The sequence below is a fragment of the Streptomyces sp. NPDC058052 genome (genome assembly GCF_042885515.1).
Taxonomy (GTDB): Bacteria; Actinomycetota; Actinomycetes; order Streptomycetales; family Streptomycetaceae; genus Streptomyces.
In genome coordinates this window covers 219,692-335,034 of the sequence record NZ_JBHVRX010000001.1, presented here as the reverse complement: position 1 = coordinate 335,034, position 115,343 = coordinate 219,692, and the positions used below count along the sequence as shown (strand labels likewise).

General features: G+C 73.1%; 93 protein-coding genes, 1 pseudogene and 1 riboswitch (2 of these 95 running past the window's edge). Of the genes and pseudogenes, 32 read left to right on the top strand and 62 right to left on the bottom strand.

The genetic code is table 11. The features are described 5' to 3' along the window. From ACFVU3_RS01640 to ACFVU3_RS01630, 3 genes are all read right to left on the bottom strand, one after another. Window positions 1-1,663 carry the 5' portion of an acetolactate synthase large subunit gene (locus ACFVU3_RS01640; protein WP_390062730.1) on the bottom strand. Its footprint begins 191 nt before the window's first position, so the window shows 1,663 of its 1,854 coding nt (coding positions 1-1,663); the start codon lies at window positions 1,661-1,663; its stop codon lies off the left edge, out of view. A 251-nt stretch (window positions 1,664-1,914) separates the two neighbouring features. Continuing rightward, window positions 1,915-4,773 carry a putative bifunctional diguanylate cyclase/phosphodiesterase gene (locus tag ACFVU3_RS01635; RefSeq protein ID WP_390063007.1) on the bottom strand — a complete coding sequence of 953 codons (2,859 nt, stop codon included), beginning with the start codon at window positions 4,771-4,773 and terminating at the stop codon, window positions 1,915-1,917. Window positions 4,774-5,444: 671 nt separating this feature from the next. After that, on the bottom strand, window positions 5,445-6,407 hold the full coding sequence (locus tag ACFVU3_RS01630) for a 2-hydroxyacid dehydrogenase (protein ID WP_390062729.1): 963 nt from the start codon (window positions 6,405-6,407) through the stop codon (window positions 5,445-5,447). 75 nt (window positions 6,408-6,482) lie between these two features. On the opposite strand from ACFVU3_RS01630, the gene ACFVU3_RS01625 reads away from it, so the two are divergent. Both ACFVU3_RS01625 and ACFVU3_RS01620 read left to right on the top strand, forming a co-directional pair. Beyond that, a complete protein-coding gene (locus ACFVU3_RS01625) occupies window positions 6,483-7,493 on the top strand; it encodes an aldo/keto reductase (protein ID WP_390062727.1) in 1,011 nt (336 codons plus the stop codon). A 133-nt stretch (window positions 7,494-7,626) separates the two neighbouring features. Further along, window positions 7,627-8,784 (top strand): PQQ-dependent sugar dehydrogenase, encoded by a 1,158-nt coding sequence (locus tag ACFVU3_RS01620; RefSeq protein ID WP_390062725.1) that lies wholly within the window; start codon window positions 7,627-7,629, stop codon window positions 8,782-8,784. Window positions 8,785-8,864: 80 nt separating this feature from the next. On the opposite strand, the gene ACFVU3_RS01615 is transcribed toward ACFVU3_RS01620, so the two are convergent. The 4 genes from ACFVU3_RS01615 to ACFVU3_RS01600 all read right to left on the bottom strand — a co-directional run bounded on the left by ACFVU3_RS01615 (window position 8,865) and on the right by ACFVU3_RS01600 (window position 15,068). After that, a complete protein-coding gene (locus ACFVU3_RS01615) occupies window positions 8,865-11,903 on the bottom strand; it encodes an AAA family ATPase (protein WP_390063006.1) in 3,039 nt (1,012 codons plus the stop codon). Between the two features lie 33 nt (window positions 11,904-11,936). Then, the gene (locus ACFVU3_RS01610; protein WP_390062723.1) at window positions 11,937-12,140 is read right to left on the bottom strand and encodes a hypothetical protein; all 204 of its coding nucleotides are present in this window, start codon (window positions 12,138-12,140) and stop codon (window positions 11,937-11,939) included. 149 nt (window positions 12,141-12,289) lie between these two features. Beyond that, window positions 12,290-12,847 carry a GNAT family N-acetyltransferase gene (locus ACFVU3_RS01605; protein ID WP_390062721.1) on the bottom strand — a complete coding sequence of 186 codons (558 nt, stop codon included), beginning with the start codon at window positions 12,845-12,847 and terminating at the stop codon, window positions 12,290-12,292. Continuing rightward, entirely contained in the window at window positions 12,825-15,068 is a 2,244-nt protein-coding gene (locus ACFVU3_RS01600; protein ID WP_390062719.1) for an MMPL family transporter, read from the bottom strand. Before ACFVU3_RS01600 ends, ACFVU3_RS01605 begins: the two co-directional genes overlap by 23 nt. 280 nt (window positions 15,069-15,348) lie before the next feature. On the opposite strand from ACFVU3_RS01600, the gene ACFVU3_RS01595 reads away from it, so the two are divergent. Further along, window positions 15,349-17,454 (top strand): protein kinase, encoded by a 2,106-nt coding sequence (locus ACFVU3_RS01595; protein WP_390062717.1) that lies wholly within the window; start codon window positions 15,349-15,351, stop codon window positions 17,452-17,454. Between the two features lie 70 nt (window positions 17,455-17,524). Here ACFVU3_RS01595 and gatB read toward each other — a convergent pair whose 3' ends face one another. From gatB to ACFVU3_RS01545, 10 genes are all read right to left on the bottom strand, one after another. Then, window positions 17,525-19,036 carry an Asp-tRNA(Asn)/Glu-tRNA(Gln) amidotransferase subunit GatB gene (gatB, locus tag ACFVU3_RS01590; protein WP_390062715.1) on the bottom strand — a complete coding sequence of 504 codons (1,512 nt, stop codon included), beginning with the start codon at window positions 19,034-19,036 and terminating at the stop codon, window positions 17,525-17,527. 16 nt (window positions 19,037-19,052) lie between these two features. Then, window positions 19,053-19,298, bottom strand: coding sequence for a hypothetical protein (locus tag ACFVU3_RS01585; RefSeq protein WP_390062714.1), 246 nt, complete (start codon window positions 19,296-19,298; stop codon window positions 19,053-19,055). Continuing rightward, window positions 19,295-20,788 (bottom strand): Asp-tRNA(Asn)/Glu-tRNA(Gln) amidotransferase subunit GatA, encoded by a 1,494-nt coding sequence (gene gatA / locus ACFVU3_RS01580; RefSeq protein WP_390062712.1) that lies wholly within the window; start codon window positions 20,786-20,788, stop codon window positions 19,295-19,297. The genes ACFVU3_RS01585 and gatA overlap by 4 nt, the downstream gene beginning before the upstream one ends. A 2-nt stretch (window positions 20,789-20,790) precedes the next feature. Continuing rightward, complete coding sequence (gene gatC, locus ACFVU3_RS01575; protein ID WP_030492502.1) at window positions 20,791-21,087, bottom strand: Asp-tRNA(Asn)/Glu-tRNA(Gln) amidotransferase subunit GatC; 297 nt, start codon at window positions 21,085-21,087, stop codon at window positions 20,791-20,793. 144 nt (window positions 21,088-21,231) lie between these two features. Further along, window positions 21,232-23,349 (bottom strand): putative bifunctional diguanylate cyclase/phosphodiesterase, encoded by a 2,118-nt coding sequence (locus ACFVU3_RS01570; protein ID WP_390062711.1) that lies wholly within the window; start codon window positions 23,347-23,349, stop codon window positions 21,232-21,234. A gap of 11 nt (window positions 23,350-23,360) precedes the next feature. Beyond that, on the bottom strand, window positions 23,361-23,492 hold the full coding sequence (locus ACFVU3_RS01565) for a hypothetical protein (RefSeq protein WP_390062709.1): 132 nt from the start codon (window positions 23,490-23,492) through the stop codon (window positions 23,361-23,363). Window positions 23,493-23,671: 179 nt separating this feature from the next. Then, window positions 23,672-25,873: an NAD-dependent DNA ligase LigA gene (gene ligA, locus ACFVU3_RS01560; RefSeq protein WP_390062708.1), complete on the bottom strand. Its 2,202-nt coding sequence runs from the start codon at window positions 25,871-25,873 to the stop codon at window positions 23,672-23,674. A 33-nt stretch (window positions 25,874-25,906) separates the two neighbouring features. Continuing rightward, entirely contained in the window at window positions 25,907-26,905 is a 999-nt protein-coding gene (locus ACFVU3_RS01555; protein ID WP_390062706.1) for a methionine synthase, read from the bottom strand. 2 nt (window positions 26,906-26,907) lie between these two features. Further along, a complete protein-coding gene (locus tag ACFVU3_RS01550) occupies window positions 26,908-27,606 on the bottom strand; it encodes an SDR family oxidoreductase (protein ID WP_390062704.1) in 699 nt (232 codons plus the stop codon). Between the two features lie 7 nt (window positions 27,607-27,613). Continuing rightward, a complete protein-coding gene (locus ACFVU3_RS01545; RefSeq protein WP_390062702.1) occupies window positions 27,614-28,153 on the bottom strand; it encodes a TIGR00730 family Rossman fold protein in 540 nt (179 codons plus the stop codon). A gap of 118 nt (window positions 28,154-28,271) precedes the next feature. On the opposite strand from ACFVU3_RS01545, the gene ACFVU3_RS01540 reads away from it, so the two are divergent. After that, the gene (locus ACFVU3_RS01540) at window positions 28,272-28,865 is read left to right on the top strand and encodes an alpha/beta fold hydrolase (RefSeq protein ID WP_390062700.1); all 594 of its coding nucleotides are present in this window, start codon (window positions 28,272-28,274) and stop codon (window positions 28,863-28,865) included. Between the two features lie 25 nt (window positions 28,866-28,890). Here ACFVU3_RS01540 and mnmA read toward each other — a convergent pair whose 3' ends face one another. Further along, window positions 28,891-30,015, bottom strand: coding sequence for a tRNA 2-thiouridine(34) synthase MnmA (gene mnmA / locus ACFVU3_RS01535; RefSeq protein WP_390062698.1), 1,125 nt, complete (start codon window positions 30,013-30,015; stop codon window positions 28,891-28,893). A 60-nt stretch (window positions 30,016-30,075) separates the two neighbouring features. On the opposite strand from mnmA, the gene ACFVU3_RS01530 reads away from it, so the two are divergent. Beyond that, a complete protein-coding gene (locus ACFVU3_RS01530) occupies window positions 30,076-30,735 on the top strand; it encodes an N-acetylmuramoyl-L-alanine amidase (protein WP_390062696.1) in 660 nt (219 codons plus the stop codon). A gap of 12 nt (window positions 30,736-30,747) precedes the next feature. Here the strand turns inward: ACFVU3_RS01530 and ACFVU3_RS01525 are convergent, their stop codons facing one another. The 11 genes from ACFVU3_RS01525 to ACFVU3_RS01475 form a co-directional block, all read right to left on the bottom strand. Next, window positions 30,748-31,911: a cysteine desulfurase family protein gene (locus ACFVU3_RS01525; protein WP_390062694.1), complete on the bottom strand. Its 1,164-nt coding sequence runs from the start codon at window positions 31,909-31,911 to the stop codon at window positions 30,748-30,750. A 149-nt stretch (window positions 31,912-32,060) separates the two neighbouring features. Next, a complete protein-coding gene (locus tag ACFVU3_RS01520; protein ID WP_390062692.1) occupies window positions 32,061-32,921 on the bottom strand; it encodes a thioesterase family protein in 861 nt (286 codons plus the stop codon). A gap of 23 nt (window positions 32,922-32,944) precedes the next feature. Beyond that, a complete protein-coding gene (locus ACFVU3_RS01515) occupies window positions 32,945-33,622 on the bottom strand; it encodes a trimeric intracellular cation channel family protein (protein WP_189848036.1) in 678 nt (225 codons plus the stop codon). A 70-nt stretch (window positions 33,623-33,692) separates the two neighbouring features. Further along, a complete protein-coding gene (locus ACFVU3_RS01510) occupies window positions 33,693-34,862 on the bottom strand; it encodes an ABC transporter ATP-binding protein (protein WP_390062690.1) in 1,170 nt (389 codons plus the stop codon). After that, complete coding sequence (locus ACFVU3_RS01505; protein ID WP_390062688.1) at window positions 34,859-35,851, bottom strand: ABC transporter ATP-binding protein; 993 nt, start codon at window positions 35,849-35,851, stop codon at window positions 34,859-34,861. The genes ACFVU3_RS01510 and ACFVU3_RS01505 overlap by 4 nt, the downstream gene beginning before the upstream one ends. Window positions 35,852-35,853: 2 nt before the next feature. Then, complete coding sequence (locus ACFVU3_RS01500; protein WP_390062686.1) at window positions 35,854-36,813, bottom strand: ABC transporter permease; 960 nt, start codon at window positions 36,811-36,813, stop codon at window positions 35,854-35,856. Further along, window positions 36,813-37,808, bottom strand: coding sequence for an ABC transporter permease (locus ACFVU3_RS01495; RefSeq protein ID WP_390062684.1), 996 nt, complete (start codon window positions 37,806-37,808; stop codon window positions 36,813-36,815). The genes ACFVU3_RS01500 and ACFVU3_RS01495 overlap by 1 nt, the downstream gene beginning before the upstream one ends. 92 nt (window positions 37,809-37,900) lie before the next feature. Continuing rightward, entirely contained in the window at window positions 37,901-39,571 is a 1,671-nt protein-coding gene (locus ACFVU3_RS01490; RefSeq protein WP_390062682.1) for an ABC transporter substrate-binding protein, read from the bottom strand. A gap of 225 nt (window positions 39,572-39,796) precedes the next feature. Beyond that, window positions 39,797-40,585 carry an enhanced serine sensitivity protein SseB C-terminal domain-containing protein gene (locus ACFVU3_RS01485; RefSeq protein WP_390062680.1) on the bottom strand — a complete coding sequence of 263 codons (789 nt, stop codon included), beginning with the start codon at window positions 40,583-40,585 and terminating at the stop codon, window positions 39,797-39,799. A gap of 80 nt (window positions 40,586-40,665) precedes the next feature. Beyond that, the gene (locus ACFVU3_RS01480; protein WP_390062678.1) at window positions 40,666-41,406 is read right to left on the bottom strand and encodes an enhanced serine sensitivity protein SseB; all 741 of its coding nucleotides are present in this window, start codon (window positions 41,404-41,406) and stop codon (window positions 40,666-40,668) included. Between the two features lie 111 nt (window positions 41,407-41,517). Then, on the bottom strand, window positions 41,518-42,180 hold the full coding sequence (locus tag ACFVU3_RS01475) for an AAA family ATPase (protein WP_390062676.1): 663 nt from the start codon (window positions 42,178-42,180) through the stop codon (window positions 41,518-41,520). A gap of 173 nt (window positions 42,181-42,353) precedes the next feature. After that, a riboswitch (glycine riboswitch) is annotated at window positions 42,354-42,454 on the top strand. Between the two features lie 152 nt (window positions 42,455-42,606). Here ACFVU3_RS01475 and gcvT point away from each other — a divergent pair. From gcvT to ACFVU3_RS01455, 4 genes are all read left to right on the top strand, one after another. Beyond that, the gene (gene gcvT / locus ACFVU3_RS01470) at window positions 42,607-43,722 is read left to right on the top strand and encodes a glycine cleavage system aminomethyltransferase GcvT (RefSeq protein ID WP_390062674.1); all 1,116 of its coding nucleotides are present in this window, start codon (window positions 42,607-42,609) and stop codon (window positions 43,720-43,722) included. A 110-nt stretch (window positions 43,723-43,832) separates the two neighbouring features. Beyond that, window positions 43,833-44,210 carry a glycine cleavage system protein GcvH gene (gene gcvH, locus ACFVU3_RS01465; RefSeq protein WP_390062672.1) on the top strand — a complete coding sequence of 126 codons (378 nt, stop codon included), beginning with the start codon at window positions 43,833-43,835 and terminating at the stop codon, window positions 44,208-44,210. A gap of 24 nt (window positions 44,211-44,234) precedes the next feature. After that, window positions 44,235-45,503, top strand: coding sequence for a serine hydroxymethyltransferase (gene glyA, locus ACFVU3_RS01460; protein WP_390062670.1), 1,269 nt, complete (start codon window positions 44,235-44,237; stop codon window positions 45,501-45,503). A 153-nt stretch (window positions 45,504-45,656) separates the two neighbouring features. Next, complete coding sequence (locus ACFVU3_RS01455) at window positions 45,657-47,027, top strand: L-serine ammonia-lyase (protein ID WP_390062668.1); 1,371 nt, start codon at window positions 45,657-45,659, stop codon at window positions 47,025-47,027. Between the two features lie 67 nt (window positions 47,028-47,094). Here ACFVU3_RS01455 and ACFVU3_RS01450 read toward each other — a convergent pair whose 3' ends face one another. Beyond that, window positions 47,095-47,334, bottom strand: a complete 240-nt coding sequence (locus ACFVU3_RS01450) for a hypothetical protein (protein ID WP_390062666.1) — start codon at window positions 47,332-47,334, stop codon at window positions 47,095-47,097. Between the two features lie 184 nt (window positions 47,335-47,518). On the opposite strand from ACFVU3_RS01450, the gene ACFVU3_RS01445 reads away from it, so the two are divergent. Beyond that, on the top strand, window positions 47,519-48,073 hold the full coding sequence (locus ACFVU3_RS01445; protein ID WP_390062664.1) for a hypothetical protein: 555 nt from the start codon (window positions 47,519-47,521) through the stop codon (window positions 48,071-48,073). Between the two features lie 88 nt (window positions 48,074-48,161). Here the strand turns inward: ACFVU3_RS01445 and ACFVU3_RS01440 are convergent, their stop codons facing one another. Continuing rightward, window positions 48,162-48,377, bottom strand: coding sequence for an EF-hand domain-containing protein (locus ACFVU3_RS01440; protein WP_015036303.1), 216 nt, complete (start codon window positions 48,375-48,377; stop codon window positions 48,162-48,164). A 74-nt stretch (window positions 48,378-48,451) separates the two neighbouring features. Here ACFVU3_RS01440 and ACFVU3_RS01435 point away from each other — a divergent pair, with 74 nt between their 5' ends. Further along, the gene (locus ACFVU3_RS01435) at window positions 48,452-49,090 is read left to right on the top strand and encodes a GNAT family N-acetyltransferase (RefSeq protein WP_390062661.1); all 639 of its coding nucleotides are present in this window, start codon (window positions 48,452-48,454) and stop codon (window positions 49,088-49,090) included. Between the two features lie 309 nt (window positions 49,091-49,399). Here ACFVU3_RS01435 and ACFVU3_RS01430 read toward each other — a convergent pair whose 3' ends face one another. The 4 genes from ACFVU3_RS01430 to ACFVU3_RS01415 all read right to left on the bottom strand — a co-directional run bounded on the left by ACFVU3_RS01430 (window position 49,400) and on the right by ACFVU3_RS01415 (window position 53,521). Beyond that, window positions 49,400-49,900 carry an ATP-binding protein gene (locus ACFVU3_RS01430; protein WP_390062659.1) on the bottom strand — a complete coding sequence of 167 codons (501 nt, stop codon included), beginning with the start codon at window positions 49,898-49,900 and terminating at the stop codon, window positions 49,400-49,402. 115 nt (window positions 49,901-50,015) lie between these two features. Further along, window positions 50,016-50,783 (bottom strand): enoyl-CoA hydratase/isomerase family protein, encoded by a 768-nt coding sequence (locus ACFVU3_RS01425; protein WP_390062657.1) that lies wholly within the window; start codon window positions 50,781-50,783, stop codon window positions 50,016-50,018. Window positions 50,784-50,865: 82 nt separating this feature from the next. Further along, entirely contained in the window at window positions 50,866-52,110 is a 1,245-nt protein-coding gene (locus tag ACFVU3_RS01420; RefSeq protein ID WP_390062655.1) for an Ig-like domain-containing protein, read from the bottom strand. Between the two features lie 193 nt (window positions 52,111-52,303). Next, window positions 52,304-53,521, bottom strand: a complete 1,218-nt coding sequence (locus tag ACFVU3_RS01415; RefSeq protein WP_390062653.1) for an Ig-like domain-containing protein — start codon at window positions 53,519-53,521, stop codon at window positions 52,304-52,306. Window positions 53,522-53,708: 187 nt separating this feature from the next. Here ACFVU3_RS01415 and glgX point away from each other — a divergent pair, with 187 nt between their 5' ends. Further along, window positions 53,709-55,910, top strand: a complete 2,202-nt coding sequence (glgX, locus tag ACFVU3_RS01410; RefSeq protein WP_390062651.1) for a glycogen debranching protein GlgX — start codon at window positions 53,709-53,711, stop codon at window positions 55,908-55,910. Window positions 55,911-55,929: 19 nt separating this feature from the next. On the opposite strand, the gene ACFVU3_RS01405 is transcribed toward glgX, so the two are convergent. Then, window positions 55,930-57,165 carry a hypothetical protein gene (locus tag ACFVU3_RS01405; RefSeq protein ID WP_390062649.1) on the bottom strand — a complete coding sequence of 412 codons (1,236 nt, stop codon included), beginning with the start codon at window positions 57,163-57,165 and terminating at the stop codon, window positions 55,930-55,932. Between the two features lie 131 nt (window positions 57,166-57,296). On the opposite strand from ACFVU3_RS01405, the gene ACFVU3_RS01400 reads away from it, so the two are divergent. The 3 genes from ACFVU3_RS01400 to ACFVU3_RS01390 all read left to right on the top strand — a co-directional run bounded on the left by ACFVU3_RS01400 (window position 57,297) and on the right by ACFVU3_RS01390 (window position 63,648). Further along, window positions 57,297-59,114, top strand: coding sequence for an ABC transporter ATP-binding protein (locus ACFVU3_RS01400; RefSeq protein ID WP_390062647.1), 1,818 nt, complete (start codon window positions 57,297-57,299; stop codon window positions 59,112-59,114). Continuing rightward, window positions 59,111-60,973 carry an ABC transporter ATP-binding protein gene (locus ACFVU3_RS01395; protein ID WP_390062645.1) on the top strand — a complete coding sequence of 621 codons (1,863 nt, stop codon included), beginning with the start codon at window positions 59,111-59,113 and terminating at the stop codon, window positions 60,971-60,973. Before ACFVU3_RS01400 ends, ACFVU3_RS01395 begins: the two co-directional genes overlap by 4 nt. A gap of 650 nt (window positions 60,974-61,623) precedes the next feature. After that, on the top strand, window positions 61,624-63,648 hold the full coding sequence (locus ACFVU3_RS01390; RefSeq protein WP_390062643.1) for a M4 family metallopeptidase: 2,025 nt from the start codon (window positions 61,624-61,626) through the stop codon (window positions 63,646-63,648). Window positions 63,649-63,720: 72 nt separating this feature from the next. Here ACFVU3_RS01390 and ACFVU3_RS01385 read toward each other — a convergent pair whose 3' ends face one another. The 7 genes and pseudogenes from ACFVU3_RS01385 to ACFVU3_RS01355 all read right to left on the bottom strand — a co-directional run. Further along, window positions 63,721-65,232, bottom strand: coding sequence for a sensor histidine kinase (locus ACFVU3_RS01385; RefSeq protein WP_390062641.1), 1,512 nt, complete (start codon window positions 65,230-65,232; stop codon window positions 63,721-63,723). After that, the gene (locus ACFVU3_RS01380; protein WP_390062639.1) at window positions 65,225-65,914 is read right to left on the bottom strand and encodes a response regulator; all 690 of its coding nucleotides are present in this window, start codon (window positions 65,912-65,914) and stop codon (window positions 65,225-65,227) included. The genes ACFVU3_RS01385 and ACFVU3_RS01380 overlap by 8 nt, the downstream gene beginning before the upstream one ends. Before the next feature lie 65 nt (window positions 65,915-65,979). Then, window positions 65,980-67,191 (bottom strand): IS701 family transposase, encoded by a 1,212-nt coding sequence (locus ACFVU3_RS01375; protein WP_390062637.1) that lies wholly within the window; start codon window positions 67,189-67,191, stop codon window positions 65,980-65,982. Window positions 67,192-67,293: 102 nt separating this feature from the next. Beyond that, entirely contained in the window at window positions 67,294-68,109 is an 816-nt protein-coding gene (locus ACFVU3_RS01370; protein WP_390062635.1) for an L-threonylcarbamoyladenylate synthase, read from the bottom strand. A gap of 308 nt (window positions 68,110-68,417) precedes the next feature. Continuing rightward, window positions 68,418-70,970: an alpha-glucan family phosphorylase gene (gene glgP, locus ACFVU3_RS01365; protein ID WP_390062633.1), complete on the bottom strand. Its 2,553-nt coding sequence runs from the start codon at window positions 70,968-70,970 to the stop codon at window positions 68,418-68,420. A gap of 128 nt (window positions 70,971-71,098) precedes the next feature. Next, window positions 71,099-71,365 (bottom strand): helix-turn-helix transcriptional regulator, encoded by a 267-nt coding sequence (locus ACFVU3_RS01360; RefSeq protein WP_390063005.1) that lies wholly within the window; start codon window positions 71,363-71,365, stop codon window positions 71,099-71,101. Between the two features lie 111 nt (window positions 71,366-71,476). Then, window positions 71,477-71,923 (bottom strand): annotated as a pseudogene (locus ACFVU3_RS01355) (cupin domain-containing protein); the annotation flags it as partial. 343 nt (window positions 71,924-72,266) lie between these two features. Here ACFVU3_RS01355 and ACFVU3_RS01350 point away from each other — a divergent pair. The 4 genes from ACFVU3_RS01350 to glgB all read left to right on the top strand — a co-directional run bounded on the left by ACFVU3_RS01350 (window position 72,267) and on the right by glgB (window position 79,921). Beyond that, the gene (locus ACFVU3_RS01350) at window positions 72,267-74,252 is read left to right on the top strand and encodes an alpha-1,4-glucan--maltose-1-phosphate maltosyltransferase (protein ID WP_390062631.1); all 1,986 of its coding nucleotides are present in this window, start codon (window positions 72,267-72,269) and stop codon (window positions 74,250-74,252) included. Continuing rightward, window positions 74,249-75,961: a maltose alpha-D-glucosyltransferase gene (gene treS / locus ACFVU3_RS01345; RefSeq protein WP_390062629.1), complete on the top strand. Its 1,713-nt coding sequence runs from the start codon at window positions 74,249-74,251 to the stop codon at window positions 75,959-75,961. The genes ACFVU3_RS01350 and treS overlap by 4 nt, the downstream gene beginning before the upstream one ends. Before the next feature lie 224 nt (window positions 75,962-76,185). Then, window positions 76,186-77,535 carry a maltokinase gene (locus ACFVU3_RS01340; RefSeq protein ID WP_390062627.1) on the top strand — a complete coding sequence of 450 codons (1,350 nt, stop codon included), beginning with the start codon at window positions 76,186-76,188 and terminating at the stop codon, window positions 77,533-77,535. Window positions 77,536-77,707: 172 nt separating this feature from the next. Beyond that, the gene (gene glgB / locus ACFVU3_RS01335; RefSeq protein WP_390062625.1) at window positions 77,708-79,921 is read left to right on the top strand and encodes a 1,4-alpha-glucan branching enzyme; all 2,214 of its coding nucleotides are present in this window, start codon (window positions 77,708-77,710) and stop codon (window positions 79,919-79,921) included. A 40-nt stretch (window positions 79,922-79,961) separates the two neighbouring features. Here the strand turns inward: glgB and ACFVU3_RS01330 are convergent, their stop codons facing one another. The 5 genes from ACFVU3_RS01330 to ACFVU3_RS01310 all read right to left on the bottom strand — a co-directional run bounded on the left by ACFVU3_RS01330 (window position 79,962) and on the right by ACFVU3_RS01310 (window position 86,517). Beyond that, window positions 79,962-82,196 carry a HelD family protein gene (locus ACFVU3_RS01330; protein WP_390062623.1) on the bottom strand — a complete coding sequence of 745 codons (2,235 nt, stop codon included), beginning with the start codon at window positions 82,194-82,196 and terminating at the stop codon, window positions 79,962-79,964. A 160-nt stretch (window positions 82,197-82,356) separates the two neighbouring features. After that, window positions 82,357-83,232: an alpha/beta fold hydrolase gene (locus ACFVU3_RS01325; protein ID WP_390062621.1), complete on the bottom strand. Its 876-nt coding sequence runs from the start codon at window positions 83,230-83,232 to the stop codon at window positions 82,357-82,359. Between the two features lie 158 nt (window positions 83,233-83,390). Further along, window positions 83,391-83,846, bottom strand: a complete 456-nt coding sequence (locus ACFVU3_RS01320) for a GNAT family N-acetyltransferase (RefSeq protein ID WP_390062620.1) — start codon at window positions 83,844-83,846, stop codon at window positions 83,391-83,393. A gap of 181 nt (window positions 83,847-84,027) precedes the next feature. Then, window positions 84,028-84,876 (bottom strand): nitroreductase/quinone reductase family protein, encoded by an 849-nt coding sequence (locus ACFVU3_RS01315; protein WP_390062619.1) that lies wholly within the window; start codon window positions 84,874-84,876, stop codon window positions 84,028-84,030. A 186-nt stretch (window positions 84,877-85,062) separates the two neighbouring features. Continuing rightward, entirely contained in the window at window positions 85,063-86,517 is a 1,455-nt protein-coding gene (locus ACFVU3_RS01310) for a cation:dicarboxylate symporter family transporter (RefSeq protein WP_390062617.1), read from the bottom strand. Window positions 86,518-86,667: 150 nt separating this feature from the next. On the opposite strand from ACFVU3_RS01310, the gene ACFVU3_RS01305 reads away from it, so the two are divergent. The 3 genes from ACFVU3_RS01305 (at window position 86,668) to ACFVU3_RS01295 (ending at window position 89,931) form a co-directional block, all read left to right on the top strand. Next, window positions 86,668-88,413, top strand: a complete 1,746-nt coding sequence (locus ACFVU3_RS01305; RefSeq protein ID WP_390062615.1) for an ATP-binding protein — start codon at window positions 86,668-86,670, stop codon at window positions 88,411-88,413. Then, window positions 88,410-89,096, top strand: coding sequence for a response regulator (locus ACFVU3_RS01300; RefSeq protein ID WP_390062613.1), 687 nt, complete (start codon window positions 88,410-88,412; stop codon window positions 89,094-89,096). The genes ACFVU3_RS01305 and ACFVU3_RS01300 overlap by 4 nt, the downstream gene beginning before the upstream one ends. Window positions 89,097-89,322: 226 nt before the next feature. Beyond that, entirely contained in the window at window positions 89,323-89,931 is a 609-nt protein-coding gene (locus ACFVU3_RS01295) for a helix-turn-helix domain-containing protein (RefSeq protein WP_390063004.1), read from the top strand. Window positions 89,932-90,077: 146 nt separating this feature from the next. Here the strand turns inward: ACFVU3_RS01295 and ACFVU3_RS01290 are convergent, their stop codons facing one another. Continuing rightward, window positions 90,078-91,103, bottom strand: a complete 1,026-nt coding sequence (locus tag ACFVU3_RS01290; RefSeq protein ID WP_390062611.1) for a 6-phosphofructokinase — start codon at window positions 91,101-91,103, stop codon at window positions 90,078-90,080. A gap of 367 nt (window positions 91,104-91,470) precedes the next feature. Between ACFVU3_RS01290 and pta the strand changes: the two genes are divergently transcribed. The 3 genes from pta to pyk all read left to right on the top strand — a co-directional run bounded on the left by pta (window position 91,471) and on the right by pyk (window position 96,352). After that, window positions 91,471-93,573 carry a phosphate acetyltransferase gene (pta, locus tag ACFVU3_RS01285; protein ID WP_390062609.1) on the top strand — a complete coding sequence of 701 codons (2,103 nt, stop codon included), beginning with the start codon at window positions 91,471-91,473 and terminating at the stop codon, window positions 93,571-93,573. Beyond that, window positions 93,570-94,847: an acetate kinase gene (locus tag ACFVU3_RS01280; protein ID WP_390062607.1), complete on the top strand. Its 1,278-nt coding sequence runs from the start codon at window positions 93,570-93,572 to the stop codon at window positions 94,845-94,847. Before pta ends, ACFVU3_RS01280 begins: the two co-directional genes overlap by 4 nt. Before the next feature lie 74 nt (window positions 94,848-94,921). Beyond that, a complete protein-coding gene (pyk, locus tag ACFVU3_RS01275; RefSeq protein WP_390062605.1) occupies window positions 94,922-96,352 on the top strand; it encodes a pyruvate kinase in 1,431 nt (476 codons plus the stop codon). 88 nt (window positions 96,353-96,440) lie between these two features. Here pyk and ACFVU3_RS01270 read toward each other — a convergent pair whose 3' ends face one another. From ACFVU3_RS01270 to ACFVU3_RS01255, 4 genes are all read right to left on the bottom strand, one after another. Beyond that, a complete protein-coding gene (locus ACFVU3_RS01270) occupies window positions 96,441-97,871 on the bottom strand; it encodes a hypothetical protein (protein ID WP_390062603.1) in 1,431 nt (476 codons plus the stop codon). Next, window positions 97,861-98,433, bottom strand: a complete 573-nt coding sequence (locus ACFVU3_RS01265) for a DUF6114 domain-containing protein (RefSeq protein ID WP_390062601.1) — start codon at window positions 98,431-98,433, stop codon at window positions 97,861-97,863. The genes ACFVU3_RS01270 and ACFVU3_RS01265 overlap by 11 nt, the downstream gene beginning before the upstream one ends. A gap of 123 nt (window positions 98,434-98,556) precedes the next feature. Next, the gene (locus ACFVU3_RS01260; RefSeq protein WP_390062599.1) at window positions 98,557-99,219 is read right to left on the bottom strand and encodes a DUF6230 family protein; all 663 of its coding nucleotides are present in this window, start codon (window positions 99,217-99,219) and stop codon (window positions 98,557-98,559) included. A gap of 626 nt (window positions 99,220-99,845) precedes the next feature. Next, on the bottom strand, window positions 99,846-100,814 hold the full coding sequence (locus tag ACFVU3_RS01255) for a tetratricopeptide repeat protein (RefSeq protein WP_390062598.1): 969 nt from the start codon (window positions 100,812-100,814) through the stop codon (window positions 99,846-99,848). Window positions 100,815-101,066: 252 nt separating this feature from the next. Between ACFVU3_RS01255 and ACFVU3_RS01250 the strand changes: the two genes are divergently transcribed. Beyond that, window positions 101,067-101,708 (top strand): TetR/AcrR family transcriptional regulator, encoded by a 642-nt coding sequence (locus tag ACFVU3_RS01250; RefSeq protein ID WP_390062596.1) that lies wholly within the window; start codon window positions 101,067-101,069, stop codon window positions 101,706-101,708. Between the two features lie 9 nt (window positions 101,709-101,717). Beyond that, window positions 101,718-102,137, top strand: a complete 420-nt coding sequence (locus tag ACFVU3_RS01245; protein WP_390062595.1) for a PPOX class F420-dependent oxidoreductase — start codon at window positions 101,718-101,720, stop codon at window positions 102,135-102,137. 69 nt (window positions 102,138-102,206) lie between these two features. On the opposite strand, the gene ACFVU3_RS01240 is transcribed toward ACFVU3_RS01245, so the two are convergent. From ACFVU3_RS01240 to ACFVU3_RS01225, 4 genes are all read right to left on the bottom strand, one after another. Continuing rightward, on the bottom strand, window positions 102,207-103,907 hold the full coding sequence (locus ACFVU3_RS01240) for a methylmalonyl-CoA mutase family protein (protein ID WP_362180075.1): 1,701 nt from the start codon (window positions 103,905-103,907) through the stop codon (window positions 102,207-102,209). A 72-nt stretch (window positions 103,908-103,979) separates the two neighbouring features. Then, on the bottom strand, window positions 103,980-104,312 hold the full coding sequence (locus ACFVU3_RS01235; protein WP_390062594.1) for a DUF3817 domain-containing protein: 333 nt from the start codon (window positions 104,310-104,312) through the stop codon (window positions 103,980-103,982). 44 nt (window positions 104,313-104,356) lie between these two features. Continuing rightward, window positions 104,357-104,866 (bottom strand): MarR family winged helix-turn-helix transcriptional regulator, encoded by a 510-nt coding sequence (locus tag ACFVU3_RS01230; protein WP_376601972.1) that lies wholly within the window; start codon window positions 104,864-104,866, stop codon window positions 104,357-104,359. 31 nt (window positions 104,867-104,897) lie between these two features. Beyond that, entirely contained in the window at window positions 104,898-106,142 is a 1,245-nt protein-coding gene (locus tag ACFVU3_RS01225) for an MFS transporter (protein ID WP_390062593.1), read from the bottom strand. A gap of 70 nt (window positions 106,143-106,212) precedes the next feature. On the opposite strand from ACFVU3_RS01225, the gene ACFVU3_RS01220 reads away from it, so the two are divergent. Next, complete coding sequence (locus ACFVU3_RS01220; protein WP_390062591.1) at window positions 106,213-107,205, top strand: DUF5937 family protein; 993 nt, start codon at window positions 106,213-106,215, stop codon at window positions 107,203-107,205. Window positions 107,206-107,293: 88 nt separating this feature from the next. Then, the gene (locus tag ACFVU3_RS01215; protein WP_390062589.1) at window positions 107,294-108,319 is read left to right on the top strand and encodes a glycoside hydrolase family 6 protein; all 1,026 of its coding nucleotides are present in this window, start codon (window positions 107,294-107,296) and stop codon (window positions 108,317-108,319) included. Window positions 108,320-108,326: 7 nt separating this feature from the next. Here ACFVU3_RS01215 and ACFVU3_RS01210 read toward each other — a convergent pair whose 3' ends face one another. The 5 genes from ACFVU3_RS01210 to ACFVU3_RS01190 form a co-directional block, all read right to left on the bottom strand. Further along, a complete protein-coding gene (locus ACFVU3_RS01210) occupies window positions 108,327-110,294 on the bottom strand; it encodes a galactose oxidase-like domain-containing protein (protein WP_390062587.1) in 1,968 nt (655 codons plus the stop codon). A 3-nt stretch (window positions 110,295-110,297) separates the two neighbouring features. Continuing rightward, window positions 110,298-112,127: a glycosyltransferase family 2 protein gene (locus tag ACFVU3_RS01205; RefSeq protein WP_390062586.1), complete on the bottom strand. Its 1,830-nt coding sequence runs from the start codon at window positions 112,125-112,127 to the stop codon at window positions 110,298-110,300. 91 nt (window positions 112,128-112,218) lie between these two features. Then, window positions 112,219-112,896, bottom strand: coding sequence for a TetR/AcrR family transcriptional regulator (locus ACFVU3_RS01200; protein ID WP_390062584.1), 678 nt, complete (start codon window positions 112,894-112,896; stop codon window positions 112,219-112,221). 253 nt (window positions 112,897-113,149) lie between these two features. Then, complete coding sequence (locus ACFVU3_RS01195; protein ID WP_390062582.1) at window positions 113,150-113,443, bottom strand: MTH1187 family thiamine-binding protein; 294 nt, start codon at window positions 113,441-113,443, stop codon at window positions 113,150-113,152. Then, the gene (locus ACFVU3_RS01190) at window positions 113,440-113,793 is read right to left on the bottom strand and encodes a DUF3817 domain-containing protein (RefSeq protein ID WP_390062580.1); all 354 of its coding nucleotides are present in this window, start codon (window positions 113,791-113,793) and stop codon (window positions 113,440-113,442) included. Before ACFVU3_RS01190 ends, ACFVU3_RS01195 begins: the two co-directional genes overlap by 4 nt. Window positions 113,794-113,929: 136 nt before the next feature. Between ACFVU3_RS01190 and ACFVU3_RS01185 the strand changes: the two genes are divergently transcribed. The 3 genes in view from ACFVU3_RS01185 to ACFVU3_RS01175 are tightly spaced (each overlapping or abutting the next) and all read left to right on the top strand, a layout consistent with a single transcriptional unit that may run on beyond the window. Continuing rightward, window positions 113,930-114,568 carry an AIM24 family protein gene (locus ACFVU3_RS01185; RefSeq protein WP_390062579.1) on the top strand — a complete coding sequence of 213 codons (639 nt, stop codon included), beginning with the start codon at window positions 113,930-113,932 and terminating at the stop codon, window positions 114,566-114,568. Next, complete coding sequence (locus tag ACFVU3_RS01180; protein WP_390062577.1) at window positions 114,568-115,218, top strand: AIM24 family protein; 651 nt, start codon at window positions 114,568-114,570, stop codon at window positions 115,216-115,218. Before ACFVU3_RS01185 ends, ACFVU3_RS01180 begins: the two co-directional genes overlap by 1 nt. Beyond that, window positions 115,215-115,343, top strand: partial view of an AIM24 family protein gene (locus ACFVU3_RS01175; RefSeq protein WP_390062576.1) — the start only. Its footprint extends 657 nt past the window's final position; only the first 129 of its 786 coding nucleotides appear in the window; it begins with the start codon at window positions 115,215-115,217; its stop codon lies beyond the right edge, outside the window. The genes ACFVU3_RS01180 and ACFVU3_RS01175 overlap by 4 nt, the downstream gene beginning before the upstream one ends.

Sequence of the window (115,343 nt, the reverse complement as noted above, 5' to 3'; positions counted from 1 at the left end):
AGCGCAGGGCGACACAGCCCATGGCCTCGGACAGCTTCACGAAGTCCGGGACGCGGGTGCCCTTGGCCTCCGGGTTGACGTCGTCCGGGCCGGAGTGCAGGACCGTGTTGGAGTAGCGCTGGTTGTAGAAGAGGGTCTGCCACTGGCGGACCATCCCGAGGGCGCCGTTGTTGATGATGGCGACCTTGATCGGGATGTTGTTCAGGGCGCAGGTGGTGAGCTCCTGATTGGTCATCTGGAAGCAGCCGTCGCCGTCGATCGCCCAGACCGTGCGCTCGGGCATGCCGGCCTTGGCGCCCATGGCGGCCGGGACGGCGTAGCCCATGGTCCCGGCACCGCCGGAGTTCAGCCAGGTGGCGGGCTTCTCGTAGTCGATGAAGTGGGCGGCCCACATCTGGTGCTGGCCGACGCCGGCCGCGAAGATCGTGCCCTCGGGGGCGAGCCGGCCGATGCGCTGGATGACCTGCTGCGGCGAGAGGCTGCCGTCCTCCGGCAGGTCGTAGCCGAGCGGGTAGGTCTCGCGCCAGCGGTTCAGGTCGGACCACCAGGCGGAGTAGTCGCCCTGGTTGCCCTCGCTGTGCTCGGCCTGGACGGCCTGGACCAGGTCGGCGATGACCTCGCGGGCGTCGCCGACGATCGGGACGTCGGCGGCGCGGTTCTTGCCGATCTCGGCCGGGTCGATGTCCGCGTGGACGATCTTGGCGTACGGGGCGAAGCTGTCGAGCTTGCCGGTGACGCGGTCGTCGAAGCGGGCGCCGAGGGCGACGATCAGATCGGCCTTCTGGAGCGCGGTGACGGCGGTGACGGCGCCGTGCATGCCGGGCATGCCGACGTGCAGCGGGTGGCTGTCGGGGAAGGCGCCCAGGGCCATCAGGGTGGTGGTGACGGGGGCACCGGTCAGCTCCGCCAGGACCTTCAGCTCGGCCGTGGCGCCCGACTTGATGACACCGCCGCCGACGTAGAGGACCGGGCGCTTGGCGGCGGTGATGAGCTTCGCGGCCTCGCGGATCTGCTTCGCGTGCGGCTTGGTCACCGGGCGGTAGCCGGGCAGGTCGGTCTGCGGCGGCCAGGAGAAGGTGGTCTTCGCCTGGAGGGCGTCCTTGGCGATGTCGACCAGGACCGGGCCGGGGCGGCCGGTGGAGGCGATGTGGAATGCCTCGGCGATGGTCCGCGGGATGTCCTCGGCCTTGGTCACCAGGAAGTTGTGCTTGGTGATCGGCATGGTGATGCCGCAGATGTCCGCCTCCTGGAAGGCGTCCGTGCCGATCGCCTTCGAGGCGACCTGGCCGGTGATCGCGACCATCGGGACGGAGTCCATGTGGGCGTCGGCGATCGGGGTGACCAGGTTGGTCGCGCCGGGGCCGGAGGTCGCCATGCAGACGCCGACCTTGCCGGTGGCCTGGGCGTAGCCGGTGGCCGCGTGGCCCGCGCCCTGCTCGTGGCGGACGAGGACGTGACGGACCTTCTTGGAGTCCATCATCGGGTCGTACGCCGGGAGGATCGCGCCGCCCGGGATGCCGAAGACGGTGTCCGCGCCCACCTCTTCGAGAGAACGGATGAGGGACTGCGCACCCGTGACGTGCTCGACGGTGGTGGCGGGCGTCGCGCCGCTGCGGGGCCGCGGCTGCGGATGGTGCCCGGTGGCCTGCTCGGTCATCAGCATCTCTTCTCGAAGCAGAGGGTTTTTGCGAGGTGTTTTACGGGGTTTTGCGTCGACTTCGGGGAGAACCAGTGCAACAAAAAACCCCTCGTGCCGGAAGGCAAGCGAGGGGAGCGCGTCGGGTGGTTCTCAGCGGGCCTTCGGGGGCCCGGCCTCAGCCGACGCGCTGTCCAAGTACGAGAATTCGGGTGCGCATGGCACTGACCCTCCCTCTCGGGCCGCGCCACTGTCAAGTGGGTGGGACGCGCGTCTCATCATGTGAGCGGATCGGGGGACGGTTTCCGCCGCGTCTCCCGGCCCGTCCCGGCCGGTACGGAGACGGCTCCGGGCAGCGGATAGTCGCCCCGGACGAGGGCCCGGCGGAGCCGGTACTCGTCGAGCGGGCCCGAGAACGCCATGCCCTGCGCCTGCCGGCAGCCCATGGCCCGCAGCGCGAGCACCTGCTCGGGGACGTCGACGCCCTCGGCGACGGTCTGCATGCCCAGCTCGCCGGCGATGCGGAGCACTCCGCTGGTGATCTTGCGGAGCCGGGCGGATTCGACCACGCCTTCGACGAGACCTCTGTCCAGTTTCAGTATGTCGACCGGGAGGCGCCTGAGGGCGTGGACGGCCACGTGTCCGCTGCCGAATCCGTCGAGGGCGATCCGCACGCCGAGCCGGCGCAGCGCGACCAGACGCTGCTCCAGCTCGTCGAGGGGGGTCCTGTGATCGGTGTCGGCCAGCTCGATGACGAGCGAGCCCGACGGCAGGCCGTGCCGGGCCAGCAGCGCCTCGACGGAGCCGAGCGGGACCGAGCGGTCGAGGAGGCGGCCGGCGGCGAGCCGGATGGTCACCGGTGTGCGGTGGCCGCTGCCGGCCCGCTCGGCGGCCTGCTCGACGGCCTCCTCCAGGAGCCAGCGGCCCAGCTCGGCGGTGCGCTCGCCGTCGTCGGTGACCCGCAGGTACTCCGCGGGGGTGAAGAGGATGCCCTGGGCGGAGCGCCAGCGGGCCTGCGCGCTGACGCCCGCGATCCGGCCGGTGGCCAGGTCCACGACGGGCTGGTGGAGGAGGGCGAACTCGCCGTCGTGGAGCGCGCTGCGCAGCCGGGCGGCGAGTTCGGTGCGCCGGACGACCTCGGCCTGCATCTGGGGCACGTACAGCTCCACCCGGTCCTTCCCGCCGGCCTTGGCCCGGTACATCGCCAGGTCGGCGTTGCGCAGCAGGTCGCCGGCGCCGATGCCGGGCTCGGCGAACGCGACGCCGATGGAGGCGGCGACGCGGACCTCGTTGCCCCCGTCGACCCGGTAGGGGCGGGAGAGGGTCTGCCGGAGCCGGTCGGCGATCTCCTGGACCTGGGTCTCACGGGCGGCCCGGTCGCGCAGGCCGTCGCCGAGGATGAGGGCGGCGAACTCGTCGCCGCCGAGCCGGGCGGCGGTGTCCCCGGACCGTACGGCCTCCTGGAGACGGCGGGCGGCCTGGACGAGGAGGTCGTCCCCGGCCTGGTGGCCGAGCCGGTCGTTGACCGCCTTGAAGCCGTCGAGGTCGATGAAGAGGACGGCGGTGCCGGGGTCGGAGGAGCGGCGGCCGCCGAGGGCCTGCCCGACGCGGCGGGTGAAGAGGGCGCGGTTGGGCAGATCGGTGAGCGGGTCGTGCTCGGCGTTGTGCTGCAACTGGGCCTGGAGCCGGACCCGTTCGGTCACGTCGCGGCTGTTGAAGATCAGGCCGCCCTGGTGCCGGTTGACGGTGGACTCGACGTTGAGCCAGTCGCCGCCGCCGGAGCGGAAGCGGCACTCGATCCGGGTGGTGGGCTCCTCGGCGGGCGAGGCGGCGAGGAAGCGGCGCACCTCGTGGACGACGGCCCCGAGGTCCTCGGGGTGGATGAGCGCGGCCAGCTCGGAGCCGATCAGCTCCTCGGCGTCCCGCCCGTACACCCCGCTGGCGGCGGGGCTGACGTACCGCAGGACGCCGCTGGGCGCGGCGATCATGATGACGTCGCTGGAGCCCTGCACGAGCGACCTGAAGTGGTTCTCCTTCTGGGCCAGTTCGTGGGTGAGGGCGATGTTGTCGATGAGCATGATGCCCTGGCGGACGACGAGGGCGAGGACGACGGCGCAGCCGGTGAGGACGACGACGCGGTCGATCCGGCGGCCCTCGACCACGTTGTACAGGATGCCGAGGGTGCAGACGGCGGCGGCGAGGTACGGGGTGAGGGCGGCGAGCGAGCCGGCGATGGGCCGGCTGGGCAGCCCCGGGCCCCGGACGGCCTCGGTCTCCGGCGGCCGGCGGACACCCCAGGGGGCGTAGGCGAGCAGCAGGGAGCCGGCGAACCAGCCGGCGTCCAGCAGCTGGCCCGAGACGTAGTTGGCGCGCAGCAGCGGCGAGGTGAAGAGGGCGTCGCAGAGCACGGTGAGGGCGAGGGCGGCGATGGCGGTGTTGACCGCCGAGCGGTTGGCCTGGGAGCGCCGGAAGTGGAGCGCGAGGACCATGCTGACGAGCACGATGTCGAGGAGCGGGTACGCGAGCGACAGCGCGGCCTGGGCCACCGACTCGCCCTGGAAGTGGGCGGTGTGGGCGAGGGCGAGGCTCCAGGAGAGGGTCAGCAGGGACCCGGCGATGAGCCAGGCGTCGAGCCCCAGGCAGACCCAGCCGGCCCGGGTGACGGGCTTCTTGGCGAGGACGAGGAGGCCGACGATGGCGGGCGGGGCGAAGAGTAAGAAGAACAGGTCGGCGACGGAGGACTCCGGGACCTCCTGGCCGAGCACGACCTCGTACCAGCCCCAGACGGCGTTCCCCGCGCCGGCCATGAAGGACGAGAAGGCGAAGAGGAGCCAGGCCGGACGGGTGCCGCCGTGCTCGGTCCCGGCGTAGAGGAAGCAGGAGACGGCGGCGGTGAAGGCGGCGGCGCTGAGTCCGAAGTCGCCCATGAACAGCGCGAGCCGGGGCGAGCCCCAGCCGAGGGCGGCGCCGGTGGTGTAGCCGGCGCAGACGAGGCCGAGGGCGATCTGCGCGAGGAGCGAACCGGCCCAGGAGGGCGGCCGCTCCGGCCCGGGTGCCGCCCGCTCGGGTGCGGGGAGGCCGGGGGCGGCGGGGGCGGGCCCGCGGCGCGCGACCGCGGTCGCGCCGGAGCCGGTCACCGGGTCCTCCCGCCCCTCGTCGTGCCCGAAGCCGCCGCCCTCACCGTCCGCCCCGCCGAAGGCGTGCGGGTTCGGGAGGTCGTGCGGGGCGCCGGAGCCGCGGGGGCCGCCGGCCGCGCCGTCGCGCGGGGCCGGGAGCCCGGCGCGCACGGGGGCCGGGCCGCGCGCTCCGGAGGCGCGGGGGTGCGGCTCCGGACCGGCCGCGCGGGACCGGGCCGGGCCGGGTGCGGCCGGGTCCGGTGCGGTGCGCTCGCGGGGCGGGACGGCGTCGGCCGTCCGCGGCGCCTCCGGTACGCGGTCGGGGCCGGGGTCCGGGACGCGGGGCAGGCCCGTGGCGTCGGTGTGCGGCGGCGCGCCGTCCAGGCGTTCCGCGCGGTGGGGCGCGGCCTGGTCCGGCACCGAACGCGCGAGATCGGCAGCGAGGCGCGGGAGGTCGGCCGGCGGCGTCGCCGCACGGGACGGTCGGTCGTCCGGCCGTGCTTCACCCGTCGCCCCCCTCGGATTCTGATGGCCCGTCACTTCGCTCCCCAGCGTCAGCCCGTACACGACGCAGTCCCCCGATCCGGGACGATACACCAGGACCGTCACTCAGGGACAGGGTCGCAGTACTCTCCGTGACTGCCAGGGGGCTTGCGGGCGGCGCGCAAGGGGGCGCGCACCGCCGGTCGGCCTCAGGTGGTGCGGAGCACGTTCGCGGGCTCCTCCCCCGCCGCGAACCGTCCGACCTGCGCCGCGATCAGCCGCTTCGCCCTGGGCATGAACGCCGAGGTGGAACCGCCGACATGAGGGGTGACGAGAACACCGGGAGCGTGCCACAGCGGATGCCCGGCCGGCAGCGGTTCCGGGTCGGTCACGTCCAGGGCCGCGGTGATCCGCCCGCTCTCCACCTCCTTGAGCAGGGCGTTCGTGTCGACCACCGGTCCGCGGGCGACGTTGACGAGCAGCGCCCCGTCCTTCATCCGGGCGAGGAAGCCCGCGTCGGCCAGGTGCCGGGTCTCCGGCGTGAGCGGGGTGGAGAGCACCACCACGTCGGCCTCGGGCAGCAGGGCCGGCAGGTCGGCCAGAGCGTGCACGGGACCGCGGGCCGTGGTGCGCGCGGAGCGTGCGACGCGCGCCACCCGCGCGCACTCGAAGGGCGCGAGCCGGTCCTCGATCGCCGAGCCGATCGAGCCGTACCCGACGATCAGGACGGACTTGTCGGCGAGCGCCGGGTAGAAGCCGTCCCGCCACTCCTCGGCGTCCTGGCCCCGGACGAAGCGGGGGATGCCGCGCAGGGAGGCGAGGATCAGGGCGAGGGTGAGTTCGGCGGTGCTGGCCTCGTGCACGCCCCGGGCGTTGCAGACCGAGACGCCGGGGCGGAGCGCGCCGAGTCCGGGGACGACGTGGTCGATGCCGGCCGAGAGGGTCTGGACGACGCGCAGCGAGGTCATCGCGGCGAGCGGCCTGACCGCGATCTCGGAGCCCTTCATGTAGGGGACGACGTAGAAGGCGCAGTCGGCCGGATCGGCCGGGAAATCGGCTCCGCCGTCCCAGAAACGGTAGTTCAGCCCCGACGCGCCCGGGTCGGGCAGCCCGTCGATCTCGTCGGCGGGGATCGGAAGCCACACGTCAGCGGTGGTGGGTGCGAGTGTCATGACCGGGAGGCTATGCGAAGAATCCCGCACGCCATTGGTTACTTTGGGGGGCGGCACAGGGAGGGGTAGCGGCACGTGGAGCGCAGGACTATCGGGGCGACGGCGCTCGACGTGGGGTCTGTCGGCCTCGGCTGCATGCCGATGAACTGGGCCTACAGCCGGTCGGAGCAGCGGGGCGACCGCTCGCTGCGGGCCGTGCACGCGGCGCTGGACGCCGGGGTGAGCCTGCTGGACACCGCCGACATGTACGGGCCGTTCACCAACGAACTGCTGCTGGGGCGGGTGCTGAAGGAGCGCCGGGCGGACGTCTTCGTGTCGACGAAGTGCGGACTGCTGGTCGGCGACGGGCACGTGGTCGCCAACGGACGGCCGGAGTACGTGCGCCGGGCCTGCGACGCCTCCCTGCGGCGCCTCCAGACGGACGTCCTCGACCTGTACCTCCTGCACCGCGCCGATCCGGAGGTGCCGGTGGAGGAGACCTGGGGCGCGATGGCGGGGCTGGTGGCCGCGGGAAAGGTGCGGGCGCTCGGGCTGAGCGCGGTCGGGGTGCGGCGGACCCGGCGTTCGCGGACCGGCGATCTGTACGAGGGAACGATCCGTCAGCTGGCCCGGGTCCAGCAGGTGTTCCCGGTGGCGGCGGTCCAGGCCGAGCTGTCGGTGTGGGCGCCGGAGGCCCTGGCGCGGCTGCTGCCGTGGTGTGCGGCGCGCGGGGTCGGGATGCTGGCGGCGATGCCGCTGGGCAGCGGCTTCCTGACCGGGACGCTGACGCCGGGCGGCGGCTTCGAGCCGGACGACCCGCGGGCCCGGCACCCGCGGTTCACGGCCGAGATGATGGCGGCGAACCAGCCTGTGGTGGCCGGGCTGCGGCGGGTGGCGGCGCGGCACGGCGACGGGGTGACCGCGGCGCAGGTGGCGCTGGCGTGGGTCCTCGCCCAGGGGCGGCACGTGGTGCCGGTGCCGGGGACGAAGCGGGAGCGGTGGGCGGTGGAGAACGCCGGGGCGGCGGAGCTGAGGCTCACCGCCGGCGACCTGGCGGAGCTCGCGGCGCTGCCGGCGGCCCGGGACTCCTGGGAGCAGCGGGACTGAGACCGCTCCGGCCCGCGGATCCGGCGAAGATCCGAGAAAGCCGGCCGGAGGCGGGAACGCGATCGGGGCGAGCGGTGTATCAAAGGTGGAAGGGATGCCGCTCGACCTCTCGTACCGTCGAAGGGACCGGATCATGAGCCGTCCTGCTGTGCTGAAGGGCCTGGGGGCCGTCGTCGCGATGGTGTTGGCGGCGGGCTGCTCGTCGGGCGGTGACACCGGCGCTCGGAGCACCTCGCCGCCGGGTTCGCCCCCGGGTTCGTCCGCCTCTGCCTCCGCCTCTGCCTCTGGCTCCGCCTCCGCGTCCGCGCCTCCGGCCGGCGAGGGGCGGGTGACGGTGGCGGGGACGCTCACCGAGGGCCTGCGGTCGCCCTGGGGGCTCGCCGCGCTGCCGGACGGTGACCTGCTGGTCTCCTCGCGGGACGAGCGGACGGTCACCCGGGTGGACGGGCGGAGCGGGGAGAAGACCTCGCTGGGCGTGGTGCCGGGCGTGGTGCCGGGCGGCGAGGGCGGGCTGATGGGCCTCGCGGTGCGCGACGGGTGGGTGTACGCGTATCTCACCGCCGAGTCGGACAACCGGATCGTGCGGATGCGGTACGGCGGCGCGGACGGCGACCGACTGGGGACGCCGGAGCCGGTGCTCACGGGCATCCCCAAGGGCACGATCCACAACGGCGGGCGGATCGCCTTCGGACCGGACGGGATGCTGTACGCGGGGACGGGCGAGACGGGAGAGACGGGGCTCGCGCAGGACCGGGAGTCGCTGGGCGGGAAGATCCTGCGGATGACCCCGGAGGGGAAGCCCGCTCCGGGGAATCCCTTCGCGGGCTCGGTGGTCTATTCGTACGGACACCGGAACGTGCAGGGGATCGCGTGGGACGCCGAAGGGCGGCTGTGGGCCGCCGAGTTCGGCCAGAACACCTGGGACGAGCTGAACCTGGTCGAGCCGGGGAGGAACTACGGCTGGCCCGAGGTCGAGGGGCGGGCGGGCGAGGCCGGGTTCGTGGACCCGGTGGCGCAGTGGCCGACCTCGGAGGCGTCGCCGAGCGGTATCGCCTTCGCCCGGGGCGCGGTGTGGATGGCGGGGCTGCGGGGCGAGCGGCTGTGGCGGATCCCGCTGTCGGGCGCGGAGCGGTCCGGGGAGCCGGAGGCGTTCCTGGCCGGGGAGTACGGCCGGCTGCGGACGGTCCTCGCGGACGGTGCCGGACGGCTGTGGCTGGTGACGAGCGAGACTGACACCCGGGGCACGCCCGGACCCGGGGACGACCGGATCCTGAGGCTCGACGTGAGATGACGCCCCGGCCCCCGGCTCCGGCCCGGTGCGGGTCGGACCGGGGTGGGGCCGGGACGGGGTGGGACGGGGTGGGGCTCGGGTCAGCGGGGGGTGTCGAGGAGGTGGAGGCGGTGGGCCATGGCGGCGGCCTCGCCGCGGCCGGAGACGCCGAGCTTGGCGAGGATGTTGGAGACATGGACGCTGGCGGTCTTCGGTGAGATGAACAGCTCCTCGGCGATCTGCCGGTTGGTGCGGCCCGCGGCGACCAGGCCCAGGACGTCCTGTTCGCGGGGGGTCAGGCCGAAGGCGTCGGCCTCGGGCTCCGGCTCCGGCTCCGGCGCACCGGCGGCGGGGTCGGCGGCGAGGGGGATCCGGGCGCGGGCGGCGAGCAGTTCGACGTCCTCGCGGAGCGGGCGGGCGCCGAGGGCGACGGCGGTGGCGTGGGCCTGCCGGAGCAGCGCGGTGGCCTCCTCGCGCCGGCCGCCCTCGGTGAGGAGGGCGTCGGCGAGCCGGTGGCGGGCGCGGGCCAGCGGATAGGGCTGGTCGAGCGGGGTCCACGCCTCGACGGTCTCGGTCCAGCGGGCGGAGGTCTCCCGGCCCTCGGCCCGGGCCAGCTCCTCGGCGACCTGGGCGGCGTGGGCGGCCCAGACGGGGGCGGGGGCGGCGAGGGCGCGGACGCAGCGGCGGACGGCGGCCAGTGCCTCGGCGCGGCCCTCCTCGGCGGCGGGCAGGCCCCGGCTGTCGGCCTCGGCGGTGACGGCGGCGAGGACGAGGGGCCAGCCGTAGCGGTGGGTGCCGGGCGGGAAGCCGGCCGCGGCGGCGGTGGCGAGCCGGGCGCGGACGTCGGCGAGGCGGCCCTCGGCGGCGGCCGCGGCGACGTCGATGCCGGCCAGCGGGAGCAGGTACTGCGGGATCGGGTCGCGGGTTCCGTAGACCGCGCGGGCCTCGTCGAGGTGGTGGGCGGCGGTGGCGGTCTCCCCGCGGGCGACGGCGATCTGGGCGAGCCGGAGGTGGGCGGAGCCGCGGGGCTTGGTGCTGGTGGCGGCGGAGAGGAGGCGTTCGGCCTCGGCGCGGGCCTCGTCCCAGCGGCCGAGGGAGTGGAGGGACTCGGCCTTGTTGCCGCGGATCCAGCCGGCGGACTCGACCAGGCCGCGGGTGCGGGCCAGTTCGAGACCGGCGTCGGCGAGTTCGACGGCCTCGGCGGAGCGGCCGAGGGACTCCAGGGCGGAGATGATGTTGATGTGGGCGCGGGCCGCTTCGTGGAACTGGCCGAGGGCGGTGGTCCGTTCGCGGACCGCGTGCATCTCGGCGAGGCCGGCCTCGCGGTCGCCGGCGGCGACCATGATGGTGCCGAGGGTGAGGCGCGCGTTGAGCTCGGTCCCCTCGGCCTTGACCAGGCGGGCGTACTCGACGGCGCGTTCGGCGGCGGCGAGGGACTGGGGGCCGGGGTCGCGGAGCATGCCCCAGCCGGCGGCGCCGGCGAGGACGGTGGCGTGGACGGCGGACGGCGGCAACCCCTTGACCAGCTCCTGGGCGCGGGAGATCTCGGCCCAGCCGTCGCCGCGGCCGAGGTTGGACTGGAGCCGGGCCTGCTCGGTCCAGAACCAGGCGGCGCGCAGGGGGTCGTGCTCGTCGTCGCCGTCGAGGAGGCGGAGCGCCATCTTGCCGATCTTGAGGGCGCGTTCGCGTTCGCCGCAGAGGCGGGCGGCGACGGCGGCCTCGGCGAGCAGGTCGAGCCGGCGCAGCGGGGTGGTCGCGGGGTCGCAGCCGCAGGGCGGGTAGGACTCGGCGTAGTCCAGCGGGCGCAGCCCGGAGCGGATCTCCGCGGGAGCCTCGTCCCAGAGCTCCATGGCCCGTTCGAGGAGGCGGAGCTGTTCGGCGTAGGCGTGGCGCTTGCGGGTGGCGACGGAGGCGTCGAGGACGGCGGGGAGCGCCTTGGCGGGGGCGTGGGCGTGGTACCAGTACGTCGCCAGGCGGGTGGCCCGCTCGTCGGGGCGGACGAGGCCGGGGTCGGCCTCCAGGGCCTCGGCGTAGCGCCGGTTGAGGCGGGAGCGCTCGCCGGGCAGCAGGTCGTCGCTGACGGCCTCGCGGACGAGGGAGTGGCGGAAGCGGTAGCCGTCGCCGTCGGGGACGGCGAGGAGGATGTTGGCGCCGACGGCGGCGCGCAGGGCCTCGATGAGGTCGTCCTCGGCGAGGCGGGAGACGGCGGCGAGGAGCCCGTGCTCGACGGTGGAGCCGCCCTCGGCGACGATCCGGGCGACCCGCTGGGCGTCCTCGGGGAGGGTCTCGACGCGGACCAGGAGGAGGTCGCGGAGGGAGTCGCTGAGCGGGGTGGCGCCGTCGCCGCAGGTGTGGGAGGCGACGAGTTCCTCGACGAAGAAGGCGTTGCCGTCGGAGCGGTCGAAGATCTCGTCGACGAGTCCGGGGGACGGCTCGGCGGCCAGGATGCCGGTGAGCTGGCGGTGCACCTCGGTGCGGGTGAAGCGGGAGAGCTCGATGCGGCGGATGGTGCGCATCCGGTCGAGCTCGGCGAGGAGGGGGCGCAGCGGGTGGCGGCGGTGGATGTCGTCGGCGCGGTAGGTGGCGACGACCACGATCCGGCCGCGGCGCAGGGTGCGCAGCAGATAGGTGAGGAGGTGGCGGGTGGAGGTGTCGGCCCAGTGGAGGTCCTCGAGGACGAGGACGAGGGTGCGGTCGGTGGCGAGCCGTTCCAGCAGGCGGACGGTGAGCTCGAAGAGGCGGGCGGTGCCGTCCTCGTCCCCGGCGTCGGTGCCGCCGGGGTCGCCGAGCTCGGGCAGGAGGCGGGCGAGTTCTCCCTCGTGGCCGTCGGCGGCGGCCGTGAGCTCCTCGGGGAGGCGGCGGCGCAGGGTGCGCAGGGCGGTGGAGAAGGGGGCGAAGGGCAGTCCGTCGGCGCCGAGCTCCACGCAGCCGCCGAGGGCGACGACGGCGCCCGCGGCGCAGGCCGCGTCGCGGAACTCCTCGACGAGCCGGGTCTTGCCGACGCCGGCCTCGCCGGCGACGAGCAGGGCCTGGGGCTCTCCCGCGGTCGCGCGGGAGAGCGCCTCGGTGAGGGCGGTGAGTTCGCCGGCGCGGCCGACGAAGACGGGGCTGACGGACCTGGTCTCCACGGCGCCGAGCATCGCACAGGCGCCCCGCGGGTCACCCATACGGGGTCACGCGACCTGGGCGTAGTGGTCCTTGCCGGCGCTCACCCGCCCCTCGGGTTCGTGGCGTCCGGCCCGGCGGGCGGCCTTGGCGACGCGGGCGGCCTCGCGGCCGAGCCGCTGGGCGGCGGCCTCGCGGACCAGCTCGGCGTGGGCGGTGCGGTGGAGTTCGTACGCGAACATGGGGTGCTCCCTCGGCTGGGGTGTCGGCATCGCTCCTTGCGATGCCTCTACCTTCCTCGCCCAGCCGGTGCCGGGGCATCGGGCGAGTGCCGCATGTTCGGGGTACGGGGGGCCTTAGGGCGGGGCCCGGGGTGCCTTAGGGCGCCCCGGGCCTCCCCGGTACGGCGGTGAGGGGGTGCCTAGGCACCCCGGGCGGCGCGCCAGTCGGGGGCGAGGACGGACCAGATCTCGGTGTCGGTGCGGGTGCCGCGGTGGGTGTGGTGCTCGCGGAGGACGCCGTCCCTGGTCATGCCGAGCCGGCGGGCGACGGCGATGCTGGGCCCGTTCTTCGAGGAGACGAACCATTCGAGGCGGTGGATGCCGCGCTGGTCGACGGCCCAGTCGATGATGGTCCGGCAGGCGCGGGTGATCAGTCCGCGGCCCGCGGCGGCGGGTTCCAGCCAGCAGCCGACCTCGGCGTTGCCGGCGGCCACGTCCATGGTGCGGAACATGACGCCGCCGACGAGGGTCCCGCCGCTCCAGATGCCGTAGAGGCGTCCGGCGTCGTTCGCGGTCTTGTCCGCGTAGCCGCGGAGGAAGGCCCGGGCGGAGTCGGTGTCGTGGACGACGTCGGCGAGGCCGATGTGCGTGCCGATGAACTCCCGGCCGCGGTCCATGTGGGCGAGGAACTCCTCCGCCTGCCAGGGCTCCAGGGGCCTCAGCTCGGAGCCGTCGTCACCCAGCGATATCGCGAACATCCTCGTTCTCCTTCATGGCCGGTGCCGTCGCACGCTGTCCCGGGATCTTCGCACGGGCGTCCGCCGCGTCCCGGCATTCCGGCGGCTCGATGCTGATCCTCGGCAGGATCCGGTCGAGGCTCCGGGGCAGCCACCAGTTCGCGCCGCCGAGCATGTGCATGAGGGCGGGGACGAGGAGGGTGCGCAGGACGAAGGCGTCGAGGGCGACGGCGGCGGCGAGGGCGATGCCGAACATCGCGATGACCCGGTCGCCGGAGAGCACGAAGGCGAGGAAGACCGAGATCATGATGACCGCGGCGGAGTTGATCACCCGGCTTGTCTCGGCGAGGCCGACCCGGACCGCCCGCCGGTTGTCGCCGGTCTCCAGCCACTCCTCGTACATCCGGCTGACCAGGAAGACCTGGTAGTCCATGGAGAGGCCGAAGAGGACCGAGACCATGATCACGGGGAGGAAGGGCTCGATCGGACCGGCGCTGCCGAGGCCGAGGAGTTCCGCGCCCCAGCCCCACTGGAAGATCGCCACGACGATCCCGAAGGCGGCGGCGACGGCCGCGATGTTCATGGCGGCGGCCTTGAGCGGGATGCCGATGGACCGGAAGGCGAGCAGCAGGAGCAGGCAGCCGAGGGCGACGACGACCCCGACGAAGAGCGGCAGCTTGCCGACGATGATCTCCGCGAAGTCGTCGTACGAGGCGGTGATGCCGCCGACGTGGACGTCGAGGGAGGTGCCGGTCTCCGCGGTCGGGATCACGTCCTGGCGGAGCCGGTCGACCAGCTCGCTGGTGGCCTTGGACTGCGGGGAGGAGTCGGGGACGACGGTGAGGAAGGCGGTGTCGCCGGAGCCGTTGTAGGTGACCGGGGAGACGGAGGCGACGCCCTGGGTGGCAGCGAGCGCGTCCGGCAGCTGGTCGAGGGCGATCCGGTCGTCGGCGCCGTCGAGGCCGGCGACGAGGGTCAGGGGGCCGTTGACGCCGGGCCCGAAACCGTCGGCGAGGAGGTCGTACGCCTGCCGGGTGGTGGCGGAGGCCGGGTTGTTGCCCTGGTCGGAGGTGCCGAGGTGGAGCGAGAGCGTGGGCAGCGCGAGGACCGCCATGACGACCGCGGCGACGGCCCCGAGGAGCTTGGGGTGGCGCTCGACGAAGGCGGACCAGCGGGCGGCGAAGCCGGTGGGCAGCTCGGGCTGCGGCCCGTGCTCGGCGAGCGTCCGGCGCTCGCGCCGGGAGAGGGCGCGCATGCCGATGAGGGAGAGCAGCGCGGGCAGCAGGGTGACCGAGGCGGCGACGGTGAGGACGACGGTGAGGGAGGCCGCGAGGGCGACCCCGTTGAGGAAGCTCAGCCGGAGGATGAGCATGCCGAGGAGGGCGATGCAGACCGTGGCGCCGGCGAAGACGACGGCCCTGCCGGTGGTGGCGACGGCCGTCTCGGCGGCCTCGGCGACGCTCAGGCCGCGTTTCAGGCCCTTGCGGTGCCGGGTGACGATGAAGAGCGCGTAGTCGATGCCGACGCCGAGGCCGATGAGCATGCCGAGCATGGGGGCGAAGTCGGCGACCGTCATCACGTGCCCGAGGAGCACGATCCCGGAATAGGCGATGCCGACGCTGACCAGGGCGGTCGCGATGGGCAGCAGGGAGGCGGCGAGCGAGCCGAAGGCGAGGAAGAGGACGACGGCGGCGACGGCCACGCCGACGGCCTCGGCGATGTGCCCGCCGGGCGCCTCGGTGAGGGCGACGGCGGTGCCGCCGAGCTCCACCTGGAGCCCGTCGGTCCCGGCTGCCTTCGCGGTGTCGACGAGGGCCTGCGCCTGGGCGACGGGGATGTCGTCGGCCTGCTCGCGGAAGGTCACGGTGGCGTAGGCGGTGCGCCCGTCCTCGCTCACCTGGCCGTGCGCGGCGCCGTCCCCGTACGGGGAGGCGACGGCGGCGACGCCGGGGAGGTCGGCGACCTTCTCCAGCATCGGCCCGACGCGTTCCTGGACGGCGTCGGCGCGGACGCTGCCGCGCTCGGTGTGCCAGACGATCGTGTCGGTGTCGCCGCCGAGGCCCTGGAAGCCGCGGTCGAGGAGGGCCGTGGCCCGTCCCGACTCGGTGCCGGGCACCTCGTAGTCGTTGGAGTACGCGCTGCCGGCGAGGACGGCGGCGCCGCCGACCCCGACGAGGGCGAGGACCCACAGGAGGACGGCGACGAGGCGGTGCCGGATGAACCACCGTGCGATGGCTGCCAAAGGACGTGCTCCCTGCCTGGATCGGTGCTCGCCGCCCACTGTCGCAGCCAAAGGTGATCGTTTGTCCCTTTCGTGTCGATCCTCACAGATCACGGCGGGGTCCCCGGGGAGCCCTACGGGGGCGGGCGCAGCGCGCGGGCGAAGGCGGGGGCGGGGCGCGTACGCGCTCGCGAACGGGCGGGGAGTCCCGCGTGCCGGGCGGCTCTCGCTCCTCGGTTGACCCCACCTCCTCCCGAACGGCAAGCTGACTTCCTGTCATTCACTGTGCCTTGGGGGAAAGTTGAGCAAGTCGGCACACCACATCGGGCCTGACTCCGCACCGGACCGCTACCGGCTGCTGCGTTCCATCGGACGCGGCGGCGAGGCGGTGCTCTATCTCGCCGAGATCGAGCTCGCGGGAGGCACCGAACCCGTCGTCGTCAAGGTCCTCGACTCCAAGACGACGATCACGCCCGAGATCTTCGAACGGGTCAGCCGCAAGTGGAACGAGCAGGCCGAGCTGCTGCGGTTCGTCAGCCGCCCCGGGGTCGTGGGCGTACGCGAGCACTTCCAGGGCTCGCCGATCCACGCGCCCGGCGAGTCCGGCACCCTCACCGGCCGGGCGCTCGTCCTGGTCATGAACCACGTCGACGGCCTCGACCTGCGCGACTGGCGCGCGGAGCGGACCCTGACCACCCCCGCCGAGCGGCGCGAGGTCATGCGGACGCTGGAACAGCTCGCGGACGTCCTCGACTGGCTGCACTCCGGCAAGGCCACGCCGTCCGGCCGGACCGTCGTCCACGGCGACCTCTCGCCGGGCAACGTGATGGTCGACGAGCACGGCCAGGCCACCCTCGTCGACTTCGGCCTCAGCAAGCTGACCGCCGACCACCAGACCGCCGAGGTCTGGTTCACGCCCGGGTACGCGGCGCCGGAGATCTTCGAGGGCAAGCGGACCCCGGCCACCGACCGGTACGCCTTCGGCGCCATCGCCTACTTCCTGCTGAGCGGCCAGTCCCCGCCGGCCACGCCCGAGCAGCTCTCGGCCGCCTTCGCCGGCGTGCCGCAGATCGCCGGGCTGCCGGCGGACCAGCGCAGGAAGGTGCTGGCCATCGCGGCGGCCGACGCGGACAAGCGCCCGCTGTCGCTGTCGTCGTGGGTCAAGGAGGTCCGGCACGGGGTGGTCTCCACGACGACCACCTCCCGTCCGGCGACCCCGCAGGACGCGGTCCCGCCCCGCCCGTCCGACGCCCCGGCCGTGCCCCCGCTCCCGGCGGTGGCGCCCCCGCCGTCCGAGCCGCCGGCCGCGGCGCCCCAGGACGCCGTACCGGCGCCGCCGGCGCAGCCCCCGGTCCCCGCGCAGGCGCCCGCCGCCGCGGAACCGCCCGCCCCGGTGCCGGCCCCGGCGCCCGCCCCGACTCCGGCCCCGGCCCCGACTCCCGCCCCGGATCCTGCCCCGGCCCCCCTTCCGGCCGTACAGGCCGCCGCCGACACGCCCCCGGCGGGCTTCGGCGCGCCCGCGCCGGCCCCGACCGTCCCCGGCCCTACCGGCCCCACCGGCTACGACGCCGGGCAGGGCGCGTACGGGCAGCCGACCGCCGGGATGCCGTCGTACGGCGGCCCGGGCTACGGCGGCCAGGGCGGCTTCGGGCCGCCGACGGCCGGGATGCCCACCGTCGGCGCCCACGGCGGGCCGACCGGCCCCCACCAGCCGTCGCAGCCCGAGCGGCGCAAGAGCCGCAAGGGTCTCGTGATCGGCGCCGTCACCGGCGTCCTCCTGGTCGCGGTCCTCGCGGTGGCCGGCATCCGGCTGCTCGCCGACCGTGACGCGAAGGACGGCAAGAACGACCGGGCCGCTTCGACCGGCACCACCGCCGCGGCGACCAGCGAGACCCCTTCCGAGGAGCCGACCACCGAGGAGCCCACGCAGGAGCCGACCACGGAGGCGCCGACGGAGGAGCCCACCACCGAGCCGTCCCCGAGCAGCAGCACGGCGGTCGCCCCCGGCTCCGTCCCGGACGCGACCGAGGCCGACCTCACCACCCTGGCCTCCGTCAGCGACCCCGACGACTTCGAGATCGGCAGCGCCAAGATCAACACCAAGGAGTACGGCTCCGCCCTGATCGGCGACTGCTACAACGGCGCCTACGTCGAGTACGACCTCAACCGGGAGTGGAAGACCTTCGAGTTCACGGCCGGCATCGACGACGGTTCCAGCATCGAGACCGCCCGGATCGTGGTCTCGATCGACGACAAGCCCGCGATCTTCAACGAGACCGTGGACCTCGGCAAGCCGATCACCAAGAGCCTGGAGATCGAAGGGGCCCTGCGGCTCCGCCTCAAGGTCGAGGCGACCTGCACCGACTCCGGCAACGGCATCATCGCCGCCCCCATGCTGAAGCGGTAGCCCGCCGTACGACGACGAGCGGCCCCGCACCGGAACTCCGGTGCGGGGCCGCTCTCGTACGCGACCGGGGTCAGCCCTCGCTGACGCCCAGCTTCTCCAGGATGAGGTCCTTGACCTTCGCCGCGTCGGCCTGGCCACGGGTGGCCTTCATGACCGCGCCGACGAGCGCGCCGACCGCCGCGACCTTGCCGCCGCGGATCTTGTCCGCGATGGCCGCGTTGCCCGCGATGGCCTCGTCGACGGCCGTGCCGAGCGCGCCGTCGTCGGAGACGACCTTCAGACCGCGCTTCTCGACGACCTCGTCCGGGGTGCCCTCGCCGGCGAGGACGCCCTCGATGACCTGGCGGGCGAGCTTGTCGTTGAGGTCGCCGCCGGTGACCAGGGCCGAGACCCGGGCCACGTCCGCCGGGGTGATGGGCAGCTCCTCCAGGGAGACGCCCTTCTCGTTGGCGTTCCGGGCCAGCTCGCCCATCCACCACTTGCGGGCGGAGGCCGCGTCGGCGCCCGCCTCGACGGTGGCGACGATCGGGTCGACCGCGCCCGCGTTGAGGATGGACTGCATCTCCTGCTCGGAGACGCCCCACTCCTCGCGCAGCCGGTTGCGGCGCACGCGCGGCAGCTCGGGCAGACCCTTGCGCAGCTCCTCGACCCACGCGCGGGACGGGGCGATCGGGACCAGGTCCGGCTCCGGGAAGTAGCGGTAGTCCTCGGCGTTGTCCTTGATGCGGCCCGAGGTGGTGGAGCCGTCGTCCTCGTGGAAGTGACGGGTCTCCTGCACGATCGTGCCGCCGGACTCCAGGACCGCCGCGTGGCGCTGGATCTCGAAGCGCGCCGCCCGCTCCACGGAGCGGAGCGAGTTCACGTTCTTCGTCTCCGAGCGGGTGCCGAAGGTCTGGGTGCCGTTCGGGCGCAGCGACAGGTTGACGTCGCAGCGCATCTGGCCCTTGTCCATGCGCGCCTCGGAGACGCCCAGGGCGCGGATCAGCTCGCGCAGCTCGGCGACGTACGCCTTGGCGACCTCGGGTGCCCGCTCGCCCGCGCCCTCGATCGGCTTGGTGACGATCTCGATGAGCGGGATGCCGGCCCGGTTGTAGTCGAGCAGCGAGTGCGAGGCGCCGTGGATGCGGCCGGTCGCGCCACCGATGTGGGTGGACTTGCCGGTGTCCTCCTCCATGTGGGCGCGCTCGATCTCCACGCGGAAGACCTCGCCGTCCTCCAGCTGGACGTCCAGGTAGCCGTTGAAGGCGATCGGCTCGTCGTACTGGGAGGTCTGGAAGTTCTTCGGCATGTCCGGATAGAAGTAGTTCTTCCGGGCGAAGCGGCACCACTCGGCGATCTCGCAGTGCAGCGCGAGGCCGATCTTGATGGCGGACTCGACGCCGATCTCGTTCACGACCGGCAGTGCGCCGGGCAGACCGAGACAGGTCGGGCAGGTCTGCGCGTTGGGCTCGGCGCCCAGCTCGGTCGAGCAGCCGCAGAACATCTTGGTCTTCGTGCCGAGCTCGACATGGACCTCCAGGCCCATGACGGGGTCGTACGAGGCCAGTGCCGCCTCGTACGAGAGCAGTTCAGTGACAGTCACGGTGGAACTTTCCCTCTCAGCCCAGCAGGACGTCGTCGTCGCCGAGGCGCTTCAGCTCGCGGTAAAGGATCGCGAGGCCGGTGACGATGGCGGCGGCGGACACGACGGCATCGACCAGCTTCAGCGTGTCGTGCTCGGTGCGGGCCTTCTTGATCTGCTTCGTCACGGTCACCGCGCCGAACGCGGTGGTGGCCATGGACAGGTACGTGCCGGTCTTGGACTTCTTGAAGCCCTTGGCCTTCTGCAGTGCACTGGTACTCACAGCGACGGAGCCTCCTCGATCAGCGGGTGACCCCACTTTTCCACGAAGGCGGCCTCGACGGCGGCACCGACCTTGTAGAGCCGGTCGTCCTGCATGGCGGGGGCGATGATCTGCAGCCCGACCGGGAGACCGTCCTCCGGCGCCAGGCCGCAGGGCAGCGACATGGCGGCGTTTCCGGCCAGGTTGGTCGGGATGGTGCACAGGTCCGCGAGGTACATCGCCATCGGGTCGTCGGCGCGCTCGCCGATCGGGAAGGCGGTGGTCGGCGTCGTCGGGGAGACGATCACGTCGACCTGTTCGAAGGCGCTCTCGAACTCGCGGGTGATGAGGGTGCGGACCTTCTGGGCCGAGCCGAACCACGCGTCGTAGTAGCCGGAGCTGAGCGCGTAGGTGCCGAGGATGATGCGGCGCTTCACCTCGGGGCCGAAGCCGGCCTCGCGGGTCAGGGCGGTGACGTCCTCGGCGGACCGGGTGCCGTCGTCGCCGGCGCGCAGGCCGTAGCGCAGGCCGTCGAAGCGGGCCAGGTTGGACGAGCACTCGGACGGCGCGATCAGGTAGTACGCCGAGAGGGCCAGGTCGAAGGACGGGCAGTCCAGCTCGACGATCTCGGCGCCCAGCTCCTTCAGCAGCTCGACGGACTCGTCGAAGCGCTGCATGACGCCGGCCTGGTAGCCCTCGCCGCGGAACTGCTTGACGACGCCGACGCGCATCCCGGCCACCGAGCCGTTGCGCGCGGCCTCGACCACGGGCGGGACCGGCAGGTCGGCGGAGGTGGAGTCGAGCGGGTCGTGGCCGGCGATCGCCTCGTGCAGCAGGGCCGCGTCCAGGACCGTGCGGGCACAGGGGCCGCCCTGGTCGAGGGAGGAGGAGAAGGCCACCATGCCGTAGCGGGAGACCGCGCCGTAGGTCGGCTTGACGCCGACGGTGCCGGTGACGGCGGCGGGCTGGCGGATCGAGCCGCCGGTGTCCGTGCCGATGGCGAGCGGGGCCTGGAACGCGGCGAGCGCGGCCGAGGAGCCGCCGCCGGAGCCGCCGGGGATCCGGGTGAGGTCCCAGGGGTTGCCGGTGGGGCCGTAGGCGCTGTTCTCGGTGGAGGAGCCCATGGCGAACTCGTCCATGTTGGTCTTGCCGAGGATGACCACGTCGGCGGCCTTGAGGCGCTTGACCAGGGTCGCGTCGTACGGCGGGATCCAGCCCTCGAGCATCTTCGAGCCGACCGTGGTGGGCACGCCCCGGGTCGTGAAGATGTCCTTGAGGGCCAGCGGGACGCCGGCCAGCGGGCCGAGCTTCTCGCCGCGGGCGCGCTTCTCGTCGACGGCGCGGGCCTGCGCGAGGGCGCCCTCGCGGTCGACGTGGAGGAAGGCGTGCACCTTCTCGTCGACGGCGTCGATGCGGGCCAGGTGGGCCTCGGTGACCTCGACCGCGGTGAGCTCGCCGGAAGCGATCTTCGCGGCGATCTCGGCGGCGGTGAGCTTGATGATGTCCGTCATGGTCAGTCCTCCCCCAGGATCTGCGGCACCTTGAAACGCTGCTGTTCCTGGGCGGGGGCGCCCGAGAGCGCCTGCGCGGGGGTGAGCGAAGGGCGGACCTCGTCCGCGCGCATGACGTTCGTCAGCGGCAGCGGGTGGGAGGTCGGCGGTACGTCCTGCTCGGCGACCTCGGAGACGCGGGCGACCGCGCCGATGATGTCGTCGAGCTGACCGGCGAAGTGGTCGAGTTCCTCGTCGGCGAGTTCCAGACGCGCCAGCCGAGCGAGGTGTGCGACCTCCTCGCGCGTGATGCCAGGCATGCAGCGATCCTCTGGGGTGAGTCTGATGGTGTGGGGCCAATCCTATGGGGACGGCGCCCGTGCCCGTGAAACGGTCACCCCGGAGAAGCCCCTGAGCGGACCCGGAAGGGTCCGCTCAGGGGGTCCGCCGGGCGTCGGCGGGGGTCACTGCACGACGTGTCCGGGGGCCGGGTCGAGCTCGGCGGCGGGCGCCGCGGCCGTCTCGGCGGCCCGGCGCCAGCCGTGCTCGCCGCGGGCGCGGAGCCAGGCGGTGGTCTCGGCGGGCGGCATGGCGGCGGAGACCAGCCAGCCCTGGACGGCGTCGCAGCCCAGGTCGCGCAGCCGCTCCCAGGTCTCGTCGTCCTCGACGCCCTCGGCGACGACGAGGAGGCCGAGGGAGTGGGCGAGGTCGACGGTGCAGCGGACGATCTCGGCGTCCTCGGTGTCGACGGCGAGCCGGGCGACGAAGGAGCGGTCGATCTTGAGTTCGCTGACGGGGAGCCGCCGGAGGTGGACGAGGGAGGAGTAGCCGGTGCCGAAGTCGTCCAGGGACATCTTGACGCCGTGGCCGGTGAGGCCGTTCAGCGTGTCGGCGGCGCGCTGCGGGTCCTCCAGGAGGACGTGTTCCGTTATCTCCAGCTGGAGCGAGCCGGCCGGGACGCCGTGCCGGGCGAGGCGGGCGGCGACGGCACCGGCGAAGCCGGGGGTGTGGACGTCGCGCGGCGAGACGTTGACGGCGACCGGCACCTCCAGGCCCTGGGCGCGCCAGCGGGCGACCTGGGCGAGGGCGGTCTCCAGGACGTACTCGGTGAGGTGCGGCATCAGGCCGGAGGACTCGGCGATGGCGATGAACTCGTCCGGGGGAACCTTTCCGCGCTCGGGGTGGACCCAGCGGACGAGGGCCTCCAGACCGGCGACCTGGCCGTCGAAGCGGACCTTCGGCTGGTAGTGGAGCTCGACCTCTCCGGCGTCGAGGGCGCGGCGCAGATCGCCCAGGAGACCGAGGCGGTCGGGGGTGTTGGAGTCCCGCTTGGACTCGTACACCTCGACCCCGGTGCGGTCGCGCTTGGCCTGGTACATGGCGACGTCGGCGCGGCGCAGCAGGCCCTCGGCGTCGCCGGCGTGGTCGGGGTAGACGGCGACGCCGGCACTGGCCTCCAGGACGAGGGTGAGCCCGTCGAGGTCGAGCGGGGAGGAGAGGGCGGCGACGAGGTGGCGGGCGACCCGCTGGGCGCTGGTGGTGGAGTCGGCGACGGGCAGCAGGACGGCGAACTCGTCGCCGCCGAGGCGGGCGGCCTCGGCGCCGCGGGGCAGGGCGAGGCGGAGCCGTTCGGCGATCTGGAGGAGGAGCCGGTCGCCGGCGAGGTGGCCGAGGGTGTCGTTGACCGACCGGAAGCGGTCGAGGTCGATGAGGACGAGGGCGGCGCGGGCCTGCTCGCCCTCGGCGTCCTCCAGGGCGGTCCAGGTCCGTTCCAGCAGCCACTGGCGGTTGGGGAGGCCGGTGAGCGGGTCGCGGAGCTGCTCCTCGGCGCGGGCGCGGGCGATCCAGAGGGTGGAGTCGAGGGCGATGAGCGGGATCGCGAAGAGCGGCAGGAGGAGCGGGAAGGCGGCGGCGACGACGCAGATCAGCGGGGCGATGCCGAGCAGGGCGACGGCGACCAGCCCCTGCCGGAGCAGGGCGGTGCGGGCGACGGTGGGCAGGCCGCGGCCGGGCGGGGCGAGGGTGTACCAGAGCAGCAGCCGGGTCGCGAGGAGGTAGGCCCCGGCGGCGAGGACGATCTCCGGGACGTCGGCGATCCCCCAGTCGAGCGGGTGCCAGGGCCGGTCGACGCTGGGGACGTCGCCGAAGACGGCGAGGACGAGCGCGGCGGCGGCGACGCCGAGGATGTCGGCGGCGCCGTGCAGCAGGCCCTGCCGCCAGCGGTGCCGGCGGGCGGCGCTGACGAGGACGACGACGGTGAGCGAGACGAGTCCGGCGGGGATCCAGCCGTAGAGGAGGAGGACGGCGAGGGTGAGGGCGGCGCCGGAGCCGGTACCGCCCCACCAGCGCTCGCGCCCGAGGGCGACGAGGTGGCCGACGATGAGGCCCGTGAGGAGGGCGAGGGACCAGCCCGCGACCCCGCCGGGGAAGAGCGGGTGGCCGGTCGTCAGGGCCCGCTGGAGCCCGGTGACGAGCACGGCGGCGGCGGTGCCCACCACGGCGGCGGGCAGGCCGGTGAAGCCCGCGGGGAGCACCCGGCCGCGCGGCCGTGGCACCGGGGCGGCACTCTCGGTCGGTTCCATTCCCGTCCCTCTCACAGGCGGCGGTGCCGTCGCTGTCCGATGGACCGCGGCGAGGCGGCCCGGGTGGCGTCCGGCCGCCGCTGGTACGCCCCGCCGGCTTCGGGGGCGGGGCGCAGGGCGCGGGGCCGTTCGTCCTGGCGCACGGCCGCGCAGAACCCTCGCGGCGGTGCGGGACGAGACGCACGGTCACCACACTAGGCCGCCGAGGGCACCGAGGGGCAGCGCTCTCCCTCTCTTGCCCGAATGCGACCTGGCCACCCGTAACGATCTGGTATGCGCCGAACGGGTGAGCTTCCGGGGGCGGAGAGGGGGTGACCCGGGGTTACTCCTCGACCGGCTGTGCGGCCTCGCGGGCGGCCTCGGGACCCTGTTCGAGCAGGATCTTGAAGCCCTCCTCGTCCAGAACCGGAACCTTCAGCTGCATGGCCTTGTCGTACTTGGAACCCGGGTTCTCGCCCACGACGACGAAGCTCGTCTTCTTCGAAACGGAACCGGTGACCTTGGCTCCGCGGCTCTGGAGCGACTCTTTTGCGCCATCCCGGGTGAACTGCTCCAGGGTGCCGGTCACGACGACCGTGAGGCCCTCCAGCGGGCGGGGGCCCTCGTCCTCCCCGGCGCCCTCGTCCTCCAGGGTGATGCCGGCGGCGCGCCACTTCCGCACGATCTCGCGGTGCCACTCCTCGGAGAACCACTGCTTCACCGCGGTGGCGATGATGCCGCCGACGCCGTCGACGGCGGCCAGCTCCTCCTCGGTGGCCTGCTCGATCCGCTCCAGGGAGCGGAACTCGCGGGCCAGCGCCTCGGCGGCGACGGGGCCGACGTGGCGGATGGAGAGGCCGTTGATGAACCGGGCGAGCGGGCGGGTCTTGGCGGCCTCGATGTTCGCCAGCATGGCGAGCGCGTTCTTCTTCGGCTCGCCCTTCTGGTTGGCGAAGACGGTGACGATCTTCTCCTCGCCGGTCTTCGGGTCCCGCTTGGGCAGCCCGCTGTCGGCGTCGAGGACGTACGCCTTGATCGGGAGCAGCTGCTCGATGGTGAGGTCGAAGAGGTCGCCCTCGTCGGCGAGCGGCGGCTCGGCGGGCTCCAGGGGCCGGGTGAGGGCGGCGGCGGCCACGGCGCCGAAGTTCTCGATGTCCAGGCACTGGCGGCCGGCGAGGAAGAAGAGCCGCTCGCGCAGCTGGGCCGGGCAGGTCCGGGCGTTCGGGCAGCGGAGGTCGATGTCGCCCTCCTTCATCGGCTTCAGCGCCGTGCCGCACTCGGGGCACTCGGCCGGCATCACGAACTCGCGCTCGGTGCCGTCCCGCAGGTCGACGACCGGACCGAGGATCTCGGGGATGACGTCGCCGGCCTTGCGGAGCACCACGGTGTCGCCGATGAGGACGCCCTTGGCCTTCACCACCTCCTGGTTGTGGAGGGTGGCGAACTCGACCTCGGAGCCGGCCACGGTGACCGGCTCCACCTGCGCGTACGGGGTGACGCGGCCGGTGCGGCCGACGCCGACCTTGATGTCGACCAGCTTGGTGTTGACCTCCTCCGGCGCGTACTTCCACGCGATGGCCCAGCGCGGGGCGCGCGCGGTGGAGCCGAGCCGGCCCTGGAGGGGGATCTCGTCGAGCTTGACGACGACGCCGTCGATCTCGTGGGCCACGGAGTGGCGGTTCTCGCCGTAGTACGCGATGAACTCGCGCACCTCGGGGAGGGAGGAGACCACCCTGTTGTGCGTGGAGGTGGGCAGGCCCCACTCCCGCAGGAGCCCGTACGCCTCCGAGAGGCGGGCGATCTCGAAGCCCTCGCGGGCGCCGATGCCGTGGACCACCATGTGGAGCGGGCGGGTGGCGGTGACCTTCGGGTCCTTCTGGCGCAGCGAGCCTGCGGCCGCGTTGCGCGGGTTGGCGAAGGGCTTGTCGCCGGCGTCCACCAGGCGCGCGTTCAGTGCCTCGAACGCCTCCATGGGGAAGTAGACCTCGCCCCGGATCTCGACGAGCTCCGGGATCCGGTCGCCCTGGAGGCGCTCGGGGATGTCGGCGATCGTCCGCACGTTGGGCGTGATGTCCTCGCCGGCGCGGCCGTCGCCGCGGGTGGCGGCGCGGGTGAGCCGGCCGTGCTCGTAGGTGAGGTTGACGGCGAGGCCGTCGACCTTGAGCTCGCACAGGAAGTGGAAGTCGGGGGTGCCGACGTCCCGGGCGACGCGCTCGGCCCAGGTGGACAGCTCCTCGTCGTCGAAGGCGTTGTCCAGCGAGAGCATGCGCTCGCGGTGCTCGACGGAGGCGAAGTCCGTCTCGTACTGCCCGGCCACCTTCTGGGTCGGCGAGTCGGGCGTGCGCAGCTCCGGGTGCTCCTCCTCCAGCGCCTCCAGGGCGCGCAGGAGCCGGTCGAACTCCGCGTCGCTGACGACCGGCTGGTCCTTCACGTAGTACCGGAAGCGGTGCTCCTCGACCTGCTCGGCCAGCTCGGCGTGCTTCTCCCGTGCCTCGGCGGGCACGACCGCCTCTCCGCCGGGCAGGGCCCCCTGTTCGACTGCCACCTTCGTCCGTCCTCCCGTGCCTTCAGAACCCGGTCACTCTGGGTTGTCCGCGAGCGATCTCGCCGCCCGGGCGCAGTGGGCGAGCGCCGCCCGGGCGTACGCGGGCGAGGCGCCCGCGAGCCCGCAGGTGGGGGTGACGACCACGGACTCGGCGAGAGTCCCCGGATTCAGCCCCAGCCTGCGCCACAGCGTCCTGACACCCATGACGCTACCGCCCGGGTCGGACAATGCCGTGTCGGTGGAGGGCACCACACCGGCGAAGAGCTTCGTGCCGGCCTCCACGGCCTCGCCGAGGGGCTCCTCGTCACGTTCGGTGAGCAGGCCGAAGTCGAACGAGACGCCCGCGGCGCCGGCCCTGCGGAGCAGCGCGAAGGGGACGCCTGGGGCGCAGGAGTGGACGGTGACGGGCCCGTCGTGGGCGGCGATCACGTCCCGCAGGGCGGCCTCCACGACCTGCCGGTCGACGGCCCGGTGGGTGCGGTAGCCGCTGGCGGTGCGGATCTGCCCGAGGAGGACGGAGGTGAGGGAGGGCTCGTCGAGCTGGAGCACGATCCGGGCGCCGGGGACGCGCTTGGCGACGTCGGCGAGGTGCTCGCGCAGGCCGTCGGCGAGGGAGGCGGCGAGGTCGCGGCAGGCTCCGGGGTCGCCCAGGGCGGCCTCCCCGCCGCGGAGTTCCAGGGCGGCGGCGAGGGTCCACGGGCCGACGGCCTGGACCTTGAGCGGCCCCTCGTAACCCTGGGTGAACTCCTCCAGGGCGTCGAGGTCCTCGCCGAGCCAGGAGCGGGCGCGGCGGGTGTCGCGGCCGGGCCGGTCGCTGATCCGCCAGCCGCTGGGCTCCACGTGCGCGTACAGGTCGACGAGCAGCCCGAGGGTGCGGCCGATCATGTCGGCGCCGGGGCCGCGGGCGGGGAGTTCGGCGAGGAAGGGGAAGTCCTCGAAGGAGCCGGTGACGGTCTTGGCGGCCTCGCGGGCGTCGCCGCCGGGCAGCGAGCCGACGCCGGTCGCGGGACCCCACTGGGGAACGTCGTTCATGGTCATCGCCCCGGACGGACCGTCAGGTCGTTGACCTCGGCGTCGCGCGGCAGGTCGAGGGCCATCACGATCGTGGTCGCGACGGACTCGGGGTCGATCCACCGCGCGGGGTCGTACTCCTTGCCCTCCTGCTGGTGCACCTTGGCCTGCATGGGGCTGGCGGTGCGGCCCGGGTAGACGGAGGTGACCCGGACGCCGTGGGCGTGCTCCTCGTGGCGCAGGGAGTCGGCGAGGGCCTTCAGGCCGTGCTTGGAGGCGGCGTACGCGCTCCACTCGGCGTGCGCGTTCAGCCCGGCGCCGGAGTTCACGAAGACGACGTGGCCCTGGGAGACGCGGAGCTGGGGCAGGAAGTGCCGGGTCAGTTCGGCGGGCGCGACCAGGTTCACGTTCAGCTGGTGGTGCCATGCCTTGGGGGTGAGCTCGCCCACCGTGCCGAGGTCGACGACGCCGGCGATGTGCAGCAGCGAGTCGACCCGGTCGGGCAGGCTCTGGTGCGAGAACGCCCAGGAGAGCCGGTCCGGATCGGCGAGGTCCCCCACGAGCGTGCGCGCGCCGGGGAACTCGGCCGCCAGCTCCTTGGCGCGCCCCGCGTCGCGCGCGTGCAGCACGAGTTCGTCCCCGCGCGCGTGCAGCCGCCGGGCGACGGCGGCGCCGATGCCGGAACCGGCCCCGGTGATCACATGAGTAGCCATGGGCACCATGGTCCCATCAGCGGGCGGCGATCTCGCTCTCCAGGTACGCGAGGGCCGTGCGCCCGTCCTCGGCGAAGAAGGCGAGTTCGGTGAGGGGGCGGGGGAGGAAGCCTTCGTCCTCCATGCGCTGGAACTGGGTCTTGAGGCCGTCGTAGAAGCCGGCGGTGTTGAGGACGACGACGGGCTTGGTGTGCTGGGCGTGCTTCTTGAGCTCCAGGATCTCGGTGGCCTCGTCGAGGGTGCCGGTGCCGCCGACCATGACGACGATCGCGTCGGACTTGGCGAGGAGGAGCGCCTTCCGTTCGGCGAGGTCCTTGGTGATGGTCATCTCGTCGGCGTCCGGGCGGGCCTTGGCGGCGAGGAAGTCGACGGAGACGCCGACGAGGCGGCCGCCGGCCTCCTGGACGCCGTCGGCGACGACCTTCATCAGGCCGGTGTCGGAGCCGCCCCAGACGAGGGTGTGGCCGGCCTTGCCGAGGAGGCCGGCGAACTCGCGGGCGGGGACGGTGTAGCGCTCGTCGAGGTCGGCGGCGGAGAGGAAGACGCAGATGTTCATGGCGCCCACGGTAGGGCACGGGTTCTTTCGTACCGTCCTGACCTGCGGGTTCCAAGATTCTTCGGGGAATTCCGGGGCGCGGCGATGAGTTCCGGCGGGGGCGCCGGTCTGCCCTGCCATGGACGAGGTGAGGACGGTCGTGTCCCGGGACGGGACGACGATCGCGTACGGGCGGTACGGGGCGGGGGCCGGGGATCGGCCCGCGGTGGTGCTGGTGAGCGGGGCGCTGGGGACGGGGGCCGGACAGGCGCCGCTGGCCCGGCTGCTGGCGCGGGACTTCCCGGTGTTCGTCTACGACCGCCGGGGGCACGGCCGGAGCGGCGGGAGCGGGCCGTACGCGGTGGAGCGGGAGTACGAGGACCTGGCGGCGGTGCTGGCGGCGGCGGGCCCGGGCGCGGCGGTGCACGGCAGCGGGACGGGCGGGGCGCTGGCGCTCGCGGCCGCGGCGGCGGGGGTGCCGGTGGCGGCGGTGTCGGTGTTCGAGCCGCCCTGTCCGGGGCTGTGCCCGGAGGTCCACGCGCGCGTGCTGGTGGTCGACGGGGGCGCGAGTCCGGCGCCGGTCCGGCGGGCCGCCCGGGCGCTGTCCGCGTTCCTGCCGCGGGCCCGGCACCGGACGCTCACGGGGCAGACCCACGAGGTGGCGCCCCATGTGCTGGCGCCGGTGCTCGCGGAGTTCGTGGCGGAGGTCGCGGAGGAGGCGGAGCCGGCGTGAGCCGCGCGGCTCCGCCGGGCCCGGGTCAGGCGGGGGCGGGGGCCGTGCGCCGTACCGTCGCCGCGATCGTCGCGGAGCCGACCACGCGGGTGCCGTCGTAGAGGACGATCGCCTGGCCGGGGGCGACGCCGCGGACGGGCTCGGCGAAGGCGACCTTCAGCTCGCCGTCCTCCAGGGCCGCGGTCACCTCGGTCTCGCCGCCGTGGGCGCGGAGCTGGGCGGTGTAGCGGCCGGGACCGGCGGGGGCGGTGCCGCACCAGCGGGGCTTGATCGCGGTGAGGGCGGTGACGTCGAGGGCCTCGGCGGGGCCGACGGTGACGGTGTTGTTGACGGGCGAGATGTCGAGGACGTAGCGGGGCTTGCCGTCGGCGGCCGGGTGGCCGATGCGCAGGCCCTTGCGCTGGCCGATGGTGAAGCCGAAGGCGCCCTCGTGGGTGCCGAGCTTGGCGCCGGACTCGTCGACGATGTCGCCCTCGGCCTTGCCCAGGCGGGACGCGAGGAAGCCCTGGGTGTCGCCGTCGGCGATGAAGCAGATGTCGTGGCTGTCGGGCTTCTTGGCGACGGCGAGGCCGCGCCGCTCGGCCTCGGCCCGGATCTCGTCCTTGGTGGTGAGGGTGTCGCCGAGCGGGAAGAGGGCGTGGGCGAGCTGCTGCTCGTCGAGGACGCCGAGCACGTACGACTGGTCCTTGGCCATGTCGGAGGCGCGGTGCAGCTCGCGGGTGCCGTCCTCGTTCAGCACCACGGTGGCGTAGTGGCCGGTGCAGACGGCGTCGAAGCCGAGGGCGAGCGCCTTGTCGAGCAGGGCGGCGAACTTGATCTTCTCGTTGCAGCGCAGGCACGGGTTGGGCGTGCGGCCCGCCTCGTACTCCGCGACGAAGTCGTCGACGACGTCGGCGCGGAAGCGCTCGGCGAGGTCCCACACGTAGAAGGGGATGCCGATGACGTCGGCGGCCCGGCGCGCGTCGCGGGAGTCCTCGATGGTGCAGCAGCCGCGGGCTCCGGTGCGGAAGGACTGCGGGTTCGCGGAGAGCGCGAGATGCACGCCGGTGACGTCGTGCCCGGCTTCGACGGCTCGGGCGGCGGCGACGGCGGAGTCCACTCCGCCGGACATGGCGGCGAGGACACGAAGGGGGCGCGGAGTCTCAGTCATAGCCCTACCAGGGTAAGGGTCGGCGGGAACCGTGCGGCCGGGACCGGCGTTCTGGGGTGCATGGGGAGCGAGAACGGGAAGAAGCGGGGGGTCGGCCGGCGCGCGGTGCTGGTCGGCGGCGGCGTGGCCGTGCTGGGTACGGCCGCGCTGGCGCGCGAGGAGCTGGCGCGGGCCTGGTGGCGGCTGCCGTGGATGGAGAAGCCGCGGGTGGACGGGGAGCTGGACTACCGGGCGGCCGCGTGGACGGCGGCGCACCAGGCGAACTCCCGGCGGGCGGACCGGCCGGACGACTACCGGATCGACCGGGTGGTGATCCACGTGGTGCAGGGCAGCTACGCCACCGCCCTGAAGGTCTTCAGGAACCCGCTGCACGAGGCCGCCACGCACTACGTGGTCGGCAAGGACGGACGGGTGGCGCAGATGGTGCGGGAGCTCGACGTGGCCTATCACGCCGGGAACCGGGACATGAACGAGCGGAGCGTCGGCATCGAGCACGAGGGCTTCGTGGACCGGCCGAAGGACTTCACGAAGGCCATGTACGAGGCGTCGGCCCGGCTGACCGCGGACATCTGCGCCCGGCACGGCATACCGGTCGACCGGGAGCACATCATCGAGCACGCGGAGGTCGAGGGCACCGACCACACCGACCCCGGCCCGCACTGGGACTGGGACCGGTACATGGAGCTGGTCCGCCGGGAGCGGGCGAAGCTCCCGGCGTGAGACCGGCGGGGTTCAGCTGAGGCCGGCGGTCCTGGCCCGCTCCACGGCGGGGCCGATGGCGTCGGCGACGGCCCGCACGTCCTCGTCGGTGGAGGTGTGGCCGAGGGAGAAGCGGAGGGTGCCGCGGGCCAGGTCGGGGTCGGCGCCGGTGGCGAGGAGGACGTGGCTGGGCTGGGCGATGCCGGCGGTGCAGGCGGAGCCGGTGGAGCAGGCGATGCCGGCGGCGTCCAGGAGGAGGAGCAGGGAGTCGCCCTCGCAGCCGGGGAAGGTGAAGTGGGCGTTGGCGGGGAGCCGGTCGACCGGGTCGCCGCCGAGGAGCGCGTCCGGGACGGCCGTACGGACGGCGGTGACGAGGGAGTCGCGCAGGGCGCCGATGTCACGGGCGAAGCCCTCCTGGCCGTCGGCGGCGATGCGGGCGGCGGTGGCGAAGGCGGCGACGGCGGGGACGTCGAGGGTGCCGGAGCGGACGTGGCGCTCCTGGCCGCCGCCGTGTAGCACGGGGACGGGGGTGTGCTCGCGGCCCAGCAGCAGGGCGCCGATGCCGTAGGGGCCGCCGATCTTGTGGCCGGAGAGGGTGAGGGCGGCGAGCCCGGAGGCGCCGAAGTCGACCGGGAGCTGGCCGACGGCCTGGACGGCGTCGGCGTGCAGCGGGACCCCGAACTCGGCGGCGACGTCGGCGAGCGCGCGGACCGGCATCACGGTGCCGATCTCGTTGTTGGCCCACATGACGGTGGCGAGGGCGACGGATTCCGGGTCGCGGGCGATCGCCTCGCGCAGCGCCTCGGGGTGGACCCGGCCGTGGGCGTCGACCGGCAGGTACTCGACCCGGGCGCCCTCGTGGGTCGCGAGCCAGTCGACGGCGTCGAGGACGGCGTGGTGCTCGACGGGGCTGGCGAGGACGCGGGTGCGGCGCGGGTCGGCGTCGCGGCGGGACCAGTAGAGGCCCTTGACCGCGAGGTTGTCGGCCTCGGTGCCGCCGGAGGTGAACACCACCTCGCTGGGCCGGGCGCCGAGCGCGGCGGCGAGGGTCTCGCGGCCCTCCTCGACGGTCCGCCGGGCGCGCCGCCCGGCGGCGTGCAGGGACGAGGCGTTGCCCGTGACGGCGAGGTGGGCGGTCATCGCCTCGATCGCCTCGGGCAGCATGGGCGTGGTCGCGGCGTGGTCGAGGTAAGCCATGGTGGGTCGATTCTACGAGCCCGGCCGCGGCCTTCCTCTACGAGCCCGGCCCGGTCCCCGACGACCGTTCGGTCCGGAGTGCGGACGGGGCCCTCCCCCGCGGCCGCGGCCCGTCCGGCCGCGGCCGGACGGGGCGCGTCCGCCGGGGTTCAGCGCGGGGCGCGGGCCAGCTGGCGGGACTGGGCCACGAGGCGGCCGGCGCTGTCCCAGACCTCGGCGTCCTCCTCCAGGAAGCCGCCCGCGAGGTTGCGGGTGGTGATGGAGATCCGCAGCGGGCCGGGGGCGGGACGGCAGCGGACGTGCGTGGTGAGCTCCACGGTCGGGGTCCAGCCCTTGAGGCCCAGCTCGAAGGAGGTCGGCGGGAGGGCGTCGACGGCGAGGAGCAGGGAGAGCGCGTCGGGCTCGCGGCCGTCGGCGAGGCCGAACCAGGCGCGCATCTCGCCCTTGCCGGAGGGGGCGCCGATCGCCCAGCCGACGCAGGCGGGGTCGAGGCGGAGGTCCAGCCGGTCGGTGATGGCGGAGGAGCCGGGGATCGGCGGGGCCGGGCCGTCGGAGGCGCTGAAGCACTGGTCGATCGGGGCGAAGGCGGGCGGGACCGCGCTGGTGCGGACGTCGTCCGTGAGGGCGTCGAGGTCGCCGTAGGAGGCGAGGACGCGGATCCGCTCGACCTCGGTGCCGTCCTCCGCGAACTGGTACAAGGAGGCGGTGCCGGTGGAGAGGGTCCGGCCGGTGCGGACGGTCTCGGTCCGGATGACCGCGGGGCCCGGCACCGACGGCGTGAGGTAGTGCGCCGAGATGGTGAACGGGTCGGGGTGCGGCAGGTGGTCGCCGAGGGCCCGACCGAGCAGGGCGAGGAGGTAGCCGCCGTTGACGGCGTGGATGATCGTCCAGCCGGCCGAGAGCTCGGCGTCGTAGACCCCGGGCTCGCGGAGGGTGACGGCGGTGTCCCGGTCGAACTCGCTGCGCGCCTCCGTCTGCGGGGCGGGGCTCGTCTCGGTGCTCGTGCTCATACGGCCGACGGTACCGCAGGAAACTACTGAGCGGTAGCTTTTTCCGGCTCCTCGCGGGCCGACGAGCGCCGGTTCCAGGCGCGCGGCGCCCGCCAGTGGTAGCGCATCGCGAGCAGCCGCAGGAGGAAGGCGGTGAGCACCGCCGCGCCGCTGGTGTAGGCGTTCAGGACGTCGAAGCGGATGCACAGCACGACCATCGCCGCGCCGACGATCGCCGGCACGGCGTACAGGTCGCGGTCCCAGCGCAGCAGCGAGGGCACCTCGTTGGCGAGGACGTCGCGCAGCACGCCGCCGCCGACGGCGGTGGCGAGGCCGAGCGCCGCCGAGGAGGTGAGGCCGAGCCCGTAGTCGTACGCCTTCGTCGTCCCGGTCACGCAGAAGAGGCCGAGGCCGGCCGCGTCGAAGACGTTCACGGCGGTCTGGGTGCGTTCCACCTCGGGGTGGAGGAAGAAGACCAGGACGGTGGCGACCAGCGGCATGAGGAAGTAGCCGAGGTCGGTGAAGGCGGCCGGGGGCACGGCCCCGATGATCAGGTCGCGGAGGAGACCTCCGCCGAGCGCGGTGACCTCGGCGAGCACGGCCATGCCGAAGACGTCGAAGTTCTTCCGGACGCCGAGGAGGGCGCCGGAGATGGCGAAGACGAAGATGCCGACGAGGTCGAGCGTGTGTTGGACCGACGGGCTGAACAGATCGTGGAGCACCGGCCAATTGTGCCGTGCGTTCGGAAAGGGCCCGGCCGCCACACGGCGGCCGGGCCCTTTCCGGGACCGTCTACTGCTTGCCCTCGACACCCTTCGGAGCGGCGTCGCCCTCGGGGGCGGCGTCCTTCGGGGCCTCGTCCTTGAGAGCCTTGCCCTTCGGGGCCTCGTCCTCGGGAGCGGCGTCCTCGGCCGCCGGTGCGTCCGCCTGGGCCGGGATCACGACGGCGTCGGCCTCGCCCGCCGGGCGGATCGTGCCGTCCTGGATCTCCCGGGTGAAGTGGCAGGCCACCTTGTGGCCGCCGCCCGCGTCCGTGAGCTCCGGGCGCTCCTCGGCGCACTTCGGCTGGGCCCACGGGCAGCGGGTGTGGAAGCGGCAGCCCGCCGGCGGGTTCGCCGGGGAGGGCAGGTCGCCGTGGAGGAGGATCCGCTCGCGCCGCTCCTCGACCTCCGGGTCGGGCACCGGCACGGCCGACATGAGCGCCCGCGTGTACGGGTGCAGCGGCTCCTCGTACAGCGTGTCGCTCGGCGCCTCCTCCACCAGGGAGCCCAGGTACATCACGCCGATGACGTCCGAGATGTGCCGGACGACGGCGAGGTCGTGGGCGATGACCAGGTAGGTCAGGCCCATCGACTCCTGGAGCTCCTCCAGGAGGTTGATGACCTGGGCCTGGATGGAGACGTCGAGCGCGGAGACCGGCTCGTCGCAGATGATGAGGTCGGGCTCCAGGACCAGCGCGCGGGCGATGCCGATGCGCTGGCGCTGGCCGCCGGAGAACTCGTGCGGGTAGCGGGAGAGGGAGTTGGCGGGCAGGCCCACCTTGGCGAGGATCTCCCGGATCCGCTCCCGCCGCTCCTCCTGGTTCGCTCCGATCCCGTGGGCGGCCATGCCCTCGCTGAGGATCGACTCGATGTTCTGGCGCGGGTTGAGGCTGCCCAGCGGGTCCTGGAAGACCATCTGGAGCCGGCGGCGGAAGGAGCGGAGCTCCTTCTCCGGCAGCTTGGCGACGTCGGTGCCGTCGAGGACGACGGAGCCGTCGGTGACGTCCACGAGCCGCAGCACGGCCCGTCCGAGCGTCGTCTTGCCGCAGCCCGACTCGCCGACCAGGCCGTACGTCTGGCCCGCCTCGACCTTGAGCGAGATGCCGTCCACGGCGTAGACGTGGCCGACCGTGCGGTTGAAGAGGATGCCCTTCTTGACGGGGAAGTGGACCTTCACGCCGTCGAGTTCGAGCAGGCTCATGCCGGTACCTCCGTCGTGGCGAGGACCGGGTTCGCGCAGCGGGCGCGGTGGCCGGCCGCGCGCGGTTCGGTCAGTTCGGGCGTGCCGGTGAGGCACTCCATCTCGTACCGGTCGCAGCGGGGGGCGAAGGCGCAGCCGTCGGCCCAGGCGATCTGGTCGTTGATGGACCCGCGGATCGGGTGGAGCGGTTCGCCGCGCGGGGCGTCGAGCCGGGGGATGGAGCCGAGCAGGCCGTGGGTGTACGGGTGCGTCGGGTGGGCGAACAGCTCGCGCCGGGCGGCCGATTCGACGACCTTGCCCGCGTAGAGGACGTTCACCTGGTCGCAGAGGCCGGCGACGACACCCAGGTCGTGGGTGATCATCAGCAGCGCGGTGCCCTCCTGGTCGACCAGTTCCTTGAGGAGTTCGAGGATCTGGGCCTGGATGGTGACGTCGAGCGCGGTGGTCGGCTCGTCGGCGATGAGCAGGCGGGGGGCGCAGGCCACCGCCATGGCGATGAGCGCGCGCTGCCGCATGCCGCCGGAGAGCTGGTGCGGGTACTCCTTGAGCCGCCGGTCCGGGTCGGGGATGCCGACCCGGTCGAGGAGGTGGGCGGCCTCCTTGCGGGCGGCCTCGCCCTTCAGCCCGCGGTGGCGCTGGAGGATCTCGGTGACCTGGACGCCGATGGGGACGACCGGGTTCAGCGAGGACAGCGGGTCCTGGAAGATCATCGCCATCTCGCGTCCGCGCAGGTCGCGCATCTTCGAGGGGGCGAGCGAGAGCAGGTCCGTGCCGTCGAGGTCGGCGCGGCCGCCGAGGGTGACGCCCTTGGCGGGCAGCAGCCCCATGAGGGCGAGCGAGGTCACGGACTTGCCGCAGCCCGACTCGCCGACGAGGCCGACGACCTGGCCCTGGTCGACGCTGAAGGAGACGCCGTTGACCGCCCGGACGTCCTTGCGGCCGCGGCCGCCGAAGGTGACGGTGAGTTCGTCCACGGTGAGCAGTGGCATGGTCAGCCTCGCAGCTTCGGGTCGAGGGCTTCGCGCATGGCCTCGCCGAGCAGGGTGAAGCCGAGGGCGGTGATGATGATGCCGACCGCCGGATACATGGACATCATCGGCTCGTTGTCGAAGAAGCGCTGGGCCTGGGAGAGCATGACGCCCCACTCCGGCACCGCGGGGTCGGGGTTGCCGAGTCCGAGGTAGGAGAGGGCGGCGGCCTCGATGATGGCGGTGGCGAGGCTGAGCGTCGCCTGGACGATCACCGGGCTCAGCGAGTTCGGCAGGATCTGGGTGACGACGATCCGCCGCTTGCGGATGCCGAGCGAGCGGGCGGCGAGCACGTAGTCGCTGCCGCCCTGGGCGAGCATCGAGCCGCGGAGCAGCCGGGCGAAGACCGGGATCTGCACGACGCCGACGGCGATCATCACGGTGGTGAGCGACTGGCCCATCACGGCGGCGACGGAGACGGCGAGGAGCAGCGAGGGCAGCGCCAGCAGGATGTCGGTGACGCGCATGATCACGTCGTCGAGCCGCCGGCCGGCGCGGCCGCCGAGGGTGGCCGCGGCGCCGGAGACGATGCCGACGACGGCGCCGATCAGCAGGCCGATGAGCATGGAGACGACACCGACGAGCAGCGTCTGGCGGGCGCCCACGAGCATCCGGGAGAACATGTCCCGGCCGAGGTGGTCGAGGCCGAACCAGTTCTCGGCGCGCGCGCCGACGAACTCGCCGCGGTTGGAGAAGACCTCGCCGCGCCAGGTCTGGTCGGTGGGCCCGTGGGGGGCGATCCACGGACCGATGACCGCGAGCAGGACGAACCCGGCGATGATCGCGCCGCCGATGATCGCCATCTTGCTGCTGCGCAGCCGGCGCAGCGCCTCGCGCCAGAGGCTGGCGCCGCTGGCGGTCTCGGTCTTCGCCGTGAGCTGGGCGAGCCGGTCGATCTTCGAAGTGGTGGTGATCAGACTCATCAGTGCACCCGCACCCTCGGGTCGATGACGCTGTAGGCGAGGTCGACGAGCATGTTGATCAGCACGTAGATCATGGCGATGAACATGATGAAGCCGACGAGCACCGGATAGTCGCGGGCGTCGATCGCGGTCCGGATGAAGGAGCCGATGCCGCCGAAGGAGAAGACGGACTCGGTGAGCACCGCGCCGGAGAGCAGGCTGCCGGTGAGCAGGCCGACGGCGGTGACGACGGGGAGCAGCGCGTTGCGCAGGACGTGGCGGCCGCGGACGACCCGGCGCTCCAGGCCCTTGGACTCGGCGGTGCGGATGTAGTCCTCGCCGAGGACCTCCAGGACGCTGGCGCGGGTCATGCGGACGATGACCGCGAGCGGGATGGTGGCCAGGGCGATGCCGGGCAGCACCAGGTGCATCAGGGCGTCCCAGGCGGCGTCGAACTCGCCGGTGAGCACGCCGTCGAGGACGGCGAAGCCGGTGACGCTGGTGGCGTCGATGCCGGTGGACTGGCGGCCGAAGGTGCCGAAGATCTCGCCGAAGGCGCCCTTGAGCAGCTGGGCCAGGAAGAAGACCGGGATGCAGATGCCGACCAGGGAGCCGGAGACGGAGGCCACGTCGATCCAGCCGCCGCGCTTGCGGGCGGCGAGGTAGCCGAGCGGGATGCCCACGACGGTGGCGATGAGCATGGCCGCGAGGCTGAGTTCGACCGTGGCCGGGAAGCGCAGCACGAACTCGTCCCAGACGGGCTGTCCGGTCTGCACCGAGGTGCCCAGGTCGAGGTCGAGGAGCCGCTTGAGGAAGCGTCCGTACTGGACGTAGATCGGCTGGTCGAGGCCCAGCGCGCGGTTGATGCGCGCCACATCGGCTTCGGTCGCCCGCTCGCCCAGGATCGCTGAGGCGGGTCCGCCGGGCAGTCGGTTCAGCCAGATGAAGAGCAGAACCGACAGGCCGAGCAGGGTGGGTATGAGCTGGAGAAGTCGTCGTACGACGAGTCGCAACACCCCGCGTGCCCCTTTCTTGCGTGTGGAGGGTGGATGCGCGGACGCCCGGTCACGGGAGGAACGCGTGACCGGGCGGACCGCTTACGGGTGTGTTACTTGAAGGAGACCTCGGCGAAGTTCTCCTGCGTCAGCGGGGAGACCTTCGGCGGGACCACGTTCTTGCCGAACGCGATGGCCGGCGGGGAGGACGTCAGCGGGAGACCCGGCAGGTAGTCCATGATCGCCTCGTTGGCGGCCTTGTAGAGGTCGGTGCGCTTGGTCGGGTCGCCCTGGAGCGAGCCGGCCTTCACCGCGTTGAAGACCTTGTCGTCCTTGAAGCCCCACTGCTTGTCGTACCCGGCGAACCAGGTGCCGATGAAGTTGTAGCCGTCGTTGAAGTCGCCGGTCCAGCCGAGCATGTGCAGCGCGCAGCCGCCCTTCTCGACGGCGTCGACGTAGTCCGGGTTCCACTTCTTCGGCTTCGGGGTGACCTTGATGCCGGCCTTCTCCAGGTCGGCCTTGACCAGCTCGAAGATGTCCTGCGGGGCAGGCATGTACGGGCGGGTGACCTCGGTCGGGTAGCAGAAGTCGACGGAGAGGTTGCTCGCGCCGGCGCCGGCGAGGAGCGACTTGGCCTTGGCGGTGTCGAAGGCGTACTTTTTCACGTTCTCCGAGTAGCCGGCGACCGTGTCGGGCATGAACTGGGTCGCGACCTTGCCGCCCTCGGGCAGCTGGGTCTTGACGATGTTCTCGCGGTCGACGGCGTGCGCGATGGCCTGGCGGACCTCGGGCTTCTTCAGCGCCGGGTTGGCCTCCTGCGTCATACCGAGGTAGAGCAGGTTGAAGACGTCACGGGTCGGGACCTGGAAGCCCGCGCCCTCGAGGGTCTTGATGTCGGCGGGCGCGACCAGGTCGTAGCCGTCGATGTCACCGGCCTGGAGCGCCTGGCGGCGGCCGTCCTCGGTGTCGATCGTGCGGAAGACCAGGTTCTTCACCTTGGCCTTGTCGCCCCAGTAGTCGTCGAAGCGCTCGAGGGCGACTTCCTTGTTGCCCTTGTTCCACTTCGTGATCTTGTACGGGCCGGTGCCGGCGACCGTGCCGGCCTCCTGGCTGTACTTGGGGTACGTGATGGCGTCGCCGGCCTCGGTGACCTGCTGCTTCGCGTACTCCTGGATCGCCTTCGGCGAGTGGATCGCGAGGGCGTTCAGGGAGAAGCCGCCGGGCAGGTTGGCGGAGGGCTCGAAGACCTCGATGACGGCCGTGGCGTCGTCCTTGGCCGTGCAGGACTTGTAGTTCGCCTTGGGCGTCTCCTTGTCCTCGTTGGCCTTGAAGCCGCCCATGATGGTCTGCCAGTAGTACGAGACCGCGCTCGACTGGTAGGTGCCCTTCCAGTTGAACCAGTAGTCGTAGTTGGCGCAGACCGCCTTCGCGTCGAGGGTCTCGCCGTCGTGGAACTTCACGCCCTTGCGGATGTTGAAGGTCCAGACGGTGCCCTCGGGGTTGCTCGACCACTTCTCGGCGAGCCCGCCCACCAGCTTGCTTCCGCCGGGCTCGTGCTCCAGGAGCGCCTCGAACGCCTGGCGGGTGACCCGGAAGGTCTCGCCGTCGCTCGCGAGGGCCGGGTCGAGGGAGGCCGGGTCGCCCGGGGCACCGAACACGAAGGTGTCCTTGGCTCCGGACTTGTTCTCGTCCTTGTCCCGGTCGCTCGCGCAGCCCGTGGCGATGAGGCCGACCGTGAGGGCCGCCGTCAGAGCCCGGGTCGACCGGGAATTGAGTATGCGCATGGGTCCACCCCTGGGTCGCCATGTGTGGTCTTGACCGGCCGAACGCTACTGGCGAGTGACGCGGCAGAGAACAGTCCGCATAGCGGTGATACCAACCTGAGACCCGGACACTCACCAAAACGGTCCGATGCCGGACATCGGCGGCGGGAGCGGTCTCAACTGGACGCAAAACCCCGCCCTGGCAAGCCATTTCGGCCAGGGCGGGGAAAAGTCGCGGGTGCGGCGTCAGCGGTGCTGCGCGGGCGGGTAGCCGTATCCCGGACGGTGGGATCCCGCATGCTGGGACGGAGCGCCGTGGGCGTCGCGGTCGTAGAAGGGCCGGGCGTGGGCCTTCAGCCAGAGCGCGACCGGGTCGTACGCGTCGGAGAGCGCGACCGTCGAGACGGGCAGCCCCTCGGGCACCGAGCCGATCGACTGGCGCATCATCGCCCGCACCTCGTCGACGGCCGCCGCCGAACCGTCGTACAGGTCCAGGCCGATGACCAGGTACGGAGTCCCCAGCGCGGGCTGCACCCAGCCGCGGCGCAGCGAGCGGACGGCCGGCGTCCGGTGCGCGTTCTGGGTGAGCTGGGCATAGAACTGCGGCATCTCCAGGGCGGGTTCGGAGACCCGCAGCGGTCCGGCGGGCATCCGGTCCAGGCCGGTGGCGATCCGGCGCAGATCGGCCCACGGGATGCCGACGCCGCCGCCGGGGGCGTGCGGATTGAGCCAGACGCCCCAGCGCTCGGGGTAGAGGGCGCGGGCGATCTCGCGGCCGGTGACACGCTCGTGGGCGCGGTGCCAGCCGGAGGCGGCCAGTTCGCCGGCGGAGGTGACGCAGGGCGCGTAGCCGTACCCGTCGACCTCCATGTTGCCGTACTGGGCCTCCGGCGAGCCCGCGGAGCCCTGCCAGAGCAGCATGTACAACTCGCCGTCGGCCAGGGCGTGCAGCAGTCCCTCGTACGCGTCGTAGCGTCCGGGCGCCACCTGGCGCAGCATGTGCTCGACCTGTCCGGTCGCGCCTGACGCGCTCACCCTGGGTTCCGCCCCTCTGTCTCGTACGGCTCGGTTCGGTGGTTCGGTCTCGGTCGGTCCAGCTTAGACAGCGCCGGGGGTCATCCGGCGGCGCGCTGGTAGAAGGGACGCACCCGTTCCAGCATCCAGTCGCCGACGGGGTCGGCCGCCATGTCCAGCAGGATGAGGTTGACCGGCCAGGCGACCTCGACGCGGCCGAGGGCCCGGCCGAGGGCGTCCAGCGGCGCGTTGCGGTCGACGCCGTCCCAGCCGGTGAGCTGGACGCCGATGAAGAGCGCCGGTTCGGTGCCCTCGACGCTGGCGAGGGTGCGGCGGGCGGAGGCGACGACGCCGGTGGCGTCGAACTCGGCGGAGGCGGCGGTGAGGAAGTCGACCGGGTCGTCCTGCCAGTCGGGCTCGAAGAGCCGGACGCGGCCGCCGGACGCGGGCCCGTCGAGGGCGGTGCGGCCGGTCCGGCAGAGCTCGGCGACGGCGGGCGGGGGCAGCGGGACGCCGACGGTGCCGCCGGGGTTCACCGCGATGCCGAGCTGCGGGGGCAGGCCGCGGGCGAAGTCACGGGCGGGGGCGACGGTGAAGGACATGTGGTCGCCGACGCAGGCGAGGAACTGCTCCTGCGAGCTGAAGACGGGGACGTAGGCGGCGCCGCCGATCTCCATCGTGGCGAGGTCCAGGTCGGGGCTGTCGGGGCCGCCGCCGTTGGGCAGCGGGACCCAGACCGGGCTGCGGCCGAGCACCTCGATGAGCCGGCCTCCGGCCGCGGGCTCGCCGAGCGCGGCGGCCAGCGCCTCCTCCAGCTCGTTGCCCGGCCACGTCACGTCCACGGTGGTTCCGTCCCCTTCTCGCACGGCCCTGGTCCCGGCCGTCCCGCAGCACCCTAACGCCGCCCCGCCCCGCCTGTGACCAGAACCGGCACCCGGGGGGCGGCGCCGGCCTCAGGAGGTCTCGCGGAAGCCGATGCGGCGCAGCGCGGTGGCGGCGTCCCGGTCGAGGAGGGTGGCGGAGGCGCAGCCTCGGGGCAGCCGGCCCGACTCGACGGCGCCGACGAGCCGGCCGACGGCCCGGCGGTGCCGGGCGAAGGCGTACGCGGACACCCCGCGGCCCCGCTCGCGCTGGCCGTCCCGGGCGGTGTCCGGGTCGACGTCGAGGAGGACCAGGTGGAGGGCGCGGCCGCGGCGGACGGCGGAGCGGGCGAGCCAGCCGCGGACCCAGGACTGGGTACCGCAGTCGTGGACCACGACGCCGGCGCCGGAGCGCAGGGCCCGGTACAGCCCGGCGTAGTGCGCGATCCGGACGAGCGGGCGGTAGAGCGCGTACGGCAGGAGGCGGGGCATCCGGGCCTCCCAGCGCTCCCGGGCGTCCTGCGAGTCGATGCCACGGCCCTCGGCGGCCCGCCGCAGCAGGGTCGACTTGCCGCTGCCGGGCAGGCCGGAGACGACCACGACGTCGCCGGCGGCGAAGGTGAGGGCGCGCGGGCCCCGCCCGCCGCGGTCGCGCAGGTCCCGCACGACGCGCCCGCGCGCGCGGGTCCGGGCGCGCGGCCGCTGGGCCGGTATGGCGGCGTCGGTCGCGAAGACGCCGGTGTGCTGGATCCTCATCGCTGCTCCCCCTGTCGGGTCCCCGGGGGACGTACCGGGAACCTCACGGAGACCCTTGCCCACGAAGTGTAAAGAAACGGTAATCCGAGACAAGCGATTTGCGGCGCCGACACCGCGTGCGATGATGTGCGCGCCAGGCGCGCGCAGCGCCGTACAACCGCATACCGGCCGCTCGAATCCGCGCGGGAGAGTTCCGGACCGGCCTCGGCCGTCCGGGCGCCGAAGGAGCAAGACCCTCCCTTGAATCTCTCAGGCCCCGTACCGCGTGGATGAGGCAGATCTGAAAAGCGGGACACCTGTCGTGTCCCCACCCAAGGTGCAAGCCGGGGATGCCCCCGGTGAACCTCTCAGGTTCCATGACAGATGGGGAGGAACGTCCTTGCCTGTCATGTTTTCCGCCTTCGGGAACCGGGAGCCACGTCCATCATGAGCACCACCCCCCGCCTGACCGCCCTCGATGCCCTGCATCGTTCGCTGGGCGCGACCATGACCGACTTCGCCGGCTGGGACATGCCGCTGCGGTACGGCAGCGAGCGCGACGAGCACAACGCCGTCCGCACCAGGGCCGGCCTCTTCGACCTCTCCCACATGGGCGAGATCACCGTCACCGGCCCGCAGGCGGTCGACCTGCTCGACTTCGCCCTCGTCGGCAACATCTCCACGGTGGGCAACGGCCGCGCCCGGTACACGATGATCTGCCAGGAGGACGGCGGCATCCTCGACGACCTGATCGTCTACCGCCTCGGCGAGACCGAGTACATGGTCGTCGCCAACGCCTCCAACGCGCAGGTCGTCCTGGACGCCCTGGTGACCCGCTCCGGCGGCTTCGACGCCGAGGTCCGCGACGACCGCGACGCGTACGCGCTGATCGCCGTGCAGGGCCCCGAGTCCCCCGGCATCCTCAAGCAGCTCACCGACGCCGACCTGGACGGCCTGAAGTACTACGCGGGCCTGCCCGGCACGGTCGCCGGCGTCCCGGCGCTCATCGCCCGGACCGGCTACACCGGCGAGGACGGCTTCGAGCTCTTCCTGAAGCCGGAGCACGCCGAGGGCGTGTGGACGGCGCTGACCGAGGCGGGCGCGGGCGTCGGCCTGATCCCGTGCGGCCTGTCCTGCCGCGACACGCTGCGCCTGGAGGCGGGCATGCCGCTGTACGGGCACGAGCTGACCACCTCCCTCACCCCCTTCGACGCCGGTCTCGGCCGGGTCGTGAAGTTCGAGAAGCCGGGCGACTTCGTCGGCCGCAAGGCGCTGGAGGCCGCCGCCGAGCGCGCCGAGACCGCCCCGCCGCGCAAGCTGGTCGGCCTGATCGCCGAGGGCCGCCGCGTCCCGCGCGCCGGCATGGCCGTCGTCGCCGGCGGCGAGGTCGTCGGCGAGATCACCTCCGGCGCCCCCTCCCCGACGCTCGGCGAGCCGATCGCGATGGCGTACGTCGACGCGGCGCACGCGGTCCCCGGCGCCGAGGGTGTAGGGGTGGACATCCGCGGCACCCACGAGCCGTACCGGGTCGTGGCGCTGCCGTTCTACAAGCGCCAGAAGTAGGCGCCCGTCCGTCCGGGCCCGCTCCGGACGTGACGCATTCGTCTCAGGACACGTCTCACCCCGCAAGACCCACGTACATCCGCACTCCCCCGATCCAGGAGAATCAGGCCATGAGCAACCCCCAGCAGCTTCGCTACAGCAAGGAGCACGAGTGGCTGTCGGCCGTCGAGGACGGCGTCGCCACGGTCGGCATCACGGAGCACGCGGCCAACGCCCTCGGTGACGTCGTCTACGTGCAGCTCCCCGAGGTCGGCGCGACCGTGACCGCGGGCGAGTCCTGTGGCGAGCTGGAGTCGACCAAGTCCGTCAGCGACCTCTACGCCCCGGTGACGGGCGAGATCGTCGAGGCCAACCAGGACGTCGTCGACGACCCCTCGCTGGTGAACTCCGCCCCCTTCGAGGGCGGCTGGCTGTTCAAGGTGCGCATCACGGGCGAGCCGGACGACCTGCTCACCGCCGACGAGTACACCGCCTTCACCGCAGGCTGACCGAGACCCCCTAGGGATCGCTTCATGTCGCTTCTGAACACTCCCCTCCACGAGCTGGACCCGGACGTCGCCGCCGCCGTCGACGCCGAGCTCCGCCGCCAGCAGTCCACCCTCGAGATGATCGCGTCGGAGAACTTCGCTCCGGTCGCCGTCATGGAGGCCCAGGGCTCCGTCCTCACCAACAAGTACGCCGAGGGCTACCCGGGCCGCCGCTACTACGGCGGCTGCGAGCACGTCGACGTGGCCGAGCAGATCGCGATCGACCGGATCAAGGACCTGTTCGGCGCCGAGTACGCCAACGTGCAGCCGCACTCCGGCGCCTCCGCCAACCAGGCCGCGCTCTTCGCGATCGCCCAGCCGGGCGACACGATCCTCGGTCTCGACCTGGCGCACGGCGGCCACCTCACCCACGGCATGCGCCTGAACTTCTCGGGCAAGCAGTTCAACGTGGTCGCGTACCACGTGGACGAGGCCGGCCTGGTGGACATGGCCGAGGTCGAGCGCCTGGCCAAGGAGCACCGCCCGAAGGTGATCATCGCCGGCTGGTCGGCGTACCCGCGCCAGCTGGACTTCGCGGAGTTCCGCCGGATCGCCGACGAGGTCGAGGCGTACCTGTGGGTCGACATGGCCCACTTCGCGGGTCTGGTCGCGGCCGGTCTGCACCCGAACCCGGTCGAGTACGCGGACGTGGTGACCTCCACCACGCACAAGACGCTCGGCGGCCCGCGCGGCGGCATCATCCTGGCGAAGAAGGCGTTCGCCAAGAAGCTGAACTCCTCGGTCTTCCCCGGTTTCCAGGGCGGCCCGCTGGAGCACGTGATCGCGGCCAAGGCCGTCTCCTTCAAGGTCGCGGCCTCGGAGGAGTTCAAGGAGCGCCAGCAGCGCACCCTGGACGGCGCCCGCATCCTGGCCGAGCGCCTGGTCCGGGACGACGTCACCGAGCACGGCGTCTCGGTCCTCTCCGGCGGCACGGACGTGCACCTGGTCCTGGTGGACCTGCGGAACTCCGAGCTCGACGGCCAGCAGGCCGAGGACCGTCTCCACGAGGTCGGCATCACGGTCAACCGGAACGCCGTTCCGAACGACCCGCGCCCGCCGATGGTCACCTCCGGTCTGCGCATCGGCACGCCGGCCCTCGCCACCCGCGGCTTCACGGCCGAGGACTTCACCGAGGTCGCCGACGTCATCGCCGAGACGCTGAAGCCGGGCTTCGACGCGGACAAGGCCGAGGCGCTGAAGGCCCGCGTGACCGCGCTGGCCGACAAGCACCCGCTGTACCCCGGCCTGAAGTAATTTCGTACGCTTTCGTTCCTGGGTCCGTCCCAGCGAGAGTTCCGGGGCACCGCGCACACTGGACAGTGAGCGCGGTGCCCCGCCCCATGTCTTCCACGCTTTTCTGCTCCACCCCGGCAGACAACGGCGTCTAGCCCCACAAGGAGTCCTCCCGTGGCCATCTCGGTCTTCGATCTGTTCTCGATCGGCATCGGTCCGTCGAGCTCCCACACGGTGGGCCCCATGCGGGCGGCCCGGATGTTCGCCCGCCGGCTGAAGAACGAGGGGCTGCTCGCCTCCACGGCGACGGTCCGGGCGGAGCTGTACGGCTCGCTCGGCGCGACCGGCCACGGCCACGGCACCCCGAAGGCGGTCCTCCTCGGCCTGGAGGGGAACTCGCCCCGCACGGTCGACGTGGAGAACGCCGACGAGGAGTTCGAGCGGATCAAGGCGAGCGGGCGGATCAACCTGCTCGGCGCCCACGAGATCCCGTTCGACTTCGACGCGGACCTGGTCCTGCACCGGCGCAAGGCGCTCCCGTACCACGCCAACGGCATGACGGTCTTCGCGTACGACGCCGAGGGCGCGCTCGTCCTGGAGAAGACGTACTACTCCGTGGGCGGCGGTTTCGTCGTGGACGAGGACGCGGTGGCCGGCGAGAGCCCGATCATCCCGGACGACACCGTCCTGAAGTACCCCTTCCGCACCGGTGACGAGCTGCTGCGCCTCGCCAAGGAGACCGGCCTGTCGATCTCCTCGCTGATGCTGGAGAACGAGAAGGCGTGGCGCACCGAGGACGAGATCCGCGCCGGCCTGCTGGAGATCTGGCGGGTCATGCAGGCGTGCGTCTCGCGCGGCATGGCCCGCGAGGGCATCCTGCCGGGCGGCCTGAAGGTCCGCCGCCGCGCCTCGACCCTGGCCCGCAAGCTGCGCTCCGAGGGCGACCCGGCGATGCACGCGATGGAGTGGATCACCCTCTACGCGATGGCGGTGAACGAGGAGAACGCGGCCGGCGGCCGGGTGGTCACCGCCCCGACGAACGGCGCGGCCGGCATCATCCCCGCCGTCCTGCACTACTACATGAACTTCGTGCCGGGCGCGGACGAGGACGGCATCGTGCGCTTCCTGCTCGCGGCGGGCGCGGTCGGCATGCTCTTCAAGGAGAACGCCTCGATCTCCGGCGCCGAGGTCGGCTGCCAGGGCGAGGTCGGCTCGGCCTGCTCGATGGCGGCGGGCGCCCTCGCCGAGGTCCTGGGCGGCTCCCCCGAGCAGGTGGAGAACGCGGCCGAGATCGGCATGGAGCACAACCTGGGCCTGACCTGCGACCCGGTCGGCGGCCTGGTCCAGATCCCGTGCATCGAGCGGAACGGCATGGCGGCGGTCAAGGCCGTCACGGCGGCGAAGATGTCCATGCGCGGCGACGGCAGCCACCTGGTCTCCCTCGACAAGGTCATCAAGACCATGAAGGAGACCGGCGCCGACATGAGCGTCAAGTACAAGGAGACCGCGCGCGGCGGCCTCGCGGTGAACATCATCGAGTGCTGAGCACGCCCGCGCGTACGTGACGAACGGCCGGTCCCGCCCCCACGGGACCGGCCGTTTCCCGTTCGGGTCAGTAGCGGACCCAGAGGACGATGACGTCCGGGCGGGTGGAGGTGAAGGGCTCGCAGAGGAAGATCTTGCCCCAGATCCACTCGCCGGCCCGGCCGGCGGCCTGGCACTCGGCGTACGAGGAGTGGTGGCTGCGGGCGTAGAAGCCGGGGCCGGCGGCCTCGGCGGTGCCGGCCGTGCCGAGGGCGAGGGCTCCGGCGGTGGCCGCGGTGGCGAGGGCGGCTGCGACGCGACGGTACATGGCATGTCCTCCTGAAATGAACGATGCGATGCGGTGCGGGATGGTGCCGTACGGTTCGTGCCGGCTGCGCAGCCGGGACGAAACGTATCGGCGGACCCTCGCCCGGGCAATAGGTCTAGGCCAATCATCGGACGGATGTCCGGATTCCCCGGTCGCGGCCGGTTTCCGTCGCTAGGGTCCGATCATGACCATGACCACTGATGCCGCGTGTCTCGCCCTCACCCGCACCCTGCGCCGCCGGGGGATCGTCGTGCTCTCCGTCTTCGGGGCGGTGTGGGCGCTCGCGGGCGGATCGGGGCTGCCCGCGCCGGGGCTCCTCGTCGCCGGGGTGCTCGCGGCGCTGCTGACGGCCGGGACGCTGGCCGCCGGCTTCCGGGGGACGGCCCGCGAGGTGACCCGCCCGGTGCGGCTGCCGGAGCGGTGGAACCGCGGGGTCGGCGTGGTGAACGCGGGCGAGGCGGCCGCGATCGTCGGTGTCGTCGCGGTCTCGAACGCGACCGGACACCAGGAGTGGATCCCGGTCGGCATCTGCTTCGCCGTCGGTCTCCACTTCTTCCCGCTGGCCCGCCTCTACGACCAGCGTCAGTACGGGTGGCTCGCGGTGGCCCTGACGGCCCTCGGAGCGATCGGGGGCGGCCTGGCGGCCGGCGGGCTCACGGCGGAGGCCGTACGGGCCTGCGTGGGCCTTCCCGCGGCCCTGGCGCTGTGGGGCACCGCCCTGCTGGTGGCGCGGGACTGAGCGCCGGAGGCTCCACCCGGGCCCGGGACCGGCGGCGGCTCAGGGTGAACGCCGCCCGGTCCCGGCCCCGGAGCGGGTCAGGCCCGGGTCACGCCTTGCTGAGGTGGGACCAGAACTCGTCCCACGACAGGCGGCCGTCGCCGTTGTCGTCGCGCTGCTTGATGAGGGCCTCGGCCACCGTCTCGGTGACGTTGAAGTCACCCAGCTGGGCCATGACGCTCTTGTACTCCGCGGCGGTGATGAAGCCGTCCCCGTCCACGTCGTACCGGTTGAATGCCGTGCGTGCCGACTCGATGTCCGCCACTGCTTCCGCCCCTTCTCGGTGCTGTTCTGACGGGGGTCAGATTAGCTGGCCGAGCGGTGCCCGATGATGGCGGTATGAGCAGTGACGTGACACGGATCCTGGAGGCGGCGGCGCGCGGGGAGTTCCCCGCCATGGACGGCGGGACGACGGTGGTGCCGCAGCCGGACCGGCGGGACGCCGGGGTCCTGGCCTTCACGGCGCACTCGGTGGTCTTCGCGGACGTCGATCCCCAGTGGGTGCGGGCGGAGCTGGCCGCGACGGGGAGCGACCCGCTCGCGGCGAGCATGAACCCCGGCTTCCTGGTGCGGCTGATGACCGAGACGGGCCGGCGGATGAACACGGTCGACCTGCTGACGGTCGCCGACGCCCTGCCGGGCCCGCCGCCGGTGGAGCTGCGGGAGATCGAGGACCCGGAGCACCCGCGGGTGGCGCGGGCGCTGAAGTACCGGGACGAGGTAAGGGTGTGGGCGGCGGAAGGCGGGGTGCTGATCCTGGGGCGCGGAGTGGCCGGGCGCATGGAGGCGGCGATCGAGGTGGACGAGGAGGTGCGCCACCGCGGTCTGGGCCGGGCGCTGGCGACGGCTGCCCGCCATCTGACGCCGGACGGCGTGGTGTGGGCGCAGCAGTCGCCGGGGAACGCGCGGAGCGTGCGGACCTTCCAGGCGGCGGGTTACCGGCCGGTGGCCTCGGAGGCGCTGCTGACCGCCCTCTGAGGCCGCGCAGTGCTGTCCACTATGTGGATGATCGAGGGAAACAATCGATGAACCGCATAGCCATTCACAGTTTGCAAGGCGGGTGCTGCACGTCACCAACGATTCACAGTTAAAACGTGCAGGTATGTCCGTATTGATAACGATGTGGGCGCTTGGCGGTGTGGCCCGCCGTCTGTCATAGTCGAGGCAACGACTCCCATTGACCCGGGCCAGGTCGTCCAAGCGGCCGTGGATACACCCCCCCGTCCACGGCGCATCACACGGAAGCCCCCAGCAGCCCCACCACGGCGCACGGGGGCTTCCGTGCGTTCAGCGGTCGGTGACCCGCATCTCGAACCAGGTCGTCTTGCCGCGCGGCCCGAGGTCCACGCCCCACCGGTCGGAGAGCTTGTCGACGAGGAAGAGGCCCCGGCCGCTGACGTCGAGCTCGCCCACCGGCATCAGACAGGGCAGTCCGCGCGAGGGGTCGCGCACCTCGATCCGGATCCGGCCGGGACGCCGCTGGGCGCGCAGCGCGAAGACCCGCGCGCCGGTGTGCCGGACCGCGTTGCCGACCAGCTCGGAGACGAGCAGGACCGCGTGCTCGGCGAGGGTCGGGCCGAGCGCCCACTGGCGGAGCACCACGTACTGGGTCATCCGGCGGGCGATCCGGGCCGACTCCGGCTGCGACGGCAGACGGACGTCGGCCTCCGCCGGATTGCCGTACCGGTCCATCGCCGCGAGGGCCTCTTCGTCCTCCGGGGTCGGTGCCCACCGTGCGGCGGGCACACTGCCCTGCCGTGGTTGTTCCCTGCTCTCCAGGCCCGCCATGCCCCCCATCATGGCCGCCGGAGACGGCCCGCGGGGGCCGTTCCGGTGGAATGGCCCCCGCGGGACGACGCGCCGCCGTGACGGTCCGTCGGACGACGGCCCGCCCGGCGGGCGATCAGGCGAACGTGGCCTTGCCCGGGCCCTCCTCGACGAAGCTGCGCATGCCGGTCTCCCGGTCCGCGGTCGCGAACAGCGCCGAGAACCAGGTGCGTTCGAGGGCGAGACCGGTGTCGATGTCGGCCTCCAGACCCTGGTCGATCGCCTCCTTGGCAGCGCGCAGCGCCACCGCCGGGCCCTGGGCCAGCTTCGCGGCCCAGGCGTGCGCCTGCTCGTACACCTCGGCCGCCGGGACGACCCGGTCGACCAGGCCGAGCGCGAGCGCCTCGTCGGCGCGCACCATCCGGCCGGTGAAGATGAGGTCCTTGGCGCGCGAGGGGCCGACCAGACGGGAGAGCCGCTGGGTGCCGCCGGCGCCGGGGATCAGGCCGAGCAGGATCTCGGGCTGGCCCAGCTTCGCGTTCTCGCCGGCGATCCGGTAGTCGGCGCAGAGGGCGAGCTCGCAGCCGCCGCCGAGGGCGTAGCCGGTGATCGCGGCGACGACCGGCTTGGGGATGCGGGCGACGGCGGTGAAGGAGTCCTGGAGCGCGCGCGACCGCTCGACCATGGCCACGTGGTCCATGGCCTGCATCTCCTTGATGTCCGCGCCGGCCGCGAAGACCTTCTCGCCGCCGTAGAGGACGACGGCCCGCACGTCGTCGCGGTCGGTGGCCTCCTGGGCCAGCTCGCGCAGCCGGTCCTGGGTGGCGATGTCCAGGGCGTTCATCGGCGGGCGGTCGAGGCGGATCGTGCCGACGCCGTCGGCGACTTCGAGGTTCACAGTCATGGGACAGAGGTTAGTGCGCGTTAACGAGGACGGGCCCGGTGCCGTTGCTCACAGCACCGGGCCCGTCCAGGGCGGAGGGGACCTAGGCGATCCACTCCGACCAGGACATGTTCCAGCCGTTCAGGCCGTTCTCCGGCTTGATCTGCTTGTCCTTCGAGTTCTTCACGACGACGACGTCGCCGATGATCGAGCGGTCGAAGAACCAGGCGGCCGGGGTGGAGCTGTCGCCCGCGCCGCGGGCGTCCGAGAGGCCGACGCAGCCGTGGCTGACGTTCTGGGAGCCGAAGGTGGACTTCGGGGCCCAGTAGTTGCCGTGCACGAAGGTGCCGGAGGTCGACAGGCGCATGGCGTGCGGCACGTCCTTGATGTCGTACTCGCCGCCGAAGCCCACGGTGGCCCCGTTCATGCGGGTCACCTTGTACTTCTCGCTGATGACCATCTGGCCGTTGTACGTGGTCGTGGAGGGCGCGCCCGCGGTGATCGGCAGGGTCTTGATGATCTGCCCGTCGCGCTCGACCTTCATGGTCTTGGCGCTCGCGTCGACCGTGGAGACCTGACGGCGGCCGATGGTGAAGGAGTACGTCTTCTTCTGCTTGCCGTAGACGCCCGGGCGGCCCTCGACGCCGTCCAGGTTGAGCTCCACCGTGACCTTCGTCCCGGCCTTCCAGTACTCCTCGGGACGGAAGTCGAGGCGGTCGTTGCCGAACCAGTGGCCCTCGATCTCGACGGCCGGCTCGGCCGTCACCTTGATGGCCTTCTCCACGGCCTCGGGGTCGGTGATGCCCCGGGTGAAGTTGATGGAGACCGGCATGCCGACGCCGACGGTCGTGTCGGCCTCCGGCGTGTAGTGGCCGATGAAGGTGTTCTTCGGGACCAGGGTCGTGAAGGTGATGTCCTTCGCCGACTCGCGGCCCTCGGCGTCCTTGGCGATCGCGTGGACCTTGTACTGGGTGCCGCCCGACAGGTGCGCCAGCGGCTCCCAGCTCGCGCCGTCCGCCGAGATCTTCCCCTCGACCGCGCCGCCCTTGGAGTCGGCGACCGTCACGGTCGTCAGCTTGCCCTGGTCGGCGGTGACCTTGAGGGCCCCGCTGGTGGCGACCGAGTCGGCGCCGTCCTTCGGCAGGATGGTCACGACCGCCTGGGAGGCGGCGTTGTCGGGGGCGCTGGTCCCCTGCCCCGTCCCCTTCGCGCCGGTCCCGCCGCCGGTGCCGGCCGGGTCCTCGCCGCCGCAGGCGGTCAGGACAAGCAGCAGCGCCCCCGTCGCCAGGGCCCCGAGGCGTACGCTCCGCCGCCGCGCCGACGTCCCCGATATCGGCTGCCCGTTCACTATGGTCTTCTCCCCTCGCACGACCCGGTGACTGACCGGGCCCCACCCCCTGTGCGCACGTCCCGCGCACGGCGCTAGATAATCACACCGGAAGACACGAAAGTTCCACGTGAATGTCACCGTTCAGTCCCAGTTGGGACGGGCCTGACGTGCAAGGGGGCGGAGGAGCGACCGGCCGCGGGCCGGGCCGGGGTCAGCGGAGCGCGGAACCCGCCGTCCAGCTCTCCCAGTCCAGGTTCCAGCCGCCGAGACCGTTGTCCGGGGCGACCTTCCGGTCCTGGGAGTTGACCACCTCGACGACGTCGCCGATCAGGCTCCGGTCGTAGAACCAGCCCGCCGGGGTGTCGGAGCCGCCGCCCTTCACGTCCCGCAGCCCCACGCAGCCGTGGCTGACGTTGGCCGAGCCGAAGGTGGACGCGTCGGCCCAGTAGTTGCCGTGGATGAAGGTGCCCGACTCGGTGAGCCGCATGGCGTGCGGCACGTCCTTGATGTCGTACTCCCCGCCGAAGCCGACCGTGGCGCCGTTCATCCGGGTCACGTCGTACAGCTCCGTCACCACCATCTTCCCGTTGTACGTGGTGGTCTTCGGCGCCCCGGCCGTGATCGGCAGGGTGGCGAGGACCCGCCCGTCCCGCCGCACCTCCATGGTGTGGGCGGCGGCGTCGACCAGGGAGACCTGCGAGCGGCCGACCGTGAAGCCGACCTTCTTGCGCTGGATGCCGTAGACGCCGGGGGCGCCCTCGACGTCCCGGAGCCCCAGCTCGACCGTCACCTCCGTGCCGGCCGGCCAGTACGCGGCGGGGCGGAAGTCGAGCCGCTCCTTGCCGAACCAGTGGCCGACGACCTCCACCGGCGGATCGGAGGTGATCCGGATGGCCCGCTCCACCTCGGCCCGGTTCTCGATCGGGCGGCTGAAGCCGAAGGAGACGATCATCCCGGCGCCCACAGTGGAACGGTTCTCCGGCGTGAAGTAGCCGATGAACCGGCTCTCCGGCACCACCGTGGTGAAGGTGGTGTGCCGGGCCGAGCGGCGCCCGTGCGCGTCGAGCGCCACCGCGTCCACGCTGTACTTCGCGGCGAGCGCGAGCCGGGTGCCGCCGGCGGGCCGCCAGCGCAGCCCGTCGGCGGAGAGCGCACCCCGGACGGCCGAACGGCGCCCGTCCGCCACCTGGGTCACGTTCACCCGTTCGAGCCGCCCGCTGTCCACCCGCACCTCCAGCGGACCGTCCGCGGGCACCGCCCTGCTGCCGTCCTCCGGACTGACCCGGATCACGTCGCCGGGAGCCCGCGCCTTGCCCGGAAGCCCCAGGCCGACCCCTCCTTCCCCGTCCGATCCGGTGCAGCCGGCGAGACCCACGAGGAGCCCCGCGACCGCGAGGAGATGTCCGGCCCGTTCCCATACACGTGTCACGCGTGGCCCAACGACGACCCCCCTCCAGGGGAAACGTGCGCGCGGGCCATGTTGCGGGGACGGCGGTGCGGGCAGAACAGGGAGGACGACCGGGAGTACACGAGGGTGCGGGAGGACGCGCGGGGCCGGGGCCGGGACGCCCCGCTCCCGGCACGCGGGCCCGCCGGAGCCGCGGGAGGCCAGGGCGGTGTCGAGCACAGCCGAACAGCAGGCGGTTCCGGAGCATGCCCCGGAACGGACCGCGCCCCCGGTGTGGCCGGGGGCACCCACTCCCCTCGGGGCCCGCTGCCGGGTCGGGCCGGACGGGACCCGGGGCACCAACTTCGCCCTCTGGGCGGGCGGCGCCGAGGCGGTGGAACTCTGCCTCTTCGCGCCGGACGGCACCGAGACCCGGCTGCCGCTGACCGAACTCACCCACGAGATCTGGCACGGCTTCGTGCCCGGCGTCGGCCCGGGGCAGCGGTACGGCTACCGGGTGCACGGCCGCTGGGACCCGTGGACGGGCGCCCGCTGGAACCCGGCGAAGCTCCTCCTCGACCCGTACGCCCGGGCCGTGGACGGCGAGTTCACGCTGCCGCCCGAGGTGTACGGGCACGTGCGGGACTGGCCGCAGCAGCACGTCGCCGACACCGTCCGCGACGAGCGGGACTCCGCGCCGCACGTCCCCAAGGGAGTCGTCGTCCTGGACGACGACGACTGGTCCGACGACCGCAGGCCCAAGACGCCCTGGCAGGACTCCGTCATCTACGAGGTGCACGTCAAGGGCTTCACCGCCCGGCACCCCGGCATCCCCGAGCACCTGCGCGGCACCTACGCGGGGCTCGCCCACCCGGCCGCGGTCGACCACCTCGTCCGGCTCGGGGTGACGGCGGTCGAACTGCTCCCGGTCCACCAGTTCGCCCACGAGGACCACCTGCTGCGCCGCGGCCTCACCAACTACTGGGGCTACAACTCGATCGGCTACTTCGCCCCGCACGCCGGCTACTCCTCCTCCGGCACCGCCGGACAGCAGGTCGGCGAGTTCAAGCGGATGGTCAGGGCCCTGCACGCCGCCGGCATCGAGGTCATCCTCGACGTCGTCTACAACCACACCGCCGAGGCGGGCGAACTCGGCCCGACGCTCTCCCTGAAGGGCATCGACAACCGCGGCTACTACCGGCTCCAGTCCGACGCCCGCCGGTACGCCGACTACACCGGCTGCGGCAACACCCTCCACGTCGTGCAGCCCCAGGTGCTCCGGCTCATCACCGACTCGCTGCGGTACTGGGTCACGGAGATGGGCGTCGACGGCTTCCGCTTCGACCTCGCGGCCGCGCTGGCCCGGTCCATGCACGACGTCGACATGCTCTCCCCGTTCCTCGCCGTCATCGCCCAGGACCCGGTGCTGCGCCGGGTGAAGCTCATCGCCGAACCGTGGGACGTCGGCAACGGCGGCTACCAGGTCGGCGCCTTCCCGCCCCTGTGGACCGAGTGGAACGACCGCTACCGGGACGCCGTACGGGACTTCTGGCGCGGTGCCCTGCCCGACGTCCGCGACCTCGGCTACCGGCTCTCCGGCTCCAGCGACCTCTACGCCTGGGGCGGCCGGCGGCCCTACGCCTCCGTCAACTTCGTCACCGCCCACGACGGCTTCACCCTGCGCGACCTCGTCACCTACGAGCGCAAGCACAACGAGGCCAACGGCGAGGGCAACCGGGACGGCACCCACGACAACCGCTCCTGGAACTGCGGCGCCGAGGGCGAGACCGACGACCCGGAGATCGGCGCGCTCCGGCTCCGCCAGCTCCGCAACCTGCTCACCACGCTGCTGCTCTCCACCGGCGTGCCGATGCTCGTCGCCGGCGACGAGATGGGCCGCACCCAGGGCGGCAACAACAACGCGTACTGCCAGGACAACGAGACCGGCTGGCTCGACTGGTCGCTGCCCGACGACCCCGGCCGCGCCCAGCTCCTCGCCCTGACCAGACGGCTGCTGGCCCTGCGCCACCACCACCCGGTGCTGCGCCGCCGCGCCTTCTTCTCCGGCCGGCCGCAGGGCGCGGACGGGCTGCGGGACCTCGCCTGGTTCGGACCCGACGGCACCGAGATGACCGAGCGCGACTGGTACGCGCCCTCCGCCACGCTCGCCCTCTACCTGTCGGGCCGCGACATACCGGGCCGGGACGAGCGCGGCGAACAGGTCCTCGACGACAGCTTCCTCGCCGTGCTGCACGCGGGCCCGGCCCCGCTGGACTTCCGGCTCCCCGGGGCGCCGTGGGCCCGGACGTACGAGCGGGTCCTGGACACCGCCCTCGACGACCAGACCGCGCCCCCGGGCACGCTCCACCCGGGCGGGGCGGTGCTGGAGGTGGGGGCGCGGTCGGTGGTGCTGCTGCGGGTGGCGGAATGAGACCGCCGCCCGCGCGGGGTCAGCGGAGGGTGACGTAGCAGGTGAAGTCACCGGAGACGGAGGCGTCGGGGCCGGTGTACGCGTAGCTGGAGGTCTCCTCACCGGCGACCATGTACGTGCCGGCCGGGCGGGCTCCCTCCGTCCACGCGGCCGGCACGGTGTCGAAGTCCTCGCCGCACCGCTCGGCCGCGAGCGCGCGCCCGCGACCCACCGGGTCCTCGCCCCGCACGGTCTCCTCGACCTTGTGACGGCCGAAGACCCGGACGTCGGCGCCCTTCCCGCAGGGCACCGGGCGGACCCGGTCGACGGTGCCGAGACCCGTGTCGGTCGAGCCGCAGGCACCGGGCTTCAGACCGCCCAGGGCCGCCGTGGCCCGCTCGGCGTCCTCGACCCGCTCCCCCGCCGGGATGCCGGGAACGGTCTGCTCGCCGTACCCGGTCAGCGTGTACGCGGCGCGCAGCGAGGTGACGCCGGGAAGGTACCCCTTCGCGCGCAGCTCGCGCAGGAGCGGCCCGTAGTCGGCCTCGGCGCTCAGCAGCCGGCCGTCCGCGTCGAGTACCACCGTCATGGGGACGTCGTCCGCCGTCCCCTTGACGAGGGCGAACCCGAGGTCGGCCGGCAGGATCACGTCGGCGGCCCGGGAGTGGACGTCGAGCCGGTACGTCCGCCGGCCGTCCGCGCCGGTCGCCGGCGCACGCTCCGGATCGACCTCCCGGACCACCTCGGCGAGAGTGCCGCCCCAGGGCGCCGCCTCCCCCGCGTACGACAGGACCGGGCGGGCCTCGTCGGTGAACCCCTGCGAGGCGGATGCCTCGTAGCGCAGCCAGGTACCGGCGGCCGTGCGGTAGCTGACGTCGTTCCCGTCGACGGCGAACGCCTGCCGGGCTCGCGCGCCGCTCTCCAGGCCGAGCTGGACGGCCGACTCCGCCGGGAAGCCGCGCGGCACCGTGTACGACCGCTCCACGCGGGCGGTGTCCGCGGCGTAGTCGAGGACACCGGCGGTCGTCTCCACGGCGGTACCGGCGGCGGAGCCGTAGGAGAGCGTGGAGGTGAAGCGGGCGGAGCCGGTCGCCGCTGTGGCCCGGGTGGCGGCGCTCAGCTGGTCGGCGAGCCGCTCCGCGAACACCGGCTTCCCGGTGGGCGAGGGGGCCTTCGCGGCCGGCTCCTCCCCGCCGGACGCCTGGCAGCCGACGGCGGCGGCGAGCAGCGGCAGCAGGGCGACGACCGTCGCCGCCGTTCTCCTACGGGACTTCATGCGTTCTCTCCCACCCCTGGTCATGATCGGAGACGGATCCTATGTGTGGCCCCCGCCGGCCGGACGCGCGGAGGGGGCCCGTCCGAAATTCGGATGAGACGTGTCAGTGGTGACTCGTAGGGTCGGACCTGATGCCCGAGAAACCTGCCTCCCCCGAATCCACGCCCGCCCGTCGTTCGGCGGTACGGGTGCTGCTGCGGCTCTGGCCGTACGTCCGGCCCGTGCGCGGGCGGTTCTTCACCGCCGCCGCCGTCGCGGTCGTCGCCTCCTGTCTGTCCCTGGTGATCCCGCTGGTCCTGAAATGGCTGGTGGACGGGCCGGTCGCGGACCGCGACCCCGGCGGGGTGTGGCTGGGGGCGCTGTTCCTGCTGCTGCTCGGGATCACCGAGGCGGTGCTGTTCGGCCTGCGGCGGTGGCTGGTGGCCCGGCCGCTCTCCTCGGTCGAGGCGCGGATGCGGGAGGACCTGTACGGGCGGCTCCAGCGGCTGCCGATCGCCTTCCACGACCGGTGGGCGTCCGGGCAGCTGCTGTCGCGCGGCACCACGGACCTCATGATCATCCGGATGTTCCTGGCCTTCCCGCTGACCTTCCTGCTGGTCAACGGCGTGACGATCGTGGCCGGCTGCGCGCTGCTGCTCGCCCAGGACCGGTCGCTCGGCCTGGTGCTGCTGACGCCGGTGGTGCCGGTGATGGTGCTCTGCTCGTACTTCGAGCGGCGGTACGGGGTGGTGGCGCGGCGGGCGCAGGACCAGGTGGGCGATCTGACGACGGTGGTGGAGGAGAGCGTCCTCGGCATCCGGATCGTCAAGGGCTTCGGCCGGCACCGCAGTCAGGCGGACGCCTTCCGCCGGCTCGCGGAGCTGCTGCGCTCCACGGAGCTGTCCAAGGCACGTCTCCTCGCCACGATCTGGGCGCTGATCACGGTCCTTCCGGAGCTGGCGATCGGTGCCGCGCTGGTGCTGGGCTCGGTGCGGGTGGCGGACGGCGGGCTGTCGGCGGGCACGCTGGTGGCCTTCCTGTCGACGGCGCTGGCGCTGCGCTGGCCGGTGGACTCGATCGGATTCCTGCTGGCGATGAGCCAGGAGGCGGTGACCGCGACGGAGCGGTACTTCGAGGTGATGGACGCGGAGGAGGAGCGGGACGCGGTCTCCGCCGCGGCGGCGGAGGGGGCCGTCGACGGGCTGCGGTTCGAGGGGGTGTCGTTCCGGTTCCCCGACGCGCCGGCCGGTGCGCCGCCCGTGCTCGACTCCATCGACCTGCACGTGCGGCCGGGCGAGACGCTGGCGCTCGTCGGGGCCACCGGTTCCGGCAAGACGACGCTGACGGCGCTGGTGCCGCGGCTGCACGAGGCGGGCGGCGGGCGGATCCTGCTGGACGGCGAGGACATCGCGCTGATGGAGCGGGAGCGGCTGCGCACGCTGGTGTCGGTGGCGTTCGAGGAGCCGACGCTGTTCTCGGCGAGCGTCGGGGAGAACGTGCTGATGGGCGCGGACGCGGCGGCCGGGGCGCCGGAGCTCGACCGGGCGCTCGGGATCGCGCAGGCGGACGGCTTCGTGGGGCGGCTGCCCGAGAAGGCCGGGACGCAGGTCGGCGAGCAGGGGCTGAGCCTCTCGGGCGGTCAGCGGCAGCGGCTCGCGCTGGCGCGGGCGGTGGTCGGCCGGCCGCGCTTCCTGGTGCTGGACGATCCGCTGTCGGCGCTGGACGTGCACACGGAGGCACGGGTGGAGGCGGCCCTGCGCGAGGTGCTGAAGGAGACCACGGCGCTGGTGGTGGCGCACCGGCCGTCGACGGTGATGCTGGCCGACCGGGTGGCGCTGCTGTCGGGCGGGCGGATCGCCGCGGTCGGCACCCATCAGGAACTGCTGCGGAGCAGCGCCGAGTACGCCTGGCTGATGTCGGGCGGGTCCACGGGCGAGGGTTCCGTGGGGACGGGAGACGGAGAGCGATGACGGAGACCACGCTCGCGCAGCCGGCGGAGGACCTCCGGGCGGCCGGGGAGGAGGGTGCCGGTCCGGGCGATCCGTTCGACCGGGACGACCTGCCGGCACCGCGCGGGGCGACCGGGGCGCTGCTGCGCTCGCTGCTGGCCGCGCACCGGTTCCGGGTGGCGGTGGCGGCGCTGGTGCTGCTGGTGAAGGAGGCGGCGGTCCAGGCGGGCCCGCTGCTCGTGGCGTACGCGATCGACCGGGGGGTGCCGGCCTTCCGGGCCGGGGACCACGGGCCGCTGGTGGCGGTGGCGGTGGGCTATCTGCTGTGCGCGGTCGGGGCCGGGGCGCTCCAGTACGTGTTCGTGCGGGGCGCGGCGCGGATCAACCAGGACGTGCTGCTGGACCTGCGGGGGCGGATCTTCCGGCACGCGCAGGTGCTGAGCGTGGACTTCCACGAGCGGTACACGTCGGGGCGGCTGATCTCGCGGTCGACGACGGACGTGGAGTCGCTGCGGGAGCTGCTGTCGGAGGGGCTCCAGGAGCTGATCGGGGTGGTGCTGTCGTTCGTGTCGATCTCGCTGGTGCTGCTCTGGCTGGACCTGGGGATCGGGGCGGTGGCGGTGGCCTCGTTCGGGCCGCTGTACCTGCTGGTGCGGATGTACCGGCGGCGGGCGGGCGCGGTGTACGCGGAGCGGTCGACGGCGATCGCCGGGGTGATCGTGAAGTTCGCGGAGACGATGAACGGGATCCGGCCGGTGCGGGCGTTCCGCCGGGAGCGGGTGAACGACGCGGAGTTCGCGGGGCTGAACCACCGGCACGAGCGGAGCAACGGCGACGCGCTCCTGGAGATGGCCCGCTATGTGGTGGGGTCGCGGCTGGTGGCGAACACGGCGGTGGCCGGGATGTGCCTGTGGGGCGCCTACCGGGTGGCGGAGGGTTCGCTGGAGCTGGGTGTGCTGGCGGCGGCGGTGCTGTACGTGCGGCGGCTGTACGACCCGATCGACCGGCTCGGGATGTTCCTCAACTCGTACGAGTCGGCGGCGGCGTCGCTGGCGAAGATCGCGGGTCTGCTGGCGCAGGAGCCGGGCGTGCCGGAGGCGACGGCTCCGCGCGGGCTGCCGGAGCGGGCCGGGACGGCGCCGGGCCGGGAGGTCGTCTTCGACGGGGTGCGGTTCGCCTACCGGACGGGCGGCGAGGTGCTGCCCCGCCTCGACCTGCGGATCCCGGCGGGGCAGACGGTGGCGGTGGTCGGGGCGACCGGCGCGGGCAAGTCGACGCTGGCGAAGCTGCTGGCCCGCTTCTACGACCCGACGGAGGGCCGGGTGCTGCTCGACGGCGTCGACCTGAGGGAGCTGGCGACGCCGGAGCTGCGGCGCGGGGTGGTGATGGTGACGCAGGAGGCGTTCCTGTTCTCCGGGACGGTCGCGGAGAACATCGCGATCGGCCGTCCGGACGCCACCCGGGAGGAGATCGAGCAGGCGGCGAAGGCGATCGGCGCGCACGAGTTCATCGCCGGGCTGCCGGACGGCTACGACACCGACGTACGGAAGCGGGGCGGCCGGATCTCGGCGGGCCAGCGCCAGTTGGTGGCCTTCGCGCGGGCGCTGCTCGCGGATCCGGCGGTGCTGATCCTGGACGAGGCGACGAGTTCGCTGGACGTGCCGGGAGAGCGGGCGGTGCAGCACGCGATGGACACGGTCCTCGCGGGCCGCACGGCGGTGGTCATCGCCCACCGCCTGTCGACGGTCGAGGTCGCGGACCGGGTCCTGGTGATGGAGGCGGGCCGGGTCGTCGAGGACGGCACCCCGGCGGAGCTGGTCGGCGGCGAGGGCCGCTACGCGGGCCTCCACCGGGCGTGGCGTGACTCGCTGACGGGGTGACGGGCGCCGGCTGACGGGCCGGATCAGGGCGGCGCGCCCGGTCCGGTCCGGTGGCCCGGCGGGGTGCCGACGGCCCGGTCGCCCGGCGGGGTGCTCCCGCCGGGCCCCCGGCGGGGTGCCGGGTGTCAGGGCCGGGTGGCGACCATCAGGCCGACGAGGGCGAGGACCGGGCTCGCGACGCCCCCTCACCTCCGCCGTGCCACCGAGGCAGACGCGTCCGCGGATGATGCCGGAGCGGTCGCCGGCCGGACGAGCGGGAGGCGGCGCGGAGCGGAACGCGTGGTTCACGCCGACAGTTTTCGGCCAACGCTTCGGTAAAGGCGGCCGGTGTCCGAGGGGCGGGACACACAGCGGACGCAAAGGTTCCGGTTCTTCCCTCGCGGACGGATTCCCGCACGGAGAACGCGGGACGACCGGCCGCCCATGATCGACGAAACGTCCGGTTAACGAACACGCCCGTGCGCGCAGCGGACGACTTCCGGCCAAGTTATTGACGCGCTCCTGACAGGTACCGGCGGTAGCTGCCAGTCTCTCCCCCGGTTCCTCGCAACCGTGTTCGCCGCTTCACCCGATCGTGCTCCACCGCTCTGCTTGCTCCGCCCGGCCCGTCCACCCATCGGCCCGGTACCCCCCTCGCAAAAGGAGTTCGCGTGAGATCCACGCCCAGCCGCCGCGCCACCGCGACCGGCGCGCTCGTCGCCGCCGCCGCCATGCTCGCCGTCGGCGTCCAGGCCGGCAGCGCCTCCGCCGACATCTCCCAGGCGGCTCCCGCGGCCCCGGCCGTCGGCAAGGTCAACCCCGGCAAGCTCCCCGCCGACCTCTCCCCCGCCGAGCGCGCCGCGCTGCTCAAGGCCGCCGACGCCGGCAAGGCCGAGACGGCCGAGGAGCTCGGCCTCGGCGCCCAGGAGAAGCTGGTCGTCCGTGACGTGGTCCAGGACCGCGACGGCACCACCCACACGCGCTACGAGCGCACCTACGGCGGGCTCCCGGTCCTCGGCGGCGACCTGATCGTCGCGGAGTCCAGCACCGGCGCCACCACCGGGGTCAGCAAGTCCTCGCGGGCGGAGCTGAAGAACGTCGACCTCGCGGCCACCGTCGCCCCCGCCGCCGCGGAGAAGCAGGCCGTCGGCCGGGCCGCCGCCGAGGGCTCCAAGGCCACCAAGAGCGAGCGCGCCCCGCGCAAGGTCGTCTGGATGGGCCAGAGCGGCGCCCCCGTCCTCGCCTACGAGACCGTCGTCGGCGGCCTCCAGCACGACGGCACGCCGAACGAGCTGCACGTCGTCACCGACGCCAAGTCCGGCGCGAAGCTGTACGAGTGGCAGGCCGTGCACACCGGCACGGGCAACACCCAGTACAGCGGCCAGGTCACGCTCGGCACGGCGCCCTCGTACACGCTGACCGACACGGGCCGCGGCAACCACAAGACGTACAACCTCAACCGGGGCACGTCCGGCACCGGCACCCTCTTCTCCGGGTCGGACGACGTCTGGGGCGACGGCACCGCGACCAACCTGGAGACGGCCGGCGCCGACGCCCACTACGGCGCCGCGCTCACCTGGGACTACTACAAGAACGTGCACGGCCGCAGCGGCATCCGCGGCGACGGTGTGGGCGCGTACTCCCGGGTCCACTACGGCAACGCCTACGTCAACGCCTTCTGGCAGGACTCCTGCTTCTGCATGACGTACGGCGACGGCGCGGGCAACACCAAGCCGCTCACGTCCATCGACGTGGCCGCGCACGAGATGACCCACGGCCTCACCTCGGTGACCGCCAAGCTCGTCTACAGCGGCGAGTCCGGCGGCCTCAACGAGGCCACCTCGGACATCTTCGCGGCGGCGGTCGAGTTCTACGCCAACAACGCCAACGACAAGGGCGACTACCTCGTCGGCGAGAAGATCGACATCCGCGGCAACGGCACCCCGCTGCGCTACATGGACAAGCCCAGCAAGGACGGCTCGTCCAAGGACGCGTGGTACTCGGGCATCGGCTCCATCGACGTCCACTACTCCTCGGGCCCGGCGAACCACTTCTTCTACCTGCTCTCCGAGGGCAGCGGCGTCAAGACCGTCAACGGCGTGACCTACGACTCGCCGACCTCCGACGGCCTGCCGGTCACCGGCATCGGCATCGACAAGGCCCGGCTGATCTGGTTCAAGGCCCTCACCACCAAGTGGAACTCCTCGACCAACTACGCCGGTGCCCGCACCGGCACGGTCGCGGTCGCCGAGGAGCTCTACGGCGTCGGCAGCGTCGAGGCCCTCGCCGTCCAGCACGCCTGGGCCGCCGTCAACGTCGGCACCCGCCCCGGCGGCAACCCGCCCACCGGCAAGGTCTTCGAGAACACCGCCGACGTCGCCATCCCGGACAACGGCGCCGCGGTGACCTCCTCCGTGACCGTCTCCGGCGTCACGGGCAACGCGCCCAGCAACCTCGCCGTCGACGTGGACGTCGTCCACACCTGGCGCGGTGACCTGATCGTGGACCTCATCGCCCCCGACGGCTCGGTCTACAACCTGCACAACCGGACCGGCAGCAGCGCCGACAACATCCAGCAGACCTTCACCGTGAACGCCTCCTCCGAGGTCGCCAACGGCGTCTGGAAGCTGCGTGTCCAGGACAAGGCGTCCGCCGACACCGGCTACATCAACGGCTTCAAGCTGACCTTCCCGTAACCCGGGAGGCGAGAGCCGGAAGCACCCACGACGGACGCCCGGAGGGACCCATCCCTCCGGGCGTCCGCCCGTTCACTCCACCTCGTCCTTGGCGATCAGCCGGCCCACGACGAAGCACAGCCGGTAGACGGGGCGCTCCGCGAACACGGTCGCCCGGTAGTACCGGCACTCGTCCACGCCCCCCGGCTCCGCCGGCAGCCGCGGCGGCCTCGTCTCCAGCGCGTGGTCCGGCAGGTCCTCCACGATCTCCGTGTACGCCTGCCCGACCAGCAGCCGCGCGTAGTTGTCCGGCTCCAGGTACGAGCGGGACTGCGACCACACCGCCACGCCCGCCGTCAGCACCGCCAGGGCGACCAGCAGCGCCAGCGGGATCCAGATCGCCCGCACCAGGTCCTGGCGCACCCTCCGCCGGGCCCGGTCCAGCTCCCGCGCAGAGGTCGGGGCGGCCGGCACCGCCGCGGGCACCCGCCGGGGCAGCACCGCCGACAGCGCGAACCCGCCGCCCCGCACCGGCCCGTGGGTCAGGGTGCCGCCCGCGAGCCGCACCCGCTCGTCGAGCCCGACCAGCCCGGAACCCCCGGCGGCGGGCGGCCCGGAACCGGTGCCCGGCCCGCTCTCCACCCGTACCGTCACCCGCTGCCCCGCCTCCCGGAAGCCGACGGTGACGGCGGCGCCCCGCGCGTGCTTGGCCGCGTTCGTCAGCCCCTCCTGCACCACCCGGTGCAGCGCCCGGCCCGCCATCCCCGGCAGCTCGGGCGGAGCGCCGGAGAGGGTCACGTCGAGCCCCGAGGCCCGCGCCCGGTCCACCAATTCGCCGACCGTCTCGTCCGGCGGGGTCGTCGGCGCCCCGGCACCCTCCTCCCGCAGCACCCCGATGACGTCCCGGAGCCGCTCGGTCGCCTCCGCCGCCGCCCGGCGCAGCTCGCCGGCCGCCCGCTGCTGCCCGGGCCCGAGCCCCGGATCCACCTCCAGGGCCGCCGCCCGCACCGCGATCAGCGCCAGGTCGTGGCCGAGGGAGTCGTGCATGTCCCCGGCGATCCGGGACCGCTCCCGCAGCCGCTCCCGGTCGGCCACCGCCGCCTGCTCCCGCTCCATCCGGTCCGCCAGCTCCCAGCCGCTGCGCACCAGCCGGTCGTACTGGCGCACGTACCGGCCGACCAGCCAGGGCGCCACGATCGCCAGGGCCAGCGCGAGGAGCAGGGTGAACCAGGGGCCGAGGGAGGTGCCGGTGAGCCGGGTGAGGAGCAGCCCGACCGCCGCCACCGCGCCGAACAGCCACAGCGAGCCGCGGGTGTGGTCCTGCCGCCGTCCGGCGAGATAGCCGAAGGCGACGAGGGCGAGGCTGTACGAGGGGGTGAACAGCTCCAGGGTGGCCGGCAGGCTCGCCGCGACCGTGACCGCGAGCGGCAGGAGCGGCCACCGGCGGCTGACCGCGACGCAGCCGCCGAGGACGGTGATCCCGGCGGCCACCTGGAGCCACGAGCCGCCGTCGTTCGGGTCGGAGCGGAGCAGTACCGGGACGGAGAGCAGCAGCCACAGCGCCAGGTCGAAGAGACGGCGGCGCGCCGGGGAGGTCTCAGGCACCGGGCGCGTCCCGGTCGCCGGGGCCGGGTCCGTCGCCGACGAGTCCGGCCTCGTGGGCCAGGACGGCGAGCTGGACGCGGTTGCGCAGGCCGAGGCGGCCGAGGACCGCGCTCACATGGGCCTTGACGGTGCCCTCGACGACGTACATGCGGGCGGCGATCTCCTGGTTGGAGCAGCCGGCGGCGAGCAGCGAGACGACCTCCCGCTCGCGGGCGGTGAGCGGGGCCAGCCGGGCGCGGGCGGCGGCGGCGCGGGTGAGCCGTTCGCCGCCGAGGGTGTCGATGACCCGGCGGGCGACGCCGGGCGAGAGGGCGGCTCCGCCGGCGGCGACCGCGCGGACCCCGGCGATCAGTTCGCGCGGGTCGCCGGACTTGAGGAGGAAGCCGGCGACACCGCCGCCGAGGGCGCGGGCGATGTAGTCGTCCTCGGAGAAGGTGGTGAGCATGACGACCGCCGTCCCCGGGAGGGTGCGGCGGAGCGCGTCGGCGGCGGCCAGGCCGTCGAGGCGGGGCATCCGGATGTCGAGGAGGGCCACGTCGGGCCGGTGGAGCCGGGCCAGCTCCACGGCCTCGTGTCCGTCGCCCGCCTCGGCGACCACCTCGATCCCCGGGTCGGTGGTGAGGATGGCCCGTACCCCGGCACGGATCATCGTCTCGTCGTCGGCGAGCAGGACCCTGATCATGCGGTCCAGCCTAGGCAACGGGCCCCGGACGCGGCGGGCGCTCCCCGGCGGAGGCGGTCGCGGGGTCAGCGGCGTCCGGGCAGCGGGCCTCGGCCGCGCGCGCCGCAGGCGTGTCCGCCGGCCTGCACGGCGAGGAAGGCGACGGCGAGCTGGGCGAGGGTGACGTGCCGGTACCAGCCGTGCCAGGAGCGCACCCGGTACGCCTCCAGGCCGCAGCGTTCCACCGCGGCGGCGAGCGCGCCGCGGCTGTCGCACCAGGCGGCGGCCGCGGCGGCCAGGTCGGGGAGGGGCGCGTCCGCCGGGCCGTGGGCGAGGAAGTAGCGCCGCGGCGCGGTGTCGCCGGCGCGGCGGCACGCGACGAGCCAGCGGGCGGGCGGGGGCGCGCCGGAGGAGCGGGGTTCCGGGTCCGACGGGACGCGGCGCACCCACCATTCCCAGGGGCGGCCGGCGTCGACGGATCCGCGGGCGGCCGGCAGCCTGGCCCAGTCGTGCTCCTCGGCGTGCCGCTGGACCAGCCGGGAGATCCGCCGCCAGCCGGGGTGCGGCAGGACGGGGTGGTGCGGCGGGACGCCCACCATGTGCGGGACGCCCCGGTCCTCCAGGTAGGCGCGCAGGTCACGGTCGCAGCCGAGCCGGGTGTCGGTGACGACCCAGGTGCCGGCGGACGCGGTCCCGGGCTCGTGGTCCAGGAAGCGTGCGGCGAGGCGCCGGGCGAGCTCCGGCCGGGGGACGTGCCGGGCGGTGTCGGGGACGTGGGCGCGGCGCCGGCGTTCCTGGTCGGCGTCCCATTCGGGCGGCAGGTACAGCTCGCGGTCGACGAGCGCGGTGCCGACCCGGGTCGACCAGAAGGCCATGATCCCGATCTGGCAGGAGGCCGCGCCGCCCAGGGTCTCGGCGTACTGCCGGGCGACGCCGGCGGAGGCGCGGCCCTTCTTCCTGAAGGCGGCCTCGTCGAGGACGAGGACGCCGCCGCCGCTGCTGTCGGCGAGCCCGTTCACGACGTACCGGCGGATGTAGTCGCGCAGTTCGCCGGAGTCCCACACGGCGCGGCCGAGGAGGTGCTGCTGGAGCCAGAAGGGGTCGCCCCCGGGGGCGGCGCCGGGCTCGCCGAGGAGGGTGCGGACGTACTGCTGGGCCCGCTCCCGCAGGTCGGAGCGGGAGAAGAACCGGGCTCCGACCCGCTCCAGGAGTAAGTCAAGTCGTTCCGAGCGTTCCTCGGCGGCCCGCTGTTCCGGTGTGGTGTCCGGTGGTACGAGCCACTCGGCCTCTGTCTGCACGGTGAACGTCAACTCCCCCCGTCCGGGCCGGACTTCCGCCGGCCCGCGGACCCGCGGGCGGGCCCGGGGCGGCGGGTGGCCGCTCCCGGGCCGGCGGGCGGGTCAGTAGTACTCGCCGTGACGGTAGTCCCAGGAGGGGAAGATCTCGGAGAGGTTCTCCATGATGACCGGGCAGTCCAGTCCGCGCCGGATCAGCACGGGCGCCGGGGAGACGGAGCGCTCGCCCTTCTGGACGGGGACGAGGGCTCCGTCGCGGTCCACCAGGGAGACCATGACGCCCTGTTCGTGGCGGGTGGTCTCGTCCTTGTCGGGCTGGATGGAGGCGACGTAGTCGTCGGCGGCGACGATGAAGTCGGCCTCCTCCTCGATGCGGCCGCCGATGCCCTCGACGCGGCCGCGGTTGCCGACGCCGGAGGGGTTGGCGGAGCTGGCGAAGACCAGGCGGCCGTCGGCCCAGAGCCGTTCGACGAGCTGCTCGGCGGGCCGGCCGAAGCGTATGACGAAGCAGCTGGTGCCGCGTGCGTCGCGGGCCAGTTCGCGGCTGGTCTCGTCGGGCAGCCGGTCCAGGGCGTCCTGGCGCCAGGGCAGGATGCAGCCGAGCAGGACGTCCTGGTCCCAGTGGCGCTCGTAGAGGGCGAGGACCTCCTCGTTGACCTCGGCGAGGGCCTTCAGCTGGTCGAGGTCGGCGCAGAGGACGACGCCGGGTTTGTTGCGGTTGCGGCGCTTGGCGTCGAACTTGCGCTCCAGGCCCGCGCCGTCGGTGGTCATCAGGATGTAGCCGACCTTGGTGGCGCAGACGACGAGGCCGCCGGGGGCGGAGAGGGCCGCCAGGGCCTCGGGGACGGGCTCGCCCCGCCAGGTGGTCCTCGGGGTGGCGCTCGGTGTGGTGGACGGGGTGCCGGGTGTGGTGGTCGACACGGGGTCGCTCCTTCCGTGGTACGGAACAGGCTTCGGGTGTCCGGGAGTTCGCGGCCGGGGGATCCCCCGGCCGGCGGTCTCGGCCCTGCTTCCACCACCGCACATCATCTCGGATGGTGGATCGATCTTCTACATTTCGAGACGCTAGCAGCCACCGGGCAGCCGCCCCAAGCGTCCGACCACGGGCTGAGATCCCGAACCGCGAGGGCCTTCCCATGCTGTAGATGGCCCCGCGCCGCCCGCCCGGCAGCACGACGGCCACGCCCTGCCGGGGCGTGGCCGTCGTCCTTCGGGGCGGAGCGGTCCGGCTACCTCAGGAGCACCCCCGCGCCCTCGCTCCCCGGGTCCTCCGGCAGGGCCAGGAGGCCGAGTTCGGCGGCGTGGGCGAGGAGCGGGTGGGCGGGCAGGACGCGGACCGTGCAGCCGAAGGGGCCGGTGCGGTCGAGCTCCAGGGTGCCCGCGTAGGGCTGGCGGCCCTCCAGGTCCGGGCCGCCGGCGGGCTTCAGGGTGACGGTGCGGGTGCCGGTGAGGGTGTCCTCGGCGTCGACCCGGCCGGTGACGGCCTGCACCTCGACGTCGTCGGGGGCGAGGCCGCCGAGCGCGACCCGGACCCGGACCACCGGGGTGGCGCCCAGTTCGGCACCGGCCTCCGCGAGGTCGTCGCCGACCTCCACGTGGTCCACCGAGACGCCCGGCCAGGCCGCCCCGACCCGCGCCTTCCAGGCGGCGAGCTCGCGCGCCCGGTCCGGGGTGAGCGCCCGGCGGGCCGCGGCGGCGGGGACGTACAGCCGCTCCACGTACTCGCGGACCATCCGGTCGGCGAGCACCCGGGGGCCGAGGTCCGCGAGGGTGCGGCGGACCATGGCGGTCCAGGCGGCGGGGACGCCGTCGGGGCCCCGGTCGTAGAAGCGGGGGGCGACCCGGCGTTCGATCAGCTCGTAGAGGGCGGCGGCCTCCAGGTCGTCGCGCCGCTCCTCGTCGGCCGCGGCGGCCCCGTCGGCGGTGGGGATGGCCCAGCCGAACTCGGGCTCGAACCACTCGTCCCACCAGCCGTCCAGGACGGAGAGGTTGAGGCAGCCGTTGAGGGCGGCCTTCATGCCGCTGGTGCCGCACGCCTCCAGGGGGCGCAGCGGGTTGTTGAGCCAGACGTCGCAGCCGGGGTAGAGGCCGCGGGCCATCTCCATGCCGTAGTCGGGCAGGAAGACGATCCGGTGCCGGACCCGGGGGTCGTCGGCGAAGCGGACCAGCTCCTGGACGAGCTTCTTGCCGCCGTCGTCGGCCGGGTGGGCCTTGCCGGCGACGACCAGCTGCACCGGCCGCTCGGGGTGGAGCAGCAGGGCGCGCAGCCGGTCCTTGTCGCGGAGCATCAGGGTGAGCCGTTTGTACGAGGGGACCCGGCGGGCGAAGCCGATGGTGAGGACCTCGGGGTCGAGGACGGTGTCGGTCCAGCCGAGTTCGGCGGCGGCGGCGCCGCGCTGCCGCCAGGAGGCCCGCAGCCGGTCGCGGACGTCGGCGACGAGCCGGGTGCGCAGGGTGCGGCGCAGCTCCCACAGGTCGCGGTCGCTCGCGTCGGCGCCGAGCCGGCCGACCTCGGGTGCGGTCCAGGTGGGGGCGTGGACGCCGTTGGTGATGGAGGTGATGGGCACCTCGTCGGCGTCGAAGCCGGGCCACAGTCCGGCGAACATGGCGCGGCTGACGGCGCCGTGGAGGGTGGAGACGCCGTTGGCGCGCTGGGCGAGGCGCAGTCCCATGGCGGCCATGTTGAAGACGCCGGGCTCGCCGCCGAGCGGGGTCTCGTCGCCGAGGGCGAGGACGCGGCCGGTGTCGAGGCCGGGCAGGGCGCCGTCTTCGCCGAGGTGGCGGGCGACCAGGTCGCGGTCGAAGCGGTCGATGCCGGCGGGGACGGGGGTGTGGGTGGTGAAGACGGTGCCGGCCCGGACGGTCTCCAGGGCGGCGTCGAAGTCCATTCCCTCGCCCTGGAGTTCGCGGATCCGTTCGAGTCCGAGGAAGCCGGCGTGGCCCTCGTTGCTGTGGAAGACCTCGGGTGCGGGGTGGCCGGTGAGGCGGGTGTACGTGCGGACCGCGCGGACGCCGCCGATGCCGAGCAGCATCTCCTGGAGGAGCCGGTGCTCGCTGCCGCCGCCGTAGAGCCGGTCGGTGACGGACCGCTCGCCGGGGGCGTTCTCCTCGACGTCGGAGTCGAGCATGAGCAGCGGGACCCGGCCGACCTGGGCGATCCACAGGTGGGCGTGGAGGCTGCGTCCGCCGGGCAGGGCGAGGGTGGTCCGGGCGGGGGTGCCGTCGGCTTCGCGGAGCAGGGTGACGGGCAGCTCGCCGGGGTCGAGCACGGGGTACTGCTCCTGCTGCCAGCCGTCGCGGCCGAGGGACTGCCGGAAGTAGCCGTGCCGGTAGAGCAGTCCGACGCCGATCAGCGGGACGCCGAGGTCGCTGGCGGACTTGAGGTGGTCGCCGGCGAGGATGCCGAGCCCGCCGGAGTACTGGGGCAGGGCGGCGGCGACGCCGAACTCGGGCGAGAAGTACGCGAGGGCGGCGGGCCCGTCGCCGGAGCCGCGCTCCTGGTACCAGCGGGGCCGGTCCAGGTAGGCGTCGAGGTCGTCGGCGGCGGCGGCGAGCCGGGCGAGGAAGTCCCGGTCGGCGGCGAGCGCGGCGAGCCGGGGGGCCTCCAGGGCGCCGAGGACCCGGACCGGGTCCGCCCCGGCGAGCCCCGCGGGGGCGAGGGAGTCGAAGAGGGCGCGGGTCGGTTCGTGCCAGGACCAGCGCAGGTTGCGCGCCAGGGCGGCGAGGGGTCGAAGGGTGTCGGGGAGGACAGGACGCACGGTGAATCGACGGATTGCCTTCACGTGTCCCACCTTCGCAGGCCGGTGACGGAACGGAGCGGACGCACCACGCTGTGCGTCCGGCGTGCCGCACCGAGCGTAGGGGCGTCGCCGCGGCCGGGGCCATGGGGCGTCGGTGTACGGGCCAGGTTTCACACCCGGCGGGGCGCGGTGGCCCGGTACTCCCCCGGGGTCATGCCGTAGGTGGTGCGGAAGGCGAGGTGGAAGCCGACCCGGCTGCGGTAGCCGACGCGGGCGGGTACGGCCGACTGGGGGAGCCCGGTCTCGGCGAGCAGCCGGGCCGCCTCGCGTATCCGGCGGGCCGTCAGACGGCGGGCCGGGGGTGTGCCGACGGCCTCGCGGAAGGCGGCGGTGAAGGCGGAGCGGGACATCCCGGCCTCACGGGCCAGGGTGACCACGGTCCAGGGTTCGGCGTAGCGGGTCTCGATGGCGGCGGCGGCGCGGCCGATGCCGGGGTGGGGGTGCGGGCCGCCGGGCGGCCGGGGCGCGGCGGCGAGCGCGAGGGCGGTCTCCAGGGCCCGCAGGGCGAGCAGCCGGTCGCCGGGGCCGGGGCGCCGGCGGGGGGAGGCGAGCAGGGCGAGGGTGTCGTGGAGCAGCGGGGCCGCCTCGACGCGGGCGCGGTCGAGCAGGAGGGCGCGGGGCAGGACGGCGACGAGGGGCGAGGCGGCCCGGCGGTCGTAGCCGGTCCGGACGGTGAGGAGCCGGACGGCGGTGGCGGGTCCGCCGAGTTCGAGCACGGACGCGGGGGGTCCGGCGGGGGGCGGGGTGCCGGAGGCGTCGGGTCCGGCGGCGAGCCGGTGGCGGGCGCCGGCCGGCAGCAGCGCGAGGTCCCCGGCGGCGAGTTCGAGGGCGCGCAGCCCCGTGACGGCGAGTGCGCACCGCCCGGCCAGCACGTAGTGGAGGACGGCCCGGGCGGTGCCGGTCTCGGTGTCCATGAGCGTCTCCCGTCTTCCGTACCCGGTGACGAAGGACCGACAGCGTAACGAGGACGGCGCGGGATCCGGTCCGCCCCACGGCGCCGGGCCGGATTTCTTGTCCGGCTCGCGTCCTTGCCCGGCCCCCTACGCCCTAGTAGTTAACAAAGGGCCGGATTGCCCGCCCGAGAACCTGGGGAAGGCTCCACCGGTACCCCCCGAATCCGTCCTCCCCGTACCCGTCTTCATTCCTGTGGGCCCGCCATCCGAGTGAACGCGGAGGGGCGCGGCGATGCCCGCCTCCCCCCGGCCTCCGGCGCGGCTAGAAAGAGCGCACCACCACCCGCACCCCCGTAACCCGTCAGGTGATGCTGTGAATCCGCTCATGGGACGCATTCCCGTACTGGACGTCCGCCCGCTGGTCGACTGCGGCCGGCGCCCCGCGAAGGCGGTGGCCGGCGAAACCTTCGAGGTGTCGGCGACCGTCTTCCGCGAGGGCCACGACGCGGTCGCCGCCAATGTCGTACTGACCGGCCCGACCGGCCGGCCAGGACCGTGGACCCCGTTGCGCGAACTGGCCGAGGGCACCGACCGCTGGGGCGCCGAGGTCACCCCGGACGCCAAGGGCCTGTGGACGTACACCGTCGAGGCGTGGAGCGACCCGCTGGCCACCTGGCGCCACGCGGCGAAGATCAAGATCCCGGCCGGGATCGACTCCGAACTCGTCCTGGCCGAGGGCGCGGAGCTGCACGAGCGGGCCGCCAGAGGCGTCCCGAAGAAGGGCGGCGGCCGGGAGGCGGTGCTCGCGGCCGCGGACGCGCTGCGCGACGCGTCCCGGCCCGCCGCCGCCCGGCTCGCGGCCGCGCTGGCGCCGCGGGTGACGGAGACCCTGGAGCGGCATCCGCTGCGCGAACTGGTCTCCTCCTCCCCGGCGTTCCCGCTCCGGGTCGAGCGCGAGCGGGCCCTGTACGGCTCCTGGTACGAGTTCTTCCCGCGCTCGGAGGGCGTGCGGAAGGTCAAGGGCCGTACCGTGCCCGGGAACTTCCGCACCGCCGCCGAACGGCTCCCGGCCATCGCGGCGATGGGCTTCGACGTGGTCTACCTGCCGCCGGTCCACCCGATCGGCGAGACCCACCGCAAGGGCCCCAACAACTCCCTGTCGGCGTCCCCGAGCGACGTCGGCGTGCCATGGGCGATCGGCTCGCCGGAGGGCGGGCACGACGCCGTCCACCCCGACCTGGGCACGATCGAGGACTTCGACGCCTTCGTGGCCCGGGCCCGGGAGCTGCGCCTGGAGATCGCGCTGGACTTCGCGCTCCAGTGCTCGCCGGACCACCCGTGGGTGGAGAAGCACCCGGAGTGGTTCCACCACCGCGCGGACGGTTCGATCGCGTACGCCGAGAACCCTCCGAAGAAGTACCAGGACATCTATCCGATCGCGTTCGACGCCGACATGGACGGGATCGTCGCGGAGACCGTGCGGGTGCTGCGCCACTGGATGGACCACGGGGTGCGGATCTTCCGCGTGGACAACCCGCACACCAAGCCCGTGGTGTTCTGGGAGCGGGTCATCGGGGAGATCAACGGCGCCGACCCGGACGTGATCTTCCTGGCGGAGGCGTTCACCCGCCCGGCGATGATGCGGACGCTCGGCGCGATCGGGTTCCAGCAGTCCTACACGTACTTCACCTGGCGGAACACGAAGGACGAGCTGACCGAGTACCTGACCGAGCTGTCCGGGGACGTGGCCGCCCAGATGCGGCCCAACTTCTTCGTGAACACCCCGGACATCCTGCACGCCTACCTCCAGGAGGGCGGCCGGCCGGCCTTCGAGGCGCGGGCGGTGCTCGCGGCGACGCTCTCGCCGACCTGGGGGATCTACGCCGGGTACGAGCTGTGCGAGAACGCCCCGCTGCGCGAGGGCAGCGAGGAGTACCTGGACTCGGAGAAGTACCAACTCAGGCCGCGTGACTGGGAGTCGGCGGAGCGCTCGGGCGCGACGATCACCCCGCTGATCACCGCACTGAACCGGATCCGGCGCCGTCACCCGGCCCTCCGGAGGCTGCGGAACCTGTCCTTCCACCAGACGGACAACCCGCAGGTGATCGCGTACGCGAAGAAGTCGGGTTCGAACACCGTTCTGGTGGTCGTCAACCTCGACCCGCACCACACCCAGGAGGCGACGGTCTCGTTGAACATGCCGGAACTCGGCCTCGGCTGGCACGAGACCGTGCCGGTGCGCGACGAGCTCACCGGCGACACCTATCACTGGGGCAGGAACGCCTACGTGCGCCTGGAACCGGGCGTCACGCCCGCGCACGTGCTCGTCCTGCGACCGTCCCCGCAGACCGGAGGGTCACCCACCTCATGACTGTCAACGATCCCGTCCCCGACACCTTCGAGGACACCCCCGCCAAGGACCGCGACCCCGACTGGTTCAAACGGGCCGTCTTCTACGAGGTCCTCGTCCGGTCCTTCCAGGACAGCAACGGCGACGGCGTCGGCGACCTGAAGGGCATCACGTCCCGGCTGGACTATCTCCAGTGGCTCGGCGTGGACTGCCTGTGGCTGCCGCCGTTCTTCAAGTCACCGCTGCGCGACGGCGGCTACGACGTCGCCGACTACACGTCGGTCCTGCCCGAGTTCGGCGACATCGCCGACTTCGTGGAGTTCGTGGACGCGGCGCACCAACGCGGGATGCGCGTGATCATCGACTTCGTCATGAACCACACCAGCGACCAGCACCCGTGGTTCCAGGAGTCGCGGCGCGACCCGGAAGGACCGTACGGCGACTACTACGTCTGGGCCGACGACGACAAGCAGTACGCGGACGCCCGGATCATCTTCGTCGACACCGAGACCTCCAACTGGACCTTCGACCCGGTCCGCAAGCAGTACTACTGGCACCGCTTCTTCTCGCACCAGCCGGACCTCAACTACGAGAACCCGGCGGTGCAGGAGGAGATCCTGTCGGCGCTGAAGTTCTGGCTGGACCTGGGCATCGACGGCTTCCGGCTGGACGCGGTGCCGTACCTGTACCAGCAGGAGGGCACCAACTGCGAGAACCTGCCCGCCACCCACACCTTCCTCAAGCAGGTCCGCAAGGAGATCGACGACCACTACCCGGACACGGTGCTGCTCGCCGAGGCCAACCAGTGGCCCGAGGACGTCGTCGACTACTTCGGCGACTTCCGCTCCGGCGGCGACGAGTGCCACATGGCCTTCCACTTCCCGGTCATGCCGCGGATCTTCATGGCCGTCCGGCGCGAGTCGCGGTACCCGATCTCCGAGATCCTGGCGAAGACCCCGGAGATCCCCTCCGGCTGCCAGTGGGGCATCTTCCTCCGCAACCACGACGAGCTCACCCTCGAGATGGTCACGGACGAGGAACGCGACTACATGTACGCCGAGTACGCCAAGGACCCGCGGATGCGGGCCAACATCGGCATCCGGCGCCGGCTCGCCCCGCTCCTCGACAACGACCGCAAGCAGATGGAGCTGTTCACCGCGCTGCTCTTCTCGCTGCCGGGCTCCCCGGTGCTGTACTACGGCGACGAGATCGGCATGGGCGACAACATCTGGCTCGGCGACCGCGACGGGGTGCGGACCCCGATGCAGTGGACCCCGGACCGGAACGCGGGCTTCTCCTCCTGCGACCCGGGCCGGCTCTACCTGCCGGCCATCATGGACCCGGTCCACGGCTACCAGGTGACCAACGTGGAGGCGGGGATGGCCTCGCCGTCCTCGCTGCTGCACTGGACGAAGCGGATGATCGAGATCCGCAAGCAGAACCGCGCCTTCGGGACCGGCACGTACACCGAACTGCCGTCCTCCAACGCGGCGGTGCTCGCCTTCCTCCGCGAGGCCGCTCCGGAGGAGGGGGAGGACGCCGATCTGGTGCTCTGCGTGAACAACTTCTCGCGGTTCGCACAACCCACCGAGCTGGACCTGCGGCGCTTCGCCGGGATGCGGCCCGTGGAGCTGATCGGCGGGGTCGAGTTCCCCGCCGTCGGCGAGCTGCCGTACCTGCTGACGCTGACGGGTCACGGCTTCTACTGGTTCCGCATGAAGCGGAGTTGACGGGCGGCCGTTTCGGCCTCCGACGGGGTGGGACGGTTTCCTCCGTCCCACTCTGGGAACTGTGTCCCACACACGAACCAGCCCCATCCGGGTCCATCCATACGGATCTTCCCTTTCCGACACGTCCCGCACATCCGGACAGCCCCAGCCGCCATCCGGGACAATCTGCGCATTTGAACGCTTACGACACCCATCTGCGCACCCCGGGGAAAGGACGCGATGCCATGCCGGAGACCGCATCCACCACCCGGGCCCCGGACGCCCTCCTTCCGTCCCTCACGCCCCTGCTCCACGAATGGCTGCCCCGGCAGCGCTGGTTCGCGGGCAAGGGCCGCCGGGTCACCGGATTCACGCTGGAAGCGGCCACCGAGCTGCTGCCCCTGGACGGCGCCGGCCCCGGACTCCTCCACCTCCTGCTGCGGGTCGAACAGCCCGGCCGCCCGGCCGGCGAACCCGCCGACTGCTACCAACTCCTCCTCGGCGTCAGGACCCAGCTGCCTCCGCGCCTCGCCCCCGCCCTCATCGGCCGCGTCCGCCAGGGCCCGCTGGCCGGCCGCGCCGTCTACGAGGGGCTGCGCGACCCGCGCCTCGCCGGCCTCCTGTACGAGCGGCTGCGCAGCCCCGGCCGCACCGGACCACTCCGCTTCCACGCCACCCGCGCCCTGCCCGGGGCGCTCGCCCCCCGCGTCCTCGACGCCGAACAGTCCAACTCCTCGCTCGTCTTCGGCGACGCGTACATCCTCAAGATCTTCCGCAGGGTCAGCCCCGGCGCCAACCCCGACCTCGAACTGCCCCTCGCCCTGGACCGGGCCGGCTGCGCCCGCGTCCCCGCCCCGGTGGCCTGGTTCGAGTCGGGGGCGGCGACGCTGGGCGTCCTCCAGCCGTACCTCCGGGACTCCCGGGACGGCTGGCGGCTGGCGCTCGACGCGCTGGCGGCGGGACGGGAGTTCACCGCCGAGGCGCGGTCGCTCGGACGGGCCACCGCCGAGGTCCACCTCGCCCTCGCCGAGGCCCTCCCCACCCAGCGGCTGCCGCGCGCCGAGACCGAGGGCCTGGCGGCCGCGATGGACCGGCGGCTGCACGCCGCCGCCCAGGCCGTCCCCGCGCTCCTCCCCTACGTCCCCGGCCTGCGGGCCGTCTTCGCGGCGGCCGGCGACGCGGAGGGGGCGGGCGCGGTGCAGCGCATCCACGGCGACCTGCACCTCGGGCAGACCCTCCGCGGCTCCGACGGCGCCTGGGCCGTCATCGACTTCGAGGGCGAGCCGGCGAAGCCCCTCGACGAGCGCCGCCGCCCGCAGCCGACCGTCCGCGACGTCGCCGGCATGCTCCGCTCCTTCGACTACGCGGCCCGCACCCACCGGCCCTGGAACGCGGACTGGGCGGCACGGTGCCGGGCCGCGTACTGCACCGGCTACGCGGAGGTCGCGGGCGCGGACCCGCGCACCGACCCGGCGCTGCTGCGCGCCTACGAGACGGACAAGGCGGTCTACGAGGTCGTCTACGAGGCCCGCCACCGTCCCGACTGGCTCCCCGTCCCCATGTCCGCCATCCACCGCCTCGCCACCCCCCGTTGACCCCGCACCGCGCCACCGCCGCCGCCCCGTCGCGGGCAGCGGCTCCGCGGGGGCGGAACGCGTGCCCGCCCAGGGGCGGCGGCGGGGACATGGCCCGTTCGGCCGAGTGTCCCGGCGGGCCGCGGGGACGTTGCCCAGTTCGTACACATTCCAATCATTCTGGAGGCTTCCGGTGACCGCCAAGACGCCCCGCACGGCGCCCCCTCTCGATCCCGGCGAGCGCGCGCGGCTGCTCGCCGGGGAGCACCACGACCCGCACGCGCTGCTCGGCGCCCACCCGGTGAAGGGCGGTGTGGTCCTCCGGGCGCTGCGGCCCTGGGCGCAGGGCGTCGTGGCCGTGCTGCCGAAGGGGCGGACGGTCGAGCTGCGCGACGAGGGCGACGGTCTCTTCTCGGCCCTGGTGCCGCTGCTGCGGAAGGTCCCGGCGTACGAGCTCCGGGTGCGGTACGGCGACGAGGAGATCACCGTCGCCGACCCGTACCGGCACCTGCCGTCCCTCGGCGACCTGGACCTGCACCTGATCGGCGAGGGCCGGCACGAGGAGCTGTGGACGGCGCTGGGGTCCCGGGTGATGACCCACGGCGGGGTGGCCGGCACCCGCTTCGCCGTCTGGGCACCGAACGCCCGCGGCGTCCGCGTCACCGGCGACTTCACGCACTGGGACGGCACCGGCCTGCCGATGCGCTCGCTGGGCTCGACCGGGGTGTGGGAGCTGTTCGTCCCGGGCGTCGGGGAGGGGGCGGTGTACAAGTACGACATCACCCGTCCCGACGGCTCGCACACCGTCCGCGCCGACCCGATGGCGCGACGCACCGAGTGCCCGCCGGACACCGCGTCCATCGTCACCGAGTCGCACTACGAGTGGGACGACGCCGAATGGATGGCGCGGCGCGGCGCCCGGCCGCCGCACGAGGCGCCGATCTCCGTCTACGAGCTCCACCTGCCGTCCTGGCGGCCCGGACTGACCTATCGCGAGCTGGCCGTCGAGCTGCCCGCGTACGTGCGCGAACTGGGCTTCACCCACGTGGAGTTCATGCCGGTCACCGAGCACCCCTTCGGCGGCTCCTGGGGCTACCAGGTCACCGGCTTCTACGCGCCGACCGCCCGCATGGGCACCCCGGACGACTTCAAGTTCCTGGTGGACGCGCTGCACCGGGCCGGGATCGGCGTGCTGATGGACTGGGTGCCGGCGCACTTCCCCAAGGACGACTGGGCGCTGGCGGAGTTCGACGGGCGGCCGCTGTACGAGCACGCGGACCCGCGCCGCTCGCACCATCCGGACTGGGGGACGCTGGAGTTCGACTACGGCCGCAAGGAGGTGCGGAACTTCCTCGTCGCCAACGCGGTCTACTGGTGCCAGGAGTTCCACGTCGACGGCCTGCGGGTGGACGCGGTCGCCTCGATGCTCTACCTGGACTACTCGCGCGAGTACGGCGAGTGGCTGCCGAACGAGTACGGCGGCCGGGAGAACCTGGACGCGGTCGCCTTCCTCCAGGAGATGAACGCCACCGTCTACCGCCGCTGCCCCGGCATCGTCACCTTCGCCGAGGAGTCGACGGCCTGGGACGGCGTGACCCGGGCGACGGACCTGGTCGGCCCGGGCGGTCACGGCGGGCTCGGCTTCGGCATGAAGTGGAACATGGGCTGGATGCACGACTCGCTCCAGTACATGGAGAAGGAGGCGGTCCACCGCAAGTACCACCACCACGAGATGACCTTCTCGATGGTGTACGCGTACAGCGAGAACTACATCCTGCCGATCTCGCACGACGAGGTGGTGCACGGCAAGCGGGCCCTGGTGTCGAAGATGCCCGGCGACTGGTGGCAGCAGCGGGCGAGCCACCGCGCCTACCTGGGCTTCATGTGGGCCCATCCGGGCAAGCAGCTCCTCTTCATGGGGCAGGAGTTCGCCCAGGGATCGGAGTGGTCGGCGGACCACGGCCCGGAGTGGTGGCTGCTCGATCCGGCGTACGGGGCGGAGGCCGACCACCGGGGGGTGAAGGACCTGGTGCGGGACCTGAACCGGGTCTACACGGCGACGCCCTCGCTGTGGGAGCGGGACACGGTGCCCGAGGGCTTCCAGTGGGTGGCCGGGGACGCGGCCGACGACAACGTCCTCGCCTTCCTCCGCTACGACGGCTTCGGCTCGCCGCTGCTCGCCGTCTGCAACTTCTCCCCCGTCGTCCGGCACGACTACCGGCTGGGGGTGCCCGACGACTTCGCCGCCTGGGGCGAGGTGCTGAACACGGACGCGGCCCGGTACGGGGGTTCGGACGTGGTCGGCACCGACCCGGTGAAGACCGAGTCGATGCCGTGGCACGGGCGGGCGGCGAGCGTCCGGATGACGCTGCCGCCGCTCGCCACCGTCTGGCTCAGGCCCGCCTGAGCCGCGCCCGCCGCGCCCGCCGCGCCCGGGCCCCGGGGGCTCAGGCCCGGCGGACGATCCCGAGCCGCTGGGTGGCCCGGGTGAGCGCCACGTACAGGTCGTTCGTGCCGTGCGTGGCGCCCGCCCGGATGCCGTCCGGGTCGACGACGAGGACCGTGTCGAACTCCAGCCCCTTCGCCTGGCGGGGGTCGAGGAGCACCACCGGGCGGGTCAGGTCGGGCTTCGGCCCGTACGAGGCGTCGGGGAGGGCCGCGACCAGGCCCGGGAGCAGCTCCGGCGGGGCGATCACGGCGAGCCGGCCCTCGGTGCCGCGTGCGGCCGCCACCGCGTCCGCGGCCTCCTTCACCGGGTCCTCGACGGTCCGGTCCCAGGGTTCGACGCCGGTGGAGCGGACGGAGCCGGGCGGCTCGAAGGCCGGGTCGTCCTCCCGGCGGACGGCGGCGGCGACCGCCATGATCTCGGCGGGCGTGCGGTAGTTGACCCCGAGCCGCACATGCTGCCAGCGGTCCTGCACGTGCGGGGCGAGGATCGCGTCCCAGGCGCCGACGCCGGCCGGGTCGCCGGTCTGGGCGGGGTCGCCGACCAGGGTCATCGAGCGGGTGGGGCTGCGGCGCATGAGGAGCCGCCACTGCATCGCGGACAGCTCCTGCGCCTCGTCGACGATGATGTGGCCGAAGGCCCAGGTGCGGTCGGCCGCGGCCCGCTCGGCCGCGGTGCGGTGGTCGGCCTCCTCGTGCCGTTCGGCGAACCGCTCGGCGTCGATGATGTCGTGGGCGGACAGCACCTCGGAGGCGTCCTCGTCGAGCTCCTCCTTGTCCTCGAACTCGTAGGTGCGGGAGGCGAAGGAGACGTCGAGGACGCCCTGCGCGTACTGCACCTGGCGCTGCCGCTCGGCCTCCTGGGCGGCGCGGGCGGCGGAGTCGTCGTGGCCGAGGAGTTCGGCGGCCTCGTCGAGGAGCGGGACGTCGCCCGGGGTCCAGGCCCCGCCGTCGCGGCGGATCACGGCCGCGTCCTCCTCGGGGAGGTGGGTGGGCTCGGCGAGGTAGCCGGCGAGGAAGTCCTCGGGGGTGAGGTCGGGCCAGAGGGAGTCGATGGCGGCGTGCACGTCGGGGTTGGCGGCGATGCCCTTGGCGAGCAGGGCGACGTCGTCGGGGCCGAGGAAGTTGGGGCCGCCGTACGGGTCGGCGCCGATCCGGTCGGCGAGCTGCGCGGCGAGCGCGTCGAGGATCCGGAAGGCGAAGTAGGGGCGGGCGAGGTTGTGCGGCAGGGCGGTCTCGCGGGCCTTGTGGCGGGCCTCCAGGGCCATGTCCCAGTCGAGGACCAGATCGCCGTCCTCGTGCGGGACGACGAGGGGCGCGCCGCGGTCGGGGACCTGCTGCCGGTCCCGTACGGCCTCCGCCAGCGCGGCGGCCATCCGGGCGTCGCCCTTCACGGCGGCGGCGCGGTCGGTGTCGGTGCCGGTGGCGCGGACCCCTGGGTACAGCTCGCCGGGGGTGGCGAGCAGGACGCCGGTCTCGCCGAGCGAGGGCAGCACGTTGCCGATGTAGCCGAGGAAGGCCGGGTTGGGCCCGACGATGAGGACGGCCCGCTTCGCGAGCTGCTCGCGGTGGGCGTAGAGCAGGTACGCGGCCCGGTGCAGGGCGACCGCGGTCTTGCCGGTGCCGGGGCCGCCCTCGACGACGAGGACGCCGGCGTGCGGGGAGCGGATGATGGCGTCCTGCTCGGCCTGGATGGTCTGCACGATGTCGTGCATCCGGCCGGTGCGGGCGGCGTCGAGCGCGGCGAGCAGCACCTCGTCGGCGTCCCGGCCCTCGTGCCCGGAGCGGGTGCGGTCGGCGAGGTCCAGGACCTCGTCGTGGAGCGAGACGACCTCGCGGCCCTTGGTGGTGAGGTGCCGGCGGCGGGTGAGGCCCATCGGCTCGTGGCCGGTGGCGAGGTAGAAGGGGCGGGCGATCTCGGCGCGCCAGTCGACGACGAGCGGGGTGCGCTGCGGGTCGTCCTCGCGCAGGCCGATGCGCCCGATGTGGTGGTCGCGCCCGTCCCGGAAGACGAGCCGGCCGAAGCAGAGCCCGGTCTCCCCCGCGTCGAAGGCGGCGAGCAGCCCCGACTGCTCGGCCACCATGATGTCCCGCTCCAGGCGGGACTGCGCGCTCCCGGTCCCGGGCGTCCTGAGCGCCTCGCCGACGGCGGCCTCGGCCCGGTCTCTCAGGTCGTCGAGCCGCGCGTAGAGCGAGGTGATGAATTTCTGCTCTTCCCGAATTGGCTCGGTTGACAATTCGACTCCCAGCGCGATACAGTGCCTTTAGTGAAATGCTCCGCGAATTTGTCCGGCATAAGCGCAGGACGGGCACACGGAATTCACCAATATAGGCGCCGCACCACCCCGACTGTCAATTCAGCCGGGGTATTTTTGTGCGCCCGTACGGAGCCTCCCGTCAGGGAGCGGTGTGGCGGAGGACCGCCTCCGCCAGGGGTGCGTGCACCTGCGGGGGCAGGGCGTGGCCCATGCCGGGGATCTCGGCGAGACGGGCACCGCGGATCACCTGGGCGAGGTGTTCGGCGTGCGGGGGCGGGGTGACCGGCTCGGCCGGGGCGGCGATCACCAGGACGGGGACCTCGGTGGCGGCCAGTTCGCCGGTGCGGAGCAGCCCGGAGGCGTCGGCGCGGGCATGGGCGGTGCCGGGCGTGTGGTGTCCCGTATGGGCGACGATCGCCCGCTCCCGCGCACGGAACCATTCCGCGTCGAAGGGGAGGGCGTCGCCGGCGAGGGCCCGCCAGTGCGCGACCCGGTGATCCAGCTCCGCCTCCAGGTCCCGCTCCTCCACCGGGAGGGACCAGAACTCCAGGAGCCGCTCCGAGGGCCCCGGCAGCTCCTCGGCCGGCACCCGGGTCCCGTCGGGGCGGACGTACGGGGTGGCGCTGACCGCGCCGGTGCCGATGAGCGTGGCGCTCAGCAGCCGGTCGGGGTGGTCGGCGACCAGGAGCTGGGTGAGCAGTCCGCCGAGGGACATACCGACGACGTGGGCCCGGTCGATCCCGAACGCGTCCAGGACGGCGACGGCGTCCTCGGCGAGCCGGGACAGCGGGTAGGGCCGTTCGTCGAAGGCCCAGGTGGAACGGCCGGTGTCCCGGTGGTCGTAGCGGATCACCCGGTGGTGCTCGGCGAGCAGCGCCACCAGCTCGTCGGGCCAGGCGAGTCCCGACGCCAGCGCGCCCATGACCAGGAGCAGCGGGGGCCGGCCGGCGTCGCCGTGCTCCTCGACCCAGAGCCGTGTGCCGGGCTCGACCTCCACATACCGTTCGCGCGTCATGCCGCTCTCCTCCCGCACCATAACAAGACGAGACGTATCGTATCGCTACTCCCCCGGGAGAGGTCAAGCACCCCGGGGAACCGGACCCCGCGGCCGGGGTCCGGTGCTCCGGTGCTCCGGTGCTCCGGTGCTCCGGTGCTCCGGCTACGGGGTGCCGGCTACGGGGTGCCGGCCGTCAGGCTCTTGTGGAAGTGGACGTCCTCCGCGCCACCCGGGATGCCGAGCGTGCGGCCGGTCTCCACGTACCCGTGCCGCCGGTAGAAGTCCGGCGCCTGGAAGGTGAAGGAGGAGACCACCGCGCGGTCGCAGCCGCGCCGGCGGGCCTCCGCCTCGGCCGCGCGCAGCAGCCTGCTCCCCCACCCGTCCCGGCGGTGGTCCTCGTGCACCCACAGCATGTCGATGCCGAGCAGCCCGCCCCAGGTCCAGGCGGTGAGCCCGCCGACGGTCCCGCCCGTCGCCGGATCGACGGCCCGCACGGACAGCTCGCCCTGGTCCTCCGCCGTCGTCCCGGTGGCCGCGAAGTTGTACGCGTCGAGGCCGCTGTCGAGGAGCTTCGCCAGTTCCGGGTCGCGGTTCCCGACGGTCAGCCCCGGCTCGTCGTGATCATGGTTCATGGCGCCGAGTCTGGCACGGGCCCACCGGGCCCCGGTCCGCACCGCGGGGTCCGCGCGGTCGCCCCGCCCGCTCGGCCGGCCCTCCGGCGCGCCGGCACCGGGCGGGCGCGCCGGCACCGGCGTGCGCCCCGACGCCGGCGTCGGCGTCGGCGTCGGGGCAAGGGCGGCGCGGGACGGAAGGTCAGCCCGCCGCCCTGAGGAGCGGCACGATCTCCGCCTCCTCGTACGCGAAGTGCGCCTCCAGCTCGGACCGCAGCCGGTCGAACTCGGGACGCAGCTCCTCCGGCCCGGTCTCGTCGACCCGGGCGAGCAGCGCGCGCAGCCCGTCCAGGGCGCGGGCGACGGTGTCGTGCTCGGCGCGCAGCCGCTCGAAGACCCCCGCCCGGTCGGGGAACTCCCGGGCCAGGTAGGGGAAGAGGCCGGCGTCCTCGCCGCCGTGGTGGTGGGCGAGGCCCGCGCAGAAGGTGAGGCAGTGGCGGCGCAGCTCCACCGTCAGGTCGGCCGCGCCCGGCGCGGCGAGGCCGTCGGCGAGGGCGGCCAGCTCGCCGCGCAGCCAGTCGTGGATCTTCACCAGTTCGTCGGCGAGGGCGTCGAGCCGGTCCGGCGGGGTGTAGTCGGAGGCCGGGATCCGGTGGAGGACGACGACGGGCAGGACCCGGTCGGTGGCCTTCTGGTAGTCGGCGTAGCCGGGGGCGGCGGCGACGACCTTCGCGAAGAGCGCGTCCCGCTCGGCGCCGGTCGCGGCGACGGCGGTGGCCTGCCAGGCGTCGGGGCCCACCTCGACGGTGACGGTGGGGTTCACCAGGACGTTGCGGTACCAGTCCGGGTGGCGGTCGGAGCCGCCGGCCGAACCGACGACGAGGAGGCGGTCGCCGTCCTCGACGAAGCCGAGCGGGGTGGTGTGTTCTTTTCCGGACCTGGCGCCGGTGGTGGTGAGGAGAAGGAGCACCCATCCCTCGAAAGGGCCGCCGAGGCGTCCGGCGTTGGTGCGGAATTCTTCGATGATCGGGGCGTTGAAGTCGAGAGGCAACTGCCGTCCCTACGGTCCTCTTGCCTCCATGTCTCCGCTTTCGAGCGCGGACCGACACGCGACGTGAGTGGGCCCATTGTCACGCGGAGGCCCTTGACGATGTCAAGGGCCTTCTTCGCGGGGCGGGTTCCTCCCGGTGCCCGGATCCGGCTCAAGGCCCGGGTCCCGGGAGGAGGTTCACGGCGGTCAGACGCCGGCGCGGGCGCGCTCCTCGCCCTGGTCGCGCTGGTCCGGTACGGCTCCGGGGTCGCCGGCCGGGTCGTGGCCGGCCGGCCCGGCGTGGCCGGCGTGGTCGGCGTGGTCGTCGACGAGCGTCTTCTCGTCGAAGGGGAACTTCCCCGCCAGGACCTCGGTCACCCGCGTCCGGTCGATCTCCTTCGTCCACGTGCCGACGAGGACGGTGGCGACGGCGTTGCCCGCGAAGTTGGTGAGGGCGCGGGCCTCGCTCATGAAGCGGTCGATGCCGACGATCAGGCCGACGCCGTCGACCAGGTCGGGGCGGTGCGACTGGAGCCCGCCCGCGAGGGTGGCGAGGCCGGCGCCGGTGACGCCGGCGGCGCCCTTGGAGGCGATGACCATGAAGACGAGGAGGGAGATCTGCTCGCCGATCGAGAGCGGGTCGCCCATCGCCTCGGCGACGAAGAGCGAGGCCATCGTGAGGTAGATGGCGGTGCCGTCGAGGTTGAAGGAGTAGCCGGTGGGGACGGTGATGCCGACGACCGGCTTGGAGACGCCCAGGTGCTCCATCTTGGCGATCAGACGGGGCAGCGCGGACTCGGAGGAGGAGGTCGAGAGGATCAGCAGGAACTCGCGGCCCAGGTACTTCAGGAGGGCCCAGATGTTGATCCCGGCGACCAGCCGCAGCAGCGCGCCGAGGACGACGAAGACGAAGAGGGCGCAGGTCAGGTAGAAGCCGATCATGATGACGGCGAGCGACTTGAGGGCGTCGAGGCCGGTCGCGCCGACGACGGCGGCGATGGCGCCGAAGGCACCCACCGGGGCCGCCCACATGATCATCGAGAGGATGCGGAAGACCAGCCGCTGGATGTGCCCGATGCCGCGCAGGACCGGCTCGCCGGCCGGGCCCATCGCCTGGAGCGCGAAGCCCGCGAGGAGGGCGACGAGCAGGGTCTGGAGGACCTCGCCCTCGGTGAAGGCGGAGACCAGGGTCGTCGGGATGATCCCGAGCAGGAAGTCGGCGGTGCCCTCGCTCGCGCCCTCCGCCTGCTTGGCGCCGGCCTCGGCCAGCTCCTTGGTGAGGTGGAGGCCGGAACCGGGCTCCAGGAGGTTGCCGACGACCAGGCCGATCGCGAGTGCGACGGTCGACATCACCATGAAGTAGCCGAGCGCGAGGCCGCCGACGGCACCGACCTTGGCCGCCTTGCGGACCGAACCGACGCCCAGGACGATCGTGCAGAAGATGATCGGCGAGATCATCATCTTGATCAGGTTCACGAAGCCGGTGCCCAGCGGCTTCAGCTCGACGGCCACGCCTGGGGCGAGGAAGCCGACACCGACGCCGAGCAGGACGGCGGCGATGACGGCCAGATACAGATAGTGGGTACGGTCCCGGCGTGCGGCCACGGGGTCCTCCTCGCGCTGATGGGTGTCCACGTCCCGGTGGACTCCGCGACTATCCATCAGCCTGTGACCGGGGTCACCGTTGCGTGCGTTTCGTTCATGGCCGAAACGTCACCGGTCCCCGGGGCGGGCGCGGACCCGGTCCGCGGGAAGGGCACGATTCGGGAACGCAACGCTCCGGAGCAAATCGAGGCGTGCACACTTGCTCGCATGCGTCTCCCGCTCCTCCGCCCCCTCCCCCGGCCACGGCCCCGCAGCCTGGCCGGCCAGCTCTTCGCGATGCAGGTCGTGCTGATGGCCGCGGTCGTGGCGGGCTGCGCGGTCTTCGCGTACCTCACGGACCAGGACCAGGCCGAGGAGACCGCGCGCCGGCAGTCCACGGCGACCGCCACGGCCGTCGCGGGCTCGCCGTCCGTGGTGGCCGCGGCCCGCTCGGCCGATCCGTCCGCCGTGCTCCAGCCGTACGCGGAGGAGCTGCGCCGGCGGGCCGACGTGGCCTTCGTGGTGATCATGGCGCCGGACGGGACGCGGTGGACGCACCCGGAGCCGGACCAGATCGGCCGCCACTACCTCGGGCACATCGAGCCGGCGCTCCGCGGCGAGACCTTCTCCGAGACCCACCTCGGGATCCTCGGCCCCTCGGTGCGGACGATCACGCCGGTCCTCTCCGGCGGCAGGGTGGTCGCCCTGGTCAGCGCGGGCATCACGATCGAGCGGATCAGCGCGCAGGTACGGGAGCAGGTGACCGCGCTGCTCGGGATGGCGGGCCTGGCGCTCGCGCTCGGCGGCGCCGGCACGTACGTGATCAACGCCCGGCTGCGGCGGCACACCCACGGGATGAACGCCGGCGAGCTGAGCCGGATGCACGACTACCACGAGGCCGCGCTGCACGCGGTGCGGGAGGGCCTGGTGATGCTCGACGGGCGGCGCCGGATCGCGCTCATCAACGACGGGGCGCGCGAACTGCTGGGCCTGGACGAGGGGGTGGTCGGCCGGCCGGCGGCGGAGCTCGGGCTGCCGGCCGGGCTCACCGGGGCGCTGCTCTCCTCGGAGCCCCGGGTGGACGAGACGCACCTGACCGACGAGCGGGTCCTCGTCGTCAACACCCGGCCGGTGGTGGGCGGGGAGCGGCGCGGCACCGTGGTGACGCTCCGGGACCGCACCGAACTCCAGTCGCTGTCGGGCGAGCTGGACTCGCAGCGCGGGTTCACGGAGGCGCTGCGGTCGCAGGCCCACGAGGCGGCGAACCGGCTCCACACGGTGGTGTCGCTGATCGAACTCGGGCGGGTGACGGAGGCGGTGGAGTTCGCGACGGCGGAGCTGGAGCTCGCCCAGGCGCTCACCGACCGGGTGGTGGACGCGGTCGGTGAGCCGGTCCTGGCGGCGCTGCTGCTCGGCAAGGCGGCGCAGGCCAACGAGCGGGGCGTCGAGCTGGTCCTCACCGAGGACAGCCGGATCGACGACGGGCTGCTCCCGCCGGCCCTGGAGCCGAGGGACCTCGTCACCGTCCTCGGCAACCTCGTGGACAACGCGGTGGAGGCGGCGGGCGGCACCCCGCACGCGCGCGTGACCGTCACGGTCGCGGCGCGCGCCGGCGACGGCGAGCTGCTGCTCCGGGTCGACGACAGCGGGCCCGGGGTCCGCCCCGCCGACCGGGACGCGGTCCTCGGCCGGGGCTGGTCCACCCGGGGACCGGGCCGGGGCCTCGGCCTGGCGCTGGTCCGCCAGGCCGTCACCCGCGCCTCCGGCACGCTCGCCCTGGACGAGGCGCCGGGCGGCGGCGCGCGCTTCACGGTCCGCGTCCCGCTCCCCCGCAGGCCCGAAGCCCCGGCACCCGCCGGGGAATCCGGACCGGAACCCGGACCGGGACGAGGGCCGGAGCGCGGACCGCAGCCCGGTCCGGAGCCCGGCGCGAGGCTCGCCCCGGAGCCCGGCGCCGAGGGAGGTGCCGCGTGAGCGGGACGCAGGAGATCCGGGTGCTGGTGGTCGAGGACGACCCCGTCGCCGCCGACGCGCACGCGCTGTACGCCGGCCGGGTGGAGGGCTTCCGGGTGGTCGGGGTCGCGCACTCGCGGGCGGCCGCGGTCCGGATGCTCGACCGGGTCCCCGTCGACCTGATCCTGCTCGACCTCTACCTGCCGGACGGGCACGGTCTCGCCCTGCTGCGGGCGCTGCGGGCCGCAGGGCACGCGGCGGACGTCATCGCGGTGACCTCGGCGCGCGATCTCGCGGTGGTGCGGGAGGGGGTGTCCCTCGGGGTCGTGCAGTACGTGCTCAAGCCCTTCGCCTTCGCCACGCTGCGGGACCGGCTGGTGCGGTACGCCGAGTTCCGGGGGGCGGCCGGGGAGGCGTCCGGGCAGGACGAGGTGGACCGGGCGCTCGCCGCGCTGCGCGCCCCGCACCCCGCCACGCTGCCCAAGGGCCTGAGCGGGCCGACCCTGGAGGCGGTCACCCGCACCCTTCGGGAGGTGCCGGCCGGGCTGACCGCCGCGGAGGCGGGCACGGCGGTGGGCATCTCGCGGATCACCGCCCGCCGCTATCTGGAGCACCTGGTGACCGAGGGCCGGGCGGTCCGGGCCCCGCAGTACGGCCAGATCGGCCGCCCGGAGCTCCAGTACCGCTGGCGCGGCGGCCGCTGAGCGCGGAAGCCGCTCCTCCGCCGCTTCCTCCGCCACTCCTCCGCGATCACCGCTCACCGGACGTCACAGCCCGATTACCGACCGGTTCCCACGTTCCTACAGGCCGTGGCCTCAGATGAACGCACCGTAGCCACAGATCCTCCCGCGCCCCTACCGTGGCGAGGTGCACCATCCCTCTCCTCCCTTCGACGCCCCGGCCGCGCGCCGCCTGCGCCAGGGGCTCGGCATGGCACCGGGCCATGTCGCGTACGGCCTGCGCGCCCAGTACGGCCTCTCCGTCACGCCCGACACCGTCGCCGCCTGGGAGCGCGGCACCCTCGTGCCGAGCGAACAGGAGCTGACCGCCCTCGCGGGCGTCCTGTGGTGCTCGCCCGCCGATCTGATCGCCGTCGCCTCCACCCTGCGGGAGCACCGGGTGGCGCGCGGACTCTCCACGGAGGACCTGGCCCGGCAGGTCGGCGTCGCCGCGCACGCGTACCGCCGGATGGAGGACGAGGGCGGCTGGAAGGGCACCGAACGGCAGACGGCAGCGCTCGCCGAGGTCCTCGGTCTCGGCCCGCGCGCCCTCGTCACCGCCACCGGCGGGACCGAACGGCTGGCGGAGCTGCTGCGGGACGCGGCGACGACGCGCTGGCAGGCGTACGTGAAGCCGGTCGTCCGCATGCTGCCGCTGACCCGGCGGGTGGTGGAACCGGCGCTCGCGCTGCTGCACACCGAGTACCACTCCCGGATGGCGGCGACGTCCAGCTGGGGCGCGTCGGGAGCCACGGGCGACGAGGGCCGCGCGTACCTGGAAGCGGTCTCCGACCACTTCTGGGCGGCGGTCGGCCACTAGGCCGTCTCTTCCGAATCCCGCCCCGCGGGCTCCGCCCGCCGGGCGGAGCAGGACCTGGGTCCGGTGGAAACGAGGACGGAGGTCCCGCCGCGCGGGACCTCCGTCCTGGGTGTTCACGGGGGCCGGAAGCCGGCCCCGTACGACGGTCAGAAGACCGACTCGGCCTCGCGCACCCGGTCCTCCGGGACCGTCTTGAGGCGGGTGACGGCCTCGGCCAGCGGCACCATCTTCACGTCGGTGCCGCGCAGCGCGGTCATGTTGCCGAAGTCGCCGTGGTGCACCGCCTCCACCGCGTGCCAGCCGAAGCGGGTCGCGAGGACGCGGTCGTACGCGGTCGGGGTGCCGCCGCGCTGGACGTGGCCGAGGATGACCGGGCGGGCCTCCTTGCCGAGGCGGCGCTCCAGCTCGTAGGCGAGGGCGGTGCCGATGCCCTGGAAGCGCTCGTGGCCGAACTGGTCGATCTCGCCCTTGCCGTAGTCCATCGTGCCCTCGGCGGGGTGGGCGCCCTCGGCGACGCAGATGACGGCGAACTTCTTGCCCCGGGCGAAGCGCTCCTCGACCATTTTGACCAGGTCGGCCGGGTCGAAGGCGCGCTCGGGCAGGCAGATGCCGTGGGCGCCGCCGGCCATGCCGGACTCCAGCGCGATCCAGCCGGCGTGACGGCCCATCACCTCGACGACCATCACCCGCTGGTGGGACTCGGCGGTGGTCTTCAGCCGGTCCATCGCCTCGGTGGCGACGCCCACGGCGGTGTCGAAGCCGAAGGTGCGGTCGGTCGACGAGATGTCGTTGTCGATGGTCTTGGGGACGCCGACGACCGGCACGCCGGCGTCGGAGAGCATCCGGGCGGCGGTCAGGGTGCCCTCGCCGCCGATCGGGATGAGGGCGTCGAAGCCGCTCTTCTCCACGAGCGCCTTGGCGTTGTCGCAGGCGGCGGCGAAGCGGTCGCGCTCCAGGCGGGAGGAGCCCAGGATGGTGCCGCCGCGGGCGAGGATGCCGCTGACGGCGTTGAGGTCGAGGGCGCGGTAGCGGCCGTCGAGGAGGCCGGCGTAGCCGTCCTCGAAGCCGATGACCTCGTCCCCGTAGTTGGTGACGGCCCGGTGCACGACCGACCGGATCACTGCGTTCAGACCGGGGCAGTCGCCGCCTGCGGTGAGGACTCCGATGCGCATCGTGCTCTGTCTCCTGCTCGGTCGAGGTTCCGTTTGAGCCGTTTCGATTCTCACACGACGGACGCGTCCGGGGCGCTCGCCGCCGCTCCGCGCGTGCCGGGAACGGGTCCGTCCGGGGGTCTTTCGTCCCTTGGCGGAGGCCCTTCGTACAGCGGGCGACCTACCCAGGTGCAGGGGTATTGTCAAGGGGGTAATGCCGCCCTGTCGGATTGTTTTCGAGGCCGAAGATTGACTTTCGAGGTCGAAGGTCGACACGGGGCGGGTAGGCGCAGGGCGAGGGCCGGGCCCGAGGCGGGCCGGGCCCTCACGCAGGACGGCCCGTCCACGGGACGGGCCCCTTCCGCAGGACTGGACAGGAGACCACGGCGTGACGCGCAGCGTGTACGTGACCGGGATCGACCGCGGGGACGGCCGCCAGGTCGTCGAGCTGGGAGTCATGGAGCTCCTCACCCGACAGGTGGACCGGGTGGGGGTGTTCCGGCCGCTGGTGCACGACGGGCCCGACCGCCTCTTCGACCTGCTGCGCGCCCGCTACCGGCTGGCCCAGGACCCCTCGACGGTCTACGGCATGGACTACCACGAGGCGTCCGCGCTCCAGGCCGAGCAGGGCACCGACGAACTCCTCTCCCGGCTGGTCGACCGCTTCCACGCGGTCGCCCGGGAGTACGAGGTCGTCCTCGTCCTCGGCACCGACTTCGCCGGCACCCAGGTCCCCGACGAACTGGCCCTCAACGCCCGCCTGGCGAACGAGTTCGGCGCCTCGGTCATCCCGGTCGTCGGCGGCAAGGGCCAGGAGGCCGAGTCCGTGCGGGCCGAGGCGCGCAACGCCTTCCGCGCCTACGACGGGCTCGGCTGCGACGTCCTCGCGATGGTCGTCAACCGGGTCGCGGCCGAGGACCGCGAGGTCATCGCCGACCGGCTGGCCGCCCGGCTGCCCGTCCCCTGCTACGTCCTCCCGGACGAGCCCGCGCTCGCCGCGCCGACCGTCGCCCAGATCACCCACGCCCTCGGCGCCACCGTCGTCCTCGGCGACGACGCCGGGCTCGCCCGCGACGCCCTGGACTTCGTCTTCGGCGGCGCGATGCTCCCGAACTTCCTGAACGCCCTGACCCCCGGCTGCCTGGTCGTCACCCCCGGGGACCGCGCCGACCTGGTCGTCGGCGCGCTCGCCGCCCACTCGGCCGGTACGCCCCCGATCGCCGGCGTCCTGCTCACCCTGGACGAGCGGCCCAGCGACGCGGTCCTCACCCTGGCGGCCCGGCTCGCGCCCGGCACCCCGGTGATATCCGTCCCCGGCAACAGCTTCCCGACCGCCGCCGAACTCTTCGCCCTGGAGGGGAAGCTGAACGCGGCCACCCCGCGCAAGGCGGAGACCGCCCTCGGCCTCTTCGAACGGCACGTGGACACCGCCGATCTGCTCAAGCGGATCTCCGTGGCGCCCAGCGGCCGGGTCACCCCGATGATGTTCGAGCACGAGCTGCTCGAACAGGCCCGGGCCGACCGGCGCCGGGTGGTGCTGCCCGAGGGCACCGAGGAGCGGGTGCTGCGCGCCGCCGACGTGCTGCTCCGCCGGGACGTCTGCGACCTCACCCTGCTGGGCGACGTCGAGGCCATCCGCAAGAAGGCCGCCGACCTCAGCGTGGACCTGCGGGAGACCCAGCTGATCGACCCGCAGACCTCCGAGCTGCGGGACGCCTTCGCCGAGCAGTACGCGGCGCTCCGCGCCCACAAGGGCGTCACGGTGGAACTCGCCTACGACGTGGTCGCGGACGTGAACTACTTCGGCACCCTGATGGTCCAGGAGGGCCTGGCCGACGGCATGGTCTCCGGCTCCGTCCACTCCACCGCCGCGACCATCCGCCCCGCCTTCGAGATCATCAAGACGAAGCCGGACGCCTCGATCGTCTCCTCCGTCTTCTTCATGTGCCTCGCCGACAAGGTGCTCGTCTACGGCGACTGCGCGGTCAACCCCGACCCGGACGCCGAGCAGCTCGCGGACATCGCCGTGCAGTCGGCGGCCACCGCGGCCCGCTTCGGCGTCGAGCCGCGGATCGCGATGCTCTCGTACTCCACCGGCACCTCGGGCTCCGGCGCCGACGTCGACAAGGTGCGCGAGGCCACCAAGCTGGTCCGCGAGGCGCATCCGGCGCTGCGGATCGAGGGCCCCATCCAGTACGACGCGGCCGTGGAGCCCTCCGTGGCGGCGACCAAGCTGCCGGACTCGGAGGTGGCCGGGCAGGCGACCGTGCTGATCTTCCCGGACCTCAACACCGGCAACAACACCTACAAGGCGGTGCAGCGTTCGGCCGGCGCCGTCGCCGTCGGCCCGGTCCTCCAGGGCCTGCGCAAGCCGGTCAACGACCTCTCGCGCGGCGCCCTCGTCAGCGACATCGTCAACACGGTCGCCATCACGGCGATCCAGTCCCAGGTCCCCGCCGGGGCCGCCGACGCCCAGGAGCCCACCGCATGACCACCCCCGCCCCCGGAATCCCCGTCCCGGGAACCCCCAGCCGCGTCCTCGTCCTCAACTCCGGTTCCTCGTCGGTGAAGTACCAGCTCCTCGACATGAGCGACGGCAGCCGGCTCGCCCAGGGCCTGGTGGAGCGGATCGGCGAGGACACCTCCCGGCTCGCCCACACCCCGCTCCAGGGCGGGGGCGGCGCGAGGCGCGAGCGGACCGGCCCGATCCCCGACCACGCGGCGGCGCTGAAGGCGGTCGCCGAGGAGCTGGCGGCGGACGGGCTCGGTCTGGACTCCCCCGAACTGGCCGCGATCGGCCACCGGGTGGTGCACGGCGGGCTGCGCTTCACCGAGCCGACGGTCATCGACGACGAGGTGCTCGCCGAGATCGAGCGGCTGGTGCCGGTGGCGCCGCTGCACAACCCGGCGAACCTGCTCGGCATCCGCACCGCGACGGCGCTCCGCCCCGACCTGCCGCAGGTCGCGGTCTTCGACACCGCCTTCCACACCACGATGCCGGAGGCGGCGGCCCGGTACGCGATCGACGTGGAGACCGCCGACGCGCACCGGATCCGCCGCTACGGCTTCCACGGCACCTCGCACGCGTACGTCTCCCGGGCGACGGCGAAGCTGCTCGGCAAGGAGCCGGAGGAGGTGAACGTGATCGTGCTGCACCTCGGCAACGGCGCCTCCGCCTCGGCGGTGCGCGGCGGCCGCTGCGTGGACACCTCCATGGGCCTGACCCCGCTGGAGGGCCTGGTCATGGGCACCCGCTCCGGCGACATCGACCCGGCGGTCACCTTCCACCTCAAGCGGGTGGCGGGCATGTCGGCCGACGAGATCGACGTGCTGCTCAACAAGAGGTCCGGGCTCGTCGGGCTCTGCGGCGACAACGACATGCGCGAGATCCGGCGCCGGATCGACGAGGGCGACGAGCGGGCCGCGCTCGCCTTCGACATCTACGTCCACCGGCTGAAGAAGTACATCGGCGCGTACTACGCGGTGCTCGGCCGGGTGGACGCGGTGGCGTTCACGGCCGGCGTGGGCGAGAACGCGGCGCCGGTGCGGGAGGCCGCGATCGCCGGCCTGGAGGAGCTGGGGCTCGCCGTGGACGCCGGCCTCAACGCCCTGCGGTCCGACGAGCCGCGGGTGATCTCGCCCGAGTACGCCCGGGTGACGGTGGCCGTGGTGCCGACCGACGAGGAGCTGGAGATCGCCCGTCAGACCTTCGAGCTGACCGCCGGAACGGCGGCCGGAAACACGTCCGAAAAGGTGAACGCCTGAGCGGGCCCGCGCCCATTTGTACTTTCCGCCAGCCGGAATATTCCGCAGTGAAACAAACCGATAGGATCCGCCTCATGCGCCGTTCCAAAATCGTCTGCACGCTGGGCCCCGCCGTCGACTCGTACGAGCAGCTGAAGGCTCTCATCGAGGCCGGTATGAACGTGGCCCGTTTCAACATGAGCCACGGGACCCAGGCAGAGCACCAGGAGCGGTACGACCGCCTCCGCAAGGCCGCCGCCGACACCGGCCGCGCCGTCGGTGTGCTGGCCGACCTCCAGGGCCCCAAGATCCGTCTGGAGACCTTCGCGGAGGGTCCGGTCGAGCTGGTCCGCGGGGACGAGTTCACCATCACCACCGAGGACGTCCCCGGCGACAAGTCCATCTGCGGCACCACCTACAAGGGCCTTCCGGGCGACGTCTCCAAGGGCGACCAGGTCCTCATCAACGACGGCAACGTCGAGCTGCGGGTCGTCGAGGTCGAGGGCCCCCGGGTCAAGACCGTCGTCATCGAGGGCGGCGTGATCTCCGACCACAAGGGCATCAACCTGCCCGGTGCGGCGGTCAACGTCCCGGCCCTCTCCGAGAAGGACGTCGAGGACCTCCGCTTCGCCCTCCGGATGGGCTGCGACATGGTCGCCCTCTCCTTCGTCCGCGACGCCGCCGACGTCAAGGACGTCCACAAGGTGATGGACGAGGAGGGCCGCCGGGTCCCCGTCATCGCCAAGGTCGAGAAGCCCCAGGCCGTCGAGAACATGGCCGAGGTCGTCGCCGCCTTCGACGCCGTCATGGTGGCCCGCGGCGACCTCGCCGTCGAGTACCCGCTGGAGCGGGTGCCGATGGTGCAGAAGCGTCTCGTCGAGATGTGCCGCCGCAACGCCAAGCCGGTCATCGTCGCCACCCAGATGATGGAGTCGATGATCACCAACTCGCGGCCGACCCGCGCCGAGGCGAGCGACGTCGCCAACGCCATCCTGGACGGCGCCGACGCCGTCATGCTCTCCGCCGAGTCCTCGGTCGGCGCCTACCCGATCGAGACCGTCAAGACGATGTCGAAGATCGTCACCGCGGCCGAGGAGGAGCTGCTCTCCAAGGGCCTCCAGCCCCTGGTCCCGGGCAAGAAGCCGCGCACCCAGGGCGGCTCCGTGGCCCGCGCGGCCTGCGAGATCGCCGACTTCCTCGACGGCAAGGCGCTCATCGCCTTCACCCAGTCCGGCGACACCGCCCGCCGCCTCTCGCGCTACCGCACCCAGCAGCCGATCCTCGCCTTCACCACGGACGAGGGCACCCGCAACCAGCTCACGCTGAGCTGGGGCGTCGAGTCCTTCCTCGTCCCGTTCGTCGACAACACCGACGCGATGGTCGACCTCGTCGACGCCGAGCTGCTGAAGCTCCAGCGCTACAACGAGGGCGACACCATGGTCATCACCGCCGGCTCGCCCCCCGGCGTCCCCGGCACCACCAACATGGTCCGCGTCCACCACCTCGGCGGCGCCGAGCGCGCCTGACGCGCCCGCACGGCACCATGACGAAGCCCCCGTCCGACGGATCGGACGGGGGCTTCGCCGTGTGCGGCTCCCGGAGCGGTACGGGGGATCAGCCGGGCTCGATGCTGTTGCGCAGGCCCTTGATGCTGAGGGTGCCGCCGAACTGACCGGCCTGGATGACGGTCGCGTTCGAGAAGATGGCGAGCGGGACGTCGAGCGGCGGCGGGGTCTGCGGGGTGAACTCCACGGGGATGATCCCGAAGAGGTTGCCCTTGATCGACTCGGTGTACATGGTCACCGTGCCGTTCGTGATCGTCGAGGTCGAGCCCTTGTCCGACCGGACGTGCCCCTTGCGGCCGTCCGAGTGGACGGTCGTCTGGTGCAGGTCCTTGATGTCGATGCCGTTCTTCGCCGTGAACTTCAGGACCTTCTTGATCTGGCCGCTGGAGGTCTTCACCTCCACGATGCCGTGGTACTTCAGGCCCTTCAGGGTGAGCAGCGTGGTGTCCAGCCGCCACGGCTCGTCCGGGAGGAGCGGGATGCCCTGCTCCAGGTCGGCGGCGGCGAGCGCCTCCGGGTCCGGCTCCGGGCACGGGAAGCGGGGCTTGGCCCCGTCGGGTATGTCCGTGTCCGGCTTGGCGTCCAGGCCCTGGGCGCTCTCGTCGAGCTCCTCGACCTCGGCGCCGGCCTTCTCGGCGGCCTCCTCGATGGCGGCCCTGGTCCGGTCGGCGCCGTCCTGTGTCCCGTCGGCGTCGGCGTCGGCGTCGGCCGGACGCTTCTCCGTGGTCCCGGAGGGCTTCTCGGCGGCCTTCTCCTCGGTCTCCGCGGCGGGCGCCCCGGTCGCCGGGGCGTCGTCGTCCGCCGTGGCCGCCTTCTGCCGCGGGGCGGCCGTCGTCGCCGACGGGGCCGGCGTCGCGGTGGCGGACGGGGTGGCCGACGGGGTCGCCGTGGGCTCCCGCTCCGGGGCGAGCCCGTCGAAGAAGTCCTTGATGGCGTCGCCGACACCCAGCGGGTCGAGCGGATCGACCGACTGCGTGGGCGTGGGCGCGGCCGTCTCCGCCGCGGCGGGCGCGGCCTCCTGCGCCCCGCCCGGGGCGGCCGCGGTCGCCGGAGCGGTCGCCGGAGCCGTCGTGGTCGCGGTGGGTTCCGGGGTCGCCGTGGCGGTGGGCGTGGCGGTCGCGGACGGGGTCGCCGTCGGCTCCTCGGACGGCTCGGACGGCTCGGACGGCTTGGTGGCCGTCGCCGTCGGTTCCGGCTTCGCGGTCTCGGTGGCCTTCGCCGTGGGCGTGGCCGTCGTCTCCTCCGCCACCGGCTCGTCGGAGCGGGTCACACAGGGGCCGGGGGCGAAGGGGATGTCCTTCTCGTCGGCCAGGGCGGGACTGGGCGCGAGGCCCATGCCCACGAGCACCGCGGTCGGCATGGCGGCGAGCGCCATGGCCTTGCCCGCGGGGCCCTGGATCCTGTTCAGCAGCGTCTTGCGAGGGGCCGCGTGGCGCGGCCCGCTCCTCCCGAGGCCCTGCTGGGTCTCGTCACCCCGCACTGTTCCTCCCGCCGTTGGCGTCGATCGTCGTGTCGGTCGCCGGCCCCTGCGCCTCGCGCTGCTCCGGGACTCCGGCCGCCAGTACGGCCTGCGTCCCGGTCTCGAAGGCGTACGCGTCCTTCCCGGAGGCCACCGGCTCACCGTCGTGCTCCGCGTCGCCGGTCTCCTCGACCGTCGGGGCGGGTGCCCAGGCCGCGGACATGCCGCCGCCGACGAGGGCGAACAAGAACCCGATGACGAGACCGCCGAAGTTCGACACGGGGATGGAGACCAGGCCCAGCACGATCGCCGCGACACCCGCGAAGACCCGCACGACGGGCTGGAACCACATCGTCAGGCCGAGCGTGAAGAGCAGGACGCCGATGATCAGCGCGCCGGCGCCGGCGGTCGTGGCCATGGCCAGGGTGATGTTGCCGAGCCGCACGTCCCCGTACGGGAGGTAGGCGATCGGCACGCTGGCGAGGATGGTGAACAGTCCCGCCCAGAAGGGCCGGGTCTGCCGCCAGACCTTGAACCGGTTCTCCTTGGGGACTTCGGGGGAGGCAGGGGTCTCGGCGCTCATGGAAAACAGCTCCCTGGAAGCGGTGTTGCTGAGAAAGAAGAGAAGGCGAAGGTGCCCGGCGGGCGGGACCGCGCGCGGCGGCCCCGCCCTCAGGACAGCTCGGTCCCGGGGGACCGCTCTGTGCTAGAAGCACTCCTTCGAGGTGCCCCGGTGCAGGGACAGGCTCAGGTCGGGGAGCTTGAAGGTGGCGGCCGTGGTGGCCCACGCCTTCTGCTTGACGTTGCTCAGCGTGACGCTGTCGGCGCGCTGGGCGAAGCCGTTCGGGTTGGCCTGGGTGTCGGGCTGGATGCCCTGGCCGCCCTCGCGCTTCGGGAGCGAGCCGGCCGCGACGCCGATGTCGATGTTCTTGAAGTCGGCGTCGGCGTCCAGGTAGGAGACATCGAGGTAGATGTCCTTGGCCTGGACCTTGTCCTCGTCCTTGCCCGTCTTGGCCGCGTCGGTGCCGGCCTCCAGGCGGAGGGTGATGTCGCCGAGACCCGGAACCGGGGTCACGACGGACTGGCACATGTTGGTGATCTTGGCCGTGTCGAAGCCGGAGACGGCGACCGGAGCGGCGAACGGCTTGCCCTCAAGGGTGTTGCCCTTGGCGATGCTGCCGTACTGGACGAACTCGGTGCCCTCGAGCTTGTCCGTCGTGACCTTGAACTCCTGGCCGGAGATCGCGAAGGACGCGGCGAGCGCGCCCTGCGCCAGGCCGACACCGATCGCGGCCGTGGCGGCCATGCTCGGGACCATGACGACGGCGAACCGCTTCCATCTGGTCCCGCCACGAACCTGGGACTTCATGAGAATCCTCCTTCTCGGACGTACATCTCCAGAAGGGCCCGGGGCCCGTCCTGGGATGGGAGAAGAGCTACGTCCTCGGGAAGGAGAGCGCCGAGGCATCAGGAGGCGCGACGCGCGTCCGAATCACCGGCGATCACCCCCGAGCGACAACCATGTGCCGCGCGTGCGCACGGCCCGGTGGACAGGTCCTGCCCGGTGGGAGCAGGAACCCCCCTGTCCGATGGCCGGCCGCCAGGGGCGCCGGCCCGCCCGGTGGGGACCCTCGCCGCGCGTCCCAGGCGGTTGCCGGGGCGTGCGGTTCGGACCGAGCGTGGCCGATCGTGGTCCATTCCCGGCGCCCGCACAAGGGGTTCATTACTCGCTAGTAACGGATGCGTGACCGCGCCATGGCGCGATGCCGCCGGGTGGGCACACAGGGTGGAGGCGCGTGGTGCGGAATATCCGCTTTTGGAAGGGTGAACCCGGACAGACCCACGGGTTCGATTTACTGCAAGTAACAGCGGCCGCGATTATCAAGATTTGGTAAAGCGCGGCCGCCACTTGTCACCGTGTCGCCAAATCGTCGGACGATCCGGGACCGTGCCGGGACTGAGCAAGCGCTCGGTCCGAGGAGGTCAGAGCACCTGTCAGAAGAGCACGCGGGCCAGCGCCTGCCGGGCCGCGATCACCCGCGGGTCCTCCGGGCCGATCACCTCGAAGAGCTCCAGGAGCCGCACCCGCGCCGCGTCCCGGTCCTCGCCGACGGTCCGGCGCACGGTCTCCACGAGCCGCCCGAAGGCGTCCTGGACGTGACCGCCCACCAGGTCCAGGTCGGCGGCGGCGATCTGCGCGGCGGCGTCCGCCGGGGCGTCCGCCGCGTTCTTCCGCACCGTCTGCGGGTCCATGCCCTGCACCCGGGCGAGCAGCTCGGCCTGGGCGAGGCCCAGCTTGGCCTCGGGGTGCTCGGGGTCGTCGGCCAGCACGTTCTTGTACGCCTGGACCGCGCCGGCCATGTCGCCCGCGTCCAGCGCGGCCATGGCCGCCTCCAGCAGGGCGTCGTAGGGTCCGGCGGCCGGCCGCTCGGCGGCCTCGGAGCCCTCCGCGTCCCGGTCCACGGCGAGGCCGGTGAGACCGAAGCGCTCTTCGCCGACCTGGATCAGCTGGTCGAGGGTCTGGCGGATCTGCGCCTCGGGCACCGCACCCTGGAACAGGGGCAGCGCCTGACCGGCGACGACCGCGAAAACGGCCGGAATTCCCTGGATGCCGAACTGCTGCATCAGCATCTGGTTGGCGTCGACGTCGATCTTCGCGAGCAGGAAGCGGCCGTCGTACTCCACGGCCAGCCGCTCCAGGAGCGGGCCCAGCTGCTTGCAGGGCTCGCACCACTCGGCCCAGAAGTCGAGGACGACCGGTACCTCGGCGGAACGCTGGAGCACATCGCGCTCGAAGCCCGCCTCGTCGACGTCGATCACGAGGGCGGAGGGCGGCACCGCCGCGGGTCCGCCGTGACGGGCGGCCTCTGCGCGCGCCTGCTCCGCCTTCGCCTTGGCCTCTCCGGCCGCCTTCACGGCGGCGAGGTCGACGACGCCGCTCATGGACATGTTTCGGGGCTGCATGCGTACATCCTCCCCCCTCCGCGCGCGGAACCGGTAAGCCATGGCTGAACAGCGCCCTCCGCCGAGGGCGCCCGTACCCGCCGGGTCCCCACCCGGCGGTCCTGCGATGGTTGTCGCTCGGGCCGCTCAGAGCCTTTCGCTACGGGTCGTAGCGTAATGGCCGAGGCCGGGCCGGGGGGAGCCCCGGGCCGTGAACTGCCTCACATCGCGCGCCTCTGGCGCCGTACCTACCGGCGGGTATGGTCGTCGTCCATGTCATGCAAGTCCGGCCGACCCACCCCCCGCACCACCCGTACCGGCCGCCCCCGCTCCACCGAGGCCGACACGGCCATCCTGGAGGCGACCCGCGCGGCCCTGGTGGAACTGGGCTGGTCCAAACTCACCATGGGCGACGTCGCCACCCGGGCCGGAGTCGCCAAGACCACCCTGTACCGCCGGTGGGCCAACAAGAACGAACTGGTCGTCGACGCCGTCGCCGTCCTCTTCGATGAACTCGAACTGCCCGACCTGGGTTCCCTCCAGGCCGACATCGAGCACGTCGTCCTCCAGTTCGCCGCCCTCCTGGAGCGCCCCGAGACCAAGACGGCCCTGATGGCCGTGGTCGCCGAGTCGACCCGGGACGCCCCGCTGCGCGAGCGGATCCGCACCTCGATCGTGGAGCGCCAGAAGCGGCTCGTCCTGGACGGGCGCCGGCGGGCCCAGGAGCGCGGCGAGCTCCCCGCCGACCGCGACCCGGTCACCGTGGACGCCACCGACGACCTGATCTTCGACGTGGTCGCGGGCGCGGTGGTGCACCGGGCCCTGGTGAGCGCCGAGCCGGTGGACGGCCAGTGGGTGGCACGGCTCTCGGCGCTGCTGGTCGGCGGCCTGGGCGCGGTGGCGGCACTCGGCTAGCGTGCCCGCATGATCATTCGTACGGACACACGGCTCTCCCCGGCGGTACGCGCCCTGCTCGACGACGTGAACCACGCGGTCCTGGCCACCATCCAGCCCGACGGCTCCCCGCAGACCTCGGTGGTGTGGGTGGGCCGGGACGGCGACGACGTCCTGATCTCCAGCCAGGACGGCCGCCGCAAGGTCAAGAACATCCGGGCCGACGCCCGGGTCTCCCTCATCCTGCTCGACCGCCGCGACCCGGACCGCTACACGGAGATCCGCGGCTCGGCGACGGTCACCGAGGACGAGGGCCGGGCCCTGGCGGTGGCATTGGCGGAGAAGTACGAGGGCCCGGACGCCGGGCGGGAGTACCTGGAACTGCCGCCGGAGGAGGTCCGGGTGACGCTCCGGATCACCCCGTCGAAGGTGCTGGGCTCGGTCCGCTGAGGAACGCGGACGGGGCCGGTACGGGATTCCCGTACCGGCCCCGTCCGCGTCCGCGGGCGCTCGTCCGGATCAGAAGCCGGCGGGCTCCACGTACACGCCCCACTCGTCGCGGAGCACGTCGCAGATCTCGCCGAGGGTGGCCTCGGCGCGGACCGCGTCGAGCATCGGCGGGATCATGTTGGAGCCGTCCCGGGCGGCCGCGAGCATGGCGTCGAGGGAGGCGCGGACCTTCGCCTCGTCCCGCCGGCCCTTGCGCTCGCCGAGGACCCGGACCTGCTCCCACTCGACCTCGTGGCTGACCCGGAGGATCTCCAGGTCGCCGGTGACCGATCCGTGGTGGACGTTGACGCCGACGACGCGCTTCTCGCCCTTCTCCAGGGACTGCTGGTAGCGGAAGGCGGACTCGGCGATCTCGCCGGTGAACCAGCCGTCCTCGATGCCGCGCAGGATGCCGGAGGTGATCGGCCCGATCGGGTGCTGCCCGTCCGGGTGGGCGCGCAGGCCGCGCTCCTTGATCTGGTCGAAGATCTTCTCGGCGTCGGCCTCGATGCGGTCGGTGAGCTGCTCGACGTACCAGGAGCCGCCCAGCGGGTCGGCGACGTTGGCGACGCCGGTCTCCTCCATGAGCACCTGCTGGGTGCGGAGCGCGATCTCGGCGGCCTGCTCGCTCGGGAGGGCGAGGGTCTCGTCGAGGGCGTTGGTGTGGAGGGAGTTGGTGCCGCCGAGGACGGCGGAGAGCGCCTCCACGGCCGTGCGCACCACGTTGTTGTACGGCTGCTGGGCGGTGAGCGAGACGCCGGCGGTCTGGGTGTGGAAGCGGAGCCACTGCGCCTTGTCGGTCTTCGCCCCGTACACCTCCTTCATCCAGCGGGCCCAGATCCGGCGGGCGGCGCGGAACTTGGCGATCTCCTCGAAGAAGTCGAGGTGCGCGTCGAAGAAGAAGGAGAGGCCGGGGGCGAAGACGTCCACGTCGAGGCCGCGGGAGAGGCCGAGCTCGACGTAGCCGAAGCCGTCGGCGAGGGTGTAGGCCAGCTCCTGCGCGGCCGTCGCCCCGGCCTCGCGGATGTGGTAGCCGGAGACGGAGAGCGGCTTGTACGCGGGGATGCCGGCGGCGCAGTGCTCCATCAGGTCGCCGATGAGGCGCAGGTGCGGCTCCGGCGGGAAGAGCCACTCCTTCTGGGCGATGTACTCCTTGAAGATGTCGGTCTGGAGCGTGCCGTTGAGCACGGCCGGATCGACGCCCTGGCGCTCGGCGGCGACCAGGTACATGCAGAAGACGGGCACGGCGGGGCCGGAGATCGTCATCGACGTGGTGACGTCGCCGAGCGGGATGTCCTTGAAGAGGACCTCCATGTCGGCGGCGGAGTCGATGGCGACGCCGCAGTGGCCGACCTCGCCGAGCGAGCGGGGGTCGTCGGAGTCGCGGCCCATGAGGGTGGGCATGTCGAAGGCGACCGAGAGCCCGCCGCCGCCGGCGGCGAGGATCATCTTGTACCGCTCGTTGGTCTGCTCGGCGTTGCCGAAGCCGGCGAACTGGCGGATGGTCCAGGTGCGGCCCCGGTAGCCGGTGGGGTGCAGTCCCCGGGTGAAGGGGTACTCACCGGGCCAGCCGATGCGCTCGAACCCCTCGTAGGTGTCCCCGGGCCGGGGCCCGTAGACCGGCTCGACCGGGTCACCGGAGAGCGTGGTGAAGTCGGCGTCGCGCTTGCGGGCCTTGTCGTAACGGGCCTGCCAGCGACGGCGGCCTTCCTCGATGGCGTCAGCGTCCATGCCTTCGAATTTACTAGGACGTCCTAGTAAATGTCGATGAGAAACCCCCGCACATCTGTGCGGGGGTGAGGGTCAGGCCCGGGCGGGAACCGGCTGCGCGCCGCTGACCAGCGGCTTCACCTCGGCGACGACCTTGCGCTCGACGAAGAAGGCGGCGAGGGGGATCGTGCCCGAGAGCAGGAGCCACACGATCTTGCCGAAGGACCAGCGGGCCTTGGAGCCCAGGTCGAAGGCGAAGACGAGGTAGATGATGTACAGGACACCGTGGGCCTGGGAGACCGCGAAGGTCACGTCCTCGCCGGTGTCGAAGCCGTACTTGGCGACCATGCACCCGCAGAGAATCAGGAGCATGACGGCGGTCACGTACGCCATGACGCGGTAGCGGGTCAGCACGCTGGATTTCATGCCGACGAGCGTAACCGCACGTTCCGGGGCGATCTTCGCTGGGGTCAGCCCTCGTCGAAATCGTGCGCCGCGACCCGCAGCGGACGCAGCAGGGCGAAGATCTCGGCGCACTCCTCGGAGTCGTACGCGCCGAGGCCGAACTCCATCTCCATCAGGTCGCGGGTGGCGGACTCCACCACCTCGCGGCCCTTCTCGGTGATGGAGGCGAGCGTGCCGCGCCCGTCGTTGGGGTTGGGGCGCTTGTCGACCAGGCCGGACCTCACCAGGCGGTCCACCGTGTTCGTCACCGAGGTGGGGTGGACCATCAGCCGCTCGCCGATCTTCGACATCGGCAGCTCGCCCGCCTTGGAGAAGGTGAGCAGCACCAGGGCCTCGTAGCGGGCGAAGGTGAGCCCGTACGGCTTGACCACGGCGTCGACCTCGGCCAGGAGGATCTGGTGGGCGCGCATGATCGAGGTGATCGCGGCCATCGAGGGGACCGGGCCCCAGCGCTTCTGCCAGAGTTCGTCGGCTCGGGCGATGGGGTCGAAGGGGAGACTGAGCGGCTTCGGCACGCGTCGACCTTACCGACTGGTCATATGGCGGTCAGCCCCGTCTCACCTTTCGGCCGCCCGACGCACGCGTCTCGGCCAGGAGGGCCGCGACGACCGCGGTGGCGAGGGCCCCGGCGCCGGCGACGACGAGGTGGACGGGGACGAATTCGGCGACGAGCCCCGCGCCGGCCATGCCGACGCCCTGGGCGGTCATCATGCCCGCCGTCATGAGGGTCATGGCCCTCCCCCGCCGCTCCTCGGGGACGGCGGCGACGAACCAGGCGTCGAGGCCGAGGGTGTACGCGCCGGCGGCTCCGGCCAGCACGAGGGCGAGGGCGGCGAGGGCGGGGCCGGGGTGGAGCGCGTAGAGGAGGAAGGGGAGGAAGCCGGCGAGGAGGAGCGGGGCGACGAGCCGGGAGCGGGTGGCGGGGCGGAGGACGGCGCCGGCGAGGAGTTCGCCGGCGATGGTGCCGACGGGCATCGCGCACATGAGGAGGCCGAGGGCGGCGGTGGAGACGCCGAGTCCGGCGGCGTAGGGCGCGGCGAGGGCCTCGGGGACGACGACGAAGAGCGGCGGCACCCAGAAGAGCAGCATGAGGGCGCGGATCCGCCGGTCGCGCAGGAGGGACCAGGTGGCGCCGAGGCCCTCGTGCCCGGCGGCGGCGCGGGCGGGGCGGCGGGCGGTGCCGAGGCGCAGCAGGAGGGCGGAGAGGAGGAAGCCGGCGACGGTGAGGGCGATGGCGCCGCGGGCGGGGACGACGGTGAGGAGGACGCCGCCGACGCCGAAGCCGGCGAGGAGGGCGGACTGGGAGACGATCCGCAGGAGCGAGCGACCGAGGACGAAGAGGTCGCCCTCGCCGAGGATGTCGGCGAGGGTCGCCATGCGGGTGCCCTGGAAGACGGGGGCGACGGCGGCGACGGCGCAGCGCAGGACGAGGAGCCCGGCGACGGGGGTGGCGGGCAGCACCATGAGGGCGACGGCGCCGGCGCAGATCAGGTCGCAGACGACGAGGACCCGGCGGGGCGGGTGGCGGTCGGCGAGGCCGGCGAGGAGGGTGCCGCCGAGGAGGTGGGGGAGGAAGCCGACGGCGAAGGTGAGGGAGGAGAGGAGCGGGGAGCGGGTGAGGTCGTAGACGAGGACGGTGAGCGCGATCTCGCTGACGACGAGTCCGAGGAGCGAGAGCACGTGCGCGCCGAAGACCCACCGGAACTCGCGGACGCGGAAGACGGCGAGGTAGCCGGGCGGGGGCGCGGCGGCGGCCGGGGGTGCGGCGGCGGCCGTGTCGGTCGGGGACATGGCGGCAGCCTGCGGGCGGGGAGGCGGCCGGGCCTAGACTTTCGGCTCCAGCCGAATCCGAGGAGGGGTCGTGCCCTATCACCTGCTCTTCGGGGAGGCGGACGCGCTGCGGATCCGGTTCGCGGTGTCGCCGCTGTGGGAGACCCAGTCGGCCGTGCGGGTGCTGGCGCGACCCCGGCAGCAGGGGTACCACCTGCCGTGGCTGCGGCGGATCGGCGGGGCCGCGCGGGCGCTGGAGCTGGCGCCGCTCCAGCTGCTCATGCCGGAGCGGGGGCATTCGCCGGACTTCCTGTACCCGCCGCCGCTCGGGCCCGCCGCGTCCTTCGAGGACGAGCTCGCGGCGGTGCGGGCGGTCGATCCGGCGCTGGCGGGGCCGGACATGGCGCGGGCGCTGGCCTGCACGCCGGGGGCGGCGCGGAGCGCGGAGGGGCGGCGGCTGCTGGCCGATCCCGCCGGGGCGGTGGAGCGGCTGGCCGATCTGCTCGGGGCGGCCTGGGAGGCGCTGGTCGCGCCCGAGTGGCCGCGGTTGCGGGCGCTGCTCGAAGCGGACGTGGCCTACCACTCGCGGCGGCTCGCGGACGGGGGGCTGGAGCGGCTGCTGGGCGAGCTGCACCCGTCGTTCGCCTGGGACCCGGAGGCGGCGGTCCTGGAGGTGAGCTACCGCGGGGAGCATGTGCGGGCGCTGGGCGGGCGGGGTCTGGTGCTGATGCCGTCGGTGTTCATCTGGCCGGAGGTGGTGAGCGGCTTCGAGGAGCCGTGGCAGCCGACGGTGGTGTACCCGGCGCGCGGGATCGGCGGGCTGTGGACGGAGCGTCGGGGGCGCACCCCCGAGGCTCTCGCCCGGCTCCTCGGCCCGGTGCGGGCGGACGTGCTGTGCGCGCTCGCCGAGCCGATGGGGACGACGGCGCTGGCCCATCTCCTCGGCCGGGCGCCGTCGTCGGTGTCGGCGCACTTGTCGGTGCTGCGGGAGGCGGGGCTGCTGACCTCGCGCCGTTACGGCCACCAGGTGCTGTACGAGCGGACGCCGCTGGGGATGGCGGTGTCGCAGCCGGACGCCGGATGACCGGCATGCCACGATGGCGCGGTCTGTCCGGTTTCCCCGCGGGCCGACCCATGCCCGCACTCCCCTCGTCGCCGACCCTGGGGGCCGGATGTCCCGCCGCACCACCGCCACCGCCACGCTCGCCCTGCTCAGCGCGCTGCTGCTGACCGCGAGCGGCTGTTCCTCCGACGGGCCCGCCCGCTCCCCCGTCGGGCCGCCGGCCGCGACGAAGGGCTCGGCTCCGGCGCCGACGGGCGGTTCGCCGTTCTGGGTGGATCCGGAGAGCGACGCGGCGAAGCAGGTCCGGAGCTACCAGGCGCAGGGCCGCGCCGACGACGCCCGGGTGCTGAAGCGGATCTCGGAGCAGCCGGTCGCGGACTGGCCGGCCGGGGACGACCCGGTGCCGGAGATCCAGCGGGCGGTGCGCGGGGCGACGGCCGAGGACCGGACGGCGGTCTTCGTGGCGTACAACATCCCGCACCGGGACTGCGGCATGTACTCGGCGGGCGGGGCGCACGACGGGGAGGCGTACCGGGCGTGGGTGGACTCCTTCGCCTCGGCGATCGGGGACGCCTCGGCGGTGGTGGTGCTGGAGCCGGACGCGGTGCCGCACATGGTGGACGGCTGTACGCCGGGGCAGTACCACGAGGAGCGGTCGCGGCTGCTCACGGAGGCGGTCGAGCGGCTGAAGCGGCAGCCGCGGACCCGGGTCTACCTGGACGCGGGGAATCCGGCGTGGATCGACGATCCGGGGAAGCTGGTGGAGCCGCTGCGGCGGGCGGGGATCTCCCGCGCGGACGGCTTCTCGCTGAACGTGTCGAACTTCCAGACCGACGCGGTGGTGCGGGACTTCGGGGCGACGCTGTCGGGGCTGCTCGGCGGGATGCACTTCACCGTCGACACGAGCCGGAACGGGGCCGGCCCCCTCCCGGGGGACCGGGCGGAGGCGTGGTGCAATCCCCCGGGCCGGTCGCTCGGCGTGCCGCCGACGGACCGGACCGGGGACGCGCTGGTGGACGCGTATCTGTGGATCAAGCGCCCCGGGGATTCGGACGGGCCGTGCCGGGGCGGCCCGTCCGCGGGGACCTGGTGGCCGGACTACGCGCTGGGGCTGGCCCGGCGCGCGGAGTCCTGACCGGGCGTCAGTCCCCCTTCACCTGAACCCAGGTGGCCTCGGACGGGATTCCGGCGTCGTCGGTGACGAAGAGCATGTACCAGCCGGGCGGGACGAGGGTGCGGTCCTCGGGGGCGTCCACGGTGACCGTGAGCCCGTCCTTGCCCTTCGCCAGCCCCAGCTCCACCGAGCGCTGTTCGACGTCGGTGGTGTGGGTGACGGCGCTGGGCCGCATCAGCCGGGCCTCGGCGATCCGGCCGGCGTCCTTGGTCCGGAAGGTGGCGCGGCCGTTCCGGTCGAGTTCCCTCGGGCCCTCGCCGAGGGCGGGGCGGTCGGCGCCGGCCCGGTGGAGGTAGGGCGGGGTGAAGACCTCGATGCTCTGTTCGAAGGTGCCGAGCTTGGTGTTGTCCTTGTCGTCGAAGAGCGGGTCGGAGCCGAAGGTGGCGACCCGGCCGTCCGGCAGGAGCAGCGCCTCCGAGTGGTAGTTGCGGCCGACGGTGGGGTCGGCGGCTGCGGCGAAGGCGTTGGCGGCGGGGTCGTAGAACTGGGCCTTGAGGATGTCGCTGCCGCTGCGGCCCCGGTAGTCGCGGGAGCCGCCGGTGGTGAAGACGGTGTCGTCGGGGAGCAGGACGCTGCTGAGGTAGCGGGTGCCCTGCGGGAGGGCGGGGCCGTCCTTGAAGGTCGGGCTGTCGGTGTTCAGGTCGACGATGGAGGTGCGGGCGGTGGACTTGGCGGACTCGCCGACGCCGCCGCCGCCGAGGACCATCACCTTCTGGGCCTGCGCCGGGGGCAGGATCAGGGAGGCGGAGGTCTCCAGCTGGTCGGGGTCGGTGAGGCCGGGCAGGGCGGTGAACCGGTTGGTCCTCAGGTCCCACAGGCCGGGGGCGCGTCCCTTGTCGGCGGGTCCGTAGCCGGCGTTGGAGCCGGTGTAGAGGAGCTTGCCGCCCTTGGTGAGGAAGAGCGAGGGGTAGGTGGGGAAGTAGCGGAAGGGGCCCCTCGTCCACTTCTTGGTCTCGGGGTCGTAGATCTCGTTGTCGCCGGGGACGACGTCGCCGACGTCGTTGAGCCCGGAGACGGCGAGGACCTTGCCGTCCTGGAGGCCGACCAGGGTCGGGTACCAGCGGGCGTCCTTCATGGGGGCGACCGGGATGTACTTCTCCGCAACGGGGTCGAACTCGTAGGCGGCCCTGATGCCCTGGAAGTCCTGCTTCTCGGTGGTGAGCTTCTGGGCGAGGCCGTAGACGTTGTCGGCCTGCTTGCCCTTGAGGCCGACGATCTCGTACTGGGCGGCCTGGGTCGTGAGGCCCTGCGGGCCCTCCTCGACGGCCTCGACGAAGACCCGGGCCTCGGCCGCGGTCACCTTCGTCCTCCACGGCTTCATCTGACCGCTCGTGAAGTACGAGATCTCGAACTCGCGCTTCGCCTTGGGCACGGTGACATCGGTGGTGGTGACGTACTCGACGCCGGACGGGGAGCGGAAGACGGTGCCCTTCTTCAGGGTGACGGCCTTGTCGGGGCTCTCGTTCTTCACCCGCATCCCGCCGCCGGCCTTCTTCACCCCGCCGTCGAGGACCTCGTAGCGGGCGGTGCCGCCGGCCACCAGGAGCCGTCCGTCGGGGAGCTGGCTGTGGCCGGCGCAGAAGAAGTCCTCGGGGGTGGGGACCTTCTTGAAGGTGTTCTTCACCGGGTCCCACAGGACGGTGTCGAAGGTGCCGGCGTCGAAGTTCTTCTGGTTGTTGCCGGAGCCGGCGATCAGCAGCACCTTGCCGGTGTGCAGGAGGGCGGCGTGGATGGCGTTGATCCGGGCCCCGTCGGGGACGGAGACGGCGCCCCAGGAGCCGTACTTCTTCTTGTAGCCCGGCTGGGCGATCTTGTAGGCGTGGTACTTCTCCGAGGCGAAGGAGACGGCGGCGGGCGCGTTGAGGGCCGCGAGGACGAGGACGGCGCCGCTGCCGAGCAGGGTCTTCTTGAACTTCTTGGACGGCCGGTAGGCCATGGCTCAGTTCCCTCCGGTCGTCGTGGTCGCGGGCGGGTTCGGGGGCAGGGGCGGGAGCTGCGGCAGCGGCGGTACGGTGCGCAGCTCGATCCCCGTCCGGGCGAGGGCGAGGCGGCGGTCGCGGGTCCGGGCGCGGGCCCGGTCGCGGACCGTGCGGGCGCGGCGGTCCCGCAGCAGGGTCCAGGCCCAGACGGTGACCGGGGCGAGCGCGATGACGAGGGCGAGGACCGCCCAGGTGCGCATGGCCGCGTGGGTGTGGTCGAAGCGGGCCGAGGCCACCAGGGAGGCGACGAGGACGGCCGCCCAGAAGAGGTGGATGCGGAAGGTGAGGAGCCGGTCGGGGCTGGCGGCGCCGCCCTTGGGGGTGACGACGAAGCGCCCGTGGGTGCGCAGCGCCGCGGAGCCGAGGGAGGTGAGGTAGACGGGCGCGGAGAGCGCGGACATCATCATGCCGGCGAGGCCGCCGGAGCCCTCGGGTTCGTGCGGGGAGACGTTGTGGCGGCGGTTCCAGAGGTAGAGGCCGATCTGGAGGGCGACGGCGTCGCTGTAGATCATGAGCCAGACCTGGGAGGAGACCTGGGTGCCGGAGGCGCCGAGCCACAGGTAGAGGACGCAGCTGAGGATGCCGAGCAGCCAGTTGACGGCCGTCATGGGGTAGTAGACGAGCATGAGCGTGTAGTGGAGGAGGCGGCCGGGCGGCATGCTGAACGGCGCCTTCCAGTACTGCTTGAGGATCGTCTCGTAGGTGCCGCGGGACCAGCGGAGCTGCTGGCTGAAGAAGTCGGTCCAGGAGGCGGGACCCTCGCCGACGGCGAGGACGTCGGGGGTGTAGACCGAGCGCCAGCGCCGGCCGGTGGCCGGGTTCTTGCGGCGGTGCAGTTCGAAGCCGGTGGCCATGTCCTCGGTGATGGAGTCGTACAGGCCGCCCGCCTGCTTCAGGGCGGCGATCCTGACGACGTTGTTGGTGCCGACGAACATGGGGGCGCGGTAGCGGTTCCCGGCGCGCTGGATGAGGGCGTGGAAGAGGAACTGCTGGGACTCGGCGGCCTTGGTGACGGCGCCGGTGTAGTTGCCGTAGACCTGCGGTCCGACGACGAAGGCGACGTCGGGGTCGCGGAAGTAGCCGAGCATCCGCTCCAGGAAGCCGGGGAGCGGGACGTGGTCGGTGTCGACCGAGGCGAAGTACGCGTAGGCGTCGCCGTGCAGGGCGAGCCAGGCGTTGTAGTTGCCGTGCTTGGTCCTCGCCCTGTGCGGGCCCTTCCGGCGGTTCCACTCGGGCACGCCGGCGCGGGTGAAGTGGCGGACGCCGAGTTCGGCGCAGAGGGCCTTGGCCTCGTCGGAGTCGCCCTCGTCGAGGAGCCAGACGTGCAGGGTGCCGTCGTGCCGCAGGCGGACGGCGGCCTCCAGGGTGGCGCGCACCATGGCGAGGGGTTCCTTGCCGGGCACGTACGTGGTGAGGAAGGCGACCCGGGTGCCCCGCTCGGGGTACACCGGGACGGGGTCGCGGGCGACCATGGTGGCGTGGGCGATCGAGGAGACGTTCACCAGCATGAAGAGGCAGATGAGGCCGATCGACACGAGCATCACCGTGTCGTACGGCACGCGCCAGGTGTCGTCGCCCTCGCGGACGGTCCAGTGGCTGGGCCAGACCAGGTAGGCCAGCAGCACCGCGGAGAGCAGCGGGGCGAGGGCCATCAGGAGGACGGCTCGTATTCGGTGCGGTTCCTTCGCGAGCAGACTCGTGTACTGCACCTGGTAGTCCGCCGTGCCCGGTTCCGTGAGGGGACCGGCGAGCCGGCTGTAGGTGTCGTAGTCGTAGCCTCCCGGCCGCACGGTGCCTCCAGCTGTCGTCGATCGGGTCGATGTCCCCACGAAAAGGGACACCATCCGGCGTGTCGACTGGAGTACTCCGAGTGAGGGTTTTCTAGCGCCCGCGTCCACCCGATCGACGCAGCGTGTACGCGACCGCCTTCCGGGCCACCGGGTTCAGCTCCTCCACGGCGGCGAGCAGCGCGCCGAGCTGCTCCAGGGCGGTGAGCGCGGCCTCGGCGCCGTCCGGGTCGACGCCCTCGTAGAGTTCGAGCCCGACGAAGGAGGCGGCGACGGCCCGGGCCAGCCCGGCGGGGTCGGTGAAGCCGTCCAGCGGGGAGCCGGCGAGCACCCGCCGGAGCACCTGCTCGATCTCCTCGATCCACAGGTCGAGCCCGGCGGCGGTGGCGGGGGCGAGCCGGGGGTGGCTCTGGGCTCCGGCGAGCAGCTGGGCGAGGACGGCGACGTGTCCGGCGTCCCGCTCCTCGTCGTGCATCCCGCGGCCGAAGGCGAGCAGCTCGTTGAGGCTGGTGACGGACTGGAGCCGGTCGCGGTGGCGGGCCACCCGCTGTTCGGCGCCGCGCCGGCAGGCGGCCGCGAGCAAGTCGTCGACGGAGCCGAAGTGGTAGAAGACCAGCGCCTGGTTGACGCCCGCGGCGGCGGCGACGGACCGGGCGGAGGTTCCGGCGATCCCGTGCTCGACCAGCGACCGCAGGGCCCCGTCGAGCAGCTTCTCGCGGGTCTCCCGCCCCTTGGCGTCCTGCGCCCCCCGCGCCTTCTCTTCCCGGCTCACGCCCGCCCCTCCTCGCCTACGGGTCCCACCCCCGGCGCACGTCCGGCCGCCGCCGGCCCGGTGGCGCTCCCCCGCGGAGACACCGGTGCCGGCGACGGCCGGGAACGGGAACACGCTGTGGATCCCCACGACCGTTCCCCCGTCTTGAGCGACTGCTCAAGGAGGACGTTAACCGATGTCGATCATTCGCTCAAAGCCCCCCGGGCAGCGAGAAGCCCCCGGCGGACGCCGGGGGCTCGGGCGGGGCCGCCGCTCAGGCGCCCAGGTGGCGCTCCACCGTCGCGACCTTGGCGGTGAGGCCGTCGGTGACGCCAGGCCGGATGTCGGCCTTGAGGACGACGGAGACGCGCGGGGCGCGCGCCTCGACGGCGGCGACGGCCCGCTTCACCACGTCCATCACCTCGTCCCACTCCCCCTCGACGCTGGTGAACATCGCGTCGGTGCGGTTCGGCAGGCCGGACTCGCGGACCACGCGGACGGCGTCGGCGACGTACTCGCCGACCTCCTCGCCCACACCGAGCGGGGTGACCGAGAACGCGACGATCACGCCTTCACCGCGCCCTCGGCGGCCTCGGCCCGGGCGCGGGAGGCGATGACGGCCGCGTCGGCCTCGGCCTTCAGCTTGCGGTCGGCGAAGAAGCCGCCGAAGGGCACGACGGAGAGCGCGAAGTAGAGGGCGGCGGTGCCGAGGCCCCACTTGGTGCGGTTCCAGGCGTCCAGCCAGAAGAGCACGTAGAGGACGAAGAGCACACCGTGGACGGCACCCATCACCGGCACCGCGTTGAAGTCCGTGGTCCGCTTGAGCACCGAGCAGACCAGCAGGAGCAGGAACGAGACGGCCTCGGGCGCGGAGACGAGCCGGAGGCGGTGGAGCGAGGAAGCGGTCTTGAGGTCCACGGAGGGGTCACCTTCGTTCGAGCCGATGAGCGAGCTGCCGAGCGCGATCTTGTGAACGGATGCACAAGGGTGGGCGGATCCATTGTGCACGCCGACTTTGCTGTCTCTTTATCCGGGTCCCCGCTACCTTCAGCCCGTGGCTACGTTCCGACTCCAGGGCAGCAAGGTGCTCGCCGTGACGATGACCGGCGACGCCGTCAAGGCGAAGAACGGCTCGATGGTCGCCTACGACGGACAGATGGCGTTCAAGAAGATGAGCGGCGGCGGGGAGGGCCTGCGCGGCATGGTCACCCGGCGGCTGACGGGCGAACAGATGGAGGTGATGGAGGTCAAGGGCCAGGGGACCTGCTGGTTCGCCGACCGGGCCTCCGAGATCAACCTCGTCCAGCTGCACGGCGACAAGCTGTGGGTGGAGGCGAGCAACCTGCTCTGCGCCGACGCGGGGCTGCGCACCGGCACCACCTTCACGGGCCTGCGCGGCGGCGCGACCGGCAACGGCCTCTTCACCACCACGGTGGAGGGCACCGGGCAGGCGGCGATCATGTCCGACGGCCCGGCGACGGTGCTCCGGGTGACCCCGCAGTACCCGCTGTCGGTCGACCCCGGCGCGTACGTCGCCCACCAGGGCGACCTCCAGCAGCACTTCCAGTCGGGTGTGACCTTCCGCACCCTGCTCGGCGAGGGCGGCGGCGAGGCGTTCCAGATCCGCTTCGAGGGCGACGGGCTGGTCTACGTGCAGCCGAGCGAGCGCAACACGATCGGGGGGGGCGTCTAGTGCCGTTCCGTGAGATCAACTCCAAGATGATCGAGGCGACCGTGATCCCCGGGCAGCGCCTCTTCAGCCAGCGCGGCGCCATGCTGGCGTACCGCGGGGACGTCACGTTCACGCCGAACGTCTCCGGCGGGCAGGGCGGCCTGATGTCGATGATCGGCCGCCGGGTGGCGGGCGAGGCGACGCCGCTGATGACCGTCGAGGGCAGCGGCACGGTGCTGTTCGGGCACGGCGGCCACCACATCCAGGTGATCGCGCTGACCGGCGACACCCTCTACGTGGAGGCGGACCGGCTGCTCGCCTTCGACGGCACCCTGGAGCAGGGCACGATGTTCATGGGCTCGCAGGGCGGCGTCATGGGCATGGTCCGCGGCCAGGTGACCGGGCAGGGCCTCTTCACCACCACCCTCAAGGGCCACGGCTCGGTGGCGGTCATGGCGCACGGCGGGGTGATCGAGCTGCCGATCGCGCCGGGCCGCCCGGTCCACGTCGACCCGCAGGCGTACGTGGCCCACCACGGCGACGTGCGGAACAAGCTCTCGGCCGCGCTGGGCTGGCGGGACATGGTGGGCCGCGGCTCGGGCGAGGCGTTCCAGCTGGAGCTGAGCGGCAGCGGTGCGGTGTACGTCCAGGCGTCGGAGGAGAAGCTGTGAGCACCCCTGTCATCCACGACCCGCACACCCTGCCGTCGGACGACAACGTCAACGCGTACACCTTCTGCGTCGAGCTGAAGGGCTCCCCCTGGTTCCTCCAGAAGGGGAAGATGATCGCCTACTAC

Bases quoted from the DNA above. Each gene is read 5' to 3' on its own strand.
- ACFVU3_RS01260 (WP_390062599.1), bottom strand. From the start codon at position 99,219: ATGAAGTCCCAGGTTCGTGGCGGGACCAGATGGAAGCGGTTCGCCGTC.
- ACFVU3_RS01280 (WP_390062607.1), top strand. From the start codon at position 93,570: ATGACCACCCCCGCCCCCGGAATCCCCGTCCCGGGAACCCCCAGCCGC.
- ACFVU3_RS01435 (WP_390062661.1), top strand. From the start codon at position 48,452: ATGAGCAGTGACGTGACACGGATCCTGGAGGCGGCGGCGCGCGGGGAG.
- ACFVU3_RS01450 (WP_390062666.1), bottom strand. From the start codon at position 47,334: ATGTACCGTCGCGTCGCAGCCGCCCTCGCCACCGCGGCCACCGCCGGA.
- ACFVU3_RS01240 (WP_362180075.1), bottom strand. From the start codon at position 103,907: ATGGACGCTGACGCCATCGAGGAAGGCCGCCGTCGCTGGCAGGCCCGT.
- glyA (WP_390062670.1), top strand. From the start codon at position 44,235: ATGTCGCTTCTGAACACTCCCCTCCACGAGCTGGACCCGGACGTCGCC.
- ACFVU3_RS01405 (WP_390062649.1), bottom strand. From the start codon at position 57,165: ATGAAGTCCCGTAGGAGAACGGCGGCGACGGTCGTCGCCCTGCTGCCG.
- ACFVU3_RS01630 (WP_390062729.1), bottom strand. From the start codon at position 6,407: ATGACACTCGCACCCACCACCGCTGACGTGTGGCTTCCGATCCCCGCC.
- ACFVU3_RS01490 (WP_390062682.1), bottom strand. From the start codon at position 39,571: ATGCGCATACTCAATTCCCGGTCGACCCGGGCTCTGACGGCGGCCCTC.
- ACFVU3_RS01510 (WP_390062690.1), bottom strand. From the start codon at position 34,862: ATGAGCCTGCTCGAACTCGACGGCGTGAAGGTCCACTTCCCCGTCAAG.
- ACFVU3_RS01570 (WP_390062711.1), bottom strand. From the start codon at position 23,349: ATGGAACCGACCGAGAGTGCCGCCCCGGTGCCACGGCCGCGCGGCCGG.
- gatA (WP_390062712.1), bottom strand. From the start codon at position 20,788: ATGACGGACATCATCAAGCTCACCGCCGCCGAGATCGCCGCGAAGATC.
- ACFVU3_RS01295 (WP_390063004.1), top strand. From the start codon at position 89,323: ATGGCACCGGGCCATGTCGCGTACGGCCTGCGCGCCCAGTACGGCCTC.
- ACFVU3_RS01305 (WP_390062615.1), top strand. From the start codon at position 86,668: ATGCGTCTCCCGCTCCTCCGCCCCCTCCCCCGGCCACGGCCCCGCAGC.
- ACFVU3_RS01245 (WP_390062595.1), top strand. From the start codon at position 101,718: ATGATCATTCGTACGGACACACGGCTCTCCCCGGCGGTACGCGCCCTG.
- ACFVU3_RS01555 (WP_390062706.1), bottom strand. From the start codon at position 26,905: ATGAACGACGTTCCCCAGTGGGGTCCCGCGACCGGCGTCGGCTCGCTG.
- ACFVU3_RS01215 (WP_390062589.1), top strand. From the start codon at position 107,294: ATGTCCCGCCGCACCACCGCCACCGCCACGCTCGCCCTGCTCAGCGCG.
- ACFVU3_RS01340 (WP_390062627.1), top strand. From the start codon at position 76,186: ATGCCGGAGACCGCATCCACCACCCGGGCCCCGGACGCCCTCCTTCCG.
- ACFVU3_RS01525 (WP_390062694.1), bottom strand. From the start codon at position 31,911: ATGGCTTACCTCGACCACGCCGCGACCACGCCCATGCTGCCCGAGGCG.
- ACFVU3_RS01290 (WP_390062611.1), bottom strand. From the start codon at position 91,103: ATGCGCATCGGAGTCCTCACCGCAGGCGGCGACTGCCCCGGTCTGAAC.
- pyk (WP_390062605.1), top strand. From the start codon at position 94,922: ATGCGCCGTTCCAAAATCGTCTGCACGCTGGGCCCCGCCGTCGACTCG.
- ACFVU3_RS01225 (WP_390062593.1), bottom strand. From the start codon at position 106,142: ATGTCCCCGACCGACACGGCCGCCGCCGCACCCCCGGCCGCCGCCGCG.
- ACFVU3_RS01605 (WP_390062721.1), bottom strand. From the start codon at position 12,847: ATGTTCGCGATATCGCTGGGTGACGACGGCTCCGAGCTGAGGCCCCTG.
- ACFVU3_RS01320 (WP_390062620.1), bottom strand. From the start codon at position 83,846: ATGAACCATGATCACGACGAGCCGGGGCTGACCGTCGGGAACCGCGAC.
- ACFVU3_RS01265 (WP_390062601.1), bottom strand. From the start codon at position 98,433: ATGAGCGCCGAGACCCCTGCCTCCCCCGAAGTCCCCAAGGAGAACCGG.
- ACFVU3_RS01350 (WP_390062631.1), top strand. From the start codon at position 72,267: ATGGGACGCATTCCCGTACTGGACGTCCGCCCGCTGGTCGACTGCGGC.
- ACFVU3_RS01310 (WP_390062617.1), bottom strand. From the start codon at position 86,517: ATGGATAGTCGCGGAGTCCACCGGGACGTGGACACCCATCAGCGCGAG.
- ACFVU3_RS01475 (WP_390062676.1), bottom strand. From the start codon at position 42,180: ATGAGGATCCAGCACACCGGCGTCTTCGCGACCGACGCCGCCATACCG.
- gatC (WP_030492502.1), bottom strand. From the start codon at position 21,087: ATGCCTGGCATCACGCGCGAGGAGGTCGCACACCTCGCTCGGCTGGCG.
- ACFVU3_RS01505 (WP_390062688.1), bottom strand. From the start codon at position 35,851: ATGCCACTGCTCACCGTGGACGAACTCACCGTCACCTTCGGCGGCCGC.
- ACFVU3_RS01620 (WP_390062725.1), top strand. From the start codon at position 7,627: ATGAGCCGTCCTGCTGTGCTGAAGGGCCTGGGGGCCGTCGTCGCGATG.
- gcvH (WP_390062672.1), top strand. From the start codon at position 43,833: ATGAGCAACCCCCAGCAGCTTCGCTACAGCAAGGAGCACGAGTGGCTG.
- ACFVU3_RS01500 (WP_390062686.1), bottom strand. From the start codon at position 36,813: ATGAGTCTGATCACCACCACTTCGAAGATCGACCGGCTCGCCCAGCTC.
- ACFVU3_RS01610 (WP_390062723.1), bottom strand. From the start codon at position 12,140: ATGCCGACACCCCAGCCGAGGGAGCACCCCATGTTCGCGTACGAACTC.
- ACFVU3_RS01250 (WP_390062596.1), top strand. From the start codon at position 101,067: ATGTCATGCAAGTCCGGCCGACCCACCCCCCGCACCACCCGTACCGGC.
- ACFVU3_RS01530 (WP_390062696.1), top strand. From the start codon at position 30,076: ATGGGGAGCGAGAACGGGAAGAAGCGGGGGGTCGGCCGGCGCGCGGTG.
- ACFVU3_RS01395 (WP_390062645.1), top strand. From the start codon at position 59,111: ATGACGGAGACCACGCTCGCGCAGCCGGCGGAGGACCTCCGGGCGGCC.
- ACFVU3_RS01400 (WP_390062647.1), top strand. From the start codon at position 57,297: ATGCCCGAGAAACCTGCCTCCCCCGAATCCACGCCCGCCCGTCGTTCG.
- ACFVU3_RS01380 (WP_390062639.1), bottom strand. From the start codon at position 65,914: ATGATCAGGGTCCTGCTCGCCGACGACGAGACGATGATCCGTGCCGGG.
- mnmA (WP_390062698.1), bottom strand. From the start codon at position 30,015: ATGACTGAGACTCCGCGCCCCCTTCGTGTCCTCGCCGCCATGTCCGGC.
- ACFVU3_RS01425 (WP_390062657.1), bottom strand. From the start codon at position 50,783: ATGACTGTGAACCTCGAAGTCGCCGACGGCGTCGGCACGATCCGCCTC.
- gcvT (WP_390062674.1), top strand. From the start codon at position 42,607: ATGAGCACCACCCCCCGCCTGACCGCCCTCGATGCCCTGCATCGTTCG.
- ACFVU3_RS01445 (WP_390062664.1), top strand. From the start codon at position 47,519: ATGACCATGACCACTGATGCCGCGTGTCTCGCCCTCACCCGCACCCTG.
- ACFVU3_RS01550 (WP_390062704.1), bottom strand. From the start codon at position 27,606: ATGGTGCCCATGGCTACTCATGTGATCACCGGGGCCGGTTCCGGCATC.
- ACFVU3_RS01615 (WP_390063006.1), bottom strand. From the start codon at position 11,903: ATGCTCGGCGCCGTGGAGACCAGGTCCGTCAGCCCCGTCTTCGTCGGC.
- ACFVU3_RS01235 (WP_390062594.1), bottom strand. From the start codon at position 104,312: ATGAAATCCAGCGTGCTGACCCGCTACCGCGTCATGGCGTACGTGACC.
- ACFVU3_RS01545 (WP_390062702.1), bottom strand. From the start codon at position 28,153: ATGAACATCTGCGTCTTCCTCTCCGCCGCCGACCTCGACGAGCGCTAC.
- ACFVU3_RS01325 (WP_390062621.1), bottom strand. From the start codon at position 83,232: ATGACGCGCGAACGGTATGTGGAGGTCGAGCCCGGCACACGGCTCTGG.
- ACFVU3_RS01540 (WP_390062700.1), top strand. From the start codon at position 28,272: ATGGACGAGGTGAGGACGGTCGTGTCCCGGGACGGGACGACGATCGCG.
- treS (WP_390062629.1), top strand. From the start codon at position 74,249: ATGACTGTCAACGATCCCGTCCCCGACACCTTCGAGGACACCCCCGCC.
- ACFVU3_RS01520 (WP_390062692.1), bottom strand. From the start codon at position 32,921: ATGAGCACGAGCACCGAGACGAGCCCCGCCCCGCAGACGGAGGCGCGC.
- ACFVU3_RS01430 (WP_390062659.1), bottom strand. From the start codon at position 49,900: ATGGCGGGCCTGGAGAGCAGGGAACAACCACGGCAGGGCAGTGTGCCC.
- ACFVU3_RS01255 (WP_390062598.1), bottom strand. From the start codon at position 100,814: ATGCAGCCCCGAAACATGTCCATGAGCGGCGTCGTCGACCTCGCCGCC.
- ACFVU3_RS01210 (WP_390062587.1), bottom strand. From the start codon at position 110,294: ATGGCCTACCGGCCGTCCAAGAAGTTCAAGAAGACCCTGCTCGGCAGC.